A 90,134-nucleotide genomic window follows, 5' to 3' on the forward strand; every position below is an offset into this window, starting at 1 on the left:
GAAGTGAAAAAAGGCCTGTGGGATACCGAACGAAAGCTGCTTCACCATTTAAGGGCAATTAGACGGCGGGATCGCGACATCAAACCCGCTGACCTCGAAAATCAGCTTACACGCGGACAAAAGATCGCCGACAGAGTTGCCGCAACGATGGGATCCTGGTCATTCATCATCATCCAGACGACAATCCTGTTTTTCTGGATTGTGCTCAACGTCACCGCCTATGTGCGGGAATGGGACCCTTATCCCTTCATCCTTCTCAACCTGGCCCTGTCGTTCCAGGCCGCTTACGCCGCGCCGTTCATCATGATGAGCCAGAACCGCCAGCAGGATATCGATCGGAAGGAAGCGGAGAACGACTACCGCATCAACATCAAAGCAGAGCTCGAAATCGAATTGCTGCATGAAAAGATCGAACTTCTTCACCAGAAGATCGACCAGATGCGGGAAAAGGAAGTGGTGACCCTCACGGAGGCAGTCGAGGAACTCGCAACACAGAAGCAACCGCCCGAAGAGGCCGGTGACACTTCCAAATAAAAAGGACCGCTGCGGGAGGAGGTGCAGCGGTCCTGATTGTAAATGTACCGCGGGAGGAGGTGCAGTACATTCCATGTTGGGGTATCTGGGAGGAGAAGAACCCAACACCAATAAGTTAGCACCGCACAAAAATCTGGCAACTTACAAAAATGCATAATAGCTATGCAAATTGTCGCATTGACCAGATCGATGCCGACTCACCCGTAAGAACCGTACTATGTCGAATTTCGAATTTTGCGGCGTTAGCCAGCGACTGCCGCGAAAGGCGGCCTTGGGTCAACAGTTTTTGATACCTGCTGCTGCCAACCCTTTATGCTAGTGTTCACGCCCGGTCATGAATTCCATGGAGGATATTGATGGACGCAAAATCAAAACCCACCTGCCGTATTGTCAAACCCCACCACACCTATGGCGGCAAGCAGGGGCTCGACTATTTCGAAGGTATAGCGGCGGAGACGGTCGGATCCACAGGCATCTGCATGCATCTTCTGACTATCCCACCCGGCGCGCGCGCCAAGGCGCATCTGCACGAGGCCCACGAAACGGCGATCTATATGCTGTCCGGCGAGGCGCATACCTGGTACGGCGATCGACTGGAGGAGCATGTCGTGGTGCATGCCGGGGAGCTTTTCTACATTCCGGCCGGCGTTCCGCATCTGCCGGCCAATCTCAGCAGTACGCCTTGCACCGCGATCATCGCCCGCACCGACCCGAACGAGCAGGAAAGCGTTGTACTGCTGCCGGAACTGGATGCACTGGTGCCGGCTTAAGCCAGCTGCCTCAACGTTTTCCGAGGTGTTCTCGTGGTGTCAGGACACGGCCAGAATTTGGTCGATTGTCGCGTCGAATTTTTTTGCAATCTTCTTTGAAGCTTTTTCGTTCGGATGAAGTTCATCATGCCAATTGCCCTGGCAGCAATTTCTTGCATCGACAAGATGCACCTTTGCGGACGAATCCGCGACCCCCGCCAGCAATTCATAAAATCTGTCGACGGAGTATTTCACGATCTCTTTGGCGATATCACTGTCCCAGGCGTATCCCAGCGCCTTGAACGGTTTGCCCAGCCATGGCCCGTTGTTGCGCGGATGCGCATAGTCGTACCCCTGCAGCAGGACATGGGTGTAGCCGCTTGACCAGACGTTGACGTTTTTCACCATCTGTCTGTATCCGGCTTTGAGCCCGTTCAAGATTTGTTTGAATTCGCTATCCTTGATGTAGTCACGCGGATCACTCGAGCCTCCGCCTTGAGAAAAGCGCTTGACGTACTTGGCCAAACTCCCGCCTCCAAGAAAGTCATTGCCGCCACCTGAAAATATGAAAAACTGCCTTTGTCCCCCCGAAATCGGTTGTTTGTACTGGGGCGGATTTCTTGTAATTTCCGCGAACGTGTCGCCAGGAAAACCAATATTAAGTGTGTCGTACTTTGCAGTATCTTTAGCGAGGGCATTAACAAAGGTCATTTCGTATCCCAACGCGCTTGACTCGGGCCAGAGGATGTTGATCCAAGAATCTCCCTCGGCAAGAATCTTTATCCTCCCTCCCACCGCCATTGTTGTTACGAGCTGCTCCGCAAGCGTTATGCGCCGCATTGTCCTAACGGCATCAGATGCCGAAACACCCTTCAGCGGCGTGATCTTGAACACGAGAGCATTTTTTGGATCTGGCTCCATCTTGAAAGCCGACTTGAAATCAAGATGAGCGGCGGTTTTAGCCATGATAGTCTCCCAAAAGCTGGCGCACCAATGACAATCCGACGTAGACGATATGCCGTCACGGAACATTCCGCCATAACCACAACGGAAATTTGAGTGAAGCAAAAGGCAAGCACGACGATATGTTTGAAGCTTGGACTTCAGTCTTTGGTCCGCGCCGAGCGTAATTCCCGCTTCGCGGCATCATGAAATGCCACATTTTCCTGACAATGTTCCTGCTGGAACAAGGTTGAGTGGCCATGAAACGCAAGTCAAAATCCCCAAAGAGCCCCTTAGACAAACATACTGTGGAAGAGCTGGAATTTCAGGAGCGTCGGATTATCAAATACATGAAAGAGGGCATGACGCGCGAGGAAGCGGCAATGCAAGCGCTGGCCGATTTGCGGGAGAAAATGGATCGGCGCTGAACCAACGTATGTTGTGACCGACTTGCTGAACCTATGTTAGGATGGCTTCCAACAATCTTGGGCTTCCAATGTAGGAGCAAATGATGAGAAAATCAGGAACAATCTTATTAACGTTGGCTTTAGGCACAATACTGGCGTCCGGCTCGGCAACCATATCGATGGCGCACGGTAAAACTCATGGCGCTCACAAATACCACGTGCATCGCGTTGACGGCCTCTGGCGTGCGAATGGTTATTGGTACCCACAATTTAAAGACTGCTATTTCCCGTACCGCTACGATTTTCCCGTCTATTGCGACGAATCCACTCAACGCTTTTCGAAGTGGGGACGGGGCACAAGGCCCATCAGAAAATAAGGTAGAGCCGATTGGGTCGGCAGTTCATCGTCTTCGGATCGTACAAGTGTCACAAGATGAGATGAACTCGCCTACTGCAGTATCTCTTTGACGATGCTGCTGGCTTTGCTGAAATCCATCTGGCCGGCATATCGTTCCTTGAGCACGTTAGGCGATTTCAGGAGGATTGAAATAGACTGCATCCTTGCTAGACAGGCTATTTTTGACCTGTTTGGTGAAGTCATCCACGAGCACTTCATCACTCTTCGTTTCGACACCGATCAACCCAGCTTCAGCCACCTCATTTGGATGGATTTTTTTCATCTCAAACCCATGGGTCATGTCGGTATCCATAAAACTGACGTGAACCCCGACAACCGCCGTTTTTTGACCTTTCAGTTCAATGCGCAAGGCATTGGTGAAGCTCCATGCCGCGGATTTTGAAGCGGAGTATGCAGCGAGCAGAGGGCGGGAGAACCATGCAGAATCGGACAAGACATTCACGATCGCACCACCGCCATTCCTGGCGAGGATGGGTGCAAATGCCTGGGTGACGGCTATCATTCCATAAAAGTTGATTTCGAAAATTTCTCGCACGTCCGTGATCATTTGAGGATCAAGGACGCTGTTGGTCAGACGAGCTATACCCGCGTTGTTTATCAGCAACGTTGTATCCTCGCAGCGCTTTGCCGCCGCCGCTATCGAAGCGCTATCCGTGACGTCGAGTTTGATCTGAATAATGTCTGGCGTATCGGTATCAGCCGGAGTGCGGACGCCAGCATAAACTTTCTTTGCGCCGAGCCTGAGCGCCTCCGTAGCGAAAGCCAAACCAAGACCACGGTTAGCCCCAGTTACAAAAACAACGGAATCTTTGATGCGCATTTCTTGTCTCCCTGGCTTATAAAACTGAAGTCAGCACATGGCGCGAAATCTGGTCATTTCATGCACATCTTCCGGCAACGGCAGGACGAACCCTGCAGACAAGAGGTGAGTGCTAGGGTTGGTTGGATGCCTGAAGGTGCGGGCCGTGATGCTGCTAGTTACCCGGTCTGAGCGGCATAGGCGGCACCATGGTCCCAGAAATGGCAAAGGGCAAGTCTACTGCAGGATCTCTTTGACGATGCTGCTGGCTTTGCTGAAATCCATCTGGCCGGCATATCGTTCCTTGAGCACGTTCATGCTTTTGCCCATATCGCGCAGGCCGCTTGCACCGATCTCGTCGATAACCTGCCTGGCCGCATGGCGTATCTCCGCATCGCTCAACTGCTTCGGCATGAAGTCGCGAATGATCTCGATTTCCGCACGTTCCTGCGCGGCAAGTTCCGAACGATTGCCCTCTTCGTAAAGCTTGGCCGACTCTTCGCGCTGCTTGATCATCTTGGCAAGAATGGAGCTTATCTCGTCATTGGTTGCGGGCTCCTTGCCCGAACCCCGGTTGAGAATATCGCGATCCTTGATGGCGGACATGATCAGGCGCAGCGTCGGCACGCGGCGCTTGTCTTGTGCTTTGATGGCTGTGGTTAGTGCCGCTGCGATGGTATCGCGCATATCTGGAGCCTCCTGGTTGCGCGCACTTTATGGCTGGCCCGACACGAAAACAATCATCGTCCCATGCGGTTTGGCATGATTCCATGAAGAGTTCTTGTGTCGCAATTGACGTTGAGCGCGGCTTTGTTTATGGACTGGGTCTTAGCCAGACATTTTGTTGTTGCTGCGGTGGGGAGCCAAGTCACCACCGCGTTCAGCCATGTCATATGGAACGTTGGACGGCGTTTTTCAACGCCGCCAACGACGCAAGCCCGCGCTCAGGAGTGCCGCATGACCACCAACACAACGACAGACGCCGGTACATCGTCAAAGACCGCGGGCTGGACTGAATTCAAGCCGACGGCATTGCTGGTTCTGGCCGATGGCACCGTCATCGAAGGCAAGGGCCTTGGCGCGACCGGCATCTGCGAAGCGGAAGTCTGCTTCAACACCGCGCTTACCGGCTATGAGGAAATTCTCACCGATCCGTCCTATGCCGGCCAGATCGTCACCTTCACCTTCCCCCATATAGGCAATGTCGGCACCAACAAGGAAGACATCGAGGATCTGACCCCGGCCAATCGTGCCGGTGCGGTTGGCGCGATCTTCAAGGCCGACATTACTGCGCCTTCGAGCTATCGCGCTGCCGATCACCTGGATCATTGGTTGAAAGCGCGCGGCGTTATTGCTCTGGCTGGCGTCGACACGCGTGCCCTGACGGTTCTCATCCGCGAGAAGGGCATGCCGAACGCAGTGATTGCCCATGATCCGGACGGCAAGTTCGATATCCCAGCGCTGAAAAAGCGCGCCGCGGCGTGGCATGGCCTGCTTGATCTCGACCTCGCCAAAGACGTTACCTCGGGGCAGAGTTCCGTTTGGACCGAGAAGCCATGGGTATGGAACGAAGGCTTTGACGAGCAAACAGCGCCGGAATTCCACGTAGTCGCCATCGACTATGGCATCAAGCGCAATATCCTGCGGCTCATCGCCGGTCTTGGTGCAAAAGTCACTATTCTCCCGGCTTCCGCAACCGCCGAAGACGTTCTGGCCCATAAACCGGATGGCATCTTCCTCTCCAATGGTCCAGGTGATCCGGCGGCGACCGGCAAATACGCCGTCCCCGCCATCAAGGAGCTTATCAAGACCGACATTCCGGTCTTCGGCATCTGCCTCGGTCACCAGATGCTGGCGCTCGCGCTTGGCGGCGATACCAAGAAGATGCACCAGGGCCATCACGGCGCCAACCATCCGGTGCGTGACGACACAACAGGCAAGGTCGAGATCGTTTCGATGAACCACGGTTTTGCCGTCGATGCAGAGTCCTTTCCGGATGGCGTCGAAGAAACCCATATCTCGTTGTTCGACGGCAGCAATTGCGGCCTGCGTGTTGTCGGTCGTCCGGTCTTTTCAGTGCAGCATCACCCCGAAGCGTCGCCCGGTCCGCAAGACTCGCACTATCTGTTCCGCCGGTTCTTCAACCTGATCCGGGAGAGCAAGGGCATGGAGACACTGCCCGAACGCGATCACGCCGCCTGATCAGGCGACGTCGTGGCCAGTACTTGCCTTTAATATTGCAAACCACTGCTGGCGATCGAGTTCGATATCCAGCGCAGATACCATCGCGGTCAGCCGCTCGACCTTGAGACTGCCAAGAACCGGGATCAGCCTCGCCGGATGGCGCAACAGCCATGCGATGGCTATCGCAGATATGTCGGCTTCGCCGATTTCGTCTGCAACCGCTTTCAAAGCCTCACGCACGCGTTGTTCCTGCACCCCATCGCCCGTGAACAGACTACCGCCACCCAGCGGAGACCAGATCATGGGCACATAGCGCAGGCGTTGTGCGTGATCGAGACTGCCGTCCGAAAGCGGCGCGGTATTCAGGACAGACATCTCGATCTGGTTGGTAACCAAGGGAAAGGGCAATCGCGAAGCCAGCAGATCGAACTGCGAAGGCGAAAAATTGGAGACGCCGACTGCTCTCACCTTTCCTGCCTTGACGATAGCCTCAAGCGCTGCCGCTGTTGCATCGGCATACATCAGCGGATCGGGGCGATGAACAAGCAGTAGATCGATATAGTCCGTATGCAGGTTCTTCAAGGAACGATCCACGGACGCTTTGATATGTGCGGCACTGGTATCGTAATGCTTGATCCGGTTATCAGGCCGCGCATCCGACTTCAGCATGATATCGCATTTGGTGACCAGTTCGAACGCTTCGCGCTTGCCGCCCCAGCGCTTGAGAGCGGCGCCGAACGCTTCCTCAACACCGTAGTTCCCATAGATATCCGCGTGATCGAAACTCGTCATGCCGAGATCAATCGCCGCAGCGACAAGCCTTGCCACACTGTCCGCGTCGGGCTTTTCCGGTTCGTTCAGCAGGCGCCAGGCACCTAGAACCAGCCGGGACAGGGAGAGACCGCGGGCATTGAGTGCAATACGCTTTTCATAGGACATGGAAAAATCACCTCGGTTGGAATAATCATTGCCTCGATCAGTTTCGTGTGACGCACGGAACGTAGAAATGAGGAGTATCGACCATGTCGGAACAGCGCCCGCCCCTACCTCCATTCATGCACGAAACCGCGGTGCAAAAAGTTCGTGGTGCCGAGGACGGTTGGAACAGCCGCAACCCCGAGCGCGTATCGCTGGCATATACGATCGACAGCTATTGGCGCAATCGTGCAGAGTTTGTCGAGGGGCGGGAGGCAATCGTGACTTTCCTCACGCGCAAGTGGAATTGTGAACTCGATTACCGGCTGATCAAGGAGCTTTGGGCATTCACCGACAATCGAATCGCAGTTCGTTTCGCCTATGAATACCACGATGATTCCGGCAATTGGTTTCGCGCCTACGGCAATGAAAACTGGGAATTCGACGAAAACGGCCTCATGCAAAAGCGGTTTGCTTGCATCAACGACCTCCCGATCAAGGAATCCGAACGCAAGTTTCACTGGGATCGGTCTGGACCACGTCCAGCCGATCATCCCGGTCTGTCAGACTTGGGACTATAAAGCCTCTTATCCGGCCTCGTTCTGGGCCAGCGCACCCGGAACGAGAACCTCGTCTTTGGCCAGCGATGGCTTTTCGATGCGCAGCACGAAAACAATCAGGCCGATCAGCACGAAAATCCCGCCGAGCACATAGGGCGCGCCGCTAAAGGTGATGGATGCACCCGGCGCTGTGAAGATCGCGAATATCTGCGTGAAGATCAGCGGGCCAATAATATTCGTGATGCTGAACAGGCTGGTCATCGCCCCCTGCAGCTCGCCCTGCTCCGATGCGGGCACTTTGGCGGAGGCAATACTGCGCATCGCCGGATCAGCTATGCCTTCAAGGCAGGTCGCAACGATCACCACATAGACCAGCCATCCCTGCCAGGCGCTGGCATACCCGAAGAAACCGAGCGCGGCAAAGGCGAGGCCGATGACGGCCGTGCGCCATTCACCATATCTCGACACGATGCGAGGCAAGACAAGCCCCATTACGATTGCCGCACAGAGGCCGTAGATGCCAAGTGATATGCCGATATCGCTCTCGCTCCAGCCATAGCGGTAGCTGCCCACATAGGCCCATACCGCCGGATACGACATGTGTCCGAGAGTCAGCATGAAGAAAACGAGCCCGAGCCACAGAATGCCTGTGTGATTGCGCATCTGCTTCAGGGCGCCGAGCGGATTGGACCGTCTCCATTCGAATTTCCGGCGATCTTTCACGGCAAGTGTTTCGGGCAAAAGGAAATAAGCGGCGATAAAATTCAGAAACGAGATCAGCGCCGCCCCGTAAAACGGTATGCGTGGGCCAAACTCGCCAAGGAAGCCGCCAATGATCGGCCCAAGAATAAAACCAACGCCGAATGCAATGCCAAGCAGGCCGAAATTCTTGGCGCGGTTTTCGTCCGTGCTGACATCGGCGATATAAGCGGAGGCCGTGGAGTAACTGCCGCCGCTGATACCTGAAAGGATTCGGCCAATCAGCAGGATGGCGAAGTTTGGTGCAAGCGCGCAAATCAGGTTGTCCAATGCGAAGGTAATAACCGACGTCAGCAATATTGGCCTGCGGCCGAAACGATCACTGAGATTCCCAATCAGCGGCGCAAAAACAAACTGCATTCCGGCATAGGCGAAAAGCAGCCACCCGCCGTAAATTGCTGCATTCCCCACATCCGTGCCGGTGAGTTCCTCAAGATATTCCGGCAGGACTGGCACTATGATGCCAATGCCGATGATATCCAGCAGCAGGATCATGAAGACGAGCGTCAGGCCGCGTTTGGCCAGGATGGGGTCAATCATCGGAAAACTCGCAACTGGCGTTTATGTCCGCGATTGCGCGGAAAATCGTTGTATTGCATTCGAGGGCGCGAAACAATACGTGAACATGATCAGGAAATCCGCCATTCCGCCACCAGAAAGTGCTTTTTAGGCAAAATCCTCCTGACAAACCCTGTCAAACTATCCGCGATCAGAGGTTGAGGATTCAGGTCAGGCCGCGCCGAAAATGGTGGCTTTCGAGAACCGAGCGGCGGAGCGTATATAAAGTACGTGAGCACCGGAAGCGGAGAAAGACGCCTTTTGCAGGCAGGCCTGACCTGAATCTAATGTGCATAGCCAGTGGGCACCGCAGTGGTGGCTTTCAATGTTTCCATCGAAACCGAAGCGGATATATCGAAAAATTCGACCTTCTCCACAAGCGCCTTGTAGATGTCGTCATAGGCTTCGACGCGCGGCAGTACCAGCTTCAGGATATAGTCGATCGTCCCGGTCATGCGATGCACTTCGACAATTTCGGGGATGTCGATGATCGCCGCGCGAAACTGTTCAAGCCAACCAGCGGAATGGCGGGCTGTACGCACGATCACGAACATCGTCGTCGGCAAGCCGGCATGTGCCCGATCCAGAAGCACGACCCGCTTGGCGATATAACCATCGTCCTCCAGGCGTTGAATGCGCCGCGAACAGGCCGAGATCGAAAGGCTTACCCGATCTGCCAGATCAGAGACTGCAAGCGACGCATTTTCCTGCAGCAAATTGAGAATCTTGCGATCACGATCATCCAGCATCTCGCCCCTCCAGCAATTTCTCAGCGCATTTGGAGAATTATACGCCTGATTTTTGCCCACCCGCAAGAAACTTCCACAAACTTTGCCAACACTCAGCGCCCATGCCGATTTATTATCCTGCCAGTAAACAATCTAGGGAACTTGCGAATGCGTACTATCGGACTGATCGGCGGAATGAGCTGGGAGAGTACGGCGGTCTACTACCGCCAGATCAACGAAATGGTTCGGGCACGTCTGGGTGGTCTTGCCTCAGCCAAAATCGCCATGCAATCGCTCGATTTCGCCGAAGTCGTCGCGTTGCAGAAAAGCGACCGCTGGGATGAAGCGGCAGCTCTTCTCGCCGACGCGGCGAAGCGACTTGAAGGCGCCGGTGCGGACTGCGTCCTGATCTGTACAAATACGATGCATCTGGTGGCCGATGCGGTTGCCGCGTCCGTCAATGTTCCGCTCATCGATATCAGGCATGAAACCGGCCGCACGCTGAAGGCATCCGGCAAGAAGCGGCCCCTGCTTCTTGCGACGCGCTACACCATGGAGCACGGTTTTTACGCCGATTACATGCGTGACCATTTCGATATGGAGTTAATCGTGCCCAATGAGATTGACCGCGCCAAGGTGCATTCGGTGATCTTCGACGAACTTTGCTGCGGTGTCGTCAAGGATGATTCCCGTCACGCGTTGGAAAAGATCGTCCAGCGCGGCAAGGATGCCGGCGCGGACTGCGTCATTCTCGGTTGCACGGAAATCTGTCTGTCCCTGACCGACGACAATCTCGCTCTGCCAGTGTTCGATTCAACGACTATTCACTCAAACGCCGCCGTGGCACACGCGCTAGGTTTGGATTTTATAAGCGAGCAGGACGCGGGTTAACGCTCTTATCTCCCCTTTGTGGGGGAGATAACTAGGCTCAAATATTCCCACTGAAAGTATCGCAACTTTCCAGCTTGCCGCTGTCGAAACCACGTTTGAACCAGTTGGCGCGTTGAGCTGACGTGCCATGGTTGAAACTTTCCGGCACGACATAGCCCTGCGTCCGCCGCTGGATATTATCATCGCCGATTTGCTGGGCAGCGTTGAGTGCCTCTTCAAGATCGCCAGCTTCAAGTATACCCTGCTGCTTGGTGAAGTGCCCCCAGATACCGGCGAAGCAATCCGCTTGAAGCTCGACACGCACAGACATGGAATTCGCGTCGGCTTGGCTCATGTTCTGCCGCATCGCGTTGAATTTCGGCAGGACGCCGATGAGGTTCTGTACGTGGTGACCGACTTCATGCGCTAAGACATAGGCCTGTGCAAAATCCCCGGAAGCGCCGAATTTCTGTTCAAGTTCGTCATAGAAGCTCAAGTCGATATAGAGCTTCTTGTCGCCGGGGCAGTAGAAGGGCCCGGATGCAGCGCTTGCAAAGCCACAGGCGGAGCGGACTTGGCCACTGAACAACACCATGGTCGGAGCCGGATATTGCTGTCCTTCGGCCTGGAAGATGCCACTCCAGACGTCTTCGGTCTCGGCAAGAACAGTGCGCGCGAACTGCGTCATTTGATCGTCGTTCTTGACCGACGTGCCGCTGCTTGGCGCTTGGCTCTGGCCCGGCGCCAGCTGGCCGCCGTCTTCGCCGACCAGTATCTGCATCGGATCGATGCTCGTGCAGAATTTCAGGAAGAGGAAAATCGCGGCAAGTATGACGATACCGGAAAAGCCTCCCCCGCGCGCTGTGCGAAAGCCGGATCCGCCGGGAAGGCGAAAGCCACCACCGCGGCCAATACCGCCCGGAAAACCACCGCCCTCGCCGCGTTGATCTTCAACATTGTCACTCTGCCTGCGGCCCTGCCAACGCATTTCCTGTCTCCCGGTTCTTGCATCGGCACAGACGTCGATGCGCTGTAGTTCCAACAGTATAGTGCGATATTTGTTTCACGCACGGTGCTATTTTTCAACGTGTAGCTGCAGTCCATGGATAATCAATTTTCGTGACTGATTAATGCACACGATATATCTGGCCGAAAACTGCTGCGAAAAACCGTAAAATCGCGCGTTTTTGGGGTTACACAATGCGCTTCCTTTGCCTATAAGGCAGCCTTAGCCTCGCATTTGGAATTATATGCCTGCCCGTACGGTCAAACCGTGCGGTTTTTTGTGCAGCACGCTATTGATAGGAACGTACCCATGCCAAAACGCACCGACATCAAATCTATTCTGATCATCGGCGCAGGTCCGATCATCATCGGTCAGGCATGCGAATTCGATTATTCCGGCACACAGGCCTGCAAGGCACTAAAGGAAGAGGGTTATCGCGTTATCCTCGTCAATTCCAATCCGGCGACAATCATGACCGATCCGGAGTTGGCCGACGCGACTTACATCGAGCCGATCACCCCGGAAGTTGTCGCCAAAATCATCGCCAAGGAGCGCCCGGACGCGCTGCTGCCGACGATGGGCGGACAGACTGCGCTCAACACCGCGCTGTCGCTTCGTCGCATGGGTGTACTTGACCGCTACAATGTCGAAATGATCGGTGCCAACGCCGAGGCTATTGATAAGGCGGAGGACCGCGCGCTTTTTCGCGAGGCGATGGCCAAGATCGGTCTCGAAACGCCAAAATCCATGTTGGCGAATGCCACCGAAGTCAAGGACCACGACCGCAAGTTGCATCAAGAGCAGCGTGAAACCGTAAAAGCCAGATATTCCGGCGCCGAACTCGACGCGGCTTTGGACAAGCTTGAGACCGAGTGGCAGCTTGGCGAAGGCGACCGCAAGCAGCGCTATGTTTCCCATGCGCTGGGTATGGCAGGTGCGGCGCTCGATCACGTCGGGCTTCCCGCCATCATTCGCCCGTCCTTTACAATGGGAGGCACCGGCGGCGGCATCGCCTACAATCGCACCGAATTCTACGAGATCATTGGCAGCGGTCTCGATGCGTCGCCTACGACCGAAGTGCTGATCGAAGAATCGGTCCTAGGCTGGAAGGAGTATGAGATGGAGGTTGTCCGTGACAAGGCGGATAACTGCATCATCATCTGTTCCATCGAAAACATCGATCCGATGGGTGTCCATACCGGTGACTCCATCACCGTCGCCCCTGCCTTGACCCTGACGGACAAGGAATACCAGATCATGCGCAACGCCTCGATCGCGGTGCTGCGCGAGATTGGTGTTGAAACCGGCGGCTCGAACGTGCAGTTCGCGGTGAATCCGGAAAATGGCCGTCTGATCGTCATTGAAATGAATCCCCGCGTGTCACGTTCATCGGCGTTGGCATCAAAGGCAACGGGCTTCCCGATCGCCAAGATCGCGGCGAAACTTGCCGTCGGTTACACGCTGGACGAGCTCGACAACGACATTACCGGCGGAGCCACCCCCGCTTCGTTCGAGCCCTCGATCGACTATGTCGTCACCAAGATCCCGCGCTTCGCCTTCGAAAAGTTCCCCGGCGCCGAACCGACGCTGACGACTGCGATGAAATCGGTGGGCGAAGTCATGGCCATCGGCCGCACCTTCAAGGAATCATTGCAGAAAGCGCTGCGTGGCCTTGAAACCGGGCTTACCGGCCTTGACGAGATCGCAATTCCCGGGCTTGGCGAAGGCAATGACAACAATGCCATCCGTGCCGCCATCGGCGTGCCGACACCGGACCGCCTGCGTATGGTGGGCCAGGCCCTGCGTCTTGGCCTATCTGTCGAGGAAGTTCACGAAGGCTGCAAGATCGATCCATGGTTCCTGGAACAGATGGCGGAGATTGTCGCTACCGAAGAGCGCGTGCGGGAGCACGGCCTGCCGCAGGATGCGCAGAACCTGCGCATGTTGAAAGGCATGGGCTTTTCTGACGCTCGCCTTGCCAGCCTTGCTAAAATCGAACCCAGCGACGTCACCAAGCTGCGTCACAAGCTCGATGTTCATCCGGTCTTCAAGCGCATCGATACCTGCGCCGCCGAATTTGCTTCGCCGACCGCCTATATGTACTCGACCTATGAAGTGCCATTCGCCGGCGCGCTCGCGTCCGAAGCGCAGGTCTCCGATCGAAAGAAAGTTGTCATCCTTGGCGGCGGTCCCAATCGTATCGGCCAGGGCATCGAGTTCGATTATTGCTGCTGCCATGCCGCCTTCGCCCTGCGTGATGCAGGTTACGAAGCCATCATGATCAACTGCAATCCGGAGACTGTTTCAACGGACTACGACACGTCGGACCGGCTCTATTTCGAACCGCTGACGGCCGAAGACGTGCTGGAAATCCTGCGCGCCGAACAGACCGCAGGAACGCTGCACGGTGTCATCGTCCAGTTTGGCGGTCAGACCCCGCTGAAGCTTGCGGATGCCCTTGAGAAAGCCGGTATCCCAATCCTCGGCACCTCCCCCGATGCAATCGATCTTGCCGAAGATCGCGACCGTTTTCAGAAGCTTCTGATCAAACTCGACCTTGCCCAGCCGAAAAATGGCATCGCCTATTCCGTTGAACAGGCCCGCACCATTGCCGGCGAGCTCGGCTTTCCGCTCGTCGTTCGCCCGTCCTATGTTTTGGGTGGCCGCGCCATGCAGATCATCCACGACGAGCGCGGTCTGCAGAGTTACCTGCTCGATACGGTGCCGGAACTCGTGCCCGAGGATATCAAGCAGAAGTACCCGAACGACAAGACCGGCCAGATCAACACGCTGCTGGGCAAAAACCCGCTCCTCTTTGACCGCTATCTGAGCGAAGCAATCGAGGTCGACGTGGACTGCCTCTGCGATGGCAAGAATACCTGGATATCCGGCATCATGGAGCACATCGAAGAGGCCGGTATCCATTCGGGCGACAGCGCCTGTTCGTTACCCGTCCACTCGCTTTCGGCAGAAACTGTTGCCGAACTCGAAAAGCAAACCGCTGCGCTCGCCAAATCACTCAATGTCGTCGGCCTGATGAACGTGCAATACGCCATCAAGAACGGCACAATCTATGTGCTTGAAGTCAATCCCCGCGCCTCGCGCACAGTCCCCTTTGTCGCCAAGACCATCGGTACGCCTATTGCCAAGGTTGCGGCGCGTATCATGGCTGGCGAAACGCTGGATGAAGCACTGGCCAATTATGGCGGCAAACCTTCGACGACGGCGCGCAAACACATCGCGGTAAAAGAGGCCGTGTTCCCATTCGCGCGCTTTCCCGGCGTCGACACATTGCTCGGACCGGAAATGCGCTCGACCGGCGAAGTGATGGGGCTCGACTACGATTACGCCTTGGCCTTCGCCAAGTCACAGCTAGGTGCCGGTGTCGACCTGCCGCGAGATGGAACGCTATTCGTGTCGGTCCGTGACGAGGACAAGCAACGCATTCTCGCGCCCGTAAAACGTCTGGCGGCGTTGGGGTTCAAAATTCTTGCTACCGGAGGCACCGCCCGCTTCCTCGGCGAAAATGGTGTCGAAGCCCAGAAAATCAACAAGGTGCAGGAAGGCCGGCCGCATGTGGAGGATGCCATCCGCAACCGCCAGGTGCAATTGGTCTTCAATACTACCGACAGTGCCAAGGCGATCTCGGACTCGAAATCACTCCGCCGTGCAACGTTGATGCAGAAGGTGCCGTATTACACAACGTTGTCGGGAGCTGACGCAGTTGCCGAAGCTATCGCCGCGCTGAAGGCGGGATCGCTGGAGGTCAGGCCACTGCAGGATTATTTTCTCTGATTTGGTCAGGCCGGAGGATGCTGAGTAAGCTAGCCTCCGTCCTGATTGAACACGAAACGACCATTCAAACGCCTGCAATACCCTCTTCTTCCAGTCCATGGCCGGATGGATCGCTGACGAAATGCAGCACCTTGGAGAAGACATGATCGTTTTTGTCCTCGCGCCCGATATGAACGACTGTTGATTTGGCCAGGTCAACGCGCAGCACAGCGGTAACCCGTTCGTAGGCGTCCTTCTCCATACCGTCCAGCGCCTCATCGATCACGACCCAGGTTGGTTTATGCAGTTTGAGCCGCGCGAAAGCGAGAGACTGCTGTTCGTCGTCACTCAATTCCCTGTCCCAGCGCGCCCTGAAGTCAAGCATCGGTTCGAGCCGGGTCAAACCCAGCTCGTGTAGCGCCGAGACAAGTTCCTCATCGGAAAATCCGTCTTTGCCGACAGGGTAGGACATCGCCTCACGCAAGCTGCCTGGAGGAAAATAAGGCAGGCGCGGCATAAAAAGAATGTTGGCATTCGCCGGCAGGCTGACGGTGCCGGCCCCCCAAGGCCAGAGGCCGGCCATGGCCCGAAAGAGCAGGGTTCTGTCGATCCCGGGTTCGCTGGTAATCAACACACGCTCGCCCTCCTTGACCACGGCCTTCTTCTCCTTCAAGCGGACCGTCTCGCGCGGGGCCGTGATCTTCAGTTTGTCGAGGACGATCTGGTTCGTCTCCGATTGCGTGAACTTGATCCGTTGTTCGACGCTGCTCTTGATGTCGGTCGCCTGTACGGCCTGCCGGAACGAGGTCACGCGCAAGAGCGTGGCACGCCAGTCGGCGATAGCACCGAAATTATTGACGAACCACTTCAAGGCATCATGCACCTGGTTGAACGCCCCAATCGCCGCCATCAACCCGCCAAATGACAGGTTTCCAGCAAAGTAGACGGGTGCTGCCACAAGAATGGGCGCGACAATGGTGATCCAGCCATAACCGGAAGTGACCCAGGTCAGCTGTGTCAGCGCCGTAACCAGCAAGCGGATTGCCGCGAGAAGACTATCGATATCAAAACCGATCCGGCGATTCTCGTCAGCCTCTCCTCTATAGAGCGAAATTGCATCGATGTGCTCGTTGACTCGCATCAGCGAAAAACGAAGCTCGGACTCTTTCTGGTAGCGGTCCGCGTTGTACCGTATCAATTTCCGCCCGACGAACCAGCTGAGCCACGATGCAGATGCGGCATAGAGGATAGCTGCCCACACCATGTAACCAGGGATGGAAAAGCTATAGCCATAGACATTGAACACGAAACCACTGGAAAACGTCCACAGGACGCCGATGAAGCTCACGAGCAGTATCGTGGCCTGCAACAATCCAAACCCGAGATCAGTCGACATTTCCGAAAGATGCCGCGCATCTTCATGCAGACGCTGGTCGGGGTTGACGCCAATTGGTCCAGAATTTGAAAGTTTGAATGCCCGGCGCGGTTCCAGCCATTCACCGACCAGATCGCGGGTCAGTCCCTCGCGCAGCTTCAACCGCGTCATCTGGTTCAGCCAGGTTTGTGCGACGTTGAAAACGAGAAGAACCGAAGCGATTGCGAAAAAAACCATCAGCTGGTCGACAAATGCCGGGAAATCACGTCGCGACAGTGAATCGTAAAATGGGACATTCCAGCGGTTCAGCAGTACCTGGCCCGCTGATGTGACGATGATGATACTGACCACGCCGAGAATCATCAGAATCAGGCGGTTGCGAACCGGCGATATCCAGTAGATATCCAAAATCACGCGCAACTGGGAGAGCAGCCCTGCTTCCACTTCGCCCGCGACCGAGGTGGCTGTGGATCGGCTTGGTTTCTGCTCCGCCATGAGTCTCCCCCGTGGACGACCGCGATTCGGCCAGTTCACATTAGCATCTACTATTAAAACACGTCGGACAGTGTGCTGAAATTCAACAAGGAATGTAGGGCCAAAATTTGCCTATGCAACCCGCCGCACTTAACCCTGACGATAAACCCATTCCAATATGGCTTGTTTTGGGGCAAATTCTGTCATATGTAATCCGCATCGATTTTATCGGTCGAGTGACTTTGCGACCTGCGTAACCTGTTGCGCTTCCTGATGAACTCCATTGCATAGGTTCGATTCCCTGGGCCGCAAATGTGCTTGCTGCCTGTCTTATATATCTGAAAGGAATTTCCCATGGCTACGGGAACAGTGAAATGGTTCAACGGCACCAAGGGCTACGGTTTCATCCAGCCTGATACTGGCGGTGCAGACGTATTCGTCCATATCTCCGCTGTTGAACGCGCGGGTTTGCGCGGTCTCAATGATGGCCAGAAGGTCAACTACGAGATCGTACAGGACCGTCGTTCGGGCAAGTCGTCCGCTGACAACCTTAGCGTTGCCGGCTGATAACACATACGGGAATCGTCTGATTTCTGAACGCACATGAATTTAAAAGGCGGGATTTTATCCCGCCTTTTTCATTTTCAGTCTGGCAGCCATGTGATCGGAACATGGCCCTGGTCGCCCGCGACGCGGCTCAGCCATTTTGCCACGGATGGATAGGCCGAGAGGTCGTATCCGCCGCGATTGGCTTCGTGGGTATAGGCATAGAGTGCAATATCGGCGAGGCTGATGTTGCTGCCTGTGAAGTAAGGCGTCTTCTGCAGTTGGTTTTCCATCACCAGCAATGCTTTGTTGCCGCCTTCCAGCGTTGCTGCCAGGCGCTCCGGCGTCGCATCCTTTGCCCGCTCCGGATAGACCAGCAATGCCCGGCGAACGGCGATATTTGGCTCATGCGTGTATTGTTCGAAGAACAGCCATTGATACATCAAGGCGCGCTCGTACGAATCCTCGGGAACAAAACGACTGCCTTCCGCCAAATGAAGCAGAATGGCATTCGATTCTGCAAGAAAGCGTCCGTCGTCGAACTCAAGCAAAGGCACCTTGCCGTTTGGATTCTTCGCCATGAATTCAGGTTTACGCGTTGAACCATCGGTTGAAGAAATCGATATGTGCTCGAAAGGCATCGCCAATTTCGCCATTAAAAGCCGCGGCTTGTAGCAATTTCCTGAATCAGGCTGTGAATAAAGTCTTGGCATGGTAGCGGTCTCCTGAGAGCGTCGGTGCGGGCACACAAATGACGGCTTGGTTGGCGGGCGACTATTCCGACGACGAGCCGATATGTCCAATCATTTTGATTGAAGCATTCTTCAAACATTGCTGATGTATTCGGCATTCGATGCCACACCCTGCACAGAAACTGCATAATGTGAAGTCCCGCGAGCATGCTTTTGCTTGCGATTCGGCCGCCATTGCGACATAGCAGGCCCGCAAACCCGTTTCAGGAGAACGATACCATGGCATTCCTCGCAGACGCCCTTTCCCGTGTGAAGATTTCCGCAACCATTGCGATCACCCAGAAAGCACGCGATCTGAAAGCTGAGGGCCGTGACGTCATCTCGCTGTCAGTTGGCGAACCGGATTTCGACACGCCTGACAATGTCAAGGAAGCTGCCATCGCTGCCATTCGGCGCGGCGAGACCAAGTACACCCCGGTATCCGGCATTCCGCAACTGCGCGAAGCAATTGCCCGCAAGTTCAAGCGCGAAAACGAACTCGATTACAAGGCAAGCCAGACGATCGTCAGTACCGGCGGCAAGCACGTCATCTACAACGCCCTGCTCTCTACGCTAAACCCCGGCGATGAGGTGATCTGCGTCGCGCCGTATTGGGTAAGCTACCCGGAAATGGTTTCGCTATGCGGTGGAACGCCTGTCATCGTCTCCGCCATTCAGGCCAACGAGTTCAAGTTGCAGCCGGAAGATCTGGAGCGTGCCATCACGCCGAAGACCAAGTGGATCATCATGAACTCGCCTTCCAACCCGTCCGGCGCAGCCTATAGCTGGGACGAAATGAAGAAGCTTACCGATGTCCTCGTGCGTCATCCACATGTATGGGTCTTGACCGACGACATGTACGAGCACCTGACCTATGGCGACTTCAAGTTCGTGACGCCAGTACAGGTTGAACCGAACCTCTATGACCGCACACTGACAATGAACGGCGTGTCGAAAGCCTATGCCATGACCGGCTGGCGTATCGGCTATGCGGCCGGCCCGATCGAGCTGATCAAGGCCATGGACATGGTGCAGGGCCAGCAGACGTCCGGCACAAGCTCGATCTCGCAATGGGCAGCGGTGGAAGCCCTCGACGGAACACAGGCGCATTTGCCGGTCTTCAAAAAAGCATTCGAAGGCCGTCGCGATCTCATCGTTTCGATGCTCAACCAGACAAACTTCCTCGAATGCCCAAAGCCGGAAGGTGCATTCTACGTCTATCCCTCCTGTGCGGCTGCGATCGGCAAGACGGCGCCATCCGGCAAGGTCATCGAGAACGATGAGGATTTCGTCAGCGAACTGCTTTCAACGGAAGCCGTGGCTGCCGTGCATGGATCGGCATTTGGCCTCGGACCGAACTTCCGCATCTCCTACGCCACTTCTGATGCCAATCTCGAAGAAGCCGGAAAACGGATCCAGCGCTTCTGCGCCAACCTTCGCTAAGAAGATCAATAGATGAAATCGAGGGGCCCAATGGCCCCTTTTTCATTCGTCGAATGTAGCTCGGAACATCGCCTTGTCCTAAAGCACCCTCTCCCTCCGTCATCCTGGGGCTTGACCCGAGGATGACGGAGAGGGAGACGTTTTGCGACGTCTGCTGTCGGCCCAAGCGTTGCCGGCCATATCATCGTCTTCGTTTGAAAACTGAGGCCAGACGAGAACATCGTCCATTGCTTCCGCTATTCGCTTTGCGTCTTCTGCCCAATCGGCACGAAGCTCACTAACTATATTATTGCGCATCGGATGTTCCTTCACCCCAGAAAAGAAAAGAGGCCGGACAATTGCCCGGCCTTAAGTTTTGAAGGTGCCGTTTCCGGCTATACCTCCAGAGGGGAACACTTGCGGGCGCGCAATGGGAGGAGGAGACGCACCGGCAAGTGATGTGGATATGAGCCCTTTGACGCTGTCTCGCAACATCCAATTGTGCATCGCACCCATGCGTTTGGTGCATACCGGCGAAATCAAGGGAAATGTTGGAATTGCAGGTGTGGAATGTCGGTGACGCGGGCAAAATCATGCTGCAAAGCAGCACGAGATTGGAAAGAAAAACTTTTCGTAAAATGTCGTAATGGCTTGCCTAGTACGACCAAGTACGTGCTTTCGAGAAAAGAAAATCTCGAAACACGTGCAATTTAGCGGCGTTTTTGATTCCTTCGGGATAGCAGAAGAACGTGTCGAAGGATGGCAATTCCATCTCCGGCAGGAGCCGGACCAGCGTCGAATCCTTTTCCACCATATAGTCGGGAAGCACGCCGATGCCGACGCCCTTTTGTATGGCGCGCTTGATCGACAGGAGGTTGTTGATCTGCAGGACAGCGGGTCTCAGATTGCCATCCGTCCGGCCGATCACCTCCAGCCAATTGAGATTGGTGAGATAAGACGGCGCAGGCTCGCCGAAACTGACAATGCGATGGGTATCGATTTCCTCGATACTTTCGATCTTGCCATATTTGGCGATATAGGCCGGTGAAGCATAGACATGCATGTGCACGGTAAAGAGCCGCCGCTGGATCAGGTCCGGCTGCTGCGGCTGACGCAGGCGAATAGCGCAATCCGCGTGGCGCATCGTCAGGTCGAGTTCTTCATTGTCGAAAAGTAACTGCAGCTGAACTTCCGGATAGAGCTCGATGAATTCCTGCACGCGCTCGATAAGCCAGCCCGAACCAAGGCCGACCGTTGTCGTCACGCGCAATTTGCCCGACGGCCTGTCCTTGCTCTCTGTCAGGCGAGAGCGGACGTTCTCCAGCTTCATAAGGACTTCATGGGCGGTGCGGTAAAGCACTTCGCCTTGCTCGGTCAGGATAAGACCGCGAGCATGGCGGTGAAACAGCGGAACGCCAACATCCTGCTCAAGCGCACTGACTTGACGGGAAATAGCCGATTGCGACAGATGCAGGGTCTCGGCGGCATGGGTAAAGGACCCCGCCTCCGCTGCAGCATGGAATATTCGCAATTTGTCCCAATCAAGCGACATCGCGCAGTCTCTCCCCCATTCCGGCCACGCACATCGAGACCGGCTCTAAATTAACGGCTGCTATTCGGCAGCTTGACGCACTGGTTCCTGCGCAGCCAGCCAACGCTCGGCCTCAAGAGCTGCCATGCAGCCCATGCCCGCAGCGGTGACCGCCTGACGATAGATGTCATCCGTAACGTCACCGGCGGCGAAGACGCCCGGTACATCCGTTGCGGTAGAATCGGCTGCGGTCCAGAGATAGCCATTCGGCTTATGTTTGAGTTGCCCCTTGAAAAGCTCAACCGCCGGCGCATGACCAATGGCGACGAAAACGCCATGGGTTGCCAATTCCGTGGTTTCGCCCGTTTTCACATTCTTCAGGCGTATACCTGATACCGATGCAGGCATCGGCGCCTGGGCTACTGTTCCTGTAATTTCGTCTACGACGTTATCCCAGATAATTTTGACATTTTCTTTGGCGAACAGGCGGTCCTGCAGAATTTTTTCCGCGCGGAAATGATCGCGGCGATGCACGATCGTGACCGATTTGGCAAGGTTTGCGAGATAAAGCGCCTCTTCGACAGCAGTATTGCCACCGCCAATGACCACGACATCCTTGTTGCGGTAGAAGAAGCCATCGCATGTGGCGCAGGCAGATACGCCGAATCCCATGAAAGTTTGCTCTGTTGGAATGCCCAGCCATTTCGCCTGTGCACCCGTCGCGATGATCAGCGCATCGCACGTGTATTGCGTGCCGCCGTCACCGACGAGGCGGAATGGCCTCACGGAAAGGTCAACTTCCGTGATGATGTCGTGGACGATCTCGGTGCCGACATGTTCGGCCTGGATGCGCATCTGCTCCATCATCCACGGGCCTTGCACCGTATCGGCATAGCCCGGATAATTTTCCACATCGGTCGTGATCATCAACTGGCCACCCTGCTGCAGACCGGCGACGATGACGGGCTTCAGGTTTGCACGAGCCGCATAGATCGCCGCGGTATAACCTGCGGGACCGGAACCGATGATAAGAACGGGCACATGGCGCTGTGACATGACTAGACCTTGAAGTAATATGTGTTCGACATACAAGAGATGGCACGACCACCATGCTCTTTCAATGACTATAAAGTAGTGGTTCAGTACCCTTTGTTGCAAGGTCTTCGCTCAACATAGACGGGTTAGCCACAGCTTGTGGCGGAAGCGCGGCGTTTCTAGGAGATTTGTGGAACCTGTTTGCAACCGTAACGGGATGTGATTACACAGCATGGGGAATCGCCTATGGTGACCGCAATTCTCTTGGGACAGGATGGAATATGCCTTTGAAGGCGGATCTCGACGCGATCGACTGGAAAATCCTGAAACAATTGCAGGACAATGGCCGCATCACCAATGTGGAACTGGCGGAACGCGTCGGCATATCGGCACCGCCCTGCCTGCGCCGCGTGCGCAAGCTCGAAGAAGCCGGCATCATCCAGGGCTATCGCGCGATCTTGAACGGCGCGATCCTCGGCCAGGATATCGTCGCGTTCTGCATGATCCGCCTGCACCGCCAGTCTGATGCCGATCTGAAGAATTTCGCCGAGAAAACCAAGAACTGGACGCTCGTGCGCCGCGCCTGGATGGTTTCCGGCGAGTCAGACTTCCTGCTGCATTGCGTCTCGAGCGATCTGAGCACGTTCCAGAACTTCGTCATCGAAGAATTGACTTCGACGCCCAACGTCGACTCCGTTCGAACGTCCCTCACCATCCGTTCGGTCAAGAACGAACCATTGATGGTTCTCTAGCGGCGGACTTTATTGTACAAGTAGAGCGTGACGCGGTACCGGGGGCGCAGAATTTCCCGCTTCAGCCTGCCGGCAAAAGTCTTGTTCTTGCCCTGAACGACCGACCCGCCGAGATCGAAATCGATCTCGCGAATGGTAATTGGCCGCGCTGACAATACACGGACGGGATGCAGCCAGCGCATCTGGATCGTCGTATCTACCGGCCGGTCAAATCGTTCCGTTGCCGCAAGAAGCGCAATCGCCGCCTCGCGTCCGACGAGTTGCATCTGCATCCCCAGTCCGGGAAGTTCCGGTTCCATGATGCTGTTGGCGCCATCGCGCGCGATTTCAGCCCCCGCCTCACCCCTCGGCCAGCGCGGAAAGCGGATGTAGTCGGCTGGCCGCACTGTGTCGATCGCCAGTTGCAACTGTGCCGCGAAACCCGCATCCACCTCGACATCGTCTTCGATGATGAGACCCGCATCGAGCTTGCGATCGACAATTGCAGCCCAAGCTTTGCGATGCGACAGAAAACAGGCGACCTCGGATTTCCGCAATTCGAACGGATAGTACGGCCTGTGCAGCGAGCGAGCATAGACGGCGGCAATATCACCCTCGCCCATTGCGAGCGCGTCCACCGCATCGACGATCTCCGCCTTCACCGGCAAGCGCTCGATCAATCCGCGAACATGCTCGCCGCGCTTTGTCGCGCGCTCGAGATGGATGATGAAAGCAGTAACAGTCACGGCCGCGATCCGGCAGCGAAAAGCTGCTCGTAAACTTCGCCAATACGGCCGGCTTCCTTCTGCAGCGGAAAGTTCTTGCGCACGTGGGCTAGTGCCAGCTTCCCAGCCTCCACACACATTGCCGGATCGGCGAGGTAAGGCGCAATTGCCTGTTCAAGCGCGAGCCCGTCACCCGCGGCAACCACAGTTCCTGTCTCCGGTTCGATCATCTCGGCATAGGCCCCGGCATCGCTCGCCACCACCGCAGTCTGTGAGGCCATGGCCTCAAGCGGTGTCAGGCCGAAGCCCTCGTTGCGCGACGGCGCAACGTAGAGCGACATGCGGCGATACCAGAGGCGCACATCGGGCACCTCCCCCAGGAACAGGATGCGCTTGCCAAGCCCGGCTTTCGCAATCTTGTCGCGGAGGGCCTGTTCAAAGCCCTTGTACTCCGCAGTCGTGCGGCCCGTCATGACCGCCGTCCATTGCGGGTGTTGCGGCAGCAACTGAATCATGGCATCGACGAAGAGATCCGTACCCTTCGAAGGCCGGATACGCCCCGAACAACCAACCAGAAATTCCCCCGGGAGGCCCGAGGCTGCAAACCTGTCCTGATCGTCCTCAGGCGGATGAAACAGTTCGGTATCGATACCGTGCATGATGACGGTATGGGGCACCTTCAGGAAGCTTCCGGATTTGCCGCTCGTGGCGATCACTGCGTCCATTCGCCGGATCAGCCATTTGGTGAAAGGCTGGTGGTCACGTTGCGCAGCTGAAGTGAACAACAGCTTCAATCTCATGCGCAACACATGGCGCATGAGGATGCCGGCAATCATTTCATTGTTGCGGCGCGCGTGCCAGATACGAAATGGTCTCGTCTTCGGCTTGAACCAGAGACCGGGGAGCGATGTCCAGCCAATGCTCGGTAGCTCCACGGGCAATCCGGGGCCCATGGTGACAATATTGAGGCCATTGGCCCGCTGTAGCGGGATGAGCTGAATGATCGTCGAAGTGACTCCGGAAAGCTTTCGCTTGAAATTCGGAGCGATCACTTCGACGCTGCTTAGGGGCTCCTGCACGAAGTCTAGAGGAACCTGAAGCCGATGATTTCGTAAGACCGGGCACCACCGGGTGCGTTGACTTCGATCGTCTCGCCTTCGCTCTTGCCGATCAGCGCGCGTGCGATGGGCGAGGAAATGGAGATGCGGCCAGCCTTGGGGTCCGCTTCCTGATCGCCGACGATCTGATACACCTTTTTCTCTTCGGTATCCTCATCGATCAGCTGGATCGTGGCGCCAAATTTGATCTTGTCGCCTGACAGCTTGGAAATATCGATGATTTCGGCGCGTGCCGTATAATCCTCGAGCTCGCCGACCCGGCCTTCATTGTGGCTCTGGGCTTCCTTGGCGGCATGATATTCGGCGTTTTCCGAAAGGTCGCCATGGGCGCGCGCTTCCGAGATTGCCGCAATAATACGTGGACGTTCTTCCTGCTGGCGCCAGCGCAGCTCCTCCTTGAGCTTGTCGAATCCAGCCTGAGTCATCGGGACCTTTTCCATGCCCTCTCCTTTCGTAGTCAATGTCGAACGGCATCGATCGATGCCCCTCGACACAAAAAGAAAACGGTCGCCGAAGCTCAAGACTTCGGAACCGTTCAGTCATTCGTCCCTTAATATAGCACCGATTCCGGCGAATTCACGTAGAAAGTGGAAAATGTCGCACGTCGGGAATTTGCGCAGGCAAATCAATCTCGCAGACGCGACAATTCACATCACTGTGAGACGACCGGATTGGCGAATTATGCACAAAATGCGTTCATCTATCGAACGACGAAGAGGATCGCCGTCAATGAAACAAGGACCAAAGATTGCTGCTGCGGGCCTGTTTGCGGTCTTGATATCGATGCCCCTGACCGCTCTCGCCAAGGATTTCAAGACTGAAACGGTGACGCTCTCTGCTGAGACGATAGCAGATGGACTTGATCATCCGTGGGGCCTCGCCTTCCTGCCCGACGGCGCACTCCTGGTGACGGAGCGCGGTGGTACGATGCGCATCGTCAAGGACGGTAAAGTGTCGAAGCCCGTTGCCAATGTTCCCAAGGTCGTCGTCAAGGGTGAAGGTGGTCTGCTCGATGTCGCGCTTGCGCCGGACTTTGCCAAGAGTGGAAACATCTATTTCAGCTACACAGAACCACGCCAGAACGGTACCGGCACCGTCATGGCGGGTGCGCGTCTCGTTAGCAATGGCGACGGAGCCGAACTCGAAAATGTCTCGGTTCTGCTATCGGTAAAGCAAAGCACCAAGGGATCGGCGCATTTCGGCTCGCGTGTTCTCGTTGCACCCGATGGCAAGCTTTTCGTTACGATGGGCGATCAGGGTACGATGAAGCGCTCGCAAGATTTCAGAGATGAGGCGGGCTCCATACTCCGCATCAATGCGGATGGCACCATTCCGGCGGACAATCCATTCGCCGACGGCAAAAAAGGCCTGCCGCAAATCTGGTCCAAGGGCCACCGTAATCCGCAAGGGGCTGTCTGGGATCCCATCACGGATTCATTGATCACTGTGGAACACGGCGCCAGGGGCGGCGATGAAGTCAACCAGCCCCAAGCGGGCAAGAATTACGGTTGGCCCGTCATAACCTACGGCGTGGACTATTCCGGCGCGAAAATCGGCGTCGGCACCCATGCAAAGGGCTACGAGCAACCGATTTACTATTGGGACCCTTCGATCGCCCCCTCCGGGCTCGCCGTATATGAAGGATCGATGTTCCCTGAGTGGAAGGGTGACCTTCTCGTAGGTGCCCTCAAATTCGAGATGCTCGTGCGTCTGGACCGCGACAAGAAAGGCGCCATCAAGGGTGAGGAACGGATGCTCAAGGGCGAGTTTGGCCGCGTCCGCGACGTGCGGGTTGCGTCCGATGGCTCGATCTACCTTCTCACCGATGAAGGCGATGGGAAAATCATACGGCTGACACGCGCATAACGTTTGTAGCACCCTTGCCGCCGTGAACTGCAATCGCTAGACAGCGATCAATGCGGACCTTTGATGACCGCCCTATTTCGCAGGATTCTCATGACGCATGGACGTGCCAACACTTTGCTGCTTCTCGCCGGAGCGATCTGGGGTTTTGGCTTCGTCGCCCAGTCCAGCGCGATGGGCAGCGTCGGGCCATTCATGTTTGTCACCCTGCGTTTTTTCCTCGCCGCCCTGACCATCATGCCGCTGGCCGTTCGCGAAGCGAAGGCTGCGCCGGTGAAATTGACGCGCGCCGATTATTACGGCTTCTTTTTCATCGGTGTTCTGCTCTTTTCCGGGGCCGCGCTGCAGCAGGTCGGCATGCAGACGACGTCCGTCACCAATGCCGGCTTTCTGACCGGCCTATACGTGGTCATGGTGCCGTTTCTCGGCGTCATTCTGTTTTGGCAGTGGCCTCATGCGGTTGTCTGGCCCTGCGCCTTGACGGCGCTTGCCGGCATTTATCTGTTGTCCGGAGGACATCTCGAAGGGCTGACGGCCGGTGATTTGCTCATCGTAGCCTGCGCCATATTCTGGGCGTTGCAGATTATCTTTATCAATCGCATCGGCATGAAAAGCGGTAGACCCATCATGTTGTCGCTGGTTCAGTTCATGGTCTGCGGCTTGCTTGGCCTCGTGGCGACGCTATCCACCGAGCGCACCGAACTCTTCTCGATCCTGGCGGCCGCGCCGGAAATCCTCTTTGCGGGGGTGATCTCATCCGGCATCGGCTTCACGCTTCAAGTGGTTGGACAGCGTTTCACCACGGCTCCGCAGGCAGCAATCATGCTGTCTTCCGAAGCGCTTTTTGCGGCGCTTTTCGGCGCCATATTGTTGGGTGAACGCATGTCGCTTCAGGGTGTAGCGGGTTGCGCCCTCATCTTCTTCGCAATGATCGCCGTCGAACTGATACCTGCTTTGCGGAGCCGGATCAGGGTCAGGACCCCTTAAGTCTCAGGCCTTGAAGATCAGCGTCGCGCCACCGGCTATCAACACAAAACCGGCTACGTGCTGCCAGGTGAAGGATTCCTTCAGGTAAAATACTGAAAACAGGCTGAACACGACCAGCGTGATGACTTCCTGCATCGTTTTCAGCTCGGCTGTCGTATAGACCGTGTGACCGATGCGGTTGGCAGGAATGGCCAGCCAATATTCCATCAGCGCAATACCCCAGCTGATGAAAACCACCAGCGTGAGCGGCGCCATCGGATATTTCAAATGGCCGTACCAGGCAAAAGTCATGAACACATTCGACGCCGCAAGCAGAAAGATCGGCATGAGGTAGGGTGAAAACAGAGATGTCATGGATGGTTTCCGGGAGGAAGGACAAGGAAAAACAGTTGCCGCGGTGATTGCAGCAAAATCAAGCAGGGATCAACCAGCATCAGATCACATTTTCGACGCAGGTCTTAAGAGCGACGCTGACCTTTCCTTTACAATTTGCCTCTATTTTTAGCTGCATCCGCCTGCGTAACGGGGCAAAGGGGATGTGGTGACATGAGTATTGCGTTGTCGTCCGCCGTGCGTTTCAGGCACCTTTCGATCATGCTTGTCCTTTTCACGTCGACGGCGCTGAGCAGTTGCGGCATGGGCGATGTACGGCGACCCATGGCGGATGTTGGCAGCGGGGACACGTCAGTTGCCAGCCAATCGCTTGCAAGCGAAGAAAGCACGCAGGTCACCGCCGAAGAACCCCAGCAGCAATCGACCCCGCAGTCTGACGATATTGCCACACAGCAGCCCGAAGTCCTTTCCGTACCGGACGCTGAACCGCAACAGGATAGAATTATCGTACCGGAGGCTCCGCAAGTCGCAGAGCCGAAGCCCTACTCACTGCCGGAATCCGAACCGGCCTCCGACGACGCCGAAAGCTACGGCTATGCGGGCGGCATCAGGGATCCCATTGCGCGCAGCGAAAGTGCGCTCGCCATGTCGGGCAGTGACATTGCCTGTCGTACCCAGCTTAAACAGCTTGGCGTTGTGTTTCAGGAACGGGAACCCATCAATGACGGAGGCGTCTGCAAGATCGACCACCCGCTGACTGTCAGCGGATTTGCCAGTGGACGCATCAGGCTCAAGCCGAGTGCCACGCTGAATTGCCAGATGACCCTTGCTTTCGCACGTTGGGTCAAAGGCGATCTCGCACCCTCAACGCGCCTGCGTTATCTTTCCGGTATCAACACGATTCATCAGGCGTCGAGCTATTCCTGCCGCACGATGAGCAACCAGCGCGGGAGAAGCATGTCGGAACATTCCAAGGGGAACGCGCTCGACATTTCGAAGATCACGCTCAACAATGGCAAGGATATCCAGGTGCAAAAGCCCGGCTGGTTCTCATTCCGCCAGCGCGGGCTCCTCAACACGGTACGCTCCGATGCCTGCGATTACTTCTCGACGGTTCTTGGTCCCGGCTATGACAGGTTTCATCGCACGCATTTCCATTTCGATCTGATGCAACGCCGGAGCGGACATCGCGCCTGCCGCTGACGCCGCCTTTACCCTCCCCCTTGTGGGGAGGGAGGCTGCGCAGCAGCTGGGAGGGGCTCTTCTTCCGTTTAAGTCAAGAAAACCCCTTCCCGTCGCTCCGCTCCGTCCCTCCTCACAAGGGGGAGGGTGAGAAGCGGCCACCTTCGGCCCATGCTAAATCCAACTTTTACGGCCTGTAGTGTTTGACAGGGCTGTCGGCCTTCACCTGGCCAAAATACTCCCAGATCGTGACGATGATCAGAATGCCGGTGGTGAGGGAGCCGAGCACCAATGGCGACAGTCCGCCAGCAAATAACGCAAGCATCGCGCACAATCCCAGACCGATCATATGAGACAGTGGCGGTCTTCCGGCGATATAGAACTTGAACAGCAGATTCCCGACAAGATAAAGCGCCGTACCACCAATTGACGTCCAGATCGTCGCGGCGTCCGAATGGCCCGTCGGATGCGCAAGAATAAGCTCATCCGATACTGCAACGACGATGATACCGGCCACAAGCAGAACGTGAACATAGGTGTAGGCCACCCGGGCGATCCTGCCGGGATCGTCGGTCGCCGCAATCTTGTGATGGCCGGCCGATTGCCCGACATTGAAATAGACCAGCCACATGGCAACAGAAGCAACGAAGGTCGTCAGAAATGCCGAAAAGGAGATGAAATTCCATTCCCGATCGGCGAAAGTCGCGCCGGAAACGAGGATGGACTCTCCAAGTGCGATAATGACAAACAGCGCGGCCCGCTCCGCCATGTACTCACCATCGACATCCCACTCTCCTGTCGAAGATGCCCCAAGGCGGAATGTCCAGAAACCAAGGGCTGGTCCCACCACTTCTATTCCCAGAGCTATTGCCCAAAAAACAAGCCGATGTTCCGGTTCGGCGAAACCGCCGGCAATCCAGAATGAGCCCGACACGGCGAGCCAGATCGCGATCCGCAGGTAGTTGCGGTAATTGGCCCGATTGTGGTGTCGGAGCACCCACACCATGAAAACCGACCTGCCGAGCTGCATGAAGACGAAAGCGCAGGCGAACACCAATCCACGAGCCTCGAAGGCAGTGGGGATCGACGTCGAAAGCACAAGCCCGGCCAGCATCAGCACGAACAACATTGTGCGCACCGGCGGTGTCGCCGGATCGAGCCAATTGGTGCACCACATCGTATAGACCCAGACCCACCAGACTGCCAAAAGGAGCAGCGCGCTTTCGACGAGCCCCTTGAGGCTGAGATCATGCAGCAGCAAGTGCGATATCTGTGTGATGGCGAAGACGAATACGAGATCGAAAAAGAGTTCGACGAAGTCGACTTTCGCGCTGTTCGCATCGCCGCGCTTGCGGGAGTAGTCTTGAATTGCTCCGAAAAAAGCCACGTTTTTGCCCCAATTTTTCATACGCTTTTTGCTCAAAATGGAATACTTTTTACCAAAAATGGAATGCTTTTTTCCCGAAGCGGCGCAAGAATTTGATCGCCACTTAATCGCATCAGAATGAATCTGTCATCCGGTAATTGATGGGAACGTCGCGTGAATAAGTTCTCAGCTGAGAACTTATTCCTATTTTACTCCTGACAAAAGGGCCTTGCCAATGTCTTTTGTGTCCCTGTTTAATGCGGTGACTCACAAAATTACAGGATGAAGAAAATGGCTTTCATGGACCGCTATCCGATTATCGTCACGCCACGAAAGGAAGCCTGCCGCGATTTCTGGATCCGGCACCTGGGCTTCGTCAGTGGCTTCGATAGTACCTGGTTTTGCTTGCTTTTGGCGGAAGACCAGTCCGCATCCATCGCGTTCATGACCCCCGATCACCCCTCCGCACCGCCCGGTTCCGAGAGCTTCAGCGGCACTGGCATGTGCTTTGAACTGCAGGTGGAGGATGCCCGAGCAACGTTTGAAAAGATGAACGCTACCGGTCTGAAAATCGAATATCCGTTGACGGACGAGCCCTTTGGGCAACGCCGTTTCGGGTTTCATGATCCCTCCGGCCTGTGGATCGACGTGGTCGAACAGATCGAATCAGAAGCCGGTTTCTGGGACAAATATATGATCGGCGGCTAGCGCTCGCCCGGCACTGGCGTCGGGTTGCCCTCCTTGTCGAGGGCAACCATCACGAAATCGGCGTGCGTGACGCGTTCCATCAGATCCGAGAGGTAGCGTTGTGCCCAGGCTTCGACCTTCAACGTAATCGAAGTGCGTCCGACACGGTCGATATGAGTATAGACGCACAATGTGTCGCCGATCTTTACCGGTTTTGCGAAGGCCATTTCCTTGACCGCGGCGGTCACCACCCTGCCCCTTGCCCGCTCTGCAGCCCTGATACCGCAGGACAAATCCATCTGTGCCATGACCCAACCGCCGAAAATGTCCCCCGCTGCGTTCGCATCGGCCGGCATCGCCAGTGTACGCAGCGTCAATTCGCCGATAGGTTTGGTTTGTTCGCTCAACTGCTGTCTCCATCGACTAATGCGGATTTGCAGCATGATGCTTTGCAGCGGCAGATTTGGAAAGGGCCCGATGCAAGAACTGTCGGAAACCCGACAGTGCGGGTCGCTACGTGGTTTCGGCATGACGCGGAGTGTGGCCTAGTCTGATCGATAGTGAGCATCCGGAGGGATCATGAAAATCACAGATGTCAAAACCTTCGTGGTTGGCAATCCGCCGCCTTCTTTCGGTGGGACATGGTTTCTCTTTGTCAAACTCACCACCGATTCAGGTGTAGTCGGCTATGGCGAGGCTTACAATTCGACCATCAGTCCGCAAGTCATGCGAAAGGTCGTCGAAGACGTAGCCGAGCGCTGGCTCATCGGCGAGGACCCTCACCATATCGAACGGTTCTTTCGCCGCGCCTATTCCGCCGGCTTTACCCAGCGCCCCGATGTGACGATCATGGGAGCGGTGTCTGCACTTGAAATGGCCTGCTGGGATATCATCGGCAAGGAAGCCGACAAGCCGGTGTACGAACTGCTCGGTGGCAAGGTGCATGAACGGCTGCGCAGCTACACCTACATCTATCCCAAGCCGGAATTGGGTGAGACGTCGGCCATTTACTGGAACGCCGAAGCCTCTGCCGAGCGGGCGGCAGAGTACGTAGCGCAAGGCTATACGGCGGTGAAGTTCGATCCGGTCGCCCCTTATACGTCGTTCGACCCGCGTCAACTGTCGCTGGAACAGCTTGATCTTGGTGAGAAATTCGCGCGGCTGGTTCGTGAAGCCGTCGGTTCCAAGGCTGATCTTTTATTCGGAACTCACGGTCAGATGACCCCAACCAGCGCTGTCCGGCTGGCAAAACGCCTGGAACCGTACGATCCCCTATGGCTGGAAGAGCCAGTACCGCCGGATATGCCGGAAAATATGGGCTATGTGCAGCAACATACGTCGATCCCGGTTGCTTCCGGTGAGCGCCTGACGACGAAGTATGAGTTTCAGCGCCTGCTGGTGAATCAGGCTGCAAACATCCTGCAAATGAATCTTGGCCGCGTCGGCGGCATACTGGAAGCAAAGAAAATCGCCGGGATGGCAGAAACTTTCCATGCCCAGATCGCGCCGCACCTCTATTGCGGCCCGATCGTCGGTGCCGCCAATATTCAGATATCAACCTGCAGCCCGAACTTTCTTATTCTCGAATGTATCCAGGCTTTCGGTGGCTTCCACGCCGATATTCTGAAGAAACCGATTCAATGGGAAGACGGATATGTCATTCCGTCGTCGGAACCGGGCCTCGGCGTGGAGTTGGATGAAAAGGTGGCGGCAGCCCATGCCTATGAAGGCCACGAACTGCATCTCAACATGGGACGCGATCCATTGATTGTATAGTCGGGTGTGCGGCACAAATATTTATGTGAAGCGATCGCGTCGGAACATGATTCCGCTATATTTCTCAAGCGAATATCGCCAACTATAATCTAGATCCATTCCTCTGAAAGTTTTACCCGTGCCAATCTACATCGAGCTTGTTGGTAGCCTTGCTGCCGCGATCACCACACTGTGCTGGATCCCCCAGATCATCAAGATCGTCCGGCACCGTCAAACAGACAGCATTTCTCTCGTCACCAACGTTTCTCTCGCCCTCGGAGTTCTGCTCTGGCTGTTTTACGGAATGATGATCAGCTCCTGGCCGGTCATGGCAGCAAATGGTGTAACCCTCCTGCTTATTCTCACAATTCTCGGCCTTAAGCTCCGCTACGGCTGAGAGGCTGCCATTTCAGATTGAGCTGAAACCAAAAAAATACAATTTCGGATGCGTTTCGCTTGCTGCGCGATAACGCCATGTTGAACCATCTTTTCAACAGGCAAATCCCGCTGAATGCACGCAATATTTCAAATCAAGTTGACAGACGAAGAAGCTGCCCCCGGAGGCCACGACCGACGCTATCGTTTCCGCGACAAGTATCTCGACATTGTTCGCGACGCGCTGGACGACTGGATCATATACTACCAACCCGCACCTCGCGCAGGTACGCGCGTCATAGGGTCGACGGGATATTTTGCGACAGCGCGGGTCACGTCCGTATATCCGTTGGCGGGTCGCCCCGGATATTACGAAGCATCGCTTGAACAATATCTCGAACTTGAAGAGACGGTGCCATTCAGCGTTCCTGATTTTCAGCTCAACAAGAAATTCTATTTCGAAAAGAGCATGGTGCAGTCGGATGGCAGGATGAATTCGCATACGATCCAGCAGCAGGTTCGAGCCCTCTCCAATCAAGAATATGAAAAAATCGAGAGAGCTGGTTTCAGAAAGAACTGGCACGAATACGAGGAGCTGTTAGTGGTAGCGCCTTCTTACGGTTTCGCCGAAGACCCACCGGAATCTGTCGAGCGCGACCGCATACTGACATCAAGAGCCTTCCGGGATCGTGTGTTCAGGCAACGCGTGGGCAAAGCCTACAATATGCGATGTGCAATGACAGGCATATCACTGCAAGCTCCGGACGGAACCTGTGAACTGGAATGTGCGCACATCAAACCCGTAGAAGATGGCGGTCCCGACTCCCTCAACAACGGGATACTCTTGTTTCAATCGATCCACTGGATGTTCGATAACGGTCTGATCTCCATCGGTCCAGACTACCAGATCCTGAAATCGTCTCGCTATAACGAACCCAAGATTGACGGTCTTCTCAACGAATCAGGAAAAATCACTCTTCCAAAAAATAGCAGCCATTTCCCCCATCCGGAATTTCTGCGCTACCATCGCGAACACATATTCCTCCCATAAATCTGCATTGCTCATGACAGCCTGCTGTCAGGAGAAATCTGGAAAATCCAGTTTTCATCACTCGGGTCTTTCCATTTTGCCGGACTCCCACCATATTCAACCTATGGTTAAATCTCCTGACAGATATAACGCCGACGGTTTCGGCGAAGCGCAGCAGTCTGAGCTGGAAGGCACCCCGCTTTCCGGGTCCTTCAGCGATTGGGCAAAGCAGATCACCGATGAGACCGAGAAAGCTCCGCCGAAGGCAGTCAAGGCAAAGAAGCCGGCAAGCAAAGAGTCCAGCGCGTCGCGTACGTCTCGTGGGACGTCGATTGGTGGATCGACCGATCCCAAGACGCGCGCTGCTGCGGGCCTCAACCCCGTGGCCGGACTGGATATCAATCTGGAAGACGCAGCCGGCATCATGCCTGGCGGCGCAACGGCTACCGTGGCTGCACTATCCGCCCTGATCGAAAGCGGCAATCCGCTTTTCAAAAATGGTACCGCGTGGCAACCGCACCGCCCAGCCCGGCCGGATAAATCCGAAGGTGGCATCGCCATTCGGATGGAAACGGAATTCAAGCCGTCGGGTGATCAGCCGACCGCCATCAAGGATCTGGTTTCCGGCGTCAGGGACTCTGATCAGACCCAGGTTTTGCTCGGCGTCACGGGTTCCGGCAAGACCTTCACCATGGCGAAAGTCATTGAGGAAACACAACGTCCTGCTTTGATACTGGCTCCCAACAAAACGTTGGCCGCCCAGCTTTACGGCGAATTCAAATCGTTCTTCCCAAACAACGCGGTCGAGTATTTCGTTTCCTATTATGACTACTACCAGCCGGAAGCCTATGTGCCGCGCTCCGACACCTATATTGAGAAGGAATCCTCGATCAACGAGCAGATCGACCGGATGCGCCACTCCGCCACCCGATCGCTGCTTGAACGCGATGATGTGATCATCGTCGCTTCCGTCTCATGCATTTACGGTATCGGCTCGGTCGAAACCTATACGGCGATGACCTTCGAAATGAAGATCGGCGACCGTCTGGATCAACGAGCGCTGCTCGCAGATCTTGTCGCGCAGCAGTATAAACGGCGCGACATGGATTTTACTCGAGGCTCATTCCGTGTGCGTGGCGATACGATCGAACTTTTTCCTGCTCACTTGGAGGATCGCGCTTGGCGCATTTCCATGTTCGGCGATGAGATCGAGGCAATTACCGAGTTCGACCCGCTTACCGGTCAAAAGACCGGCGACCTGCGTTCGGTCAAGATTTACGCGAACTCGCACTATGTGACGCCGCGCCCGACGCTCAATCAGGCGATAAAATCCATCAAGGAAGAACTCAAACACCGCCTTGTTGAGTTGAATGCAGCCGGTCGTTTGCTGGAAGCACAGCGGCTTGAGCAACGTTGTACTTTTGACGTGGAAATGTTGGAGGCAACCGGCTCTTGCGCCGGTATTGAAAACTATTCGCGCTACCTGACCGGTCGCAAGCCTGGGGAGCCGCCGCCCACGCTGTTCGAGTATATTCCAGACAATGCGTTGGTTTTCATCGATGAGAGCCACGTAACGGTTCCGCAGATTGGTGCGATGTATAAAGGCGATTTTCGGCGCAAGGCAACGTTGGCCGAGTACGGCTTCCGCCTGCCCTCGTGCATGGACAATCGCCCGTTGCGGTTTGAGGAATGGGACGCCATGCGCCCACAGACGGTTGCGGTTTCGGCGACACCCAGCAAATGGGAGATGGAAGAATCCGGCGGCGTCTTCGCCGAGCAGGTCATTCGGCCAACCGGCCTTATAGATCCGCCAGTCGAAGTCCGTCCCGCCAAATCCCAAGTTGACGATGTTCTCGGGGAAATTCGTGAAACGTCGGCGAAGGGCTACCGTACGCTTGTGACGGTTCTCACCAAGCGCATGGCCGAAGATCTGACAGAGTACCTGCACGAACAGGGCATTCGCGTTCGCTATATGCACTCCGACATCGACACGCTGGAGCGTATCGAGATTTTGCGCGACTTGCGCCTTGGAGCATTTGACGTGCTCGTGGGTATCAACCTTTTGCGTGAAGGTCTCGATATCCCAGAATGCGGCTTTGTCGCCATTCTCGATGCGGACAAGGAAGGCTTTTTGCGCTCGGAAACCTCGCTGATCCAGACGATTGGGCGTGCCGCGCGTAACATCGACGGCAAGGTCATTCTCTATGCTGATCATGTCACCGGTTCGATGGAACGGGCGATGGCGGAAACAAATCGCCGCCGCGAGAAGCAGGAAGCCTATAATATCGAGCACGGCATTACGCCTGCCAGCATCAAGAAAAACATCGGCGACATCCTCAACAGTGTCTACGAGCGTGACCACGTTCGCGCCGATATTTCCGACTTCACCGATTCTGGCGCAATGATGGGGAATAACCTGAAGGCTCATCTCGAACATCTGATGAAGCAGATGCGCGATGCCGCCGACGATCTCGACTTCGAAGTCGCCGCTCGCCTACGCGACGAGATCAAGCGTCTGCGCGAGATGGAGTTGGCAATTTCGGACGATCCAATGGCACGGGAAGTCGAGATGGAAAGTCCGGTCACCGGTCGCACCAAGGGCAGGCACAATGCCGGACGCGCGATGCACCGTGTGGTTACCGACGAGGGCGACAAGGATTCGGCACTGTTCCGCAAACCACACCTCGACGAAATGGGCGGAGACACGACGCGCCCGCTCGGACCCGGCGTCTTCCGCAAGAATTCGCTGGATGAGATGACCGTTGGGCGTACAGAGAAGCCGGTTACCGGCCATGTTCCTGAAAAGCCTGTCTTTACTGGTACGAACCGCAATGACCAAAAGATTATTCGCCGCGAGCGAACAGGTGCTGGTTCATATGAGGACGCTAACGATCGTAAGAAGCGGCGTCCAGGCAAGACGGGACGTCCGGGACGTTAACTCAGATTTCGTCTGCAGGTTTGCCAGAGCAGCCGAAGAACGCTTGGCCTGCGTCGAGAATCTCGTCGGCAAACTCCGGATCATCCACGGCTCGCGACAAGACAACCGCACCAATGAGACCGGCCATCGTCGCCAAGGCTTTCTGGCGTTTTTTTGCTTTTGATCGGCCAGGCACCAAATCCGACAATATTTCCAGCAGCCTTTTGGTACCCTCGGTAAATCGGGTCTGGACCGCTCCTCCTTGCCGGGCAATATCGGGCGCAAGCAACGCCATGGTACAGCTGTTTGCCAAGTCACCCTTGTGATTCTTGGCTAGATAGGACGACGTGATCGCGGCGAGCGCAACCTCAGGTCCCTCCTGCGCAATTGCAGACCATTTTTCCGCCGACCGCTTCATTGCCGCATCGCAGGATTGAGCAATAAGGTCATCTTTCGATGCAAAATGACCATAGAAGCCGCCATGGGTTAGGCCGGCATTTTTCATCACATCGGCAACACCAATCCCGTCAAAACCTTTCTGACGAAATTGTTGACTGGCAACTTCAATGATGCGGGCGCGGTTTTCCGCTGCCTGATCTCTGCTGACACGCATGTGCAGTATCCTCGAAAAAGACTATTGACAATTTATATGATTGTCATCATCAATAGTCAATAATGATGATGATCATCATATAACTCGCACGGATTTCCACTTCTCGAAAGACAGCCCATGATCTCCTCCTCGCTCGCCGCTTCGCTTGCCCGCCGCAATATCCATTATAGCTGGGTCGTCATAGCGGTAACGTTTCTAACGATGCTTGTCACCGCCGCAGCCGTTGGAGCGCCCGGCGTGCTGATTGTTCCGCTGGAGAAAGAGTTCGGCTGGGAAACGGAGCAAATAGCCACTGCCTTTTCGATCAGGCTCTTGTTGTTTGGCTTCATGGGGCCGTTTGCAGCGGCCTTCATGAATTATTTTGGCGTAAGGAAAGTGGTTTGCGTGGCGCTAGTGCTGATCACGGCCGGCCTCTTCGCCTCTTTGGCTATGACGGAAATCTGGCAACTAATTCTCTTGTGGGGCGTGGTCGTAGGCTTTGGTACGGGACTGACTGCCATGGTTCTGGGCGCCACCGTCGCCGCCCGCTGGTTTACCGAGCGCCGTGGCTTGGCTTTGGGAATGCTCACCGCAAGCTCGGCTACGGGTCAGCTGGCGTTCATGCCACTCATGGCTTCTCTCAGTGAAAACTACGGTTGGCGCGCAGCAATCATGCTGATTTGCGCTCTATTGCTCATCGCTGTCACGGCAGTCTTTTTCCTAATGCGCGACCGACCTGCCGATATCGGCCTGCCCGCCTATGGAGACAAGGAGATCACACCCGTCCCGCCCATTACGGGCGGGCTAATATCCCTCATAACCATGCCACTGCTCGCTTTGAAGGAAGCGTCGCGCTCGAGCACGTTCTGGGTGCTTTTCGCCACTTTTTTCGTTTGCGGTGCGAGTACCAACGGCCTTGTAGGCACGCATTTCGTGGCTATGTGCGGAGATTTCGGCATGGTCCCCGTAGCGGCCGCCAGCGTCCTGGCCATGATGGGTTTCTTTGATTTCTTCGGCACTATTGGTTCAGGCTGGCTCTCGGACCGGGTAGACAACCGTTGGCTGCTTTTTTGGTACTATGGACTGCGCGGCCTCTCGCTGCTGTATTTGCCCTACTCCAGTTTTTCGTTTTACGGCCTGTCCCTGTTTGCCATGTTCTATGGTCTCGACTGGATTGCCACAGTGCCCCCGACTGTTAAATTGGCAACCGATCGTTTCGGACGTGAAAAGGCTGGATTGATATTTGGCTGGGTTTTTGCCGGACACCAATTGGGTGCAGCCTCGGCAGCCTATGGTGGCGGCTTTGCCCGTACCGAATACCAAACTTATATGCCTGCATTTTTCGTTGCGGGAATTCTCTGCCTGATTGCTGCGCTGCTGGTGCTGACGCTGAGTAAGCACAGCAGGGCAAACATGCTGCCAGAGCCGGTGCCAGCCGAATAGCGGATCAATCACCTGTGAGTTTTCCAACACTGGAGCGCATATCCTCCACGCAGCACGGCAAAGAATGCTAAGTGATTTTGCGCACTATACCGCGCGCAGAATCACTTAAACGCTGGAGAGACGATGAAGGTCGATATCGACATGGGAGCGGCGCCAGCCGGCGCAAAGGCCATGCTCGATCTGGAAGAGCTGTTGGCAACTCGCCTGCTCGTCCAGGGCAATTCGGGTTCAGGCAAATCGCATTTGCTGCGCCGCCTGCTCGAACAAAGCGCGCAGTGGGTACAGCAATGCGTCGTCGATCCGGAAGGCGATTTCGTTACGCTGGCCGATAAATACGGCCATGTGGTTGTCGATGGTGCGCGGACCGAAAGTGAACTTACGCGCATCGCGGCACGAATTCGCCAGCACCGCGTTTCCGTCGTGCTTGATCTGGAAGGACTGGACGTCGAACAGCAGATGCGCTGTGCTGCAGCCTTTCTCGGTGGCCTATTCGACGCAGAACGCGATTACTGGTACCCGATGCTCGTCGTTGTCGACGAAGCCCAGCTTTTTGCACCGGCGGTTGCCGGAGAGGTTTCAGACGAAGCCCGCAAACTATCGCTCGGTGCCATGACCAACTTGATGTGCCGTGGCCGCAAACGTGGTCTTGCGGGTGTCATCGCCACACAGCGCCTCGCCAAACTCGCCAAGAATGTTGCGGCTGAAGCATCGAATTTCCTGATGGGCCGAACTTTCCTCGATATCGACATGGCCCGTGCCGCGGATCTTCTTGGAATGGAACGGCGGCAGGCCGAACAGTTCCGTGATCTCGCACGGGGCCATTTCGTTGCGCTCGGCCCTGCCCTGTCGCGGCGCCCATTGGCCGTTACCATTGGACCAGTAGAGACATCTGCCCGTTCGGCGAGCCCGAAGCTCACTCCGCTACCGCAGCCGGGCGAAGATGCGCGCGACTTGATTTTTACACCAGCGCCCGAAGAGCGCCGGGTGGTTGTTCGACGTGCAGTGGCGCCCCCCACCTCCACACCGACAGCCGATATTTTGAGCCAGCTCACCCAGACCAAATTTGTGGCCGCGGCAGAAACTCCGGCACCGACACTGTTTCCCGAGATTGACGAGGCCGAGCGCAATGGCCTGATCAACGCGATTATGCATGAAATGCTCAACGACCCCGATGCATCTTTTCGCACGGATGCAGTCCTCTACCAGGATTTTCTCGTTCGTTGCCGCATTCGCCGTGTCCCGGGTGATCCCCTTTCTCTGCCGGCATTTCGCCGCAATCTTGCGGTCGCACGAGCTGGCATCGATGGAGAGACCGCGCAAGGTGAGCCGTGGCAGCAGGCACTTGAACTTTCAAAAAGCCTGCCGGATGATGTTCAAGGTGTTTTCTTTATTGTCGCCCAGGCCGCAGTGACGGGTAACCCTTGCCCGTCCGACGCAACGTTGGCCCGCGCCTATGGCACTCATTCGGCACGCCGAGCGCGACGGCTTCTCACGTATTTCGAAGAACAGGGACTCGTTGTAGTGCGCACCGATTTTACCGGCAATCGTGTGATTGCATTTCCCGATCTTGGCTGTGAGACTGGCCCGGGCGATCCGAACGGTCCGGATGAAGGCGCGCAGGAACAACACGCCGCCGAATAATCAGCCAATCTCAGCCAAAAGCGGCGGCAACTCGCCCAGATGTTCAATCTGACGGAAGCGCGGCGCAGCCACCGGTGCTTCGACATGTTCGAGCGCCCAGGTCAGCGCGTGCGGTACGAACACGCCCCAACTGCCCGCTTCGATTGCCGGGACCACATCGGACTTCAGCGAGTTACCGATCATCATACTCCGGGTCGCACCCTCTCCGTGACGCTTGAATATTCGCTCATAGGTGGTGTTGTCCTTGCTGCTTACAATTTCAACCGCATCAAAAAAATCGCCCAGGCCCGATTGCGCCAGTTTGCGCTCCTGATCAAACAAATCTCCTTTGGTTATCAGGACGAGCCTGTAGCGCTCAGTTAGTTGCGCAAGAGTTTCCTGAACATGGGGCAAGGTCTCTACCGGATGACGCAGCATCTCCCGGCCTGCCGCCAGAATTTCTGCGATAACCGAAGCCGGCACGTTGCCTTCGGAGACTTCAACCGCTGTTTCCACCAAGGAAAGGGTGAAGCCCTTGATGCCGAAACCATAGAGGTCAAGATTGCGCCTTTCCACCGCGAGCAACCGGTCGGAAAGGTCGGTCGTGTCCACATGGGGAGCCAATAGACTGACAAACTGATCTTCGGAGGTTCGGAAGAACTGCTCGTTTTGCCAGAGCGTATCGTCAGCGTCGAAACCGATTGTGGTGATTGAGAGAGGCATGGGCGTGTTCACTCGTTCTTCGTCATCATCGTCATGCAATGTTTACCGGATTGATGAAATCAGTGGCGGGTGTCTTTTGTTAGAAATATGGCTGTGCATTATGCCAATATGCTAACGCATCAAGGGGATCGGCAACAGGGTGTATTGGTTCAGACAACTCATCATCGTTGCAGCATTCCTGCTACTGACATTGCTAAAGGCATTGTCGGCCGATAATCCGTCGGTTTCTGTACCGGCGAAACCGCCAACACCAACAGTGGCCCAGATTTGCGCAGCCATAGCGACCAATGCTGATGGACATGGCGTTCCGCGTGACTTCTTCGCCAGACTTATCTGGAAAGAGAGCCGTTTCGACTCCCAGGCAACAAGTCCAGTTGGCGCGCAGGGCATCGCACAGTTCATGCCCGGCACCGCAAAGGAGCGAAATCTCGACGATCCGTTCGACTTTGCAAAGGCTCTTCCTGCTTCCGCGGCGCTGCTGAAGGATCTGCGAACAGCATTCGGCAACTGGGGGCTCGCCGCAGCTGCGTATAATGCGGGGCCAACGCGAGTGTCAAAATGGTTATCAAGCGGTGGCTTCCTCCCTCTCGAAACCGAAGAATATGTACTGGATATAACCGGAAAGTCGGCTGACGACTTTGCCGCCGGCACCGAAATATCGACGCATCCGTTAAACGCCAAATTGACCTTCGATGCGGCTTGCCGGAAGCTCCCGATTGTTCGCTTTGCAACAGTTGCGATGGCCCAAATCAAGCCGAAGCCCTGGGGAATCCAGATTGCTGGCAACTTCCGCCGCGCAGCAGCAGTGGGACAGCTTCAACGCCTGCGCCGCGCCTTTCCGGCCATCCTCGACAAGCATGAGGCTGTGATCAGCCGAAATCGCACAGCCATGGGGCGGCGCGGCATCTATGCCGTGCGTATAGGCGCCGACAATCGCGGCGAGGCCAACCAAATCTGTTCGCAACTCCACAGCGCTGGTGGTGCCTGTATCGTGCTGCGTAATCGATAAAGCTGAAAGAAAAGCAGCGACTTCAACTTGCGTGTGGTGATCTTGAGAGGTGCTGGCGGACGAATGCCAAACGAAATTTCCTACCCCCAAGTATGTAGGTTGCAAAGCCGTTCGATATAGTCGCCTAAATGGTAGAAAAACTTTTGCTTGCCAAAAAACACTTATTCTAGCAGTCTCAAAGCGTTCGGGCATTTGCGAACACTGGAAGACTGGAAGAACGGCGCGCCGGAACCGCAAGAATACCGGGCCGGGAGTAATCCTGGCAATGATCGGCTCCTTTCCTGAATTCGAGAACTGCCTGCATGATCTCCGTTGAATGTATCTTACTGAAAACGGCACTACCAATCCCGCAAACCCGGAGGGGAGCGCGGTAAGTAAGGAAAAGGAACTGAGCATGGCACAGACCGGTACGGTCAAATTCTTCAACAGTGAAAAAGGCTTTGGCTTTATCAAGCCGGATGATGGCGCAGCGGATATTTTCGTTCATATTTCCGCCGTTCAGGCATCCGGACTCACAGGTCTCGCAGACAATCAGAAGGTCTCCTTCGATACGGAGCCTGATCGTCGTGGCAAAGGACCAAAGGCCGTAAACATCGCGGTCACCGAATAATTCTAGCGGCTGGAGCCGCCACCGATCCCCGGCAGAAGTCGGGGGTTTTGCTTTGATATCACGCGGCAGGGTCCACTTTGCCGCCCAGTGGAGTGCGCACACCTCCATGTGGTGCTTGTAGTTGTAATCGTGCCTTTTTCCCGCCTCGGATTTGCTAAAATTATATGTGCTTCTCTCGTCCTCAGGATGGGCGGTGGAACCATTTTGTATGAGTGCCGTTCAGCTTGCATTCATTCTGAAGCGAATAAAACAGAACTACCGCTGGAGGTCCCATAGATTCCGGCCAATATCGATCAGGCGACGCCGAAAAGCACTCGCCAAGGATGCTTCAAAGGAGGCACAAATGAACAAGAGTATTAAGATTGCCATTCTTGCAACCGCTGCATTTGCGACGGTCGCGGTTCCTCTGACATCTGCCTCGGCCGACAGCTGGCGTGGCGATCGGTACTACCGTCATCACAATCATAACAATAACGGCGACGCATGGGCGGCCGGTGCAGTCGGTCTTGCAGCAGGCGCTTTGCTTGGTAGCGCACTGGCCCAACCGGCCGAGCCGATCTACCGGGATTATGATGACGGCTACTATCGCCGCCCGGTCCGTGTTTATCGTGAAGTGGCACCGCGTTATTACGGCGGTGCACAGCCTTGGTCACCTTCATGGTACCGCTATTGCGCCGACCGCTATCGCTCGTTCAATCCTGAGACGGGTACATTCCGCGGCTATGATGGGCGTGATTATTTCTGCAACGCCAACTGATTTTCCAATCAGTCGCGTTTGACGAGCCGCCGGTAATCCGGCGGCTTTTTTATGCTTCATTCAGGAATGGGTTGGTGCGGCGTTCTTCGCCAAAGCGGCCGCCGGGACCATGTCCGCAGATGAAACCGATGTCGTCACCGAGCGGCAAGAGCTTGGTCTTGATGGAGTTGATCAGCGCGGCATGATCGCCGCCTTCAAGGTCTGTTCGCCCCACCGAACCGTTGAAGAGCACATCGCCAACATGTGCGAATTTCGCCGCCCTGTTAAAATAAACGACATGGCCGGGTGCATGACCCGGACAATGCAATACTTCAAAGATATGCGATCCGAAAGATACAGTATCACCATCGTTCAGCCAGCGATCCGGCACACAATTGCGGACCTTGTCCGTGATGCCATATTTCAACGCCTTGGATTCAAGGCTGTCCAACAGAAATCGATCGGCTTCATTTGGTCCGATAATATCGACGCCCAGTGCATCCTTCATATCCATCGCACCGGCAGCGTGATCGATATGCCCGTGTGTAATCCAGATTGCCTCAATCGTGATGCCGTTTGAACGGATGGCATTCAATATTTGATCGTTGTCGCCGCCCGGATCAACGAGCACACCATGCTTGTCCTCGCTGTCAAAAAGGATCGTGCAATTCTGCTGGAAGGCCGTGACGGGAATAATACCGGCCTGTAATTGTCCCATTGTACCAAAATCCTATGAAATACATCGCTGGATCAATATGTAGGACAATAAATCCTCAAATGAAAAGGGCGGCCGTGTGCCGCCCTCGAAAACAGTTGATTTCGCTGTTGATGATATCGATCAGGCCTTTGCCATCGAATTCTTGATGAAGCCGACGATTGCAGTCAAGATGATACCACCGACACCACCGCCGGCTACCTGACCGATGATCGATCCGATATCAAGCCCGGAGGACGCCGCCGCATTTGCTACCACCTCGGCGCCGCCTGCGCCAAGGAATTGCGTCAGGTAACCACCAACAAGGCCGCCGATACCACCAGCAACTGTGTTTCCGGTCGTACCGAGACTCAGGTTTTTTAGAAGACCGCCGACAATATTTCCGCCGACACCACCCGAGATAAGCTGGATAATAATAGGAAGAAGCGCTTCCATGATTGTACCCCGTCAACGTTTCAAGCCAGACTCATGCCTGACATGCAACATGATGACTAAGTTTTAATCAATGTCAAACAACTTGCTACCTCATAGCGCAGGTATCAAGTTCACTTCTTCGTTTTATCCAGATGTTACTCAGCAGCTGCTTTCTTTGGCATTACTTCCGCTGCATAATCATTCATTAGATTAGCTGCAATCTCACCGACGGTGAAACGATAAGGACCAATTTCCGCCACCGGCGTAACTTCTGCGGCTGTCCCCGTCAGGAAGCACTGCTCGAAAGTCTCCAGTTCTTCTGGCATGATGGCGCGCTCTATAACTTCATAACCACGGCGCTTGGCCAAATCGATGACTGTCCGGCGTGTGATACCATCGAGGAAGCAATCGGGCGTCGGTGTGTGAAGAACTCCATCCTTGACGAAAAACACGTTCGCGCCAGTTGCTTCCGCGACCTGTCCACGCCAGTCGAGCATTAGTGCGTCAGCATATCCCTTTGCCTCCGCCGCATGCTTGGAGATCGTGCATATCATATATAGACCCGCTGCCTTGGACTTCGATGGAGCGGTTCGTGGGTCAGGACGGCGATATTCCGCGAGGTCCAGGCGGATGCCTTTCAGCTTCTGGGCCGGGTCGAAATAACTCGGCCATTGCCAGATAGAGATGGCGACGTTGATCTTGTTTGCTTGGGCAGAAACGCCCATTGACTCGCTACCGCGCCAGGCTACAGGCCGGATATAGGCATCCTGGAAGCCTTGTTTGGCCAATAGTTTGCGGCTCGCATCATTCAGCTCTTCAACGGTATAAGGTATTTTGAAGCCAAGAATGCGTGCAGATTCATGCAGGCGCTCGGTGTGCTCGTTGAGTTTGAATATCTCGCCGCCATAAGCGCGCTCACCCTCAAAAACCGAACTGGCGTAATGCAAGCCATGGGTCAGCACATGGACCTTTGCGTCCGCCCAGCGAATGAATTCGCCGTTCATCCAGATAAAACCTTCAAGCTGGTCGAATGGAACGGATGCCATGTTTTCCTCCAGGCGTTTAATTCCTGACAATTTTGCGGGTCTGATGTGTCCGCCAACTGGTCCCGATTACCAATTGGTGTACCATTGCCCACCAACACAATAAGCGGTTGAATGAGAAAAATGTCTCAGACACGCCTACTGGCTTTGCGTTTAATTCAAAATGTGGCCAACAGCTTGTCAAAAATTATCAGCAGTCTAAAATTAAGTCAACAAGACTGACATATTTTTCAACAAGAGCGGGAACATTGCATGAAATCTTATACTCCAGAGCAGCATATTGAGACAGCCCTAACCCAGAAAGATGCAAGTCAACTCGATATCATCGAGTTGTTTTTCTTCGCCTATCGCGACTTTACCGCCGATCCCGACATGATACTGGAAAAGCTTGAATTTGGCCGCGCGCACCACCGCGTGCTGTATTTCATCAATCGTAAGCCTGGGATGACCGTTGCGGAGTTACTGGATGTTTTACAGATCACGAAGCAAAGCCTTGCCCGCGTGCTCAAGCAACTGATCGATACGGATCATGTGGTTCAGATTACCGGGCCTCGCGACAGGCGCCAGCGCGAGCTCTATCCAACACCGAAGGGTCGCGAACTGGCGCTGGAACTGGCTGCACCGCAATCACGCCGCATTACCAGTGCATTGGAGCAGATCGGTGATTCCGACCGGTCAGTGATCGAGCATTTCCTTAAGGCGATGGTGAATCCCGCCCAATGGCAACAGATCGACAGTCTGCCGAAGGCAGGATAAAACAAGTTTTACGAAAAGGGAGGACGAATGTCCGCGAGAAAAGAGGAATACATTGGTGAGTGACGAACTGCTGCTTTCAGACGATGCACCGCACCTGCTCATTGTCGATGACGACACCCGAATTCGAAATCTACTGTCGCAATATCTTACTGGCAGCGGTTTTCGCATTACGGTGGCTGCCAATGCCGATGAGGCTCGGCGCAAGCTGGCCGGGATCGACTATGATCTTCTGATCCTCGACGTGATGATGCCAGGAGAAAGCGGCGTCGCCCTGACCCAGTCGCTGCGTCAGGAAAAGAACGTACCAATACTTATGCTCACGGCGCTCTCGGAGACCGATAGCCGTATTACCGGTCTGGAAGCAGGCGCCGACGATTACCTGCCAAAGCCTTTTGATCCGCGCGAGCTGATCCTGCGAATCAACAACATCCTTCGGCGTGGCGCCCCGGCTACACAAGCGAAGATCGAGCAGATTGTCTTTGGTCCCTACACATTCGTCATCGCGAAGCGTGAACTCAAGCGCTCGGGCGAAATGATCCGACTGACAGACCGTGAGCAGGATATAATGGCAATTTTCGCTGCACGCGCCGGTGAAACCGTCCCGCGTCACGAATTGACCGGACAGGAAGGCGATGTGGGCGAGCGGACGATCGACGTCCAGATAAACCGCCTGCGCCGCAAGATTGAAAATGATCCGGCAAACCCAGTTTGGTTGCAGACGGTGCGGGGCGTCGGCTATAAACTAAGCGTGGAGTAGCGATCCGCCCATTTCAATGCGCAAGCGGATACTGGATAGATGGCACCGACGGACACCGCGAAACGCGCATTGGCAGTCAGGAAGCGCCACTGGCGGCGTCGGCGAAGTACATTGCTGGGCCCTTGGCGAAAGTTCACGCGCTGGTTAGCGCACTGGATGCCCAAGCGGCTCTACGCGCGCTCACTCATTATCATCATCGCCCCCATGGTTTTGTTGCAATCGCTGATCGCCTTTGTCTTCATGGAGCGCCACTGGCAGACCGTGACACAGCGCCTTTCAACGGCCGTCGTGCGCGACATTGCTGGCATCATCGATCTCATGGAGACTTATCCTCAAGATCCAGCCTATGAAAACCTGATCCGCATTTCGCGTGAAAGACTATCGCTCAATATTTCAATCCTGCCCGCCGATCCCCTCCCCGCACCTGGCCCCAAACCCTTCTTCTCAATTCTCGACAGTATTCTGAGCGAAGAGATCACCAAGCAGATCAACCGCCCGTTCTGGATCGACACGATCGGCGATTCCGATCTGGTGGAAATCCGCATCCAGCTCGACAACAAAGTCTTGCGGGTCTTTGCGCGCCGCAGCCAAGCCTATGCATCCAACACGCTGATATTCCTTGTCTGGATGGCGGGCTCCGCACTCGTTTTGCTTGCCATCGCCATCCTTTTCCTGCGCAACCAGATCAAGCCAATTCAACAGCTTGCCACCGCCGCCGATAGTTTCGGCAAGGGCCGCGCCGGCCCCCCAGATTTCAAACCGCGCGGCGCAGAAGAGGTACGCAGGGCCGGCGCAGCTTTTATCGTCATGCGCGAGCGTATCGAGCGGCAAATCGAGCAGCGCACAACGATGTTGAGTGGCGTCAGCCATGACCTGCGCACGATCCTGACCCGCTTCAAACTCCAGCTCGCTCTCGTCGGCAACAGGGTCGACACGGAAGCTATGGAGCAGGACATCGAAGATATGCAATCGATGCTGGAGGGCTATCTCGCCTTCGCTCGCAGCGAGGCAGAGGAAGAGACCGGCACCTTCAATCTGGAGCGGTTATTTGGCAAGCTGAAGGAAGAAGGTATCCTGCTCGAACGCGGCTTCACGTCGAAAATCCGCGGTGAACCGGAAATACAGGTTAGGCCGAATGCGTTCTCCCGCCTGATTTCCAATCTGGTATCGAATTCATTCCGCTACGCGAAAAACGTGTCCGTTGCTGCGGATCACCGCGACGGATGGCTGACCATAACGATCGACGACGATGGACCAGGGATACGGAAGGAGATGCGTGATGAGGTGTTCAAGCCATTCTTCCGGCTGGATGAAGCACGCAATCAGGATTCAAGCGGAACAGGACTGGGCCTCGCAATAGCACTGGATATCGCCCGCAGCCATGGCGGGGACATTATCCTTGATGACAACCCCGCCCGTGGCTTGAGAGCAGTTGTCAGGATTCCTGCCTAGGCAGCATGTTCTCCAACGAGGGCTTGGTTCTTCCCAGCCACTGTTTCCGCGCAGGTCTGCACGCCGCGCAAATAGAGCGCGCATGTGGTGCGGAGCATCGAGGCAAAATTCGGAATCACTCCCTGCGCCTGAAGCGCCTCGTCGTAAAGAGTGGAGATGAACCGCGGTGTGGTCATATTCTGGCTCTCGGCGATCTCATCGAGTAGTTTCCAGAACGTTACCTCGAGTTGAATGCTCGTCGAATGTCCGCCAATGCGCACAGAACGATTGATCTGCCGATAGCCTTGCGGATCCTGTTCTGCAAATACCTTACACATTCCAAGAACCTCCCTTCAAAGTGCCTATGCTCGCCACCTATGCGCAAAGGTGATATTTTGCGCGTCAGTGCATCCTGGGCAAAAATTATTCCGCTCGTATCGCGGTGTGGTAGCCGATTGCCACCACTTCTGTTCTCCCAAGCTCATAATCGCCGACAAGCCCTGACACTGCAACAATAGTTTTCGGGCGGCATATCGTTCGTTAGGAGGAGCTTTTGGCAAAAGCCATTCATTCCATGATCCGTGTTATCGACGAAGAGAAGTCGAGATCGTTCTATAAATCTGCATTCGGTTTGAACGTAGCGGACAGGCTCGATTTCGACAATTTCACCCTGGTCTATTTGCGCAACAGCGAGACGGATTTCGAACTTGAGCTGACCATCAACAAGGGGCGCACCGAGCCCTACGATCTTGGCGATGGCTATGGCCATTTGGCCTTTAGCGTCGACGATCTAGACGCCGAGCACGTTCGCATGAAGGCACAGCAACTCAAAATACGCGATATCGTGGAATTCAAACGTGAAGGCACAATGCTGGCTCGGTTCTTTTTCGTCGAGGATCCGGATGGCTACAAGATCGAGGTTTTGGAACGACAAGGCCGGTATTTGTAATACCGGCCAATGGCGTTGGAGGAACGCCATCGGCCAGCAAGGGCATCCGACGGAAATTCCCGCCAGAATGCCGATAGCAAGCAAGGGAGGAAGTCTATGGTTACCATCTTTAACCGCAAGGCGGCGGCACCTGACACGCCGGAACCAATTGAAAAACAAGTACTATCGCGACGCGATCTATTGAAAGGCGGTACGATCAGCCTTGGCGCAATCCTCGTGATCAGCGGCAGTTCGATCATCCATCCAGAATTTGCCTGGGGCCTAGAGACATCCAATCTCAAGCCAGAAACAATGGCAACCCTGATCCAGCTGGCGCGCGATATCTATCCACACGACCATATTCCGGACCGCTTCTATGCCATCGCAGTCAAGCCCTACGACGCCAAGGCAGGAGAGGACCCCAAGACCAAGAAGATGATCGAGGAGGGCATTGCCGATCTCGACAAGCGCGCCGGCAAGGGCGGCTATATCGGTCTCGGATGGGAAGATGACCGGCTGGCGATCCTTCGAAAAGTTGAAGACACGCCTTTCTTTCAAACAGTTCGCGGCGGGCTTGTCACTGGCCTCTACAATCAGGAGGAGATCTGGCCACTTTTTGGCTACGAGGGCGAGTCCTACTCAAAGGGCGGTTATATCGCGCGAGGCTTCAGCAACATCGAGTGGCTGTAACCGGCGGCCTAAGCAAACTGAATATTTACAGGCTATTGGGAGGAAACCATGGCTGCACCTTTTGATCTTAAGGACGACAGTGTCGTCGTCATCATAGGTTCTGGCGCGGGCGGCGGAACGCTCGGCAACGAACTTGCACAAAAAGGCATTGATGTCGTTATTCTAGAGGCCGGTGCCCGCCACGAATATGAAGACTTCACCAACAATGAGTGGGACAGTTTCGGCCAGCTTGCCTGGGTCGACAAACGGACTACTTCCGGGGATTGGCGTGTCGCCAAGGATTTTCCCAATCTTCCCGCATGGATCGTCAAATCTGTCGGCGGATCGACGACCCACTGGGCTGGCGCTTCGCTTCGTTTTCAGGACCATGAATTCAAGGCGCTTACACACTACGGCAAAGTGAAAGGTACAAGCCTGCTCGACTGGCCTATCACCTTGGCAGAGCTTGAGCCTTACTATGCCAAAGCGGAAGACAAGATGGGCGTAACCCGCACCAACGGGATTGCAGGTCTGCCAGGCAACAATAATTTCAAAGTGCTCAAAGCTGGTGCTGACAAGCTTGGCTACAAGGAGTGCCATACGGGCAATATGGCGATCAACTCCGCCGAGCGCGACGATCGCATGTCTTGCCAGCAGACCGGATTCTGCTTCCAGGGCTGCAAGTGGGGCGCAAAGTGGTCGACGCTCTATACGGAAATTCCAAAAGGCGAAAAGACCGGCAAGCTTGAAGTTCGTCCTAATTCCATGGCCCAGAAGATCGAACACGACAAGAGCGGCAAGGTAACTGGCGTCCTCTACACGGATAAAGATGGCAAGCAGCAGTTGCAGAAGGCTCGCATCGTCGCCGTTGCCGGCAATTCGATCGAAAGCCCACGCCTGTTGCTCAATTCCGAATCGAGCATGTTCCCCAACGGTCTTGCCAATTCATCCGGTCAGGTGGGGCGGAATTATATGCGCCATACGACCGGATCGGTATACGGCATATTCGAAAAACCGGTGCACATGTATCGCGGGACGACTATGGCAGGCATTATTCGCGATGAGGCCCGCCACGATCCTTCACGGGGATTTGTCGGCGGTTATGAAATGGAAACATTGTCGCTTGGTCTGCCGTTCATGGCGGCCTTTCTAGATCCCGGTGGTTGGGGACGCTCTTTCACTTCAGCGCTCGACCAATATGTGAATATGGCCGGTCTATGGATCGTTGGTGAAGACATGCCGCAGGAAGACAACCGGATCACCTTGCACAAGGATGAGAAGGACAAATACGGCCTGCCCATCGCCAATGTGAATTTCAGCGACCATGAGAACGATATAGCCATGCGGGATCACGCCTACGAACAGGGCAAGGCTTTATACGAAGCCGTTGGTGCAACCCGCGTCTTCCCGACGCCGCCCTACCCGTCGACGCATAATCTTGGAACAAATCGCATGAGCGAAAAAGCAAAAGATGGAGTGGTGAACAAGCACGGCCAAAGCCACGACATCAAAAATCTGTTCGTGTCTGATGGCAGCCAGTTCACCACCGGTGGCGCGGAGAACCCGACGCTCACGATCGTCAGTCTTGCAATACGCCAAGCAGACTACATTGCCAAGGAGATGGCAGCCAAAACGATCTGATAGCGTAGAATCCTCCCGGCGGCACGACCGCTGAACCATACCATCGCATTCCGTGCGATGGTATGGTTCTCTATTCTCTAGAAGAGCTTGCCACCGTTCGGGACGGGTTTGCTGATTGCTGCTAGGACGACTGCACCTTCTTCATCCGGAAAACCCAAAGTCAGCACTTCGGACATGAACGGCCCGATTTGGCGTGGCGGGAAATTGACCACTGCAATGACCTGCCGGCCCTTGAGCTCTTCCAATGTGTAGTGCTTGGTGATTTGAGCTGATGATTTCTTGATCCCGATCTCGGGGCCAAAATCGATTCTCAGTTGGAATGCGGGCTTGCGCGCTTCGGGAAAGGTTTCGGCTTCAACGATGGTACCGATGCGGATATCCACTTTCTCGAAATCATCAAAGGTAATTGTGGCCACGCTGCTGTCCTGAATGATTGTCTCAGGCCGAGCCTACTGTCTCGAACAGGATGCTGTCGAGCGATTCCCGTGCCGTCGAACCAGACCAGACAACGAACTGGAATGCCTGGAAATAGGTTTCGCAGGCGTCGAGCGCGCTGGAAAGCAGCACTTCGACCTGTTTGCTCGTGGGCTCGGCACCACCAGACAACAGCAGTGACTGACGATACATAACCGCGCCCTCCTGCCGCCAAAGATCAAAATGCCCCATGAGAAGCTGTTCGTTGATCAACGACAGCAAACGCATGACTTCATTGACCCGCGGCTCGCTGATCGCAATGTCGAAGGCGCAGGCCAAATGGAGCGCCTCGAAATCTTCCATCCACGAGAAGGAAATCTGATAATCGGTCCAGCTTCCTTCTACCGTTATGGCAATCTCATCCTCTCCAGTGCGCTCGAATGCCCACTCATTGGCATGGGCCACATGCTCGATCACATCAACTGGATGCAAATCGCGCGCAATCTCTATTTCCAGAAGGCTCATTGCCACTACCTGCTAAATCGAATCTCGTATGAAGCTGCGGGGACACAGCGAACCAACCCAGAGGACACCAAACGCTTAGACCCAATGAACAGGCAGAACGCGCCAGCCGGGCCGCGGCAACAAACCTTGATAACCGCTACATGATCGCCGAAACGAATCATGCTGTAATTTCAGTGTATTGATGCTGAGTCCGAGCGCCAGTCCCCTTTTGGTCGAATGCTGGGAATGGATGTGGACAGAAGTTCGGAAAAAGATTCACGAGCTGCCTTTAACTGACTCTAAGACAACGATTTTCGGCGATTTCCACCTGTTGATAAATACTTAAGATTTATTTTGGGGATAGGCACAAGGAGCATCGAAATATCGGATAAAGGCAACCTGATCCCAACGTCTTTCCGCCGGCAAGCATCGAGCCCGTCGTCAAGCGTTCGTCATATCTCCGATATCCACATCATCTAGATTACCTATTCGGTGTAACGTAACAGGAGGTGGCGATGACAGGCGAGCCAAATACGAAGGTAACTGCAACTCAGAAAAATGATGATGGACGGTGGTACTATGTGATTACCATCGATCAAGAGGAGGGAAACAAAGTGGGGCCTTACGACACCCAAGAAGCCGCAATCGCTGCAGGCCAGCAAAAATTGGCGGAAAGCGGTAACGCCTAAAGCGCTGGAATTGAGACAAGACCAGCGCTTGCCCGTTGGTTACCGAACAGGCTTCCGTGCTTGTTCGGTATCAGGCCTTCTTCGTGCGACCAGAAGCTGCTGGTTTTTCAGGAGTATCGCTCGACGCTTTACCCTTCTGGCCTACAAGCGCCTCCAGCGCCTCGATGCGCGCAAGTAGTGCGGTGTTTTCCGCCCTCGCCCGAATAGCCATCTCGCGCACAGCTTCAAAGTCCTCGCGCTGAACGACATCCATCGTATTGAGCAATCGTTCGGCTTGACCGCGGAATGCGGTCTCGACTTCGCGCCGTACACCCTGAGCGGCACCCGCCGCATCGGTCACGAGCTTTGCCAGTTCATCAAGAACGCGGTTTGATCCATTGGTCATGGCGACACCTCTCTCATTTCTCAATCAAATAATCGCCGCTCCAGGCGATTGCAAGCAAGTTGATATTGGAGCGGCGGCGCACAAATGTTACCGGAGGAGAAACTTGACGCTGTTCTTGCCCTCGCGCATGGTCCCGCCAAATTGAATCGCGACTATGGAGTGCCTTGTGAGCGAAATACTTCTACCGACATTTGCCGCTATCGCATTTCCCAACATCGATCCCGTAATATTCACCTTGGGTCCGCTATCGGTACATTGGTACGGCCTCGGCTACGTGGCAGGCATTCTATTTTCCTGGTGGTATGCCAAGAAGCTCATAAGCAAGCCTCGGCTTTGGGCAAACAATACACCACCGATGAAGGCTGCGGACCTGGACGATTTCGTCCTGTGGGCAGCGCTCGGTGTCGTTCTCGGCGGGCGCATCGGCTATATATTGTTCTATGATTTTGCCCGTTATATCGCCCATCCGCTCGACATGTTCAAAGTCTGGGAAGGCGGCATGTCGTTCCATGGTGGCATGCTCGGCACTATTCTCGCAATGGTGCTCTTTGCCCGCTCACGCCGGATCAACGTCTACAGCATGCTCGATACGATTGCCGCAGGGGTGCCCGTTGGTCTCGGCCTTGTACGTGTTGCCAATTTCATAAACAGCGAGTTATGGGGCCGACCGACCGATGTTCCCTGGGGCATGGTCTTCCCGACGGGGGGCCCGTTCGTGCGCCATCCGAGCCAGCTATACGAGGCAGGACTTGAGGGAATCGTATTGTTCACAGTTTTGGCTCTATTGATCTTCTATGGCCGCAAACTGAAAAGTCCGCGATTTATCGGCGGAACATTCGTTATGCTCTACGGACTATCGCGCATTTTTGTCGAGTTTTTCCGGGAGCCGGATGCGCAACTGGGTTACCTTTATGGTGGCTGGCTAACGATGGGGATGGTTCTTTCCGTTCCCATGGTCCTCGTCGGGCTGGCATTCATCTTGTCTGCCCGCAACCCTGAGGTGGCAACCGGACGATGAACCTCGGGCAACGCATCATCAGGCAAATCGAGGCCAACGGCCCGATTAGCGTTGCTGACTATATGGCCATGTGTCTGTTCGATCGAGACGCGGGGTACTACACAACGCGCGAACCATTCGGCAAAGATGGCGATTTCATTACGGCGCCCGAGGTTAGCCAGATGTTCGGCGAACTCGTCGGGGTCTGGTGTGTCGACACTTGGCAAGCGCTTGGATCGCCCGACGATTTCGTTCTCTGCGAATTTGGGCCTGGACGCGGCACGCTCATGAAAGATCTCATTCGCACGGCCGACAAGATCGCACCGGGTTTTATCGCTGCTGCTAAAATCCATATGGTGGAAATCAGCGATCGTTTGACGCAAATTCAACAAAAGTCGCTAGCAGAACACAGTGGTGCCATCGTCTGGAAAAAGAACTTCGGCGATGTAGTGTCAGGTCCGCTGATTGTTATCGCCAATGAGCTTTTCGATGCCATTCCCTCACGTCAATATGTGAAGACGAAAGGGCGTTTTGTCGAACGCGTACTCGCGCTCGACGCAGCGCAAAACCTTGTCTTTGCTGCCGGTTCCGGCTCGATTGACGCAGATCTGCTTCCGCCGGGTAGCGACATCGCACCGGAAGGGAGTATTTTCGAGATTGCTCCGGCCCGCAATGCCCTCATGCAGGAAATTGCAGCGCGCATTCATCATGAGCGAGGAGCAGCCCTGTTGTTCGACTACGGACATTTGCAACAGGGCTTCGGCGATACTTTGCAAGCGCTCAGCCACCACAACTCTGTCGATGTCCTGCATATTCCTGGCGCAGCAGACCTCACCACCCATGTGGACTTTCATGCTCTCGCGCTGGCTGCACGCAGGGAAGGTTGCAAGACCAGTGCGATGACGCAAGGCGATTTTTTACTAGCCATGGGTTTGCTTGATCGCGCCGGAGCCCTGGGCCAACACAAATCTGCGGAGGTCCAGGAACAAATTCGCCTCGACGTCGAACGGTTGGCGGGTCCGGAGCAAATGGGAACATTGTTCAAGGTGCTCTGTGTGAGCGATGCGTCGACACATGTTTTCCCATTCGAAGCGAAATAAATTCTGGCAATTGACTTCAATCGATTGCTCAACCACCATCCGCTCCCTTGAAAGGCATTCGGTATGATTACGTCAGACAAACCAGCACCGCTGCGTTCCTCCTTGCTGGGATCCCCTGAAAAAGACCGAATCGCCCATGGTTTCTTTACACGCGAAGGCGGCGTGTCGGACGGCATCTATCGCGGCCTGAATGTGGGCAGCGGTTCAAATGACGATCAGGATCGCGTCAAGGAGAATCGCAGGCGCGTGGCTGAATCGCTCGGTGCTCCCCTATCACAGCTTGTCACTGTCCATCAGGTTCATTCTTCTGATGTCATCACCGTGACAACGCCGCTAAATGGGGACAGACCCAAGGCCGACGCCATTGTAACCACCACTCCCGGCATCGTCATTGGTGCTCTCTCTGCCGATTGCGGTCCTATCCTTTTTGCTGACACCGAAGCGAAAGTGGTGGCCGCAGCGCACGCCGGCTGGCGCGGGGCCATCGACGGCATTCTCGAAAATACCGTTGACGCGATGATTGCACTGGGCGCACGTCGCGACCGGATCCAGGCTGTTCTCGGCCCAACGATCGGCCCCGACAACTACGAAGTGGGAGGAGAGTTCTATGACCAGTTCGTTGGAACGGACCCTTCCTATCGCGCGTTTTTCCGCGATTCGGCCAATAACGGTCACAAGATGTTTGACCTATGGGCCTTTATAACTACGCGGCTTGAACGTGCCGGGGTAAAAGCCTCCGGGCTTCAACAGTGCACCTACGCGGATGAGGAGCAGTTTTTCTCCTACCGCCGGACGACCCACCGCAAGGAAGCTGACTACGGCCGGCAGATATCAGCGATTACGATCACGGAGTAAGAGTATGGCCCTCCATTTCGAACCGGAAGAATTTGCTGCGCGCCGTGACCGGCTCATGATGGTCATGGCCGAGCAGAAGCTTGATGCGGTCTTGCTGTTTGCCCAAGAAAGCATGTACTGGCTCACCGGCTACGACACCTTCGGCTTCTGCTTCTTCCAATGCCTGGTCGTCAAGGCGGATGGCAGCAACGTGTTGATGACCCGTTCCGCGGATTTGAGACAAGCGCGCCAAACGTCGAACATCGAAAATATCATGGTATGGGCAGACCGCGACAACGCCAATCCCGCAGCCGATTTGCGCGAACTTCTCAACGATCTCGATCTGCTTGGTTGCCGCATTGGAATCGAATACCAAACTCACGGACTCACCGCCGCCAACGGCCGGAAGCTTGACGAACAGCTCACAGCATTCGGGCAACTCGTCGACATTTCAGGCATTGTCGACAAATTGCGTGTGCTAAAGAGCCCCGCCGAAATCGTCTTTAGCCGCAAGGCCGCGGAGCTGAGTGATGAAGCGCTCGATGCGGCGCTAAAACTGGTGAAAGCCGGTGCAGATGAAGGCGTCATACTTGCTGCCATGCAATCGGCAATCTTTGCAGGCGGCGGCGATTATCCGGCCAACGAGTTCATCATTGGCTCGGGTGAAGACGCGCTTCTCTGCCGTTACAAATCCGGGCGACGCAAGCTGGCCAAAAATGATCAACTGACTTTGGAATGGGCCGGCGTCTATCGCCACTACCACGCCCCGATGATGCGCACGATATTAACCGGCAAGGCATCGAAACGGCACCAAGAGCTTTATGACGCGGCACACGAAGCGCTTGAAGCTGTAGAAGCTGCGATGACGCCTGATTTTACTTTTGGCGATGTATTCGATGCGCACGCCAAGGTCATGGAGGCGCATGAATTGACCCGCCATCGTCTCAACGCCTGCGGCTATTCGGTTGGTGCCCGCTTCACACCTTCCTGGATGGACATGCCCATGTTTTATTCCGGAAATCCCGAACGTATCCAGCCCGATATGACACTGTTTGCTCACATGATCATCATGGACTCCGACAGCAATACGGCCATGACGCTGGGCCGCACATACCTTACGACCAATGGTCAGGCGGAGCCGCTTTCCCGCCAATCTCTTGACTTGATCGTAAAATAAAACTTTTGTCTGTTTTTGCTTGCAAATGAGCACATTGGTGACTCACGACGGGGTTTGAGTAAATGAAGTCTCGCAACTCACTGACATGTGTATTCGCAGTCCTGGCCGGTCTCACACTTACAGCGTGCAATAGCTCAGAATCCCCTATTGGCGTAACCAAAGCTGATCTACCGCCAGCGCAGGGAAGCCAGACAACACCGCCCGCGCCGGGAGCCACCGCAATACCAGGCGCTTCAGCGGGCACAAATGCACAAGGAACGGGCACACCGGGCACCGGTCCCGCAACCTCGAACACAACCACAACGGCATCTGGGGCCACCCAGAGCGGGAAGCCGAGCGCCCAGCCCACGGCAAAGTTGCGGTTTGCACCGATTGTCGGCGCACCTATCGCTGCGGCTACGCCACTATCGCAACGTCTGTCGGCGCTTGCCAAGGAAAAAGGCATCACGCTCGGCACAGCCGGCGACACCGACAACACGCACATCATGAAGGGCTACTTTTCTGCTCTCCCCGACGGCAACCAGACGACGATCATCTACGTATGGGATGTGCTTGATCCGGCCGGCACACGTCTGCACCGGATACAGGGTCAAGAAAAGGTACCTGGAGGAGGAACTGACCCGTGGAGTACCGTCCCCCCCAAGGTTATGGAAGGCATCGCTGACAAGGCTATCCAAGGTTATATGACGTGGGTATCAGGCGGCAAGACGTGACATATTTACACGTTTAAGGCGATATTCTCGCGGAATTGTGTATGAATCCTGCCTGCCCGCTTGCAATGTGCGTCAGGGGCAGTAAAAGGCCCGCCATACCCTTTACTTTGGCTGCGCTCTGAAAAAGACGTGGAGAAAATACGGCATGAAACTCTTCGCGGGCAATTCCAATCGGGTTCTTGCCGAATCTGTCGCCAAATATCTCAATATCCCTCTTGGCAAGGCCAGCGTCCGCCGTTTCGCTGACCAAGAGATATTCGTCGAGATTCAGGAAAACGTTCGCGGCGAAGACGTCTTCGTCATGCAGTCGACTTCTTTTCCGGCAAACGATCATTTGATGGAATTGCTGATCATGATCGATGCGTTCCGGCGTTCGTCGGCAAAACGTATCACAGCAGTTCTTCCGTATTTCGGCTACGCCCGTCAGGATCGGAAGCCTGGCCCACGCACGCCGATTTCCGCAAAACTAGTGGCAAATCTGATCACCGAGGCTGGTGCAAATCGCGTCCTCACGCTCGATCTGCATGCTGGCCAGATTCAAGGCTTCTTCGATATCCCGACCGACAATCTCTATGCTGTTCCGGTCATTGCCCGTGATGTCCGCGCACACTACGGCAAGTCGAATGTCATGGTCGTTTCCCCTGACGTCGGTGGTGTCGTACGCGCCCGGTCTCTGGCAAAACGCATCGATGCGCAACTCGCCATCGTCGATAAGCGACGTGATCGTCCCGGCGAGTCCGAAGTCATGAATGTCATCGGTGATGTGCGCGGCAAGGATTGCCTGTTGTTCGACGATATTGTCGATTCTGGCGGCACGCTATGCAACGCGGCCGAAGCGCTTCTTGCAAAGGGCGCGACCAGCGTCACCGCCTATATCACGCACGGCGTACTATCTGGCGGGGCCGCCGCCCGTATCGCCAGTTCGAAGCTCAAGGAATTAGTCATTACCGATTCCATTCAGCCGACCCCTGCCATTGAAGCTGCACCCAATATTCGAGTGCTGTCGATTTCCGACCTGATCGGCGAAGCCGTCTCGCGAACGGCCTCGGAAGAGTCCGTTTCCAGCCTTTTCGATTAAACTTCAAGAACTGTCTGCTCCTGCGCAAGCAACAAACTTGCACATCTGTCGCCTTTCCGTTATAGAGCCGCCATCCGCGTAGACACCCTTGGAGGCAACGCGGAATGGAGCGGTCATGTCATCCGGTTTCGGGTGAGCGTGCGACCGCTTCATGTTTTTTGAACCGCCATCCATTGGCCTCGAAAAACACTCCAGATTTGAACCTCGAAAGGAAATGCCATGAGCGAAGCATACGAGCTCAAGGCCGAGGCGCGCGAACGGGTTGGTAAGGGGTCCTCCCGGGAAATTCGCCGCAACGGTAAAGTGCCAGCTGTCATCTACGGTGACAAACAGGCGCCAGTCTCTATTACCCTCGACTACAAGACGCTGTACTACAAGATTCACGGCGGCGGTTTCAAGACGACAATTGCCAACATCCTTCTGGACGGCAAGTCGATTCAGGTCCTTCCCAAGGACTTCCAGCTTGATCCTGTCAGTGACAAGCCAGTACACGTCGACTTCCTGCGTGTATCGGCCAAGTCCATGGTGAACGTGCATGTGCCGATCCACTTCCTCCACGAGGAAGCCTCGCCTGGCATCAAGCGCGGTGGCGTACTCAACATCGTTCGTCACGATATTGAACTTCATGCCCCGGCCAACGCTATTCCAGATGCGATTGAAATCGATCTCACTGGCACGCAGATCGGCGACTCGATCCATATTTCTGCTGTTACCCTGCCTAAGGGTGTGACATCGGTTATTCATGATCGCGACTTCACCATCGCGACGATTGCAGCTCCGGCTGTTCTCGCCGCTGAGGAAGAGACGACCGAAGCCGCGGCAGCGGAAACCACTGAAACGGCGGAAAACGAAGGCGAGTAATCGTCTTGTTTATTATTGGGAGCTAGGCACGTGCTGCTTATCGCAGGTCTTGGCAATCCGGGCTCCCAATATGCTGCCAATCGGCATAACATTGGTTTTATGGCGGCGGATGAAATACACCGCCGCCATAGTTTTTCTCCCTGGACCAAGAAGTTTCAGGCGCTGATCGCCGATGGTACCATCGAAGGCGAAAAGACTATCCTGATCAAACCCCAGACATTCATGAATTTGTCCGGCCAAGCTGTTGGCGAGGCGATGCGTTTCTACAAACTGGCTTTAAGCGATCTCGTCGTCATCTATGACGAGCTTGATCTGACCGCCGGCAAGGTACGTGTGAAGACCGGTGGGGGCTCAGGCGGTCACAATGGTATCAAGTCCATTGATGCACATTGTGGCAAGGATTATCGCCGCGTGCGCCTTGGTATTGGTCATCCCGGCGTTAAAGAAATGGTCAGCAATCATGTACTCGGCAACTTTGCCAAAGCGGACAGTGAATGGGTCGAACCATTGCTCGACGCGATCGCAACGAATGTAGGACTACTCGCCAAAAAGGACGACGCCGGTTTTATGAACCGCGTTTCTCTGGCTCTCGGCGGAGGGAGCAAGATTGAGCGGGAAACTGGAGAAAAGCCGGTTGCAAAATCTGTCGGCCAAAGTCATATCCGGCAAGCTCGCCAGCAAAAGCCTGCTGTGAACATTCCAAAATCTGGCCCCATGGCGGATATGCTGAACAAGCTCTTCGGCAAGAAAGAATAAGGATAGCGAATTATGGGTTTCAAATGCGGCATCGTTGGTCTGCCTAATGTCGGCAAGTCGACGCTTTTCAACGCGCTGACCAAGACAGCAGCTGCCCAGGCTGCTAACTATCCGTTCTGCACGATCGAGCCCAACACGGGCGAAGTTGCAGTACCCGATCCGCGGCTGCAGGCAATCGCCAAGATCGGTAAATCGGCAAATATCGTGCCGACTCGCATCAGCTTCGTTGACATTGCTGGCCTCGTGCGTGGTGCATCGAAGGGCGAAGGTCTCGGTAACCAGTTCTTGGCCAATATTCGCGAAGTCGACGCAATCGTCCATGTGCTGCGCTGTTTCGAGGACGACGATATCACCCACGTTGAGGGACGGATCGACCCTGTATCCGATGCCGAGACGGTTGAGACAGAGCTGATGCTTTCGGACCTCGAAAGCCTTGAGCGTCGTATCGTTCAGTTCCGCAAGCGAGCGAGCAGCAAGGACAAGGAGGCACTGACCGTTCTGCCGGTGATGGAGCAGGCGCTGGCGCTCTTGCAGGAAGGCCAACCGGTTCGTTTTATGTTGAACGGTATTGCCTCAGAAGATTTGGTTATTCTCCAAGGACTGAATCTCCTGACATCAAAGCCGGTACTCTATGTCTGCAATGTTGGCGAAGAAGATGCAGCCACAGGCAATGAGTATACCGAATCCGTCGAAGAGATGGCGACGGGCCAAGGCGCTGAAACGGTTACTATTTCTGCCGCCATAGAAGCGGAAGTGGCGCAATTGCCGGAGGAGGAAGCGAAGGAATATCTGGACGCCATGAACCTCGATGAACCTGGCCTCGACCGTCTCATACAGGCCGGGTACAAACTCCTTCACCTCATCACCTATTTCACCGTCGGGCCGAAGGAAGCCCGTGCATGGACGGTTCACCGCGGCTCGAAAGCACCGCAGGCGGCCGGTGTCATCCATACGGATTTCGAACGGGGCTTCATTCGTGCCCAGACGATCGCCTATAGTGATTTTGTATCCCTTGGTGGCGAGGTGCCCGCAAAGGAAGCCGGCAAGGCGCGCGATGAAGGCAAGGAATATATCGTGCAGGACGGCGACATCATGCTGTTCAGGTTCAATACGTAAACTTCAGGCAAAAGATGAGCGAATACTCTCCCCGATACGCCTATGAGGATTTCACGATTGGCAGCGAATGGCCACTTGGATCAAAAATCGTAACGGCAGAGGAAATTATCGAATTCGCCAGACAGTTCGACCCGCAGCCTTTTCACCTCGATGAGGCAGCAGGCAAGGCGAGCATACTTGGGGGCTTGGCTGCGTCCGGCTGGCATACCGTCTCGATGTTCATGCGCATGCTGTGCGACGCATACCTTCTCGATTCCACGTCACAGGGCGCTCCGGGAATTGACTATGTCAAGTGGACCCAGCCGGTTCTTGCTGGCGACACACTGACTGGAAGGACTACCATTCTCGACCGGCGCGTATCGAACTCGAAGCCCTCTTTAGGCTTCGTCAAGCTGCATCATTCGGTCTTCAACCAGGATGGTCTGATTGTTTGCGAGCTCGAACATACCGCAATGTTCTCGTTAAGGGAGCCAGCCAAATGAACAGGATAGAACTGTTGACAGGCGTCGAGCGCGACCTTGGAACATACACATTTGAGGCGGACGAAATCATTGCATTCGCCACCAAATATGATCCCCAACGTTTCCACGTTGATCCGGAAGCTGCCAAGAGAAGCAATTTTGGCGCGCTCTGCGCTTCTGGTTGGCATACCACCGCCATTTGGATGCGGTTGAATGTCGACGACATCAGGAACGAGGTTAAATCTGCAATCGCGCGCGGCGAACAGCCTCCACAATTTGGCCCCTCACCTGGCTTTGAAAACCTTAAATGGCTGAAGCCGGTCTATGCTGGCGATACGATCCGCTTCACACGAACAATCAACAATATTCGCGCCCTGAAATCGCGTCCAAGCTGGTCGATGATGCAGATGTCGTCAGCCGCCTACAACCAGGCCGGCGATAAAGTACTCGAATTCGATAGCGCGGCGCTCATAGCCCTGCCCGAATAGCTCTAGAGCCTTTCATACCTAAATAGAACCGTTCTGCCGGAGGGAATTCGTGGACAAGGTCAAGGGATTTGGCGAGGCCGATGCCTTTCCATCGGACGAAGCCGAAGCCCGATGGATTTGGCGCGAATTCACCCGGCTCTTCGGGTTTCCGGCTGGCGGCCAACCACTTTGTCAGGGGGCATCGGACGATGGAAAGACATCGGCCGCGCCTTCCGCGTGGATTGTCTCGCCATCCGCGAAACAGAACTGGTTCCATTTAGGTATGAAAGGCTCTAGTGCCCTTCGAAGGCGATCAACGTCCGGACGTTGACGCCAAGCGCTTCGAGCTTCTTGCGCCCGCCCAGATCCGGCAAGTCGATAATGAAACAGGCGCTGACAATATCAGCGCCCATTTGCTGCAATAGCTTCACAGCGGCTTCGGCAGTACCGCCGGTGGCAATCAGATCATCGACAAGTATGACCTTATCACCCGGCACGATCGCGTCGCGATGCATCTCCATCTCGTCGACACCATATTCGAGGCTATAGGCGATACGTACCGTGTCGTGCGGCAACTTACCCTTTTTACGAATAGGCACGAAACCGGAAGAAAGCTGGTGTGCCATGGCGCCGCCGATAATGAAGCCCCGCGCCTCGATGCCAGCCACCTCGTCAACCTTGCCGCCCGCGTAGGGATGGACGAGTTCGTCCACAGCGCGTCGGAAGGCCCGCGCATTGCCAAGCAATGTGGTGATATCGCGGAACATCACCCCTGGCTTCGGATAGTCAGGAATGTTGCGGATGGCCTCGACCAGCGTCTGCTTCAGTGTTGAGTCCATCGTGTATTCCTCCTGCTGTCCGCAGCGTGCAGACAATCTAGCGCCCTGCACTCAAAAGAAAAGGGCGCAGCGCGCCCTTTCAGAATCCGTTATCTTCACTGCTCAATGTTCGACGTCGGCCCAAATCCTGCGTTTCGCCACATAGACCAGACCGGCGAAGAGAACGAGGAAGACCATGACGCGGAAACCGGTCTTCTTACGCTCTTCAAGATGCGGTTCTGCAGCCCACATCAAGAACGCAGAAATATCCTGCGAGTACTGAGACAGAGTCTGCGGCGAACCATCATCGTAGGTCACCTGGCCATCCTGCAGCGGCGGCGCCATTGCAAGCGACTTTGCGGAAATGAAGTATGGGTTGTAGTGCGTGCCTTCTGGGATTTGCATACCCTCCGGCGGCGTTTCGCCAAACCCGGTCAGCAGCGCATGGATATAGTCTGGGCCACCTTCTTGATACTGAGTGGCGATATCGAATACGAAGCGCGGAAATCCGCGTTCCACCGCACGCGCCTTGGCAATCAGCGAGAAATCGGGTGGTGCAGCACCATTATTGGCAGCAGCGGCTGCCTGAGCATTAGGAAAAGGCGACGGGAAGTAATCGGAGGGCAATGCCTTGCGGGTGAACATCTCACCTTCAGCATTGGGGCCATCCTGCACTTCATATTCTGCGGCAAACGCCTTTACCTGCGCTTCCGTATAACCCAGTTCTTCCAGCGAGCGGAATGCAACCAGATGCATGGAATGGCAGGCTGAGCACACTTCCTTGTAGATTTTCAGACCGCGCTGCAACTGCTGCTTGTCATAGTGACCGAACGGACCGGCGAAGGACCAGTTTACCTCGGCTGGCTCCTTGATCGGGAAGTGCGTTGGCTCAGCAGGATTGTGGGCTTCTTCGGCGGCATTGGCGGTACCGAATGCGAGCATGGTACCAATGCCGGCAGCTGCGAGACCGAGGAGGATTTTTTTCATGTTTGAGCCCTTCACGATTCTCAAGCCCTGGTTTCCGGAGCGGCAGCGACACCAGCCAGCTGGCCGCCACTCTTGGTTTTCGCAAGCACAGCTTCGGTGATCGAATTTGGCAACCGGCGCGGCGTCTCGATCAGACCAAGCAAGGGCATGATAACGATGAAGAAGCCGAAGTAATAAGCCGTTCCGAACTGCGAAAACAGCGTGTACAAGCCTTCAGCCGGGCGCGATCCAAGCCAGCCAAGCATGATTGCGTTGGCAATAAAGAGCCAAAAGAAGAGCTTGTACCAAGGACGGTAGACAGCCGAACGGACCTTCGATGTGTCGAGCCAGGGTACAATGAACAGGATGGCGATCGAGCCGAACATTGTAAGAACGCCGCCGAGCTTGGAATTGATCGGTCCAATGTTGAAGGTGATGGCCCGCAGCATTGCGTAGAATGGCAGGAAGTACCATTCCGGAACAATATGGGCCGGCGTCTTCAACGAGTCCGCCTGAATGTAATTGTCCGGGTGGCCCATAAAATTCGGCAGATAGAAGACGAAATACGCGAAGAGGATAAGGAACAACACCAATCCGAATGCATCCTTGACCGTCGCATAGGGGGTGAAGGCAACTGTATCTGTCTTTGATTTGACTTCGATGCCGGTCGGATTCGTTTGTCCGGAAACATGCAATGCCCAAACGTGCAGCACAACGACGCCTGCAATCATGAACGGCAATAGATAGTGCAATGAGTAGAAACGATTGAGCGTGGGATTGTCGACGGCAAAACCACCGAGCAGCAGCTGCTGGATCGGGTCGCCAATGATGGGGAATGCCGTGAAGAAGCCCGTAATAACGGTAGCACCCCAGAAGGACATCTGTCCCCATGGCAACACGTATCCCATGAAGGCGGTCGCCATCATCAAGAGAAGAATGATTACTCCGAGAATCCACAGAAGCTCGCGCGGCGCTTTGTAGGAGCCATAGTAAAGCCCGCGGAATATATGCACGTAGACGGCGAGGAAGAACATCGATGCGCCGTTCGAGTGCAGATAGCGCAGGAGCCAGCCGGAATTGACGTCGCGCATGATCTTTTCAACGGAGTTGAAGGCGAGGCCTGTGTCGGCAGCGTAGTGCATTGCCAGAACAACACCGGTCAAGATTTGCGAAACCAGCATGATCGCCAATATGCCGCCAAATGCATAGGCGTAGTTCAGATTGCGTGGCACCGGATAGGCGACGAAAGAATCATAGACCAAACGCGGCAACGGTAGTCGCGCGTCGATCCATTTTTCGATGCCTGTGCTCGGCGTATAGGATGAATGTCCACCGCTCATGTCGTATCTCCCCGTGGAACCTTAGCCGATCTTGATGACGGTGTCGGAAGTGAAAGTAAGTGGCGGGATAGGTAGATTTTCCGGCGCTGGACCTGAACGAATGCGTCCGGCAGTGTCGTATTGCGAACCATGACAAGGGCAGAACCAGCCACCGAATTCGCCTTGCTGGCCAAGCGGAATGCAGCCGAGGTGGGTGCAAACGCCGATCATCACCAGCCAGTTTTCCTTGTCCTTGGCTGCTGCACGATCCGCATCAGTCGCTTGGGCGTCGCTCGGCAAATTGGCATTGCGCGCAATCGGATCCTTGAGCTGACCCATTTGAACGTTCTTGGCGTCTTCGATTTCTTTCGGCGTCCGGTTGCGAATGAAAACCGGTTTGCCGCGCCATTTGACCGTCAGAGACATGCCTGGCTGAACAGCCGAAACATCAACTTCAATGGACGAGACTGCCAGCGTAGACGCGTCCGGTCTCATCTGATCAATAAAGGGCCAAGCAAAGGCGCCCGCACCGACCACACCGGCCATACCTGTCGCAATATAGAGGAAGTCACGCCGTGTCGGCTCGGTCGTATCGTGTGCGCTCACGGGGCCTGTTCCTTTCCGAATAACAACGCAGCGGGAGAGTCCACATTGTCAGCACAATAGAAGACTGGCCCAAGAGCTGAGCCACGAGGAATCCCCAACATATGGCGTGGTTTCTAAGCATGTCGCTTGAGCTTGTCCAGTGAGACAGCGTCACAAGGGCAGGATGTCGCAGGGATAGACCTCGATCCTGTTCATACCCTGCAAAAACTCCCGATTGCCTCATTCAAGTCCGGCATAAATGCTGCCGGCTACGATGACATCGCCTTGGGCCGATTTAACTTCGACGGTATTATTCCGCAGCTTCCTGATCGTCGAGACCAAGGAAACCGCCAGACTGACGTGCCCACAATCCGGCATAGATGCCGTTGGCCGCAATCAGCTGTTCATGACTGCCGCTTTCGACAATTTGTCCCTTGTCCAAGACGATAAGCCGGTCGAGCGCCGCAATGGTCGACAGCCGGTGCGCGATGGCAATAACCGTCTTCCCTTGCATCAGCCGATAGAGGTTGTCCTGTATCGCCGCTTCCACTTCTGAATCGAGCGCCGAAGTCGCTTCGTCCATGATGAGAATAGGAGCATCTTTGAGCATTACACGTGCAATGGCGATACGCTGGCGCTGCCCGCCGGAAAGCTTGACCCCGCGCTCGCCGACATGGGCGTCGAAACCGCGCCGGCCTTTGGGGTCCGATAGGTCTTCGATGAAGCTGTCGGCCTGGGCATTTCTCACGGCCTGCAGCATCATCTCTTCCGACGCATCGGGACGACCGTAAAGCACGTTGTCCCGAACCGAGCGGTGCAAAAGTGATGTATCCTGCGTCACCATGCCGATTTGTGCACGGAGAGAGTCTTGTGAGACCTTGGATATATCTTGACCATCGATAAGTATCCGGCCGTTCTCGAGATCGTAAAATCGCAACAGCAAATTGACGAGTGTTGATTTGCCGGCTCCGGATCGCCCAACAAGGCCGATCTTTTCGCCTGGACGTATATCGAGAGACAGACGATCTATAATGCCTGCGCCTTTTCCGTAGTGGAAGCCGATCGAATCGAAGTCGATCGCCCCTGCAGTGACTTCGAGCTCCGGCGCGTTGGGGACATCGGGTACAAGTCGCGGCAAGGAAATGGACGTGATGCCGTCTTCGACGGTACCGATATTTTCGAATAGCGCTGACATTTCCCACATGATCCACTGCGACATGCCGTTAAGGCGGAGCACAAGGCCAATGCCCACCGCTACAGCACCTACGGAGATCGCCGATCCGAGCCACAGCCAGATGGCAATTGCGCCTACCGAGAAAAGCAGCAGGCAATTCATTGCATAGAGCGAGAAGTGAAAACTGGTTACCAGCCGCATCTGCCCGTGGACAGTGTTTAAAAAGTTTTCCAATCCTTCACGCGCATAGCTCTCCTCGCGTTTCGAATGCGAGAAGAGCTTTACCGTGGCGATATTTGTATAGCTGTCGACGATCCGTCCGGTCATCGTCGAACGCGCATCAGCCTGTCGCTCGGAAATGACGCGGATTTTCGGAATAAAATAGCGAAGCAGTCCGACATAAACAACGAGCCAGACAAGGAAAGGCAGCATGAGCCGTAAATCCGCTGCTGCCGCGATGATCAATGTTCCGGTGAAATAGACGATGACGTAGTTTAGCACGTCAAGAAGCTTCATAACCGTTTCGCGCACGGCAAGCGAGGTCTGCATAAGCTTGGTGGAAACCCGCCCGGCAAACTCGTCCTGGAAGAAGGTCATCGATTGGCGAATGAGATAGCGATGCACCATCCAGCGGATGCGCATGGGATAGTTGCCAAGCAAGGTCTGATGGATGATGAGCGAATCCACGAGTACGATGCCTGGCATGACGATCAATACGACACCGGCAATCAGCGCCAGTTTCCACCCTTCATCGGAAAGGAAGGTTTCGCGCGAATGATTGGACAGCCAGTCGACGATATTGCCCATGAAGGCGAACATGGACACTTCGAGCACAGCGATCAGCGCCGTGCAAACAGCCATAACGGCAATCCATGGCCAAGCGCCTTGGGTATAATGCAGGCAAAACGCGACGAGCGGTTTCGGCGGCTCAGCGGGTTCAGCCGTCGGAAATGGTTCGAGCCTCTCTTCAAACCAGCGAAACATTGTTAAACCTCATTCATCGTCACTCCACGCCGACTCATGGAGGCATCTCGTTGAGCGAACCATATACCGACTTACGCATTGCACTCTACCAGCCAGATATACCTGGCAATGCTGGGACCATTCTGCGTATGGCAGCGTGTTTTGGCGTCGCCGTTGATATCATCGAGCCGGCCGGATTCGATATTTCCGATCGCGCGCTGAAACGGGCCGGAATGGATTACCTCGAACAAGCCGCCCTGACGCGTCATCCCAATTGGGCACAATTTCAGGAATGGCGGCTTCGTGAAAAACGCCGGGTTCTGCTTTTCTCCACCAAGGCGGCCGAGCCTTATACTCGCTTCAACTTCAAACCCGGCGATATTCTGATGTTCGGCCGCGAATCTGCCGGTGTTCCCGATGAGGTTCATCAGGCGGCCGACGCCAGACTCATCATTCCAATGGTGTCTGGCGCCCGCTCGCTCAATCTGGCGCTCTCCGCAGCTATAGCAACCGCCGAAGCGCAACGACAGTTTTCATTGCTCCGCTGACTATCCGCCGGCCAAATTGGCCGACGGATAAGCTGTTAACCGCCGTTGTCAGTCGATCTGGGTGGCCTTGCCGCCTTCCCACTTGTAGAAGACGAATGCAGGCGTGTTCAGATCTCCGGTGCTGGAATAGCTGAGATCGCCTGCCACCGTCGGAAACGCGTCACCCGATTTGATCTTTGCCGCAACCTCGGATGGTTCAGCAGAGCCAGCCTTTTCAATACCCCCGGCGATCACTTGCAACGCGGCGTAAGCGTTGAGCGTGAACGCTTCAGCCGGAATGTTTTTGGCCTGAAGTGCTTCCACAACCTTTGCCGCGGCAGGATTCTTGGTCGGATCGGCGCTGTTGGTGAACAGTGTACCCGCTGCGGCATCGCCGCCAATTGCCCAATATTCGGTGTTCGACAAGCCGTCAGGACCGATGATCTGAGCCTTGATTCCCTGATCGTTCAACTGGCGGGCGATAAGACCACCCTCGGCATGATAACCGCCGAAGTAGATCACGTCGGCTTTTTCAGACTTGATGCGTGTGATGAGCGCGCTGTAGTCCTTTTCGCCGGCATTGATACCTTCGAAGACGACTTCGGTAACACCGCCCTTGTTAAGTACGGCCTTCAGACCGTTGGCGATACCAGTACCATACGGCGTTTTGTCGTAGACGATAGCGATCCGCTTGTCCTTGAACTTGTCGAGCATGTACTTGCCGGCAACATCAGCCTGCTGGTCATCACGGCCGCAGGTGCGAAACACAGTTTCGAGACCACGTGTAGTGAGATCGGGAGTGGTGGCCGTAGGCGTGACCATGACGATACCGTTTTCGGCCAGAACATCCGATACAGGCATGGCTACGCCGGACGTCACAGGACCCACGACGAACTTGATGCCCTCACCAACGACCTGGTTGGCAACTGATACACCCTGTTTGGGTTCGCCGGCATCGTCGAAGATCTTCGTCACAATCTTTTCGCCCTTGATGCCGCCTGCCGCGTTGATGGCTTCGGCAGCGCTTTCGACGCCATTCTTTACCTGCAAACCATAAGCCGCGACGGGCCCGGTCACAGGTGCGATAATTCCGACGACGATGTCGGCTTTGGCAAACGACGTCATCGCCATGACAGCGGCCAACGCCACGCCAGAGATCAACGATAAGCGCATTATTTCCTCCTTGGATTTTCTTATGCGTCCGGAAGAGCTCCGGTGCTGGCAAAGTTCTACTGTCTTTGGAAATGGCTGTCAGCTGCGATCGCTCGAAATTCTGCACAAATGGAAGAAAATTTGGAGAATTTTCAAAAACTGAGGCCGTTTTGAGCTAAAACAATCAAATATTTGAAAAAGAACATCAATTTTATTGTTGAATCAAAGATTTTCCTGTTTTCAATCCGCGTTCGGCAAGCGGCGCATCGTGAATTCGATGATATCGCCGGGACGCTCATACCAGCTTTCAATTTCGGTCCAATAAGCTGCTTTCGGATATTGCTCGAACCATTCGCGTGCCTTTTCGCGCGCCGCCAGACGCGGCAGTTTAAAACTCTCGCGAACAAATGCACCGCGTTGCTGGTTGGGAGCTTCGCGGCTTTCCTTCAGTCTCTTTCGCAAACCATCAAGCGGCGGTTTTGGATATTGCGATCGGGGCGCTTTGGAGACCATCTCGTATCCTCACTGAACCCTACAATCATAAGAGTAGGTGCAGCAAAGCCGGAAAACGAGTCATTTTTTTATGGATAGGCTGAATGAACGGCAGCAACTTCCTTTTGGCTTCAAGTTGATGTGATAATGTCCAGGCGAAAAAGGATTCTTTGCCATGGACCGTCCAGATATCCCCGCTGTACTTCCCGAAGCGCTCGATGAAAAGAAAGCTGAGGCGACCGCTTGGTTTATGGAATTGCGCGACAAGATTTGCGCGAGTTTCGAGCAGTTGGAAGACGAACTGGACGGACCGCTCTCGGACCGCACGCCGGGTCGCTTCAAGCAGACCCCATGGCAACGCGATGATGGCAAGGGCGGCGGCGGCGTTATGTCGGTCATGCACGGCCGCGTCTTCGAAAAAGTTGGCGTCCACACCTCGACCGTCCATGGCGAGTTTTCGCAGGAATTTCGCAAGCAGATACCCGGAGCTGACGAAGACCCTCGTTTTTGGGCGTCGGGAATCTCATTGATCGCACATCCTCAAAGTCCGTTTGTCCCTGCCGTACATATGAACACGCGCATGGTTGTAACGACGAGGCAATGGTTCGGCGGTGGTGCCGATCTCACGCCGGTTCTTGATCGCAAGCGGACACAGGACGACCCGGATACGCTAGCGTTCCACAAGGCGATGAAATTTGTTTGCAACAAGCATTCAGCCGTCGCCGATCATGAGAAATTCAAGACATGGTGCGATGAGTATTTTTATCTTCCTCATCGCAAGGAGCCGCGTGGAACCGGAGGTATTTTCTATGATTGGCTACACTCCTCCGAAGAAAATGGCGGCTATATGGCCGATTTCAATTTCACGCGCGACGTTGGCCGCGCCTTTTCCGTAGTCTACCCCTATCTCGTGCGGCAGAATTTCAATCATGACTGGACGGATGCCGATCGTCAGGAACAACTTGTCCGCCGTGGCCGCTATGTCGAATTCAATCTGCTCTATGATCGAGGCACGATCTTTGGCTTGAAGACCGGCGGGAATGTCGATTCAATTCTCTCTTCGATGCCACCTACGGTCAAATGGCCGTGAAATAGATATTTAGGGGATCAATCCGCCGCTTCATGCGTTATGCTTACCCTCTGGTGCGGCAAAAAGGGCCGCGCTCTTGTGGACGGAGCACGTATTTTTGCGGGCTTACAACAGGGAGAGAAGGCATGAAAGAACTTCATTGCATTGTTCCCGGTTGCCAGTGGCATACACGTCACGACACCGAAGCTGAAATCATTCGCCGCACTACTGAGCATTTGCGTGAAACCCACGGTGAAACCGTTATTCGTGAATCAATGCTCGAAACTATCAAGGCGAATATCCAGCCGTCGAAAGGCCAGGCAGCCTGATCAGGCTTTTCCTGCATATTCAGGAATTTTGGCAAGCAATTTATCGCGCTCGAGGGTAAAGCCCGAACTAATCCAGTCGTCCTCCAGCGCGCGCTGGACCTTGCCGATTTCCGGTCCTTTTTCGAGACCCGCAGCGAGTAGGTCGCTGCCGGATACAGGAAACTTCGGCCGTTCGTAGCTATCGAGATATTCGAGCAATTTGGATAGACGCCCGGCCCTCATCATCGCCGCGTTATCGTTGATCGCCTCGGCACGTGCTGAAACCAGAGCCAGACTGAGCCGATCACGCATGCCTTGCTGATCGCTGCGGTAAAGTTGTTTCGCAAATCCGCTCTCGGAAATCTCGGATTGCGGCATTGCGGTTTCAGCCCAAGCCTCCAGTCGTACTCGTTCACTGTTGGAAAGTTTCAGCCGCGACGCCATTTCGGCGATGCGGCCGATTTGCGGGGGTATCATGCTTGCCAGCCGCAAAAGCGGATCGACCTCCCAATGCAGGTCCTGCTCGGTTTTTACCAAAGAGTGGATCGTGTCGATGCCCCATTTTTCACTTTCGGGCAAAACTGCCGTCAGGACGCCCGCCTGCCGCATCCATAACAATGCACGCGAGGGATCGGGCGCACTCAGCAATCTCTTGAGCTCCGACCAGATGCGCTCAGCCGAGAGCCGTTTCAGTCCATCTTTCAGACGCGCGCAAGCCTTCAGCCCGTCGCTTTCAGGTCTGCCTTTGCCGTACCAGGCGAAAAATCTGAAAAACCGTAATATACGCAGATAGTCCTCGCGGATACGCTGCTCCGGATTGCCGATGAAGCGCAGCGTGCGGCTTTCAACATCCGCAAGACCACCAACAAGATCGACGACGGTACCATCCGCCTCGACATATAAGGCATTCATGGTGAAGTCGCGCCGGTTTGCGTCCACCTGCCAATCGCGGCCATAGGCAACTTCAGCATGCCGTCCATCTGTCTCGATATCAGCGCGCAAAGTCGTCACCTCGAACGGTCTCCCATGCGCAACGACCGTGATCGTGCCATGGTCTATGCCGGTCGGAACAGCCTTCAGTCCGGCATTCATCGCGCGCTGCATAGTCTCCTCCGGCAAGCAGGTCGTTGCGATATCAATATCGCTAACCTTTTCACCCAAAAGCGTATTTCTTACCGCACCGCCGACAACGCGCGCAGCCTCGCCGTCAGCGGCAAGTACGGCGAGCAGCTTTTGCAAGGACTCGTCTTTGAGCCACGAAGCCTTGTCGGCAATGGAAACAGTCTCGCTCAAGAATAGAGCCTTTCATAAAGTGTCCGGATGATGCCCGCAGTTACGCCCCAGATGAAGCGGTCACCGAACGGCATCGTGTAGTAGAACCGTTCCTTTTCCTGCCATATTCGGCTTTCGCGACGATGGTTGCCGGGATCCATCAGGAAAGACAAAGGCACCTCGAACACGTCGGCGACTTCAGCGGGGTTCGGGGTGAGTTCAAATGGCGGATGCACCAGCCCTAGCACCGGAGTGATCGAATAGCCGGTCGTGGTCAAGTAGCGAGGCAGCCGCCCGATGACCTCCACATGGCGACCCTCAAGCCCGATTTCCTCATGGGCCTCGCGTAGTGCCGCTTTCTCCGGCTCGTAATCGTCTTCCGGGTCAATCGCCCCACCTGGAAAAGCGACCTGCCCCGAATGCTTGCGCATATTGGCGTTGCGCAGGGTGAGGAGCACGCTTGCCTCATCGCCGCGATCCACAATTGGCACAAGGACAGCAGCGTCGCGCAGGGGATTTGCTGAGATCAACGCATCGAGTTCAGGATTGAGCAAATGATCGCCATGATCCCGGTCCAAGGGTTCACTGCCCTTGAGCGCCACACGTTGTGAGAATGCACGGGCGGAAAAACCCTCATGCAGCGATTTGGTCAGACTCATTGGCTCAGCTTTTCCAGTTCACCTGACGGCATGATTGGGAACACACTTCCCTTTGATCGTACCGCGAACATCGGCTTTCCGTCGATGATGATTTCCTCCCCATGGCTGACCAGCTCATACATCACCGGCCGCGCCAGAAGCGCCTCAAGACGGCCTCGCACCAAGAGGTAAGGCTTTAGTCCACCGTTGATTTTATCGATGACAAACCGCAACGGATTGCCGGCGCTTGCCTCGACGATATCACCAACATTTGTGCGTAGCGTCATGACCCGCGCATCCCCTTCGCCTGAGACATCGAGTTCAACCGCCAGAAAAGGTGCATCCTCGACGCGGATTCCCACCTTTTCAATCGGCGTCACGAGATAGGTCCGTCCGTCGGCGTCCTTGCGCAGGACCGTGGAGAAAAGGCGCACAAGCGGCTGTCGACCAATAGGGGTACCCATATAGAACCAGGTACCATCGGCCTTGATCTCCATATCGAGATCGCCGCAAAAATCGGGATTCCATTTGTCAACAGGTGGCAGGCCCTTGCCCGGTGTGGCGGCACGCGAGATCAGCGCTTCCAGCCCTGCTGTATCCCGTAGAGTGTCCTCTGATCCTGCCATGGCCTGCCTTTTTTCTATCTGCGTCACGAAATAGTCAACGTTGGACCGCTTGTCAGCATGTCATAGTGACTTAGAGTCGTTTTACGTTAGAGTCATTTAAGAGAGACTCTGTGCAGATACCAGCGGTGAGGTGACCCATGACCATGATTAAACCTGAGGTACCGTCCGATCCCAAGGCAATGATTGCCGAGGCTGAGAAAGCGCTGGCAGACATCTCAAGGATAAAGACCGGCATCGGCACTGTCATCTTTGGACAAGAGAGCGTCATCGAGCGAACGTTGGTGGCGCTGCTGGCAGGCGGACATGCGCTTCTTGTCGGCGTCCCGGGCCTGGCAAAGACAAAGCTGGTGGAAACGCTGGGGACTGTTCTCGGTCTTGACGACCGCCGCATTCAATTCACGCCGGACCTTATGCCTTCAGATATCCTGGGCTCTGAAGTCATGGAGCAGGATGACAATGGCAAACGTTATTTCCGCTATGTCAGAGGCCCTATTTTCGCTCAATTGCTCATGGCGGACGAAATAAATCGCGCCTCACCTCGTACACAGTCGGCGCTCCTGCAGGCCATGCAGGAGTATCACGTTACGATTGCAGGCGAGCGGCACGATTTGCCACAACCGTTTCATGTATTGGCGACGCAGAACCCGCTTGAACAGGAAGGGACCTATCCGCTGCCGGAGGCGCAGCTCGATCGGTTTTTGATGCAGATCGATATTCTCTACCCGGAACTCGAAGCAGAACGCAGGGTGCTGCTAGAGACCACCGGTATTTCAGATGTTAGAGCGGAAAAGACAATCGATGCGGAGCGCCTGCGCGACATGCAGCACCTCATCCGTCGGATGCCGGTACCGGAAGGTGTTGTCGATGCCATTCTCAAGCTTGTTCGCTCCGCTCGTCCCGGGGCTGACAACGAAATTGCAAAAAAATTCATCTCCTGGGGCCCCGGCCCTCGCGCTAGTCAGGCCCTGATGCTCTGCGCTCGGGCACGCGCTCTTTATGACGGCCGGCTCGCTCCATCGGTAGACGACGTAAAGGCTCTGGCAGAACCAGTATTGCAGCACCGGATGGCGTTGACGTTTGCTGCGCGCGCCGATGGTATGAATGTACGCGATGTTATTGGCAACCTCACAAAAGTTGCTTTCTAATGGCAGCAATTGGCGCGCAGGTAGCACGGGCTGACACAGGAGATGCGCTTGCGCGTGCCCGCCAGCGTGCCGCTCTGCTACCTGACCTACTCGTCGAAGCGCGTCGTATTCTCAATACCGTCAACACCGGTTGGCATGGCCGGCGGAAAAGTGGCGTCGGCGAAACTTTCTGGCAATTTCGGCCCTACGCTCAGGGTGAGGCTATCTCCCGTATCGACTGGCGCCGCTCTGCCCGCGATGATCGTACTTATATCCGCGATCAGGAATGGGAAGCAGCTCATACGGTGTGGCTATGGGCCGATCCTTCGCCTTCCATGCTCTACAAGTCCGAACAAGCCCATGTATCGAAAGAATCGCGCGCTCTGGTACTCGTTCTGGCACTGGACGAACTTTTATCACGCAGTGGTGAGCGGATCGGCTTCCCTGGCGTGGCAGACCCCATATCTGCTCGAAACGGTGCGGAACGCCTCGCAACCCTACTCGCCCACACGACGAACCCGCCTGCCAAGCCTGATCTGAGCAGAGTGCGGCGCTTTTCCGATGTAGTTTTAGTCAGTGATTTTTTAGAGCCCGTGGAAGATACACTGGCTCTTCTTCAACAACTCGTTCAGGCTGGCGCCCGTGCGCACCTGATAGAGGTCTATGATCCAGCCGAAGAAGATTTTCCCTACAAGCGGCGCACCGAATTCGTCGATCCTGAAACCGGCGCGTCTCTAACGTTCGGGCGCGCAGAGGACTACGCCGAAGACTATCGCCGATTGTTCTACGCGCGACGTGAGGTCCTCAGCGATTTTTGCCGGCGGATTGGCTGGAGTTACACCACCAATCGTACCGATCGCTTGGCGTCCGATGCGCTCGTATCGGTTCACATGAACATGACCGCCAATATTGGCTACGAGGGGAACGGCGCATGAATGCACTCCCGTTGGCCTTTGGTGCGCCTGCCATCCTTGCCGGACTCATCGTTCTTCCAATCATCTGGTGGCTTTTGCGGGTGACCCCGCCCCGTCCGGTCACGGAAATATTCCCCCCGCTGAAAATCCTTGCTCAACTCCTCAAGAAGGAAGAGACACCCAACAAAAGCCCATGGTGGTTGACGCTTCTACGGTTGTTGCTTGCGGCATTCGTGATTCTCGCGCTGGCGGAACCCGTGTGGAATCCCCGGGCTGAAACACTGACAGGCAAGGACCCGGTTGCAATAGTCCTCGACAATGGCTGGTCGTCGAACGAGGAATGGAGTGCACGCAAGGATACAGCCGAGCGCCTGATCTCCGATGCGGAGAACTCTGGAGCGCTGATCTACATTTTGGGTACGGCAGAAAAAGCCAATACCGATATCGGACCATTCGATGCCAACGCCGCGCTAGAACGGCTCAGGGCTATGGCCGTGCGCCCAATCCCAGTCGACCGGTCGGCCGCGTTTGCGCGGTTGAAAACGGCGATTGCAAATGTGTCCGGTACGAGGCTTGCTTATCTCAACGATGGTGTCGACACGCCACAGGCTACGGAAGCAGTCAAGGCGCTCGAAGGTTCAGGTATCGCATCCATAATCTGGTACCAACCATCGATTACATCGCTGGTCGCTCTTCGACAGGCCGTCAACAACGCGAATGGTCTAACTGTTCGTGCGGTACGGCCAGGCAATGATCGCGGCCAGAACGGAATTACAATAGGCGCATTTGACGAAAAAGGCCGGCGTATAGCTGAAACCGGTTTGGTCTTTGCCGCGGGTGAGAGCAGCGGCGAAGCTGTCATCAACGCGCCTTACGAATTGCGCAATGACTTCCACACATTGCGGGTCGACGGAGCTGAGCAGGCGGGGGCCACCTACCTGATTGACGACAACAACAAGCGAAGGCGCGTTGCGTTACTTTCCGGTTCTGACGCAGACCTTTCACAACCGCTGCTCTCGCCACTCTACTATATATCGCGTGCGCTCGAACCGTTTGCCGATCTATTACGCCCTCGTAACCCGGAACTTGTGCGCGCCGTCCCCGAACTCCTTGAACAGAAGCCCTCGGTTTTCATCATGGCGGATATCGGCAAACTACCGCCGGAGACTGAGCAAACACTTTCAGATTGGGTCGATAAGGGCGGTACGCTGATCCGTTTTGCTGGACCGCGCCTTGCAGGCAACAGTGATCAGGATCCGTTGCTGCCCGTCACTTTGCGTAAAGGCGAACGGTCCCTTGGCGGCACTTTATCGTGGAAGGAATCGCAACCTGTTGCGGCCTTCCCGGAGAACGGGCCCTTCGCCGGCTTGCCAACTCCGCAAGATGTGACCGTGACGCGACAGGTTCTCGCAGAACCATCTTCCGACTTGTACGACAAGAGCTGGGCCAATCTGGCAGACGGTACGCCGCTCGTAACCGGCGGGACACGCGAGCGCGGTCAGCTGGTACTGTTCCATGTAACACCTGAAGCCACATGGTCAAACCTGCCGATCAGCGGCAGTTTTGTCGATATGCTGCACCGTCTCGTCTCGTTGTCCAACGCAGCCGGACCATTGACAAACGATAATGGCACAAGCGGCTCGCGTGTCCTTCCACCGTATCTGGCATTGAATGCCGAGGGTTCGCTTGTCCCGCCCAACGGCGATACCAGACCGCTCCTGATCGGGAATGGTGCTAGCCCACAGGTGAGTTTCGATAATCCTCCCGGCTTCTACGGTGTTGAGGATGCCATGACGGCGCTCAACCTTTTCAAGCCTGACGGCGAAATCAAGCCGCTGATTCAACCCGACCTGGCATTTCCGGTAACGACAGCACGCTACGCCGTGGACGAATCCTTGCCATTGCGTGGACCGCTCTTGGCTCTTGCAGCGCTGCTACTGGCACTGGATGCCATTGCCGTACTCTGGCTCGGCGGCCATCTGCGTCGCCATTATCGTGCGGCTGCGGCGGCGTCGCTGGCCATCCTCCTGTTGCCGGCCATACTTGCCCTTGGCCCTTCTCCCGCGTCAGCTCAGCAGAATGACAGCAAGCCCGGCGACCAATCCATTCTGGAAGCCGTCAATGCCACGCATCTCGCCTACGTCATAACTGGTGATGGTGCCGTCGACGATGTCAGCAAGGCGGGCCTGCTTGGCCTGTCGAAAGCTCTCTCCGACAGCACAGCTCTCGAACCTGGTGAACCCATCGGCGTCAATCCTGCGACTGATGAACTCGCCTTCTATCCTTTGATTTATTGGCCTGTCGATGCAACGGCAAAAATGCCGCCGCCAGAGGCGATCGCCAAGATCGATGCATATATGCAGCAGGGCGGAACGGTGCTGTTTGACACCCGCGATCAGGATGCAGCCGCGATCAATTTTGACAACTCGACAACGCCCGCCAATCAGAGGTTGCGTGACATTCTTGCCGGCCTCAACATACCACCGCTTGAGCCAGTCCCGAGCGACCACGTCTTGACCAAATCCTTCTACATTCTGCAGGATTTTCCTGGCCGCTACCGCGGGAGCCCTTTGTGGGTGCAGGCATCACTCTCGACCGAAGCCCGCTCCGATCGGCCTGTGAGGGCAGGAGATGGTGTCACGCCCATCATGATAACCGGCAATGATTTTGCAGGCGCCTGGGCGACAAATGCCGAAGGATCTCCACTCTACCCGACAATCCCCAACGATCCGATGCAACGTGTCTACGCCTACCGCGCCGGTATCAACATTGTCATGTATATGCTGACCGGAAACTATAAATCCGACCAGGTGCATGTGCCTGACCTTTTGCAGCGGTTGGGAAACTAAGTCATGTATCTGTCATTGGATTTCCAGCCTCTTGTTTCAAACACACTTCTCGCGCTTTTGCTCGTACCGCTGTTCATTCTTACGCTGGCCGGAATCTATTTTCGCCAGCGCGGCAGCCTGATCCGGCTGTTGGCCGTCGCTGCATTTGCCATGGCACTCTTCAATCCGATTATCGTGAATGAGGAACGCGAGCCGCTGAAAAGCGTCGTTGCTGTCGTTGCTGACCGCAGCCAGAGTCAGGATATCGGCAACCGCACTGCAGACACGGATGCAGCTTTGAAACAGGTTCAGACAGAACTTGGTCGGCTGCCGCAGTTCGAGGTCAGGACGGTCGAAACCGGTCAAGCAACCGAAAATGATGACGCAACCTCAACACGTTTGTTCCAGGCATTGAATGGCATTTTCCGTGATGTGCCGCCAGCGCGTATCGGCGGCGCGATCATGATCACGGACGGCCAGATTCATGATATCCCTGCCAATATGGCCGGTCTCGGGTTCAGTGCTCCGGTGCATGGGCTAATCACCGGCACGCCCGGCGAAATCGACCGCCGTATCCAATTTGTCCGAGCGCCACGTTTCGGGTTGACCGGCAAGCCGCAGGAAATGACATACAAGGTGACGGCGTCGGGCGAGCCGCAAGGCGGCCGCGCGCGTGTTAGCGTGCGCGTGAACGGTGATGAGGTGAGCAATCACGATGCCATCATCGGTCAGGAGATGCCGCTGGAGGTTACGCTACCGCGAGCAGGCGTGAACATTGTCGAAATTGTCGTGGATGCCGTTCCGAACGAACTCACGGAAGTGAACAACCGGGCCGTTGCCATGGTTGACGGCATTCGCGAGAATCTGCGTGTCCTGCTGGTTTCCGGCGAACCGCATAATGGCGAGCGCACGTGGCGCAATCTTTTGAAATCCGACGCATCCGTCGATTTAGTGCACTTCACGATTTTGCGGCCGCCCGAGAAGCAGGATTCGACACCGATCAACGAGCTTTCGCTGATTGCCTTCCCAACGCGGGAACTTTTCGTCGACAAGATCGAGCAGTTTGACCTCATCATTTTCGATCGCTACCAACACCGCGATGTGCTTCCGCTGCTCTATTACGACTACATCAACGATTATGTCCAAAAGGGTGGCGCACTTCTCATCGCCGCAGGTCCTGAATACGCGGGCAATATGTCGATCGCCAATACGCCGCTCCTTTCGGTCCTGCCTGCGACGCCAACGGGGAACATCGAAGAAAAAGCGTTCTATCCGCGTCTGAGCGATCAAGGTAAACGCCATCCGGTAACACGTGGCCTTGAGGGCAGTACGCAGGAGCCACCGCACTGGAGCCGCTGGTTCCGCGTTATTGACGTCAATCAACCCGAAGGCACAACAGTCATGGATGCGGGCGATAAGCCATTACTGGTGCTCAATCATGTTGGAGAAGGCCGTGTAGGCATGTTCCTTTCCGACCAAGGCTGGCTCTGGGCGCGCGGCTTCGAAGGCGGCGGCCCGCATGCCGCGCTCTACCGGCGCATCGCCCACTGGCTTATGAAAGAGCCGGAGTTGGAAGAAGAAGCACTGACAGCAAGCGGTAGCGGCCGCAACCTGGAGATCCGCCGGCAGACCATGCAGAAGACCGCCAACGCTGCGAGCGTCATCACGCCATCGGGCAAGACGAGGTCCATTCCCCTGACGGAAACCGAGCCAGGGGTCTTTACAGCTTCAGTGACGACCGATGAAATCGGCCTTTACCAGGTGGCCAATGGTGATCTGACGACGCTTGCCCATGTCGGACCCGTCGACGCACCAGAATTCAGTGACAATGTTTCCACAACCGCCAAGCTCGATCCGCTGGCACGCGAAACCGGTGGCGGAACGCGGCGGCTGCGGCCAGCCGCCGACCAGAGCACCATCGAGGTTCCTAATATCGTCGCGTCGCGCGGCATGGCGAGCGCGAGTGGCGACAACTGGATCGGGTTGCGCCCGACCAACGAGACGATCCTCAAGAGCGTCAATCGCCTGCCGCTGTTTTCAGGCTTCCTCGGCCTCGCTGCGATGATCCTGGTGCTGGGCGGCATGTGGTACCGCGAAGGCAAGTAGTGGTATCGTCAGGCCAGATTACTATCAGGTCTGGGTGGCGTGGCGTACCCGCCCTGCACGGCCTCCAAGGCGCGCGGTGTTAGTTCGCAGGCGAGAAACCGGGTCGGTTCCACGGGCGCGGGCATTTCGATCAGATGACCTGGTATCTGGCGGAAGCCAAAAGGCGCATAGTAAGGCTCATCGCCGACAAGGACAACCAGATGGTGGCCAGCGACACGCGCCGCTTTCATACTGGTGCGCATCAGCGCAGCCCCGATGCCTTGATTTTTCCATGCAGGATGTACCGCCAAGGGGCCGAGAAGCAAAGCCGAAGTCGTGCCAATATGGATTGGCGTTAGCCGGACCGATGCTACCACGTGCTCTCCGTTCAACGCGACGAAGGAGAGCGCGCGATCGTGCGGGCCACCTTCACGAATCCGGTATGCAGCACGAGCAAACCGTCCAGGTCCGAAAGCTTCTTTGTTGATGTCTTCTATGGCAGCGTCATGCACCGGGTTCTCCGGGGCGTAAGTCACGACTTGGGTCAGCATGCTGAGTGTCTTTTTGAAAGGAGTGGATACGCGCCTCGAACCCGGTTGTTGGCAACACAGGAATTTCCGCCGCTTGGAAAAAGCGCCGGTTCGGGTTTCATCGTCGGATGAACAGAATTCCTGCCACAAAAGTCTCCTTTTTTGTTCGCGTAACATCAAAAGAAACTGCCGTAAACCGAAAATCCGGTTTGTCCGGCAAAAAGTGACACTCTGTTCACCGGCTTGGTCATGGAACCGAGAGGAATTGAGCTTAACTGTGAGGAACAACGAAATACTGAAATCAACCAGCGCACGGCGTGGTTCCAGGAGACGAGATGGGTTTATTGATTGATGGCGTGTGGCACAACCAGTGGTACGATACAAAGGACACTGGCGGCCGTTTCATCCGGACCGAGTCACAGTTTCGCAATTGGGTGACTGCTGATGGTAGCGCGGGACCATCGGGCAAGGCCGGATTCAAGGCCGAACCTGGTCGCTATCATTTGTATGTTTCCTATGCTTGTCCCTGGGCGCACCGCACGCTGATTTTCCGTGCACTCAAACAACTGCAGGACGTAATTTCGGTGTCAGTCGTCGACCATTACATGGGAGCGGAAGGCTGGACATTCTACGAAAAGGACGGCGCAACACCGGACCACCTCTTCGGCTATAAGCGCTTGCACGAAGTCTATACACGCGCCGATCCCAATTATTCGGGCCGCGTGACCGTACCGGTTCTTTGGGACAAACAGCAGAAGACCATCGTTTCCAATGAATCGTCAGAGATCATTCGAATGCTCAATTCCGCTTTCAACGACTTCGGCGATGCCTCCCTCGATTTTTATCCAGAAGCACTGCGCGGCGAGATCGATGAGATCAACGCGCTGGTCTATCCGAACATCAACAACGGCGTCTATCGGGCTGGCTTTGCCACGACGCAAGAAGCTTATGAAGAGGCGTTTGCACAATTGTTCGATGCGCTTGACCAGGTGGAGGAACGGCTGTCCCGTCAGCGTTATCTCGTCGGCAATCAACTAACAGAAGCCGACTGGCGCCTGTTTACCACGCTGCTACGCTTCGATCCCGTCTATGTGGGTCATTTCAAATGCAATCGCCAGCGCATTGCCGACTATCCGAACCTGTCGAACTACACTCGCGAACTATATCAGGTGCAGGGCGTGGCCCCGACAATGAATTTGAAACACATCAAGGCGCACTACTACGGCAGTCACAAAACCATCAATCCAAGCGGGATAATTCCTGTCGGACCGGAAATTGACTACACGGCCCCGCACGATCGCGACCGTTTCTGATCGCTACCAGTCAAGCGGGACGTCAGCGCCGTCCAGAATCTCGGCGAGCCGGCGCCGTGTGGACGGTGTAGTATCCTGTGGCAGGGCGTCGAGTTTGAAAAACCCCGCTTCGGCAATCTCGCGATTGGCGATGAACGGTGTTACCTGCCGGAACGAGCGGCAAACATAAAGCGCAACGTGATCGCGTCTTGACGCGTGCGCATTATGATAGATGGCGAAAAGCTGGGGCCTGCCGGTGAGCTCGATATTACCTTCCTCCATCAGTTCCTTCTTGAGCGTCTCTTCAATCGTATGCCCCGTTTCCACGCCACCGCCCGGAAATTGCCAGCCGGGAACATAAGTGTGGCGAATGAGAAATACCGATTGCTCCTTGTCATCCAGAACAACACCGCGGGCACCAAGGGTCATGGGTCGACGAAGCAGAAAGTAGGTATGGAACAGGCGATGACGCCATTTTGAACGTTTTTCAACCATTCTGTCTGACCTTGGCCGGAACTGCTCCGGTGTGCGACGGTTGTATCACTGGATTTCGCGCCAATACTCTCATAAAGCTGAGTCGATGTTCCACCTCGCTCATATCTCCGACATACATCTGTCGCCTTTACCCGCGCTGACTTTGCGTGAACTGATCTCCAAGCGCATTACTGGCTATATCAATTGGCGATCGAACCGCAAGGGCTCGATGACAAGCGGTACACTGGATGTTCTTGTGGCCGATATGAAGGCACAGTCCCCGGATCATATCGCCGTCACCGGAGATCTCGTGAACTTGGCTCTGGATGAGGAACTGGAGACGGCACAGCGCTGGCTCAAAACCTTGGGTGACCCCGCTGACATCTCGGTTGTCCCCGGTAATCATGATGCGTACGTGCCGGGTGCGCTAAAAAAGACACGCCGCTTTTGGCAACCGTGGATGCGTGGCGATGCTCAGGCAGCGGCAAACAGCCCTGTGGAGTTCCCATATCTTCGCGTCCGCGGCGACGTAGCACTTATTGGAGTTTCCTCAGCGCGCGCTACCGCTCCCTTCATGGCGACCGGCGATATTCGCGAGCGGCAAGCTCGAAAATTGGGCGAACTCCTCGATGACACAGGTAAACTTGGCCTCTTCCGGGTAATTATGATCCACCATCCGCCAGTGCGCGGCGCCGCGCCTTCTCACAAGCGCCTGCTTGGCATCGGTCTTTTTCAGCGCACAGTTCGCAAACATGGAGCTGAATTGGTTCTCCATGGCCATACGCACCTGGCGACACGCTACGAGATTGAAGGTCCAAGTTGGAAAATACCCGTGATATGCGTCCCCTCGGCAAGCCAGAGTTTTGGTGGAAATCATAAGCCTCCCGCGGCGTTCAATCTGTTTGCCATTGCCAAAACCAATATTGGCTGGTCGTGTCATATGATTGAGCGCGGAATTGTCGATGAGCAGATGAGCATCCGGACTATCCGCGAACATGACCTTCAAGTCGGCGCTGTACTCGCCCCGGTGTGACTCAAAAATATGGCGATAAGCGATCCCAGAAAAATGCCAGGAGCGCTCCTGCACCCGCCAGACCGCCGATAGCAAACCACGTCAATACAGTGACCAGTTCGCCCACAACCGATCTGGAGCGATAGGTTGTGTTGGAAGAAACGACGGTTGGTCGAACCAATGCATGTTCAGTTGAACCAGAGTTCTCATCTTCCTGATAAATGACGGCTGAGCGAAGGTTGATCCTCTCACCCTCCATCAGGCGTTGACGCTCAACAATCCGCTCGGCGATATAATTGGTTACCGCGTCTGAAATGGGCTGCACGTCGGGCGATTCCGCCACCACGATCCGCCCGAGCCTCGTGTCGCGGACAAACCGATACGTCCGACGATCACGGCCCATCATGACATGCGACGTCGGATCAATCCACAATCTCGGCTGCTGCCCTTTGGAAATTGCGAAATCCCATTGCAGATCGTCCACAGGTACATCATCGAATACCGGCTTCAGATCATGGGCAAGGATTTCGATCCTGGCGAGGTCCGCTTCCTTCATATCGACGACAACATCGCCGCGATCGGCGGCAGCAATTTGCACACCTCGAACGGCGTCAGCAAGTTTTCGCCGATTACCAACGGCGGTGATCTTCTCTCGCATTTCACTCATAAGCATTTCCGGCACGAGCTAGGGTTAGAGCATCATTAACCATCTGTCGCGGCCATTGCATCAGAAACTTGTCTGGAATGATTTTCGTTCCCCGTATAAATGAAAGGGCCCCGAAGGGCCCTTCATCACTTTCCGATTATCCGGTTTGCTGCCGAGACAATGCCCTCAAGTGAGGCAGTCACAATGTTCTTGTTGATACCTGCACCAAAAATCTTGCCGCCGGGATGTTCGATTTCCATATAGCTGATCGCGGCTGCATCCGAACCGTGCTGGAGCGAGTGTTCCGAATAGTTCACAACCGACAATTTAGTGCCGAGATAGTGCGAAAGAGCGTCAATGAAACCATCGACCGGGCCGGTGCCCCTTCCCTCAATCCGTTTTGTTTCACCGCGATCAGTGATCTCCGCAGAAAGCACACGCACCCCCTTGCGCTCAGTATCGGGATAGGTGTGGTGGTCGACGAATTTCAACCGCGCGTTCGGCTGTTCGACATAGAGTTCCTGGAAGCGATCGTAGATGCGCTTGGACGGCATCTCCTTGCCCTCCTCATCCGTGATCTGCTGGATGTCTTCACGAAACTCCACTTGCATGCCACGCGGCAAATTCAGGCCGTAGTCGGCTTGAAGGATATAGGCGATGCCGCCCTTGCCGGACTGTGAGTTGATGCGGATGATTGCCTCATAGCTGCGCCCGACATCCTGCGGATCAATGGGCAGATAAGGCACCTCCCACAGCATCTTGTTGGCTTGCTTGATTGCCTTCATCCCCTTGTTGATCGCGTCCTGATGCGATCCGGAAAACGCCGTGTAGACCAGTTCGCCGACATAAGGGTGACGCTCGGGGATAATAAGCTGGTTGGAATACTCGTATACCTCCTTCATCCGGTTGATGTCGGAGCAGTCGAGTTCGGGATCGACGCCTTGCGTAAACATGTTCAGAGCCAACGTAACGATATCGACATTGCCGGTGCGCTCGCCATTGCCAAACAAGGTGCCTTCGACGCGGTCGGCACCAGCCATCAGTCCGAGTTCGGTGGTTGCAACGCCGGTGCCACGATCATTATGCGGATGCAGCGAGATGATCAGATTTTGGCGATTGTCGAGCTGACGGCACATCCATTCGATGCGATCCGCATAGATGTTTGGCGTGGACATCTCCACCGTCGAAGGCAAATTGATGATCAACTTGTTGTCAGGTGTTGGCTTGACGATTTCCGTTACCGCATTGCAGATTTCCAATGCGACTTCGAGTTCGGTGCCCGTAAAGCTTTCCGGCGAGTACTCAAAACGATAGCCTCCGCCTGCCCTTGCCGCCATATCCGTGATCATTTTGGCGGCATCTGTGGCAATGGTCTTGATGCCGTGAACGTCCTTGTTGAACACGACGCGCCGCTGCAACTCACTGGTTGAATTGTAGAAATGTACGATCGGTTTGTGCGCGCCTTCCAAGGATTCGAAGGTACGGGTAATCAATTCAGGACGGCACTGCACCAGCACCTGCAGGGAAACATCCGGGCCAGAGTTGCCTTCCTCCACGCACCAGCGCGCAAAGTCGAAATCCGTTTGCGAGGCGGAAGGGAAACCGATCTCAATTTCCTTGAATCCCATCTCGAGCAGCAGCGCGAACATGCGCACTTTCCTGTCGTGCCCCATCGGATCGATCAATGCCTGGTTACCATCGCGCAAATCGACGGAACACCAGATGGGTGCCTTCTCGATACGTTTGGAAGGCCACTGCCGATCTTTCAGATCGACCATGGGATAAGGTTCGTATTTCTTGGCGGCATAGGGCATGCCCATGTTCCGTTGGATCATGTCGATCATTTGTTTCTCGTTTCCGGCCGATGCGCATCAAATCTGGCGCGATTTCGGCACTCTTCTTAAGTGTTACAGTTATCTTGTAAGGGAATAAGGAGCGATTGCCTGGCGGCCAATTCGACCGCCGGACGCTCCTCTTAACGAGCCCGGCGATCGCCAGTAAGGTTAAGAAGAAGCGGAAGGAGAAATGCGCGATTGGTCACGCCCGCGGAAGCGGACTGAACGAATGACTGTGGGGTCGGGCGCGTTTTCATGGCCAGACAATTAAACGACTGTCGGGCCGGATGCAAGAAGAATGCTAGAGCAAGTTTGTCTAGTTCTTCTTCAACTGAGCCGTCGCACCGCCAGCCAGCCATTCACTGACGACTTTCACGTCATCCTTGCCCAATCCATGATCGGACTTGATCGAACGCGCTTCCACGCGAGCACCGTGCGAGCGAAGCAAGTCCTCAAGGGCTGGCGCATAGGGTGCATAGAGCTGATCCGAAGCGCCGGAAACGGTCAACACTCGGGCATTGGCAAGATTAGCCTCGATTGTCCCCGTCAGGACCGGCATCGAACGCAACAGCACCGCTTGTTTCACGAGGTCCGGGTAAAGCATCATCACGGCATTGACCAAATTGGCGCCATTGGAATACCCGAGAAACGTTGTGTGATTGGGGTCGAATTTGTATTCCCGTGTGACCTGCTTCAGAAAGTCTGCAAAAGCCTTTGCTTCAGATCGTATGCCCTGCTGGTCGAAACTGATGGGTGTCAGCCGGCGATACCAACGGTTCGAACCATCCTGGACTACACGCCCGCGCACGGCGAGCAGAAGAGCATTCGGTGCGATCTTGGAAGCAAAGGAAACGAGGCTGGTTTCATCCTGGCCTGAGCCATGCAGAAGAACCATCGTATCTCCGTTCTGAACTTCCGGACGGTAGATTCGGTACTTGAAAGTAAGATCCTCATGGAGCGAACCTTCGCTCTGGGGGAGAATGTCACCCTTGGTCGCTTTCTTCACAATAGTCCCACTGCCTGTTGCTCCGAGGCTAATCGGCACCGCTTTTACCGGCGTCTGCGAATTTGCCGGACCCTTCTGCGGGCAGGCATCTCCGGTGCTATTTTTATCAACGTCGGGCTGTGGATCAATCGTATTTAACAACACTTCCGCTTTACCGGACTGCAACTTGTCGCAATCCGCGGTATTGCGCGCGCTAGCCGGATACACGGCAACGATGATCGAGAGCCCGGCTAATAGTCCATAAAGATAAGGTTTACCCATAAGTTAATCCTGGCAGTTTTAGAGCAAAGGATATCCAGATAGAACCAGTTCTGTTTCTCGGATGGCGAGACAATCCACGCGGAAGGTGGCGAGGGCGCGGGTTTTACCAAAGCCCCCGCCCACCCCCCCGCCCTGAAAAAAAAATATTAACGGCAAAACAATTGTAAAAGGTTTTCATTTTGGGAAATTTTAT

The 90,134-nt window shown here is 55.3% G+C and carries 90 protein-coding genes and 1 pseudogene (1 of these 91 running past the window's edge); 50 read left to right on the top strand and 41 right to left on the bottom strand.

Annotated elements, in window-relative coordinates; translation table 11 throughout:
• Together PHA01_RS09950 and PHA01_RS09955 are read left to right on the top strand one after the other, a co-directional pair.
• Nucleotides 1-534, top strand: the 3' portion of a protein-coding gene (locus PHA01_RS09950; RefSeq protein ID WP_271894851.1) for a DUF1003 domain-containing protein. 15 nt of this gene lie to the left of the window's left edge; only the last 534 of its 549 coding nucleotides appear in the window; its start codon lies beyond the left edge, outside the window; its stop codon occupies nt 532-534.
• A 356-nt stretch (nt 535-890) separates the two neighbouring features.
• The gene (locus PHA01_RS09955) at nt 891-1,304 is read left to right on the top strand and encodes a cupin domain-containing protein (protein ID WP_271894853.1); all 414 of its coding nucleotides are present in this window, start codon (nt 891-893) and stop codon (nt 1,302-1,304) included.
• 39 nt (nt 1,305-1,343) lie between these two features.
• On the opposite strand, the gene PHA01_RS09960 is transcribed toward PHA01_RS09955, so the two are convergent.
• Nucleotides 1,344-2,249 (bottom strand): SGNH/GDSL hydrolase family protein, encoded by a 906-nt coding sequence (locus PHA01_RS09960; RefSeq protein WP_271894855.1) that lies wholly within the window; start codon nt 2,247-2,249, stop codon nt 1,344-1,346.
• Between the two features lie 236 nt (nt 2,250-2,485).
• Between PHA01_RS09960 and PHA01_RS09965 the strand changes: the two genes are divergently transcribed.
• Nucleotides 2,486-2,653 carry a hypothetical protein gene (locus PHA01_RS09965; protein WP_271894858.1) on the top strand — a complete coding sequence of 56 codons (168 nt, stop codon included), beginning with the start codon at nt 2,486-2,488 and terminating at the stop codon, nt 2,651-2,653.
• Between the two features lie 503 nt (nt 2,654-3,156).
• Here the strand turns inward: PHA01_RS09965 and PHA01_RS09970 are convergent.
• Both PHA01_RS09970 and PHA01_RS09975 read right to left on the bottom strand, forming a co-directional pair.
• On the bottom strand, nt 3,157-3,870 hold the full coding sequence (locus tag PHA01_RS09970; protein ID WP_271894861.1) for an SDR family oxidoreductase: 714 nt from the start codon (nt 3,868-3,870) through the stop codon (nt 3,157-3,159).
• A gap of 216 nt (nt 3,871-4,086) precedes the next feature.
• Nucleotides 4,087-4,536, bottom strand: coding sequence for a GatB/YqeY domain-containing protein (locus PHA01_RS09975; protein ID WP_271894865.1), 450 nt, complete (start codon nt 4,534-4,536; stop codon nt 4,087-4,089).
• A gap of 270 nt (nt 4,537-4,806) precedes the next feature.
• On the opposite strand from PHA01_RS09975, the gene carA reads away from it, so the two are divergent.
• Nucleotides 4,807-6,051 carry a glutamine-hydrolyzing carbamoyl-phosphate synthase small subunit gene (carA, locus tag PHA01_RS09980; protein WP_271894869.1) on the top strand — a complete coding sequence of 415 codons (1,245 nt, stop codon included), beginning with the start codon at nt 4,807-4,809 and terminating at the stop codon, nt 6,049-6,051.
• Here carA and PHA01_RS09985 read toward each other — a convergent pair whose 3' ends face one another.
• A complete protein-coding gene (locus PHA01_RS09985) occupies nt 6,052-6,972 on the bottom strand; it encodes an aldo/keto reductase (protein ID WP_271894872.1) in 921 nt (306 codons plus the stop codon).
• Nucleotides 6,973-7,055: 83 nt separating this feature from the next.
• Here PHA01_RS09985 and PHA01_RS09990 point away from each other — a divergent pair, with 83 nt between their 5' ends.
• On the top strand, nt 7,056-7,529 hold the full coding sequence (locus PHA01_RS09990; protein WP_271894874.1) for a nuclear transport factor 2 family protein: 474 nt from the start codon (nt 7,056-7,058) through the stop codon (nt 7,527-7,529).
• Nucleotides 7,530-7,535: 6 nt separating this feature from the next.
• Here the strand turns inward: PHA01_RS09990 and PHA01_RS09995 are convergent, their stop codons facing one another.
• On the bottom strand, nt 7,536-8,807 hold the full coding sequence (locus PHA01_RS09995; RefSeq protein ID WP_271894877.1) for a TCR/Tet family MFS transporter: 1,272 nt from the start codon (nt 8,805-8,807) through the stop codon (nt 7,536-7,538).
• Between the two features lie 302 nt (nt 8,808-9,109).
• Nucleotides 9,110-9,574, bottom strand: coding sequence for an Lrp/AsnC family transcriptional regulator (locus PHA01_RS10000; RefSeq protein WP_271894881.1), 465 nt, complete (start codon nt 9,572-9,574; stop codon nt 9,110-9,112).
• 147 nt (nt 9,575-9,721) lie between these two features.
• Here PHA01_RS10000 and PHA01_RS10005 point away from each other — a divergent pair, with 147 nt between their 5' ends.
• Entirely contained in the window at nt 9,722-10,444 is a 723-nt protein-coding gene (locus tag PHA01_RS10005; protein ID WP_271894883.1) for an aspartate/glutamate racemase family protein, read from the top strand.
• Between the two features lie 37 nt (nt 10,445-10,481).
• Here PHA01_RS10005 and ypfJ read toward each other — a convergent pair whose 3' ends face one another.
• Nucleotides 10,482-11,411 carry a KPN_02809 family neutral zinc metallopeptidase gene (gene ypfJ / locus PHA01_RS10010; RefSeq protein ID WP_271894885.1) on the bottom strand — a complete coding sequence of 310 codons (930 nt, stop codon included), beginning with the start codon at nt 11,409-11,411 and terminating at the stop codon, nt 10,482-10,484.
• Nucleotides 11,412-11,738: 327 nt separating this feature from the next.
• On the opposite strand from ypfJ, the gene carB reads away from it, so the two are divergent.
• Nucleotides 11,739-15,224, top strand: a complete 3,486-nt coding sequence (gene carB, locus PHA01_RS10015) for a carbamoyl-phosphate synthase large subunit (protein WP_271894887.1) — start codon at nt 11,739-11,741, stop codon at nt 15,222-15,224.
• 64 nt (nt 15,225-15,288) lie between these two features.
• Here carB and PHA01_RS10020 read toward each other — a convergent pair whose 3' ends face one another.
• Nucleotides 15,289-17,073 (bottom strand): ABC transporter ATP-binding protein/permease, encoded by a 1,785-nt coding sequence (locus PHA01_RS10020; protein ID WP_271894890.1) that lies wholly within the window; start codon nt 17,071-17,073, stop codon nt 15,289-15,291.
• 333 nt (nt 17,074-17,406) lie between these two features.
• Between PHA01_RS10020 and PHA01_RS10025 the strand changes: the two genes are divergently transcribed.
• Complete coding sequence (locus tag PHA01_RS10025) at nt 17,407-17,619, top strand: cold-shock protein (RefSeq protein WP_106718517.1); 213 nt, start codon at nt 17,407-17,409, stop codon at nt 17,617-17,619.
• 77 nt (nt 17,620-17,696) lie between these two features.
• On the opposite strand, the gene PHA01_RS10030 is transcribed toward PHA01_RS10025, so the two are convergent.
• Nucleotides 17,697-18,311 (bottom strand): glutathione S-transferase family protein, encoded by a 615-nt coding sequence (locus PHA01_RS10030; RefSeq protein ID WP_271894896.1) that lies wholly within the window; start codon nt 18,309-18,311, stop codon nt 17,697-17,699.
• 258 nt (nt 18,312-18,569) lie between these two features.
• Between PHA01_RS10030 and PHA01_RS10035 the strand changes: the two genes are divergently transcribed.
• The gene (locus tag PHA01_RS10035) at nt 18,570-19,772 is read left to right on the top strand and encodes a pyridoxal phosphate-dependent aminotransferase (protein WP_224511788.1); all 1,203 of its coding nucleotides are present in this window, start codon (nt 18,570-18,572) and stop codon (nt 19,770-19,772) included.
• 634 nt (nt 19,773-20,406) lie between these two features.
• On the opposite strand, the gene PHA01_RS10040 is transcribed toward PHA01_RS10035, so the two are convergent.
• Nucleotides 20,407-21,303, bottom strand: a complete 897-nt coding sequence (locus tag PHA01_RS10040) for a LysR family transcriptional regulator (protein WP_112530710.1) — start codon at nt 21,301-21,303, stop codon at nt 20,407-20,409.
• Between the two features lie 60 nt (nt 21,304-21,363).
• Nucleotides 21,364-22,338, bottom strand: coding sequence for a thioredoxin-disulfide reductase (gene trxB, locus PHA01_RS10045; RefSeq protein WP_271894899.1), 975 nt, complete (start codon nt 22,336-22,338; stop codon nt 21,364-21,366).
• A 260-nt stretch (nt 22,339-22,598) separates the two neighbouring features.
• Between trxB and PHA01_RS10050 the strand changes: the two genes are divergently transcribed.
• Nucleotides 22,599-23,069 (top strand): Lrp/AsnC family transcriptional regulator, encoded by a 471-nt coding sequence (locus PHA01_RS10050; protein WP_271894901.1) that lies wholly within the window; start codon nt 22,599-22,601, stop codon nt 23,067-23,069.
• On the opposite strand, the gene PHA01_RS10055 is transcribed toward PHA01_RS10050, so the two are convergent.
• The 3 genes from PHA01_RS10055 to greA are packed head-to-tail and all read right to left on the bottom strand — an operon-like array spanning nt 23,066 to nt 25,331.
• Nucleotides 23,066-23,794, bottom strand: coding sequence for a glycosyltransferase family 25 protein (locus tag PHA01_RS10055; RefSeq protein ID WP_271894903.1), 729 nt, complete (start codon nt 23,792-23,794; stop codon nt 23,066-23,068). The genes PHA01_RS10050 and PHA01_RS10055 overlap by 4 nt on opposite strands.
• A complete protein-coding gene (locus PHA01_RS10060) occupies nt 23,791-24,852 on the bottom strand; it encodes a glycosyltransferase family 4 protein (protein WP_271894905.1) in 1,062 nt (353 codons plus the stop codon). Before PHA01_RS10060 ends, PHA01_RS10055 begins: the two co-directional genes overlap by 4 nt.
• Before the next feature lie 5 nt (nt 24,853-24,857).
• Complete coding sequence (gene greA / locus PHA01_RS10065) at nt 24,858-25,331, bottom strand: transcription elongation factor GreA (protein ID WP_112530705.1); 474 nt, start codon at nt 25,329-25,331, stop codon at nt 24,858-24,860.
• A gap of 289 nt (nt 25,332-25,620) precedes the next feature.
• Between greA and PHA01_RS10070 the strand changes: the two genes are divergently transcribed.
• Nucleotides 25,621-26,757, top strand: a complete 1,137-nt coding sequence (locus tag PHA01_RS10070) for a PQQ-dependent sugar dehydrogenase (protein ID WP_271894908.1) — start codon at nt 25,621-25,623, stop codon at nt 26,755-26,757.
• Between the two features lie 63 nt (nt 26,758-26,820).
• Nucleotides 26,821-27,741, top strand: coding sequence for a DMT family transporter (locus PHA01_RS10075; RefSeq protein WP_334312011.1), 921 nt, complete (start codon nt 26,821-26,823; stop codon nt 27,739-27,741).
• Nucleotides 27,742-27,744: 3 nt separating this feature from the next.
• Here PHA01_RS10075 and PHA01_RS10080 read toward each other — a convergent pair whose 3' ends face one another.
• Nucleotides 27,745-28,095 (bottom strand): DMT family protein, encoded by a 351-nt coding sequence (locus PHA01_RS10080; RefSeq protein ID WP_112530703.1) that lies wholly within the window; start codon nt 28,093-28,095, stop codon nt 27,745-27,747.
• Nucleotides 28,096-28,287: 192 nt separating this feature from the next.
• Between PHA01_RS10080 and PHA01_RS10085 the strand changes: the two genes are divergently transcribed.
• Nucleotides 28,288-29,277: an extensin family protein gene (locus tag PHA01_RS10085; protein ID WP_271894911.1), complete on the top strand. Its 990-nt coding sequence runs from the start codon at nt 28,288-28,290 to the stop codon at nt 29,275-29,277.
• A gap of 166 nt (nt 29,278-29,443) precedes the next feature.
• On the opposite strand, the gene PHA01_RS10090 is transcribed toward PHA01_RS10085, so the two are convergent.
• Nucleotides 29,444-30,643 carry a low temperature requirement protein A gene (locus PHA01_RS10090; RefSeq protein ID WP_271894913.1) on the bottom strand — a complete coding sequence of 400 codons (1,200 nt, stop codon included), beginning with the start codon at nt 30,641-30,643 and terminating at the stop codon, nt 29,444-29,446.
• A 270-nt stretch (nt 30,644-30,913) separates the two neighbouring features.
• On the opposite strand from PHA01_RS10090, the gene PHA01_RS10095 reads away from it, so the two are divergent.
• Complete coding sequence (locus tag PHA01_RS10095) at nt 30,914-31,330, top strand: VOC family protein (RefSeq protein ID WP_271894915.1); 417 nt, start codon at nt 30,914-30,916, stop codon at nt 31,328-31,330.
• Here PHA01_RS10095 and PHA01_RS10100 read toward each other — a convergent pair.
• A complete protein-coding gene (locus tag PHA01_RS10100; protein WP_112530761.1) occupies nt 31,327-31,665 on the bottom strand; it encodes an acyl-CoA thioesterase in 339 nt (112 codons plus the stop codon). The genes PHA01_RS10095 and PHA01_RS10100 overlap by 4 nt on opposite strands.
• A gap of 223 nt (nt 31,666-31,888) precedes the next feature.
• Here PHA01_RS10100 and PHA01_RS10105 point away from each other — a divergent pair, with 223 nt between their 5' ends.
• From PHA01_RS10105 to uvrB, 4 genes are all read left to right on the top strand, one after another.
• Nucleotides 31,889-33,085: a mandelate racemase/muconate lactonizing enzyme family protein gene (locus PHA01_RS10105; protein WP_271894917.1), complete on the top strand. Its 1,197-nt coding sequence runs from the start codon at nt 31,889-31,891 to the stop codon at nt 33,083-33,085.
• Nucleotides 33,086-33,203: 118 nt separating this feature from the next.
• A complete protein-coding gene (locus PHA01_RS10110) occupies nt 33,204-33,461 on the top strand; it encodes a SemiSWEET family sugar transporter (protein ID WP_271894920.1) in 258 nt (85 codons plus the stop codon).
• A gap of 114 nt (nt 33,462-33,575) precedes the next feature.
• Nucleotides 33,576-34,490 (top strand): HNH endonuclease, encoded by a 915-nt coding sequence (locus tag PHA01_RS10115; RefSeq protein ID WP_271894922.1) that lies wholly within the window; start codon nt 33,576-33,578, stop codon nt 34,488-34,490.
• A gap of 103 nt (nt 34,491-34,593) precedes the next feature.
• Complete coding sequence (uvrB, locus tag PHA01_RS10120; RefSeq protein WP_271894925.1) at nt 34,594-37,407, top strand: excinuclease ABC subunit UvrB; 2,814 nt, start codon at nt 34,594-34,596, stop codon at nt 37,405-37,407.
• Nucleotide 37,408: 1 nt separating this feature from the next.
• Here the strand turns inward: uvrB and PHA01_RS10125 are convergent, their stop codons facing one another.
• Nucleotides 37,409-37,999, bottom strand: coding sequence for a TetR/AcrR family transcriptional regulator (locus tag PHA01_RS10125; protein ID WP_271894927.1), 591 nt, complete (start codon nt 37,997-37,999; stop codon nt 37,409-37,411).
• A 117-nt stretch (nt 38,000-38,116) separates the two neighbouring features.
• On the opposite strand from PHA01_RS10125, the gene PHA01_RS10130 reads away from it, so the two are divergent.
• Nucleotides 38,117-39,421 carry an MFS transporter gene (locus PHA01_RS10130; protein ID WP_271894929.1) on the top strand — a complete coding sequence of 435 codons (1,305 nt, stop codon included), beginning with the start codon at nt 38,117-38,119 and terminating at the stop codon, nt 39,419-39,421.
• A 123-nt stretch (nt 39,422-39,544) separates the two neighbouring features.
• Nucleotides 39,545-41,062, top strand: a complete 1,518-nt coding sequence (locus PHA01_RS10135; RefSeq protein ID WP_271894932.1) for a helicase HerA domain-containing protein — start codon at nt 39,545-39,547, stop codon at nt 41,060-41,062.
• Here PHA01_RS10135 and PHA01_RS10140 read toward each other — a convergent pair whose 3' ends face one another.
• Nucleotides 41,063-41,764, bottom strand: a complete 702-nt coding sequence (locus PHA01_RS10140; protein WP_271894934.1) for an HAD family hydrolase — start codon at nt 41,762-41,764, stop codon at nt 41,063-41,065.
• Nucleotides 41,765-41,903: 139 nt separating this feature from the next.
• On the opposite strand from PHA01_RS10140, the gene PHA01_RS10145 reads away from it, so the two are divergent.
• The 3 genes from PHA01_RS10145 to PHA01_RS10155 all read left to right on the top strand — a co-directional run bounded on the left by PHA01_RS10145 (nt 41,904) and on the right by PHA01_RS10155 (nt 44,140).
• Nucleotides 41,904-42,773 (top strand): transglycosylase SLT domain-containing protein, encoded by an 870-nt coding sequence (locus tag PHA01_RS10145; RefSeq protein WP_417020943.1) that lies wholly within the window; start codon nt 41,904-41,906, stop codon nt 42,771-42,773.
• Nucleotides 42,774-43,167: 394 nt separating this feature from the next.
• Nucleotides 43,168-43,383: a cold-shock protein gene (locus PHA01_RS10150; protein WP_106718536.1), complete on the top strand. Its 216-nt coding sequence runs from the start codon at nt 43,168-43,170 to the stop codon at nt 43,381-43,383.
• 343 nt (nt 43,384-43,726) lie between these two features.
• Nucleotides 43,727-44,140: a BA14K family protein gene (locus tag PHA01_RS10155; protein ID WP_271894936.1), complete on the top strand. Its 414-nt coding sequence runs from the start codon at nt 43,727-43,729 to the stop codon at nt 44,138-44,140.
• 49 nt (nt 44,141-44,189) lie between these two features.
• Here PHA01_RS10155 and PHA01_RS10160 read toward each other — a convergent pair whose 3' ends face one another.
• The 3 genes from PHA01_RS10160 to PHA01_RS10170 form a co-directional block, all read right to left on the bottom strand.
• Nucleotides 44,190-44,837 carry an MBL fold metallo-hydrolase gene (locus tag PHA01_RS10160; RefSeq protein ID WP_271894939.1) on the bottom strand — a complete coding sequence of 216 codons (648 nt, stop codon included), beginning with the start codon at nt 44,835-44,837 and terminating at the stop codon, nt 44,190-44,192.
• A 120-nt stretch (nt 44,838-44,957) separates the two neighbouring features.
• Nucleotides 44,958-45,269 (bottom strand): hypothetical protein, encoded by a 312-nt coding sequence (locus tag PHA01_RS10165; RefSeq protein WP_112530689.1) that lies wholly within the window; start codon nt 45,267-45,269, stop codon nt 44,958-44,960.
• A 134-nt stretch (nt 45,270-45,403) separates the two neighbouring features.
• Nucleotides 45,404-46,294 carry a branched-chain amino acid aminotransferase gene (locus PHA01_RS10170; RefSeq protein ID WP_271894942.1) on the bottom strand — a complete coding sequence of 297 codons (891 nt, stop codon included), beginning with the start codon at nt 46,292-46,294 and terminating at the stop codon, nt 45,404-45,406.
• A 249-nt stretch (nt 46,295-46,543) separates the two neighbouring features.
• On the opposite strand from PHA01_RS10170, the gene PHA01_RS10175 reads away from it, so the two are divergent.
• From PHA01_RS10175 to PHA01_RS10185, 3 genes are all read left to right on the top strand, one after another.
• The gene (locus PHA01_RS10175) at nt 46,544-47,047 is read left to right on the top strand and encodes a MarR family winged helix-turn-helix transcriptional regulator (protein WP_271894944.1); all 504 of its coding nucleotides are present in this window, start codon (nt 46,544-46,546) and stop codon (nt 47,045-47,047) included.
• 52 nt (nt 47,048-47,099) lie between these two features.
• Nucleotides 47,100-47,804 carry a response regulator gene (locus PHA01_RS10180; RefSeq protein ID WP_112530686.1) on the top strand — a complete coding sequence of 235 codons (705 nt, stop codon included), beginning with the start codon at nt 47,100-47,102 and terminating at the stop codon, nt 47,802-47,804.
• A gap of 156 nt (nt 47,805-47,960) precedes the next feature.
• Nucleotides 47,961-49,256 carry a sensor histidine kinase gene (locus tag PHA01_RS10185; protein WP_417020947.1) on the top strand — a complete coding sequence of 432 codons (1,296 nt, stop codon included), beginning with the start codon at nt 47,961-47,963 and terminating at the stop codon, nt 49,254-49,256.
• On the opposite strand, the gene PHA01_RS10190 is transcribed toward PHA01_RS10185, so the two are convergent.
• Nucleotides 49,253-49,573: a ribbon-helix-helix domain-containing protein gene (locus PHA01_RS10190; RefSeq protein WP_271894947.1), complete on the bottom strand. Its 321-nt coding sequence runs from the start codon at nt 49,571-49,573 to the stop codon at nt 49,253-49,255. The two genes, PHA01_RS10185 and PHA01_RS10190, sit on opposite strands and share 4 nt — an antisense overlap.
• A gap of 215 nt (nt 49,574-49,788) precedes the next feature.
• Here PHA01_RS10190 and PHA01_RS10195 point away from each other — a divergent pair, with 215 nt between their 5' ends.
• From PHA01_RS10195 to PHA01_RS10205, 3 genes are all read left to right on the top strand, one after another.
• Entirely contained in the window at nt 49,789-50,184 is a 396-nt protein-coding gene (locus PHA01_RS10195; RefSeq protein ID WP_114430395.1) for a VOC family protein, read from the top strand.
• 96 nt (nt 50,185-50,280) lie between these two features.
• Nucleotides 50,281-50,853 carry a gluconate 2-dehydrogenase subunit 3 family protein gene (locus PHA01_RS10200; protein ID WP_271894951.1) on the top strand — a complete coding sequence of 191 codons (573 nt, stop codon included), beginning with the start codon at nt 50,281-50,283 and terminating at the stop codon, nt 50,851-50,853.
• Nucleotides 50,854-50,901: 48 nt separating this feature from the next.
• The gene (locus PHA01_RS10205; RefSeq protein ID WP_271894953.1) at nt 50,902-52,473 is read left to right on the top strand and encodes a GMC family oxidoreductase; all 1,572 of its coding nucleotides are present in this window, start codon (nt 50,902-50,904) and stop codon (nt 52,471-52,473) included.
• 77 nt (nt 52,474-52,550) lie between these two features.
• Here the strand turns inward: PHA01_RS10205 and PHA01_RS10210 are convergent, their stop codons facing one another.
• Both PHA01_RS10210 and PHA01_RS10215 read right to left on the bottom strand, forming a co-directional pair.
• On the bottom strand, nt 52,551-52,904 hold the full coding sequence (locus PHA01_RS10210; protein WP_417020948.1) for a tRNA-binding protein: 354 nt from the start codon (nt 52,902-52,904) through the stop codon (nt 52,551-52,553).
• Nucleotides 52,905-52,911: 7 nt separating this feature from the next.
• Complete coding sequence (locus tag PHA01_RS10215; RefSeq protein WP_112530758.1) at nt 52,912-53,412, bottom strand: type III secretion system chaperone family protein; 501 nt, start codon at nt 53,410-53,412, stop codon at nt 52,912-52,914.
• 494 nt (nt 53,413-53,906) lie between these two features.
• On the opposite strand from PHA01_RS10215, the gene PHA01_RS10220 reads away from it, so the two are divergent.
• On the top strand, nt 53,907-54,080 hold the full coding sequence (locus PHA01_RS10220; RefSeq protein ID WP_271894959.1) for a hypothetical protein: 174 nt from the start codon (nt 53,907-53,909) through the stop codon (nt 54,078-54,080).
• Nucleotides 54,081-54,150: 70 nt separating this feature from the next.
• Here the strand turns inward: PHA01_RS10220 and PHA01_RS10225 are convergent, their stop codons facing one another.
• Nucleotides 54,151-54,465, bottom strand: coding sequence for an accessory factor UbiK family protein (locus tag PHA01_RS10225; RefSeq protein ID WP_112530680.1), 315 nt, complete (start codon nt 54,463-54,465; stop codon nt 54,151-54,153).
• A 154-nt stretch (nt 54,466-54,619) separates the two neighbouring features.
• Between PHA01_RS10225 and lgt the strand changes: the two genes are divergently transcribed.
• The 11 genes from lgt (at nt 54,620) to PHA01_RS10280 (ending at nt 64,046) form a co-directional block, all read left to right on the top strand.
• Nucleotides 54,620-55,483, top strand: coding sequence for a prolipoprotein diacylglyceryl transferase (lgt, locus tag PHA01_RS10230; RefSeq protein WP_417020944.1), 864 nt, complete (start codon nt 54,620-54,622; stop codon nt 55,481-55,483).
• Complete coding sequence (locus tag PHA01_RS10235; RefSeq protein ID WP_271894965.1) at nt 55,480-56,562, top strand: class I SAM-dependent methyltransferase; 1,083 nt, start codon at nt 55,480-55,482, stop codon at nt 56,560-56,562. Before lgt ends, PHA01_RS10235 begins: the two co-directional genes overlap by 4 nt.
• 63 nt (nt 56,563-56,625) lie before the next feature.
• The gene (gene pgeF, locus PHA01_RS10240; RefSeq protein WP_271894968.1) at nt 56,626-57,417 is read left to right on the top strand and encodes a peptidoglycan editing factor PgeF; all 792 of its coding nucleotides are present in this window, start codon (nt 56,626-56,628) and stop codon (nt 57,415-57,417) included.
• 4 nt (nt 57,418-57,421) lie between these two features.
• Nucleotides 57,422-58,573: a M24 family metallopeptidase gene (locus PHA01_RS10245; RefSeq protein WP_271894971.1), complete on the top strand. Its 1,152-nt coding sequence runs from the start codon at nt 57,422-57,424 to the stop codon at nt 58,571-58,573.
• A 62-nt stretch (nt 58,574-58,635) separates the two neighbouring features.
• Nucleotides 58,636-59,286, top strand: coding sequence for a hypothetical protein (locus tag PHA01_RS10250; RefSeq protein ID WP_271894973.1), 651 nt, complete (start codon nt 58,636-58,638; stop codon nt 59,284-59,286).
• A 145-nt stretch (nt 59,287-59,431) separates the two neighbouring features.
• The gene (locus PHA01_RS10255) at nt 59,432-60,364 is read left to right on the top strand and encodes a ribose-phosphate pyrophosphokinase (protein WP_210003107.1); all 933 of its coding nucleotides are present in this window, start codon (nt 59,432-59,434) and stop codon (nt 60,362-60,364) included.
• Between the two features lie 219 nt (nt 60,365-60,583).
• Nucleotides 60,584-61,225, top strand: a complete 642-nt coding sequence (locus tag PHA01_RS10260) for a 50S ribosomal protein L25/general stress protein Ctc (RefSeq protein WP_271894976.1) — start codon at nt 60,584-60,586, stop codon at nt 61,223-61,225.
• A 30-nt stretch (nt 61,226-61,255) separates the two neighbouring features.
• Nucleotides 61,256-61,981, top strand: coding sequence for an aminoacyl-tRNA hydrolase (gene pth, locus PHA01_RS10265; protein WP_271894978.1), 726 nt, complete (start codon nt 61,256-61,258; stop codon nt 61,979-61,981).
• 12 nt (nt 61,982-61,993) lie between these two features.
• Entirely contained in the window at nt 61,994-63,097 is a 1,104-nt protein-coding gene (ychF, locus tag PHA01_RS10270) for a redox-regulated ATPase YchF (RefSeq protein ID WP_271894980.1), read from the top strand.
• A gap of 14 nt (nt 63,098-63,111) precedes the next feature.
• Nucleotides 63,112-63,579, top strand: coding sequence for a MaoC family dehydratase (locus tag PHA01_RS10275; RefSeq protein WP_271894982.1), 468 nt, complete (start codon nt 63,112-63,114; stop codon nt 63,577-63,579).
• The gene (locus PHA01_RS10280) at nt 63,576-64,046 is read left to right on the top strand and encodes a MaoC family dehydratase (protein ID WP_271894984.1); all 471 of its coding nucleotides are present in this window, start codon (nt 63,576-63,578) and stop codon (nt 64,044-64,046) included. The genes PHA01_RS10275 and PHA01_RS10280 overlap by 4 nt, the downstream gene beginning before the upstream one ends.
• Nucleotides 64,047-64,318: 272 nt before the next feature.
• Here the strand turns inward: PHA01_RS10280 and PHA01_RS10285 are convergent, their stop codons facing one another.
• The 5 genes from PHA01_RS10285 to PHA01_RS10305 all read right to left on the bottom strand — a co-directional run bounded on the left by PHA01_RS10285 (nt 64,319) and on the right by PHA01_RS10305 (nt 69,871).
• Nucleotides 64,319-64,864 carry an adenine phosphoribosyltransferase gene (locus tag PHA01_RS10285; RefSeq protein WP_271894987.1) on the bottom strand — a complete coding sequence of 182 codons (546 nt, stop codon included), beginning with the start codon at nt 64,862-64,864 and terminating at the stop codon, nt 64,319-64,321.
• A gap of 102 nt (nt 64,865-64,966) precedes the next feature.
• Entirely contained in the window at nt 64,967-65,830 is an 864-nt protein-coding gene (locus PHA01_RS10290; protein ID WP_271894990.1) for a cytochrome c1, read from the bottom strand.
• Nucleotides 65,831-65,850: 20 nt separating this feature from the next.
• Nucleotides 65,851-67,149 carry a cytochrome b gene (locus tag PHA01_RS10295; protein WP_271894991.1) on the bottom strand — a complete coding sequence of 433 codons (1,299 nt, stop codon included), beginning with the start codon at nt 67,147-67,149 and terminating at the stop codon, nt 65,851-65,853.
• 21 nt (nt 67,150-67,170) lie between these two features.
• Nucleotides 67,171-67,734, bottom strand: coding sequence for a ubiquinol-cytochrome c reductase iron-sulfur subunit (gene petA, locus PHA01_RS10300; RefSeq protein ID WP_210003116.1), 564 nt, complete (start codon nt 67,732-67,734; stop codon nt 67,171-67,173).
• Between the two features lie 289 nt (nt 67,735-68,023).
• Complete coding sequence (locus PHA01_RS10305; RefSeq protein WP_271894994.1) at nt 68,024-69,871, bottom strand: ABC transporter ATP-binding protein; 1,848 nt, start codon at nt 69,869-69,871, stop codon at nt 68,024-68,026.
• A gap of 50 nt (nt 69,872-69,921) precedes the next feature.
• On the opposite strand from PHA01_RS10305, the gene PHA01_RS10310 reads away from it, so the two are divergent.
• Entirely contained in the window at nt 69,922-70,398 is a 477-nt protein-coding gene (locus PHA01_RS10310) for a tRNA (cytidine(34)-2'-O)-methyltransferase (protein WP_271894996.1), read from the top strand.
• A gap of 48 nt (nt 70,399-70,446) precedes the next feature.
• On the opposite strand, the gene PHA01_RS10315 is transcribed toward PHA01_RS10310, so the two are convergent.
• Together PHA01_RS10315 and PHA01_RS10320 are read right to left on the bottom strand one after the other, a co-directional pair.
• Nucleotides 70,447-71,550: an ABC transporter substrate-binding protein gene (locus PHA01_RS10315; RefSeq protein WP_224511683.1), complete on the bottom strand. Its 1,104-nt coding sequence runs from the start codon at nt 71,548-71,550 to the stop codon at nt 70,447-70,449.
• 219 nt (nt 71,551-71,769) lie between these two features.
• The gene (locus tag PHA01_RS10320; RefSeq protein WP_271895000.1) at nt 71,770-72,042 is read right to left on the bottom strand and encodes a hypothetical protein; all 273 of its coding nucleotides are present in this window, start codon (nt 72,040-72,042) and stop codon (nt 71,770-71,772) included.
• Between the two features lie 154 nt (nt 72,043-72,196).
• On the opposite strand from PHA01_RS10320, the gene hemF reads away from it, so the two are divergent.
• Both hemF and PHA01_RS10330 read left to right on the top strand, forming a co-directional pair.
• Nucleotides 72,197-73,111 carry an oxygen-dependent coproporphyrinogen oxidase gene (gene hemF / locus PHA01_RS10325; RefSeq protein WP_271895002.1) on the top strand — a complete coding sequence of 305 codons (915 nt, stop codon included), beginning with the start codon at nt 72,197-72,199 and terminating at the stop codon, nt 73,109-73,111.
• 125 nt (nt 73,112-73,236) lie between these two features.
• The gene (locus PHA01_RS10330; protein WP_114430373.1) at nt 73,237-73,419 is read left to right on the top strand and encodes a DUF1059 domain-containing protein; all 183 of its coding nucleotides are present in this window, start codon (nt 73,237-73,239) and stop codon (nt 73,417-73,419) included.
• Here PHA01_RS10330 and PHA01_RS10335 read toward each other — a convergent pair whose 3' ends face one another.
• From PHA01_RS10335 to PHA01_RS10345, 3 genes are read right to left on the bottom strand one after another with little or no spacing between them, the layout of a single operon-like run.
• The gene (locus tag PHA01_RS10335; RefSeq protein ID WP_271895006.1) at nt 73,420-74,691 is read right to left on the bottom strand and encodes a CCA tRNA nucleotidyltransferase; all 1,272 of its coding nucleotides are present in this window, start codon (nt 74,689-74,691) and stop codon (nt 73,420-73,422) included.
• Nucleotides 74,688-75,329 carry a CoA pyrophosphatase gene (locus PHA01_RS10340; RefSeq protein WP_271895009.1) on the bottom strand — a complete coding sequence of 214 codons (642 nt, stop codon included), beginning with the start codon at nt 75,327-75,329 and terminating at the stop codon, nt 74,688-74,690. The genes PHA01_RS10335 and PHA01_RS10340 overlap by 4 nt, the downstream gene beginning before the upstream one ends.
• Complete coding sequence (locus tag PHA01_RS10345; protein ID WP_271895011.1) at nt 75,326-75,934, bottom strand: DUF1285 domain-containing protein; 609 nt, start codon at nt 75,932-75,934, stop codon at nt 75,326-75,328. The genes PHA01_RS10340 and PHA01_RS10345 overlap by 4 nt, the downstream gene beginning before the upstream one ends.
• Nucleotides 75,935-76,071: 137 nt before the next feature.
• On the opposite strand from PHA01_RS10345, the gene PHA01_RS10350 reads away from it, so the two are divergent.
• From PHA01_RS10350 to PHA01_RS10365, 4 genes are read left to right on the top strand one after another with little or no spacing between them, the layout of a single operon-like run.
• Entirely contained in the window at nt 76,072-77,079 is a 1,008-nt protein-coding gene (locus tag PHA01_RS10350) for an AAA family ATPase (protein ID WP_271895013.1), read from the top strand.
• Nucleotides 77,079-77,993 carry a DUF58 domain-containing protein gene (locus PHA01_RS10355; protein ID WP_271895015.1) on the top strand — a complete coding sequence of 305 codons (915 nt, stop codon included), beginning with the start codon at nt 77,079-77,081 and terminating at the stop codon, nt 77,991-77,993. The genes PHA01_RS10350 and PHA01_RS10355 overlap by 1 nt, the downstream gene beginning before the upstream one ends.
• Nucleotides 77,990-80,821: a DUF4159 domain-containing protein gene (locus PHA01_RS10360; protein WP_271895018.1), complete on the top strand. Its 2,832-nt coding sequence runs from the start codon at nt 77,990-77,992 to the stop codon at nt 80,819-80,821. Before PHA01_RS10355 ends, PHA01_RS10360 begins: the two co-directional genes overlap by 4 nt.
• 9 nt (nt 80,822-80,830) lie before the next feature.
• Complete coding sequence (locus PHA01_RS10365; RefSeq protein ID WP_271895092.1) at nt 80,831-82,906, top strand: hypothetical protein; 2,076 nt, start codon at nt 80,831-80,833, stop codon at nt 82,904-82,906.
• A 24-nt stretch (nt 82,907-82,930) separates the two neighbouring features.
• On the opposite strand, the pseudogene PHA01_RS10370 reads toward PHA01_RS10365, so the two are convergent.
• Nucleotides 82,931-83,436, bottom strand: a pseudogene (locus tag PHA01_RS10370) (GNAT family N-acetyltransferase).
• 314 nt (nt 83,437-83,750) lie between these two features.
• Here PHA01_RS10370 and PHA01_RS10375 point away from each other — a divergent pair.
• On the top strand, nt 83,751-84,728 hold the full coding sequence (locus PHA01_RS10375; protein WP_271895023.1) for a glutathione S-transferase family protein: 978 nt from the start codon (nt 83,751-83,753) through the stop codon (nt 84,726-84,728).
• A 3-nt stretch (nt 84,729-84,731) separates the two neighbouring features.
• Here the strand turns inward: PHA01_RS10375 and PHA01_RS10380 are convergent, their stop codons facing one another.
• A complete protein-coding gene (locus PHA01_RS10380) occupies nt 84,732-85,202 on the bottom strand; it encodes an NUDIX domain-containing protein (protein ID WP_271895025.1) in 471 nt (156 codons plus the stop codon).
• An 85-nt stretch (nt 85,203-85,287) separates the two neighbouring features.
• On the opposite strand from PHA01_RS10380, the gene PHA01_RS10385 reads away from it, so the two are divergent.
• A complete protein-coding gene (locus PHA01_RS10385; protein WP_271895027.1) occupies nt 85,288-86,214 on the top strand; it encodes a metallophosphoesterase family protein in 927 nt (308 codons plus the stop codon).
• Between the two features lies 1 nt (nt 86,215).
• On the opposite strand, the gene PHA01_RS10390 is transcribed toward PHA01_RS10385, so the two are convergent.
• From PHA01_RS10390 to PHA01_RS10400, 3 genes are all read right to left on the bottom strand, one after another.
• Nucleotides 86,216-86,860 (bottom strand): hypothetical protein, encoded by a 645-nt coding sequence (locus PHA01_RS10390; RefSeq protein ID WP_271895029.1) that lies wholly within the window; start codon nt 86,858-86,860, stop codon nt 86,216-86,218.
• A 125-nt stretch (nt 86,861-86,985) separates the two neighbouring features.
• Entirely contained in the window at nt 86,986-88,683 is a 1,698-nt protein-coding gene (gene leuA / locus PHA01_RS10395) for a 2-isopropylmalate synthase (protein WP_417020945.1), read from the bottom strand.
• Between the two features lie 307 nt (nt 88,684-88,990).
• The gene (locus PHA01_RS10400) at nt 88,991-89,941 is read right to left on the bottom strand and encodes an alpha/beta hydrolase (RefSeq protein ID WP_271895031.1); all 951 of its coding nucleotides are present in this window, start codon (nt 89,939-89,941) and stop codon (nt 88,991-88,993) included.
• Between the last annotated feature and the right edge of the window lie 193 nt (nt 89,942-90,134).

Source organism: Candidatus Phyllobacterium onerii, assembly GCF_028331445.1.
Classification (GTDB): Bacteria; Pseudomonadota; Alphaproteobacteria; order Rhizobiales; family Rhizobiaceae; genus Phyllobacterium; species Phyllobacterium onerii.

Excerpts from the sequence above, each read along its gene's own strand:
- PHA01_RS09955 (WP_271894853.1), top strand. The coding sequence starts at position 891 with ATGGACGCAAAATCAAAACCCACCTGCCGTATTGTCAAACCCCACCAC.
- PHA01_RS09960 (WP_271894855.1), bottom strand. The coding sequence starts at position 2,249 with ATGGCTAAAACCGCCGCTCATCTTGATTTCAAGTCGGCTTTCAAGATG.
- PHA01_RS09965 (WP_271894858.1), top strand. The coding sequence starts at position 2,486 with ATGAAACGCAAGTCAAAATCCCCAAAGAGCCCCTTAGACAAACATACT.
- PHA01_RS09970 (WP_271894861.1), bottom strand. The coding sequence starts at position 3,870 with ATGCGCATCAAAGATTCCGTTGTTTTTGTAACTGGGGCTAACCGTGGT.
- PHA01_RS09975 (WP_271894865.1), bottom strand. The coding sequence starts at position 4,536 with ATGCGCGATACCATCGCAGCGGCACTAACCACAGCCATCAAAGCACAA.
- carA (WP_271894869.1), top strand. The coding sequence starts at position 4,807 with ATGACCACCAACACAACGACAGACGCCGGTACATCGTCAAAGACCGCG.
- PHA01_RS09985 (WP_271894872.1), bottom strand. The coding sequence starts at position 6,972 with ATGTCCTATGAAAAGCGTATTGCACTCAATGCCCGCGGTCTCTCCCTG.
- PHA01_RS09990 (WP_271894874.1), top strand. The coding sequence starts at position 7,056 with ATGTCGGAACAGCGCCCGCCCCTACCTCCATTCATGCACGAAACCGCG.
- PHA01_RS09995 (WP_271894877.1), bottom strand. The coding sequence starts at position 8,807 with ATGATTGACCCCATCCTGGCCAAACGCGGCCTGACGCTCGTCTTCATG.
- PHA01_RS10000 (WP_271894881.1), bottom strand. The coding sequence starts at position 9,574 with ATGCTGGATGATCGTGATCGCAAGATTCTCAATTTGCTGCAGGAAAAT.
- PHA01_RS10005 (WP_271894883.1), top strand. The coding sequence starts at position 9,722 with ATGCGTACTATCGGACTGATCGGCGGAATGAGCTGGGAGAGTACGGCG.
- ypfJ (WP_271894885.1), bottom strand. The coding sequence starts at position 11,411 with ATGCGTTGGCAGGGCCGCAGGCAGAGTGACAATGTTGAAGATCAACGC.
- carB (WP_271894887.1), top strand. The coding sequence starts at position 11,739 with ATGCCAAAACGCACCGACATCAAATCTATTCTGATCATCGGCGCAGGT.
- PHA01_RS10020 (WP_271894890.1), bottom strand. The coding sequence starts at position 17,073 with ATGGCGGAGCAGAAACCAAGCCGATCCACAGCCACCTCGGTCGCGGGC.
- PHA01_RS10025 (WP_106718517.1), top strand. The coding sequence starts at position 17,407 with ATGGCTACGGGAACAGTGAAATGGTTCAACGGCACCAAGGGCTACGGT.
- PHA01_RS10030 (WP_271894896.1), bottom strand. The coding sequence starts at position 18,311 with ATGCCAAGACTTTATTCACAGCCTGATTCAGGAAATTGCTACAAGCCG.
- PHA01_RS10035 (WP_224511788.1), top strand. The coding sequence starts at position 18,570 with ATGGCATTCCTCGCAGACGCCCTTTCCCGTGTGAAGATTTCCGCAACC.
- PHA01_RS10040 (WP_112530710.1), bottom strand. The coding sequence starts at position 21,303 with ATGTCGCTTGATTGGGACAAATTGCGAATATTCCATGCTGCAGCGGAG.
- trxB (WP_271894899.1), bottom strand. The coding sequence starts at position 22,338 with ATGTCACAGCGCCATGTGCCCGTTCTTATCATCGGTTCCGGTCCCGCA.
- PHA01_RS10050 (WP_271894901.1), top strand. The coding sequence starts at position 22,599 with ATGCCTTTGAAGGCGGATCTCGACGCGATCGACTGGAAAATCCTGAAA.
- greA (WP_112530705.1), bottom strand. The coding sequence starts at position 25,331 with ATGGAAAAGGTCCCGATGACTCAGGCTGGATTCGACAAGCTCAAGGAG.
- PHA01_RS10070 (WP_271894908.1), top strand. The coding sequence starts at position 25,621 with ATGAAACAAGGACCAAAGATTGCTGCTGCGGGCCTGTTTGCGGTCTTG.
- PHA01_RS10075 (WP_334312011.1), top strand. The coding sequence starts at position 26,821 with ATGACCGCCCTATTTCGCAGGATTCTCATGACGCATGGACGTGCCAAC.
- PHA01_RS10080 (WP_112530703.1), bottom strand. The coding sequence starts at position 28,095 with ATGACATCTCTGTTTTCACCCTACCTCATGCCGATCTTTCTGCTTGCG.
- PHA01_RS10085 (WP_271894911.1), top strand. The coding sequence starts at position 28,288 with ATGAGTATTGCGTTGTCGTCCGCCGTGCGTTTCAGGCACCTTTCGATC.
- PHA01_RS10095 (WP_271894915.1), top strand. The coding sequence starts at position 30,914 with ATGGCTTTCATGGACCGCTATCCGATTATCGTCACGCCACGAAAGGAA.
- PHA01_RS10100 (WP_112530761.1), bottom strand. The coding sequence starts at position 31,665 with ATGCCGGCCGATGCGAACGCAGCGGGGGACATTTTCGGCGGTTGGGTC.
- PHA01_RS10105 (WP_271894917.1), top strand. The coding sequence starts at position 31,889 with ATGAAAATCACAGATGTCAAAACCTTCGTGGTTGGCAATCCGCCGCCT.
- PHA01_RS10115 (WP_271894922.1), top strand. The coding sequence starts at position 33,576 with ATGCACGCAATATTTCAAATCAAGTTGACAGACGAAGAAGCTGCCCCC.
- uvrB (WP_271894925.1), top strand. The coding sequence starts at position 34,594 with ATGGTTAAATCTCCTGACAGATATAACGCCGACGGTTTCGGCGAAGCG.
- PHA01_RS10125 (WP_271894927.1), bottom strand. The coding sequence starts at position 37,999 with ATGCGTGTCAGCAGAGATCAGGCAGCGGAAAACCGCGCCCGCATCATT.
- PHA01_RS10130 (WP_271894929.1), top strand. The coding sequence starts at position 38,117 with ATGATCTCCTCCTCGCTCGCCGCTTCGCTTGCCCGCCGCAATATCCAT.
- PHA01_RS10135 (WP_271894932.1), top strand. The coding sequence starts at position 39,545 with ATGAAGGTCGATATCGACATGGGAGCGGCGCCAGCCGGCGCAAAGGCC.
- PHA01_RS10140 (WP_271894934.1), bottom strand. The coding sequence starts at position 41,764 with ATGCCTCTCTCAATCACCACAATCGGTTTCGACGCTGACGATACGCTC.
- PHA01_RS10150 (WP_106718536.1), top strand. The coding sequence starts at position 43,168 with ATGGCACAGACCGGTACGGTCAAATTCTTCAACAGTGAAAAAGGCTTT.
- PHA01_RS10155 (WP_271894936.1), top strand. The coding sequence starts at position 43,727 with ATGAACAAGAGTATTAAGATTGCCATTCTTGCAACCGCTGCATTTGCG.
- PHA01_RS10160 (WP_271894939.1), bottom strand. The coding sequence starts at position 44,837 with ATGGGACAATTACAGGCCGGTATTATTCCCGTCACGGCCTTCCAGCAG.
- PHA01_RS10165 (WP_112530689.1), bottom strand. The coding sequence starts at position 45,269 with ATGGAAGCGCTTCTTCCTATTATTATCCAGCTTATCTCGGGTGGTGTC.
- PHA01_RS10170 (WP_271894942.1), bottom strand. The coding sequence starts at position 46,294 with ATGGCATCCGTTCCATTCGACCAGCTTGAAGGTTTTATCTGGATGAAC.
- PHA01_RS10175 (WP_271894944.1), top strand. The coding sequence starts at position 46,544 with ATGAAATCTTATACTCCAGAGCAGCATATTGAGACAGCCCTAACCCAG.
- PHA01_RS10185 (WP_417020947.1), top strand. The coding sequence starts at position 47,961 with ATGCCCAAGCGGCTCTACGCGCGCTCACTCATTATCATCATCGCCCCC.
- PHA01_RS10190 (WP_271894947.1), bottom strand. The coding sequence starts at position 49,573 with ATGTGTAAGGTATTTGCAGAACAGGATCCGCAAGGCTATCGGCAGATC.
- PHA01_RS10200 (WP_271894951.1), top strand. The coding sequence starts at position 50,281 with ATGGTTACCATCTTTAACCGCAAGGCGGCGGCACCTGACACGCCGGAA.
- PHA01_RS10205 (WP_271894953.1), top strand. The coding sequence starts at position 50,902 with ATGGCTGCACCTTTTGATCTTAAGGACGACAGTGTCGTCGTCATCATA.
- PHA01_RS10215 (WP_112530758.1), bottom strand. The coding sequence starts at position 53,412 with ATGAGCCTTCTGGAAATAGAGATTGCGCGCGATTTGCATCCAGTTGAT.
- PHA01_RS10220 (WP_271894959.1), top strand. The coding sequence starts at position 53,907 with ATGACAGGCGAGCCAAATACGAAGGTAACTGCAACTCAGAAAAATGAT.
- PHA01_RS10225 (WP_112530680.1), bottom strand. The coding sequence starts at position 54,465 with ATGACCAATGGATCAAACCGCGTTCTTGATGAACTGGCAAAGCTCGTG.
- lgt (WP_417020944.1), top strand. The coding sequence starts at position 54,620 with ATGGAGTGCCTTGTGAGCGAAATACTTCTACCGACATTTGCCGCTATC.
- PHA01_RS10235 (WP_271894965.1), top strand. The coding sequence starts at position 55,480 with ATGAACCTCGGGCAACGCATCATCAGGCAAATCGAGGCCAACGGCCCG.
- pgeF (WP_271894968.1), top strand. The coding sequence starts at position 56,626 with ATGATTACGTCAGACAAACCAGCACCGCTGCGTTCCTCCTTGCTGGGA.
- PHA01_RS10245 (WP_271894971.1), top strand. The coding sequence starts at position 57,422 with ATGGCCCTCCATTTCGAACCGGAAGAATTTGCTGCGCGCCGTGACCGG.
- PHA01_RS10250 (WP_271894973.1), top strand. The coding sequence starts at position 58,636 with ATGAAGTCTCGCAACTCACTGACATGTGTATTCGCAGTCCTGGCCGGT.
- PHA01_RS10255 (WP_210003107.1), top strand. The coding sequence starts at position 59,432 with ATGAAACTCTTCGCGGGCAATTCCAATCGGGTTCTTGCCGAATCTGTC.
- PHA01_RS10260 (WP_271894976.1), top strand. The coding sequence starts at position 60,584 with ATGAGCGAAGCATACGAGCTCAAGGCCGAGGCGCGCGAACGGGTTGGT.
- ychF (WP_271894980.1), top strand. The coding sequence starts at position 61,994 with ATGGGTTTCAAATGCGGCATCGTTGGTCTGCCTAATGTCGGCAAGTCG.
- PHA01_RS10275 (WP_271894982.1), top strand. The coding sequence starts at position 63,112 with ATGAGCGAATACTCTCCCCGATACGCCTATGAGGATTTCACGATTGGC.
- PHA01_RS10280 (WP_271894984.1), top strand. The coding sequence starts at position 63,576 with ATGAACAGGATAGAACTGTTGACAGGCGTCGAGCGCGACCTTGGAACA.
- PHA01_RS10285 (WP_271894987.1), bottom strand. The coding sequence starts at position 64,864 with ATGGACTCAACACTGAAGCAGACGCTGGTCGAGGCCATCCGCAACATT.
- PHA01_RS10290 (WP_271894990.1), bottom strand. The coding sequence starts at position 65,830 with ATGAAAAAAATCCTCCTCGGTCTCGCAGCTGCCGGCATTGGTACCATG.
- PHA01_RS10295 (WP_271894991.1), bottom strand. The coding sequence starts at position 67,149 with ATGAGCGGTGGACATTCATCCTATACGCCGAGCACAGGCATCGAAAAA.
- PHA01_RS10305 (WP_271894994.1), bottom strand. The coding sequence starts at position 69,871 with ATGTTTCGCTGGTTTGAAGAGAGGCTCGAACCATTTCCGACGGCTGAA.
- PHA01_RS10315 (WP_224511683.1), bottom strand. The coding sequence starts at position 71,550 with ATGCGCTTATCGTTGATCTCTGGCGTGGCGTTGGCCGCTGTCATGGCG.
- PHA01_RS10320 (WP_271895000.1), bottom strand. The coding sequence starts at position 72,042 with ATGGTCTCCAAAGCGCCCCGATCGCAATATCCAAAACCGCCGCTTGAT.
- hemF (WP_271895002.1), top strand. The coding sequence starts at position 72,197 with ATGGACCGTCCAGATATCCCCGCTGTACTTCCCGAAGCGCTCGATGAA.
- PHA01_RS10330 (WP_114430373.1), top strand. The coding sequence starts at position 73,237 with ATGAAAGAACTTCATTGCATTGTTCCCGGTTGCCAGTGGCATACACGT.
- PHA01_RS10340 (WP_271895009.1), bottom strand. The coding sequence starts at position 75,329 with ATGAGTCTGACCAAATCGCTGCATGAGGGTTTTTCCGCCCGTGCATTC.
- PHA01_RS10345 (WP_271895011.1), bottom strand. The coding sequence starts at position 75,934 with ATGGCAGGATCAGAGGACACTCTACGGGATACAGCAGGGCTGGAAGCG.
- PHA01_RS10350 (WP_271895013.1), top strand. The coding sequence starts at position 76,072 with ATGACCATGATTAAACCTGAGGTACCGTCCGATCCCAAGGCAATGATT.
- PHA01_RS10355 (WP_271895015.1), top strand. The coding sequence starts at position 77,079 with ATGGCAGCAATTGGCGCGCAGGTAGCACGGGCTGACACAGGAGATGCG.
- PHA01_RS10360 (WP_271895018.1), top strand. The coding sequence starts at position 77,990 with ATGAATGCACTCCCGTTGGCCTTTGGTGCGCCTGCCATCCTTGCCGGA.
- PHA01_RS10375 (WP_271895023.1), top strand. The coding sequence starts at position 83,751 with ATGGGTTTATTGATTGATGGCGTGTGGCACAACCAGTGGTACGATACA.
- PHA01_RS10380 (WP_271895025.1), bottom strand. The coding sequence starts at position 85,202 with ATGGTTGAAAAACGTTCAAAATGGCGTCATCGCCTGTTCCATACCTAC.
- PHA01_RS10385 (WP_271895027.1), top strand. The coding sequence starts at position 85,288 with ATGTTCCACCTCGCTCATATCTCCGACATACATCTGTCGCCTTTACCC.
- PHA01_RS10390 (WP_271895029.1), bottom strand. The coding sequence starts at position 86,860 with ATGAGTGAAATGCGAGAGAAGATCACCGCCGTTGGTAATCGGCGAAAA.
- leuA (WP_417020945.1), bottom strand. The coding sequence starts at position 88,683 with ATGATCGACATGATCCAACGGAACATGGGCATGCCCTATGCCGCCAAG.
- PHA01_RS10400 (WP_271895031.1), bottom strand. The coding sequence starts at position 89,941 with ATGGGTAAACCTTATCTTTATGGACTATTAGCCGGGCTCTCGATCATC.